The sequence below is a fragment of the Kitasatospora sp. NPDC001119 genome (assembly GCF_053598475.1).
Genome location: NZ_JBSFKI010000039.1, coordinates 1 through 93,293, shown reverse-complemented (window position 1 = coordinate 93,293; position 93,293 = coordinate 1). Strand labels below are relative to the sequence as shown.

Here is a 93,293-nt window from a genome sequence, read left to right as displayed (position 1 = left end):
AGGCCGCCGCGCAGGTCCGCCGCGACGGCGACCGCGGTCGGGCCGATCCCGGCCAGGCCGACCTGGGCGGCTGTCGTGCTAGCCGCGACGACGGGTGCGGCGTGTCGCGAGCGTCAGGCCGCCGCCCAGGAGCAGGAGGCTCCCGGCCAGCTCTGCGAGCCGGGTGTCGGTGCCGGTGCCGGTGTTCGGCAGGTGCCCGTGCGCCTCCTTCGTGGTCACCGTGATGGTGGACGGCGGGGAGGTGACCGGCGGGCCGGACGGCGGAGTGCCCGTCGCCGTCGCCGTGTTGGTGACCTTCCCTCGGTCGATGTCCGCCTGGGTGACCGTGTAGGCGGCCGTGCAGGTGACCGACGCACCCGGGGCGAGCGAGGCCGCACCCGCCGGGCAGGTCACCACCGGCGGCGACCCGGCGCCCGAGAACGCCGTCTCGTTCACGGTCACGTCCGTCAGCGTCACGTTCCCGGTGTTCCTCACCAGGTACGTGTAGTCGACCGTCTGTCCGACCGCCGAAACCGTCGTCGGGGACGCCGACTTCGCGATGGTGAGCGCCGGCTCAGGGGTATTCGGGACGGTGGTCGAGGACGGCGGGGAGGTGACCGGCGGGCCGGACGGCGGAGTACCGGTCGCCGTCGCGGTGTTGGTGATGCTGCCCGCGTTGAGGTCCGCCTGCGTCACGGTGTACTCGGCCGTGCAGGTGACCGACGCACCGGGGGCGAGCGAGGCCGCAGCGGGCGGGCAGGAGACCACCGGCGGCGACCCGGCACCCGAGAACGCCGTCTCGTTCACCGTCACGTCCGTCAGCGTCACGTTCCCGGTGTTCGTCACCAGGTACGCGTAGCGCAGCACCTGGCCCACCCCGGTCAGCGCCGTCGCGTCCACCGACTTGACGATGGTGAGCGCCGGTGCGGGCGTGACCGTGACGGTCACGGTGGACGGCGGGGAGGTGACCGGCGGGCCGGACGGCGGAGTACCCGTCGCCGTCGCCGTGTCGGTGATCTTGCCGCTCTGCAGGTCGCTCTGGGTGACCGTGTAGCTCGCCGTGCAGGTGACCGACGTGCCAGGAGCGAGCGAGGCCGCAGCAGGCGGGCAGGTCACCACCGGCGGCGTCCCGGAACCGGAGAACGCCGTCTCGTTCACGGTGACGTTCGTCAGCGTCACGTTCCCGGTGTTCGTCACCAGGAAGCTGTAGTCCACGACCTGCCCGACCGCCGAAACCGTCGTCGGCGACGCCGACTTCACGATCGTGAGGGCCGGCTCAGGGGTGTTCGGGACGCTGGTCGAGGACGGCGGGGAGGTGACCGGCGGGCCGGACGGCGGAGTACCCGTCGCCGTCGCGGTGTTGGTGATCTTCCCTCGGTCGATGTCCGCCTGGGTGACCGTGTAGCTCGCCGTGCAGGTGACCGACGCGCCGGGGGCGAGCGAGGCCGCAGCAGGCGGGCAGCTCACCACCGGCGGCGTCCCGGAACCGGAGAACGCCGTCTCGTTCACCGTGACATTCGTCAGCGTCACGTTCCCGGTGTTCGTCACCAGGTACATGTAGTGCAGCACCTGGCCCGCCGCCGTCAGATCCGTCGCGTCGACCGACTTGACGATGGTGAGGGCCGGGTTGGCGGTGGCCGTGACGGTCGCGTTGGACGGCGGGGAGGTGACCGGCGGGCCGGACGGCGGCGTACCCGTCGCCGTCGCCGTGTTGGTGATGCTGCCCGCGTTGAGGTCCGCCTGGGTGACCGTGTAGCTCGCCGTGCAGGTGACCGACGCGCCGGGGGCGAGCGAGGCCGCACCCGGCGGACAGGCCGCCACAAGCGGCCCCCCGGAACCGGAGAACGCCGTCTCGTTCACCGTCACGTCCGTCAGCGTCACGTTCCCGGTGTTCGTCACCAGGAAGCTGTAGTCCACGACCTGACCGACCGCCGAAACCGTCGTCGGCGACGCCGACTTCACGATGGTGAGCGCGGGCGTCACCGGGACCGGGGTGTTCGTGAAGGTGCAGAGCACCATCGGGCTGTTCTTGTCCTCCACCGTCGCCGGGAACGGCAGGTTGAAGGTGGTCACCCCGCTGCCCGAGGTGATCGGGGCGTTGCCGTTGGCCGTGTCGACGCAGTCGTAGGTGGTGGTGTAGTCGGAGAGGCTTCCGGAGGCCGCCGTCTCGGTGAGGGTGTAGGTGGTGCCGGACAGCGCGATGACCGGGCCGGCCGGGGGCGACTGTACGCCCGTGCTGGTGCCGGTCGTGGTGGCGGTGTTGCCCTGAGTGACGCCACCTCCGGTGATCTCCAGGGTGAACTGGTCGTTGGACGTGGTCGACTCGGCGAACCGGCCGACGATGTCCTTCTGCAGGGTCAGGGTCGGGTTGGTGGAGCAGGCGCCGAGGTCCACGGAGAGGAAGGCGTTGTTGGTGTACGGCGTGGGACCGGCCGTGACCGCGCCGGTGTTCGGGTTGAGCCGCTCCAGGTAGGTGGTGGTCCCCGAGGTGAACTCGATGTAGAGGTTGCCGACGTTGTCGAAGGCCGCCCCGTTGAAGGACCTGTCCGTCGGGTTGTCCAGGGTGCTCAGCGTCGTGCTGGTCAGCGGCACACCGGTGGCCGACCCCGTGGTGGGGATCGGTGCGGAGACCCGGCCGATGGCGGCGTCGGTCCCGACGGAGGAGAGGATGTAGAGGTTGCCGCCCGCGTCGAAGGTGATGTCGCCGTTGGGGCCGGAGGTGCCGGTGACCGGCAGGTCGAACGTGCCGATCACGCCGGGGATCGCGGTGTTGGTGGTGGTGTTGAACCCGTAGAGGGTGGCCACGCCGGGCGTGGTCGCGGTACCGGGCTCGAAGCTGGCGTAGTAGTAGATGCCGTTGACCGGGTTCACCGCGCCGGCGACGAAGGAGTCGCTGGTGGGACCGGCGGATCCGGTGTAGACGGTCCAGGCGCCGGTGGCCGCGTTGTAGCCGTACACGTTCACGGACCCGCTGACGGCCGGCGTCTGGTCGACCACGTAGGCGGCGGTGCCGCCGTCCGTGATGCCGAGGGCGTTCGTGAAGCCGGACCCGGCGGGGAGCGTGCTCACCGTCGTGGCGGTCACGTTGGCGCCGCCGACGGTGCCGGAGGCCAGGGCCAGCAGGGTGCCCGTACCGGCGCCCGAGGAGCCGCGCTGGACGGCGTAGATCGTGTTGCCGCTGCAGTCCAAGGGGGGGCCGGGTGCCCGGGGCGCGTGGCCGGCCGGGGCCGTGCCCGACGGGGGGACGCTCTCAGCGGACGATGCGGCCGGCGCGGCCAGCGGGGACGCTGGGGCGCTCACGGCGGACGGCGACGGGGACGGGGCCTGCGAGGCGTTGCCCTGGACGGGGGCGGCCTTCGCCGAGGCGGCGTCCGGGGCGTGCCACTCCAACACCACGAGGCCGTTGCCGCCGTCACGTCCGTCCCGGTCGCCGGGCTTCACCGAGGCGGCGGGGTGAGCGGTACCGCCGAAGCCGGCCCCGGCGACGTACTGGCGCTCGGTCAGGTGCGACGCCAGGCCCGCCGGAACGTCGCCGCCCCCGGAGCCGACGGCCGCGCCGCCCGCGCTCGGGGAGGTACCGCCGTCGGCCGCCAGCAGGGTGCGGGCCGAGGCGTGCGGCTCGTCGGCCAGGACGCTGGAGGCGCCGCCGCCGAGGGCCGTCCGGGCCGCCGGGGAGCTCGGGTCCTCGGAGTGCGCCCGCCCGCCCTGGCCGGGCACCACCGTCAGCCGCTGCCCCGGCGTCACGTCCAGCAGTGCGGTCGCGAAGGCGCCGGCGGCCCCCGGTCGGCTCCGGTGGTCGGCGCCGGCCGTTCCCGCGGGGCTGTCGGCTTCGGCGGCCGCGCCCGCGCCCCAGGCCTTCGCCCGGACGGAGGTGACACCGGGGGGAACGGTGAAGTCCTGGCCGCCACCGGTGTGGGTGAAGGCGAGGCAGTCGGTGTAGCCCGGGTCGGGCGGGCAGGCCTGGGCGGCGTGCGCGGCGGGGGCGGCCATCAGCGGGACGAGCGACAGCGGTGCCAGCGTCAGCACCGCTGCCAGCGCTCCGGACCAGCCGCGCCGCTTCGCCGCGGCACGGTTCGACGGACGAGCCGGGACGGTACTGCCCCGCACCCCGAAGGCCGGGACCAGGCCCCGGCGACGTCTGACTTTGGGCATCGAGGACTCTCCAGGGTGTGCACAGGACTCTGGATGACGGAGTGAACACGCCATTGGGCGACGGGACGACTATGCCGTCTCCACCATCCGGGTCGGTCCGGCACGCTGGGGAGGTCATCCCGGCGGCCCACACGAACGGTCCGACCACCGCGCTCGACACCCGTCGCGCGCCCCCTGCACCGGGTTCGACCGACCGTGACGACCTCGACCCGGGCCAGTGCCACGTCTGTTGACGCATCGTCATATGAACTAACCGCGTGGAGCGGAGTCGGCCCACTCCCGCGCCGGCGAGGGCGGTCCGGCCGGTGAGCGCCGCTGGACGCGGCGAGGCCGGTGCCGTCCGGGAGCGGCGGCTCCCGGACGGCACCGGCCTCACGGTGCGGGAAGGGCTACCAACGGCGGCGCGGCGCCGGTGGGTTGAGCTTGGCGGCGAGCGCCGAGAGGAAGGTCGGGAGCTTGTCGACCATGGCCTTGGGGACCGGGGTGGTCTCGACGCTGCCGGTTCGCACGTCCTCGACGAGCAGCGTGTACGTGCCGTTCTCCTCGACGAGTTCGGCGGCGAAGAGCAGTGTCCTGGTGGAGGTTTCCATCGGGGTTCCTAGGCTTGGGTGTCGTTGAGCCAGGCGGTCCACGCCGCGGTGGCCCGCTGCTCGTCGGCGTCCTCGGCGAACAGGTGGTGGCCGAGCCAGATCGGCACGTTCCAGGTGCTGCCGTTGAAGAACCGGTAGAGCGCGTCCGGGCCGCGCAGGCCGACGAAGTCGGGGCTGAGCCAGTCCACGACCACCTCCTCCGGGCCGCCGTCCGCACCGGGGACGTCGATCCGCAGGCGGTCGCCGACGGCCGCGTCGGCGGCGAGGCCGAGGCGCAGGCGCAGGGCGGCGAAGTCGGCCGGGTCGGCGGTGGGTTCGGGGCGCGGGGCCCTGACGTAGACGGCGGGGCGGCCGGCGAAGTGCCGCAGGTACTCGGCGAGGCCGTGCTGGTAGAAGTCGACGTGCTTCTCGGCCGCGTCCGACTTGGCGTCCCACATCCAGGCCTCGTCGACGACGCCCGTGTGCACCCAGTGGATGCCCATCCGCAGGTGGCTCGTTCCGCCGTCGGCGGGCTCGATGTGGTAGCTGAGCGTGTTGGAGAACCCGCCGTCCTGGGTCGCCCGGACGGCGAACCGCCGCGGCGGCTCCCACGCCACGACGGTGGAGTCGCCCCGGCTGGCCTTCCCGCCGACGCGCGGCTCGACCTCCATCGGATACAGCCAGCCGAGGTTGCCGGCGCCGGTGGCGACCGCGTCCCAGACCTGTTCGGGCGTGGCGGGCAGGTCCTGTTCCCGGCGGACCTCGAACTCTCGGGCCATGGTCGGTACTCCTTCGTCGTCGTTCATGGTCAGTGGTCGTCGTTCATGGTCAGTAGGTGACCGGGAGGGCGCTCAGCCGCCGTTGCAGCGGGTTGGGCCGCCAGTCCAGCGCCGCCTCGTCGGCCAGCCGCAGTTCGGGCAGCCGACGCACCAGCGTGCCGATCGCCACCTCGGCCTGGAGCTTGGCCAGCGGGCCGCCGAGGCAGAAGTGCGGGCCGTGGCCGAAGGTCAGGTGCCGGTTGCCGGGGCGGGTCAGGTCGAGCCGGTCGGGGTCCTCGAAGCGGTCCGGGTCACGGTTGGCCGCGGCGAGGAACAGGTACGCCAGGTCCCCCTCCCGCAGTGTCCGTCCGCCGATCTCCAGGTCCTCCGCGACGACCCGGACGATCGCCTGGGTCACCGTGTCGTAGCGGGCGAGCTCCTCGACGGCGCCGCGGATCAGCCCCGGATCCGCCCGCAGCCGGGCCAGTTGGTCCGGGTGGCGCAGCAGGGCGAGGACGCCGTTGTTGATCAGGTTGGCGGTGGTCTCGTCGCCGGCGGTGATCAGGACGAAGCAGGTGGACAGCAGTTCGGAGTCGGTGAGCCGCTCGTCCTGCGCCTGGGTGGCGACCAGGGCGCTGATCAGGTCGTCGCCCGGCGCGCGCCGGCGCTGCCGGATGAGCCCGGACAGGTACTCCTCGTACTGGTCGATCGCCGCCTCGGACTTGTCGATGTCCTCGGTGAGCCGGCCGAAGCGGCGGAACCAGCCCTTGACCCGCGGCCGGTCCTCCTCCGGGATGCCGAAGAGCTCGCAGACGACGGACATCGGCAGCGGGGCGGCGACGGCCTCGATCAGGTCCATGCTCCGCCCGGCCGCGACCGCCTCGTCGACGAGCCGGTCGACGATCCGCTGGACGCCGTCGCGCAGCGCTTCGACCCGGCGGGCGGTGAAGGCCCGGTTGGCCAGCTTGCGCAGCCGGCTGTGGTCCGGCGGATCGGTGTTGGTCATCACCCGGCCGAGCCGGTCGGTGAGCCGGCTCAGGGCCTTCAGGTCGCCGCCGAGCGCGCTGTAGGCCCGCGTCATCCGGTCGCGGTCGTTGGACAGCCGCAGGTCGCCCAGGGCCGCCTCGATGTCGGCGTACCGGGTGAGGTACCAGATGCCCTGGTCGCTGCGGTGGACGGGGCTCTCCCGCCGCATGCGGGCGTAGAGGGGGTACGGGTCCCGCCGGGCCTCGGGGGTGAGCAGGTCCGCGGCGAAGTCGTGGGCCGGGGCGAGGCCCGCCGCGGGGCGGGCCTCGTCCGTGGTGTCGGTCGGGTTCACTACGGGCCGCGCTACTTCCGGGTGTCCATGGCGTCGGCGAGGCTCCTGGGCCGCATGTCGGTCCAGGACTTCTCGACGTACTCCAGGCAGGCGGCGTTGGTGTCGGGGCCGTGGACGACGGTCCAGCCCTCGGGGACGTCCGCGAACTGGGGCCAGAGCGAGTGCTGGTTCTCCTCGTTGACGAGCACGAGGAAGGTGCCGTCCTGGTCGTCGAAGGGGTTGGTCATGGGTCAGTCCTCCTGGTGGGAAAGGGTGGTGGTGCCGTCGGTGTCACCGACGGCCTCGGTGATCCTCGCGGCCAGGACCGGTCCGATCTGGGCCAGCGAGCCGGCCTGGGTCATCCGGTCGTGCCGGGTGGTGATCTCGTGGGACTCGATCCGGCCGGTGACGTAGGGGCGCCAGGTCTCGGGCCCGGCGTTGTCCTCGGCGCGGTCGATCGTGGAGTTGAACAGCAGCAGGTCTCCGTCGAAGTCGCCGGGGACGAAGTCGACCGCCAGCTTCGAGTTGTTGATCATGATCTCGACGATCACCTCGACCTGCCGCTCGGTCAGGCCGGCCAGCGCGCTGCCCCGCCGGTTCAGCACCTCGGCGACCTCGGCGTAGGTGATCTCCCGGTCGCCCAGCTCGTCCGGGTCGACGTCGAGCACGCCGACGAGCACGTCCCGCACGGTGGGCACCGGAGCCACCTCGAACCGCACCTCCTTCACCGGGTAGGCGTCGAGGATCGCCAGCAGTGCGGTCCGTTCGCCGCGCGACTGCAGCTCGCAGGCGAGCGCGTGGGCGATCAGCCCGCCGGCGGACCAGCCGAGGAGCAGGTACGGGCCCTCCGGCTGGATCTTCTGGATCTGGTCGGCGTAGTCCGCCGCCATCTCCTCGTAGGAGGCCGGCAGGGGTTCGGGCCGGCCGAGGCCGCGCGCCTGGATGGCGTAGACCGGGTGCTGCGGGCCGAGGTGGTTCAGCAGGCCGCTGTACGACCAGCTGATGCCGCCGCCGGGGTGGACGCAGAACAGCGGCGTCCCGGTCCCGGTCGAGCGCAGCGGCAGCACCACGTCCAACGCGTCCTCGGGGTCGTCCATGAGCAGGCGCTCGGTGAGACCGGCCACGGTCGGCGCCTCGAACAGCATCCGCAGGCCCAACTCCAGGCCGAGGGTCTCGCGGACCCGGGAGGCCAGCCGGGCGGCCAGCAGCGAGTGCCCGCCCAGGTCGAAGAAGTTGTCGTCGATGCCCACCTGCTCCCGGCCGAGCACCTCGGCGACGAGGCCGCACAGCAGCTGCTCCTGCGGCGTCCGGGGGCCGCGCCCGGCGGTCGAGGACCCGTACTCGGGGGCGGGCAGGGCGGCCCGGTCGAGCTTGCCGTTGGCGGTCAGCGGCAGCGCGTCCACGGTGACGAACGCCGCCGGCACCATGTAGTCGGGCAGGTCGCGGCGCAGCCGGCCGGACAGCTCGCCCGCCTCGGGCGCCCCCTCCGGGGCGGGCACCAGGTAGGCGACCAGCCGCTTGTCGCCCGGCCGGTCCTCGCGGGCGACGACGGCCGCCTGGGCGACGCCCGGGCAGCCCGCCAGGACGGCCTCGATCTCGCCGGGCTCGATCCGCAGGCCGCGCAGCTTGACCTGGTGGTCGGCGCGTCCGGCGAAGTCCAGCGTGCCGTCGGTCCGCCAGGAGGCGAGGTCGCCGGTGCGGTACATCCGGCTGCCGGACGGCCCGTACGGGTCGGCGGTGAAGCGCTCCGCCGTCAGGCCGGCCCGTCCGAGGTAGCCGCGGGCCACGCCCGTCCCCGCGAGGTACAGCTCGCCGACCATGCCGGTCGGCACCGGGCGCAGCCGCTCGTCGAGCACGTAGGCGCGCATGTTCGCCATCGGCCGGCCGATCGGCACGGTCGCGGCGTGTTCGGGGAGGTCGTCCACCGGGTGCCGGGTGGCCAGGGTGGTGGCCTCGGTGGGCCCGTAGCCGTTGACCACCTCGATGCCGGGGCAGGCCTCCCGCACCCGGGCGACGGCGGCCGGGGAGACCACGTCGCCGCCGGTCCACACCTCGCGGACCCCGGCGAGCAGGCCCGGGCGCTCCTCGGCGACCAGGCGGAACAGTCCGGCCGTGAGCCACAGTCCGGTCACCCCGTGCGCGGTGATCGTGTGCTGGAGCAGGTCGAGGTCGAGCTGCTCCGGCGGCGCGACCACGACCCGGCCGCCGTTGAGCAGCGGCACCCACAGCTCGTAGGTGGAGAGGTCGAAGGCCGTCGGGGAGTGCATCAGCACCCGCGCGTGTCCGCCGCCCCGCCATTCGGGGGTGAGCGCGAGGCCCACCACGTCGCGGTGGGTGACGGCCACGCCCTTCGGCCGGCCGGTCGAGCCGGAGGTGTACATGATGTACGCCAACTGCTCCGGCGCACAGGGGACTTCGACGTCGGACGGATCGGCGGCCGCGGACCGCTCCAGTGCGGTGAGCACCTCCCGGGTGAGCACCAGGGCGGCCTCGCTCTCCCGCAGGATCAGGTCGACCCGGGAGGAGGGGAAGCGCGGGTCGAGCGGCACGTAGGCGCCGCCGGCCTTGATGATCGCCAGGATCGCCACGACCAGCTCCGCCGAGCGGTCCAGCATGACCGCGACCGGCGTCTCCGGCCGTACGCCCTGGCGGATCAGCGCCCGCGCCAGGCGGCCGGCCCGCTGGTCGAGCTGCGCGTAGGTCAGCTCGGTGCCGCCCGCGACGACCGCGACCGCCTCCGGGGTGGCCCGCACCTGGCGGGCGAACAGCTCCGGCACCGCGGCCTCCGGCAGCTCGGCCGCGACACCGGTGGACCCGGCGAGCAGTCGGCGGCGCTCCTCGGCGGGCATGATGTCGATCCGGCTGATCGGCCGGTCCGGATCGGCGACCGCCGCGCGCAGCAGCCGGGCCAGGCGCTCGAACAGCAGCTCCACGGTGGGCGCGTCGAACAGGTCGGTGGCGTACTCCACCGCGCCGACCAGGCCGTCGGGGGCGCCGTCCGGGCCGAACCGCTCGGCCAGGCTGAAGGTCAGGTCGACCCGGGAGGTGCCGGTCGGCGCCGCCAGGTGGCCGGTCTCCAGCCCCGGCAGCGCGAACTCGCCGACCGGCGCGTTCTGCAGGGCCAGCATGATCTGGAACAGCGGGTGGTGGGCCAGCGACCGCGCGGGGTTGACCACCTCGACCAGGTACTCGAACGGCACGTCCTGGTGGTCGTACGCGCCGAGCGCCTTCTGCCGGACCCGGCCGAGCAGTTCGGCGAAGGACGGGTCGCCGCCGGTGTCGGTGCGCAGCACCAGGGTGTTGACGAAGAACCCCACCAGCTCGTCCAGCGCCTGGTCGGTCCGGCCGGCGATCGGGCTGCCGACCGGGATGTCGGTGCCGGCGCCGAGCCGGGTGAGCAGGGCCGCGAGTCCGGCCTGGAGCACCATGAACATGCTGGCGCCGCGCGCGGCGGCCAGGTCCCGCAGGGCCTGGTGCAGTTCGGCGTCGAGCCGGACCGCGACCCCGTCGCCGCGTTGGGAGGCCACCGGCGGCCGCGGCCGGTCGGCGGGCAGCTGAAGTTGCTGCGGGACGCCGGCCAGCTCCTCCTTCCAGTAGGCCAGTTGCCGGGCGAACAGGCTGTCCGGGTCGGCGGCGTCGCCGAGCAGGTCGCGCTGCCAGGCGCTGTAGTCGGCGTACTGCACCGGCAGCGGGGACCACCGCGGGGCCTCACCGCGGCAGCGGGCCGCGTAGGCCGCGGCGAGGTCACCGGAGAGCGGGCCCATCGACCAGCCGTCGGCGGCGATGTGGTGCACCACGACCAGCAGGGCGTGCCGATCGGGGGCGAGCGCGTACAGCTCCGCCCGGACCGGCGGCTCCGCGGCCAGGTCGAAGCCGCACCCGGCCGTCTCCGCCAGGCGCCCGGCCAGGGCGCTCTCGTCGATCTCCACCACCGGCAGTGCGGGGCGCGCCTGCTCGGCGCTCAGCACGACCTGGTACGGCACGCCGTCCGTCTCGCGGAACACCGTCCGCAGGCTCTCGTGCCGGGCGACCACGTCCGCGAGCGCGGCGTGCAGCGCCGGGCGGTCCAGCTCGCCGGTCAGGCTGAGCGCGAGCGGCATGTTGTAGGTGGCGCTCGGCCCGTCCATCCGGTGCAGGAACCAGAGCCGGCGCTGGGCGAAGGAGAGCGGCACCCGGTCGGGGCGGGCCTGGGCGGTCAGCGCGGGCCGCGCCGCTCCGGAGCCGTCCAGGCGGGCGGCCAGCCCGGCCACGGTCGGGGTCTCGAACAGCGTCCGGACCTCCAGCTCCGCGCCGAGGGTCGCCCGGACCCGGGAGGCCAGTCGGGTCGCCAGCAGGGAGTGCCCGCCCAGGTCGAAGAAGCCGTCGTCGACGCCGACCGCGGGCAGGCCCAGCACCTCGGCGAACAGCTCGGCGAGGAGCTGCTCCTGCGGGGTGCGCGGCGCCCGTCCGACCGCGACCGGGCCGAGGTCGGGGGCGGGCAGAGCACGGCGGTCGAGCTTGCCGTTGGCCGTCAGGGGCAGCGCCTCCAGCGCCACGAACGCCGAGGGGACCAGGTAGTCGGGCAGCCGGTCCCGCAGCCAGTCGCGGAGTTCGCCCAGGAGGGCGCTGGTGCCCCGGTTTCCGGTCGGGCGGTTGGTCAGCGAGGACAGCGGCGCACCCGTGGCCCGGGCCGGCCGGTACGCCTCGACCGGGGAGCCGTGGAGCGCCCGGGGGTCGGTGAAGACGACGTCCACGGCGTCCGCCGCGGTGGCCGACCAGGTGACGGCCGTCGAGCGGCCGAACTCCGAGCCGAGGGCGTGGAAGTCCTCCGGGTCGGGCAGGTCGGCGTCCTCCGGGGCGTGCAGGCGTTCCAGCAGCTCGGCGAGCGAGCCGTCGCCGTCCTGCACCGCCCGGGCCAGTGCGGCCTCCCGCGCCACCCGGCTGTTCGGCACCCCGGTGATCCGCAGCGCTCCGAGGGGCGACTGGCCGAGCAGCTCGCGCAGTTCGGCCGGTCCGGCGACCTGCCGGCCCCAGGCCAGTTCGACGGACCGCTCCGGGGCCGCCGGGGTGACCGGCGGCTTGTGCAGCGTCACGTCGTAGCGGTAGCGGGTCAGCTCGTTGTGGTGGCGGCCGCGCTTGACCTCGACGACCGCCGTGCCGATGTCCGTACCGTGCTCCCGCAGGGCGGTGAAGAAGTCCGGGTCGACCAGGAGCTCCTTCTCCACCCGCAAGGCCTGCTCCACCGTGCGGCGCACCGACGTGAGGTCGGCGGCCTCGGCGGCCCGGTGGAGCTGGACGGCGGTGGCCAGCGGGCGCAGCAGCCGCAGGTTGCGGACGTCGCCGACGAAGAGCGCGCCGCCGGGGGCCAGCAGCCCCATCAGCTTCCCGATCACGTCGGCGAGGTAGTCGGCGGACGGGAAGTACTGCACCACCGAGTTGATCACGATGGTGTCGAACTCCCCGGCCGGGAGCCCGTCGGTGTCGTGCGCCGGGCGGGTCTGCAGGACGACCCGGCCGGCCAGCTCCTCCTGGCCGGCCACCTGGGCGGCCAGCGCGTCGATCGCGGTGGCGGAGAAGTCGGTCGCGAAGTACGTCTCGCAGTGCGGTGCGACCTGCGACAGGAGCAGGCCGGTGCCGACGCCGACCTCCAGCACCCGGCGGGGGCGCAGGGCCAGGATGCGGGCCACCGTGGCGTCCCGCCACTCCCGCATCTGCTCGACCGGAATCGGGCTGGCGTCGTAACTGCTGTTCCAGCCCACGAAGTTCTGGCCGAAGCCGGCGTCCTCGGGAACGATCGGCAGGGCGTCGTAGATATCCTGCCACTCGCCCACGTGGTCCGCTTCCAGGGCGCTGTCGCGGGCCTCCTCCTGGCGGGGGACGACGTAGCCGATGAGCCGGTCGTCCTGGGCGAGGACGGCGGCCCGGGCGACGGCGGGGTGCTCGGCCAGGGCCGTCTCGACCTCGCCGGGCTCGACCCGGAAGCCGCGCACCTTCACCTGCTCGTCGGCGCGGCCGACGTACTCCAACTGCTCGTCACCGAGCCAGCGGACCAGGTCGCCGGTGCGGTACATCCGCTCCCCCGGCTCGAACGGGCAGGCCACGAACCGGCCCGCCGTCAGGCCCGGCCGGTCCAGGTAACCCCGGGCCAGACCCGCACCGGTGACGTACAGTTCGCCGGGCACGCCGGGCGGCACCGGCCGCAGCCGGTCGTCCAGCACGTACACCCGGGCGTTGGCGATCGGCCGGCCGATCGGCGGCACGCCCGCTCCCGCCGTCAGCGGGTCGCTCATCGTCGCGCAGACCGTCGTCTCCGTCGGGCCGTACGCGTTGATCATCCGCCGGCCCGGCGCCCAGCGCGCGACCAGCTCCGGCGGGCAGGCCTCACCCGCCACCACCAGCGTCGACACCGCCACCGAGCCCTCCGGCACGGCGGCCAGGACGGACGGCGGCACGGTCACATGGGTGACCGCGAGGCCCGGGTCGGCCAGCGCGGCGACCGGGTCCCCCGCCGGGGGCAGCACCAGGGCCGCGCCGCGCAGCAGGGCGGTGTAGATCTCCGACACCGACGCGTCGAAGCTCGGCGAGGCGAACTGCAGCACCCGGCTGCCGGGTTCGATCGCGAACCGCTCGATCTGGGCGGCGACCAGGCTCGCCACACCGCCGTGGGGAACCACGACGCCCTTGGGGCGGCCGGTCGAACCCGAGGTGTAGATCACGTACGCCGGATTCCGGACGTCGAGAGCGACCTCCGGGTCGGTCTCCGGCCCGTCGCCCCCGGCCACCACGGCGGGGTCGTCGACCAGCAGCGCCGGGCGGGCGTCCGCCAACATGAAGTCGATCCGCGCCCGCGGGTACGCCGGATCCACCGGCAGGTACGCCGCCCCGGCCTTCAGCACGCCCAGGACGGCGACCACGGCTTCCACCGAGCGCGGCAGCGCCACCGCCACCAGTTGCTCCGGGCCCACCCCCTGGGAGATCAGCGAGTGCGCGAACCGATTGGCCCGGGCGTTCAATTGACGATACGTCAGTTCAATGTCGCCCCGGACGAGGGCGACCGCATCCGGTGTCGCCGCCACCTGCGCCGCGAAGGCCAGCGGCACCGGAACCGCGGCCACCTCACGGGCGGTCGCGTTGCCGCGCTCCAGCAGCCGGTGCCGCTCCTCGCCGTCGAGGAGGTCGACCGCGCCGATCGACCGGTCCGGGTCGGCGGTGACGGCCTCCAGCAGGAGCGTCCAGCGCCGTACCAGGGCCTCGACCGTCGAGCGGTCGAACAGGTCGGTGGCGTACTCCGCCGCGCCGACGATCCCGGCCGGGCTCCCGTCCGGACCGAACCGCTCGACGAGGCTCACCCCGAGGTCGAACTTGGCCGTTCCGGTGGCCACCGCGTAGGTGGCCACCTCCAGGCCCGGCAGCGAGAACCGGCCCATCGGGGCGTTCTGCACGGCCAGGATGGTCTGGAACAGCGGGTGGTGCGACAGCGACCGGGACGGGTTCAGCACCTCCACCAGGTGCTCGAACGGCACGTCCTGGTGGGCGTACGCCGACAGCGCCGCCTCCCGCACCCGCCCGAGCAGTTCGGTGAAGCTCGGATCACCACTGGTGTCCGTCCGCAGCACCAGCGTGTTCACGAAGAACCCGACCAGCTCGTCCAGCGCCTCGTCGGTACGACCCGCGATCGGCGAACCGATCGGGATGTCCGTACCCGCGCCGAGCCGCGTGTACAGCGCCGCCAGCGCCGCCTGCAGCACCATGAACAGGCTGGTGCCGGTGGTCCGCGCCAACTCGGTCAGCGCGGCGTGCAGTTCAGGGCTCAGCTCCAGGCCGACGTGGTCCCCGTGCCAGCCGGCGACGGCCGGCCGCGGCCGGTCGGCGGGCAGCTGGAGCAGCTCCGGCAGGTCGGACAGCTGGCGCTTCCAGTAGTCGAGCTGCTCGGCGAACCGGCTCTGCGGGTCGGCGGCGTCGCCGAGCAGGTCGCGCTGCCAGAGCGTGTAGTCGGCGTACTGCACCGGCAGCTCCGACCAACCGGGCGCGCGGCCCACGCTCCGGGCGGCGTACGCCTCGGCGAGGTCGCGGGCCAGCGGGCCGGTGGACCAGCCGTCACCGGCGATGTGGTGCATCACCAGCAGCAGCACGTGCTCGTCCGGCGCGACCGCGAACAGCTCCGCCCGCAGCGGCGGCTCCGCCGCCAGGTCGAAGGGCCGCCGGGCGAACTCGGCGAGCCGGCCGTGCAGTTCGTCCTGCGGGACCTCGGTCAGCCCGGCCCGGGGCCGGGCCTCGGCCGGGTCCAGGACCCGCTGGCACGGGACGCCGTCCACCTCCGGGAACACCGTCCGCAGGCTCTCGTGCCGGGCCGCCACGTCGGCCAGCGCCTCGTCCAGCGCCGCCCGGTCGAGCGTCCCGGTCAGCTGGAGGGCCAGCGGGATGTGGTACGTCGCGGCCGCGCCGTCCATCCGGTGCAGGAACCAGAGCCGGCGCTGGGCGAAGGACAGCGGTACGGCCTCCGGCCGCTCCCGTACGGCCAGCGTCGGGCGGGCACTGCCCGCCTCGGCCAGCGCCCCGGCCAGGCCCGCCACCGTGGACGTCTGGAACAGCGTGCGCAGCCCCAGCTCCACGCCGAGCACCGAGCGCACCCTGGCGGCCAGCCGGGTGGCGAGCAGGGAGTGCCCGCCGAGGTCGAAGAAGTCCTCGTCGACCCCGACCTGCGGCCGGCCCAGCACCTCGGCGAACAGCTCGCAGAGGATCTGCTCCTGCGGGGTGCGCGGCGCCCGGCCCGCCTCCGTGGGCACGGACTCGGGCGCGGGCAGCGCCGCCCGGTCCAGCTTCCCGTTCGGCGTCAGCGGCAGCACGTCCAGCAGCACGAAGGCGGACGGCACCAGGTAGTCCGGCAGCCGCTCGCGCAGGTGCGCCGCCAGCTCCGCCGGACGGGCGGAAGCGCCGGGCCTCGGGACGACGTAGCCGACGAGGCGCTCGTCCCGGGCCAGGACCGCCGACTGCGCGACGACGGGGTGCCCGGCCAGGGCCGCCTCGATCTCGCCGAGTTCGATCCGGAAGCCGCGCACCTTCACCTGGTCGTCGGCGCGGCCGACGTACTCCAACTCGCCGTCGGCGCGCCGAAGCACCAGGTCTCCGGTGCGGTACATCCGGGCGCCCGGCTCGAACGGGCAGGCCACGAACCGCCCGGCCGTCAGGCCCGACCGGTCCAGGTAACCCCGGGCCAGACCCGGACCGGCGACGTACAACTCCCCCTGCACACCCGGCGGCACCAGGCGCAGCCGGTCGTCCAGCACGTAGACCCGGAAGCCCGCGACCGCACGGCCGATCGGCGGTGCACCCGCTCCCGGCGCCAGCGGGTCGCTCATCGTCGCGCAGACCGTCGTCTCGGTCGGGCCGTACGCGTTGATCATCCGTCGGCCGGGCGCCCAGCGCGCCACCAGCTCCGGCGGGCAGGCCTCCCCCGCCACCACCAGCGTGCCGACCGTGACCTCGGCACCGTCCACGGCCGCCAGGGCCGAGGGCGGCAGGGTCACATGGGTGACGCCGAGCCGGCGGTCCGTCAGCGACTCCAGCGGCGCGTCAGCCGAGGCCAGGACGAGGGCGGCGCCGCTGAGCAGGGCGCTGCAGACGTCCCAGAACGACGCGTCGAAGCTGGGCGAGGCGAACTGCAGCACCCGGCTGCCCGGCCCGACGCCGAGGCGCTCGACCTGCGCCGCCGCGAGTCCCGACACACCGCCGTGGCTGACCACGACGCCCTTGGGGCGCCCGGTCGAACCCGAGGTGTAGATCACGTACGCCGGGTGCCGGACGTCGAGAACGACCTCCGGGTCGGTCTCCGGCCAGTCGCCCCCGACCACCATGGCGGCATCGTCGACCACCAGCACCGGCCGGGCGTCCGCCAGCATGAAGTCGATCCGCGCCCGCGGGTACGCCGGGTCCACCGGCAGATACGCCGCCCCCGCCTTCAGCACACCGAGGACCGCCACCACCGACTCCACCGAGCGCGGCAGCGCCACCGCCACCAGCCGCTCAGGGCCCACGCCCCGGGCGATCAGCGCGTGAGCGAACCGGTTCGCCCGGACGTTCAGCTCCCGGTACGTCAACTCGGCCTCGCCGCAGACCAGCGCGACCGCGTCCGGCGCCGCCGCCACCCGCGCCGCGAACAGCTCCGGCAGGCTCGCCCCGGCCGCCCCGCCGCCGACGGCGGGCAGCAGCTCGTGCCGCTCCTCGGCCGACAGCAGGTCGATCCCGCCGATCGGCTGCTCGGGTGCGGCGGCCACCGCGGTCAGCAGCCTGGTCCAGCGGGCGACCAGGGCCTCGACCGTTGAGCGGTCGAACAGGTCGGTGCTGTACTCGACCGCACCGCTGAGCCCGGCCGGCGCGCCGTCGGGCCCGTGCTCCTCCGCGAACCCGAAGGTCAGGTCGAGCCGCGCTGTCCCGGTGAGGACGTTCACCCCGGAGACCCGGACGCCCGGCAGCTCGAAGTCGCCGCCCGGCGCGTTCTGCACGACCAGCCCGGTCTGGTACAGCGGGTGGTGGGAGAGCGAGCGGGACGGGTTCAGCGCCTCCACCAGGTGCTCGAAGGGCACGTCCTGGTGCGCGTACGCCGACAGCGCCGTCTCCCGGACCCGGCCGAGCAGTTCGGTGAAGCTCGGGTCGCCGCTGGTGTCCGTCCGCAGCACCAGGGTGTTGATGAAGAACCCGACCAGCTCGTCCAGCGCCTCGTCGGTCCGGCCCGCGATCGGCGAGCCGATCGGGATGTCCGTGCCCGCGCCCAGCCGGGTGTACAGCGCCGCCAGCGCGGCCTGCAGCACCATGAACAGGGTCGCACCCGAGCGTCGCGCCAACTCCACCAGTGCCGCGTGCAGTTCGGCGTCGATCCGGACGTCCAGCAGGTCGCCGCCGTACGACATGGCGGCCGGGCGCGGCCGGTCCGCGGGCAGCGGGAGCTGCTCGGGCAGCCCGGCCAGCGTCTCCTTCCAGTAGGCGACCTGGCGGGCGAACAGGCTGTCGGCGTCGTGCTCGTCGCCGAGGATCTCGTGCTGCCACAGGGTGTAGTCGCCGTACGTGACCGGCAGCGGCGGCCAGGCCGGCGCCCCGCCGCCCTGGCGGGTGGTGTAGGCGGTCGCCAGGTCGCGGGCCAGCGGGCCCATCGACCAGCCGTCCCCGACGATGTGGTGCATGACCAGCAGCAGCACGTGCTCGTCCGGCGCGACCGCGAACAGCTCGGCCCGCAGCGGCACTTCCGAGGTCAGGTCGAAGCCGCGCACCGCGGCCTCGCGCAGCAGCGCGGGCACCTCCGCCTCGCCGGCCGCGCGGACGGTCAGCGGGACGGCGGCCTCGGTGCTGTCCAGCACGCGCTGGAACGGGATCCCGGCGGTCTGCGGGAAGACCGTGCGCAGCGTCTCGTGCCGGGCCACCACGTCGGCGAGCGCGGCGCTCAGCGCGGCCCGGTCGAGGCGGCCGGACAGCCGCAGGGCCAGCGGCATGTGGTACGTGGCGCTGGGCGCCCCGAACTGCTGGAGGAACCAGAGCCGGCGCTGGGCGAAGGACAGCGGCAGCGGTTCCTCCCGGCGCGGCCTGGGCACCAGCGCCTGCCGCGCGGTGCCGGCGTCGTGCAGCCCGGCGGCCAGCCCGGCGGCTGTCGGGGTCCGGAACAGGCTGCGCAGCTCCAGCTCGACCCCGAGGGTCGCCCGGACCCGGGATACCAGCCGGGTGGCGAGCAGGGAGTGCCCGCCCAGCGCGAAGAAGTCCTCGTCGACCCCGACCCGGGCCAGGCCCAGCACCTCGGCGAACAGCTCGCACAGGATCTGCTCCTGCGGCGTGCGCGGCGCCCGGCCCGTCTCCCTGGCCGTGGCCTCGGGCGCGGGCAGCGCCGCCCGGTCCAGCTTCCCGTTCGGCGTCAGCGGCAGCGCGTCGAGCAGCATGAACGCGGACGGCACCAGGTAGTCCGGCACCCGGCCGCGCAGGTACGCCGTCAGCGCCGCCGCGGTCGCCCCGCTCCCGGCCGACGGGACGACGTACGCGACGATCCGGTCCTCGCGGGCGAGCACCGCGACCTGGGCGACGCCCGGGTGGGCGGTCAGCTCGGCCTCGATCTCGCCGGGTTCGACCCGGAAGCCGCGCACCTTCACCTGGTGGTCGACCCGGCCGGCGAACTCCAGCTCCCCGTCGGCCCGCCAGCGCACCAGGTCACCGGTGCGGTACATCCGGCTGCCCGCCGGACCGTACGGGTCGGCGACGAAGCGTCCGGCGGTGAGCCCGGGCCGGTTCAGGTAGCCCCGGGCCAGGCCCGCCCCGGCCAGGTACAGCTCGCCCAGCACCCCGGGAGAGACCGGGCGAAGGGCCGAATCCAGCACGTAGACGCGGCAGTTGGCGATCGGACGGCCGATCGGCACCGGCAGCGGGCAGTCCGCCGGGTCGGCCGGCAGCGGGTAGGCGGTGATCACATGGGTCTCGGCGGGGCCGTAGTGGTTGTGCAGCACCCGGCCGGGCCGACGACCCTGGAAGCGGCGCACCGCACCGCTCAGGCGCATCGCCTCACCGGCCTGGGCGACCAGCCGCAGGTGCGGCAGCTCCAGTCCGGCCTCCTCGGCGGCCTCGGCGAGCGCCTCGACCACCAGATTGGGCGCGAACAGCTCCTCGACCTCGTGCCGGTCCAGCCAGTGGGCGAACAGCTCGGCGCTGCGGCGCTGCTCCTCCGTCGGCACCACCAGGGTCTTGCCGTACAGCAGCGCGGAGAGCATCTCCTGCACCGAGACGTCGAAGCTGATCGCGGTGAACTGCGCGGTGCGCGTGCCGGGTCCGCCGCCGACGGCCTCGTGGTGCCACTCCAGCAGGTTCAGCAGCCCGGCGGCGGGCATCACCACGGCCTTGGGCCGGCCGGTGGAGCCCGAGGTGTAGATGACGTACGCCGGGTACCGTGCGTCCGCGGTGACGACGGGGTCGGTCTCCGGGTGGTCCCCGTCCGGTGCGACGGCCGCGAGGTCGTCGAGCACGACGGTCGGCCGGGCGTCCTCCAGCATGTACGCGATGCGGGCGGCCGGGTAGTCCGGGTCGACCGGCAGGTACGCCGCGCCCGTCTTGAGGACCGCGAGGACGGCGACCACCAGCTCGGCCGAGCGCGGCAGCCGCAGGGCGACGGTCTGCTCCGGCCCGACGCCCCGCGCGATCAGCGCGTGCGCCAGCCGGTTGGCCCGGGCGTTCAGCTCGCCGTACGTGAGCACGGCCTCCTCGAACACCACGGCCGGAGCTTCCGGGGTCGCCCGGACCCGCGCCTCGAACAGCGCGGGCAGGCTCTCGACGGGCACCGGGCGGGCGGTGTCGTTGCGGGCGACCAGCAGCTCCCGGCGCTCCTCGGCGGTGAGGACGTCGATCCGGCTCAGCGGCCGGTCCGGCTCGGCGACCACCGCCGCCAGCAGCCGCAGCCACCGGGCGAGCAGCGTCTCCACCGTGGCGTGGTCGAACAGGTCGGTGCTGTACTCGACCCGCCCGACGATGCCCTCGGCCGGCCCGCCGGTGCCGCCGTGCTCCAGCAGGTGGAACCCTAGGTCGAACATCGCGGTGGGCGTGCGCACCAGGAGGATCTCGGAGTCCAGACCGTCCAGCGCGAACTCGGTGCGGGGCACGTTCTGCAGCGCGAGCAGCACCTGGAACAGCGGCTGGCGGGTGAGCGACCGGGCCGGGTTGAGGGCCTCGACGACGTGCTCGAAGGGCAGGTCCTGGTGGGCGTACGAGCCGAGCGCACCCTCCCGGACCCGGGCCAGCAGCTCGACGAAGGTCGGGTCGCCGCTGGTGTCGGTGCGCAGCACCAGGGTGTTGACGAAGAAGCCGACGAGGTCGTCCAGCGCCTGGTCGGTCCGGCCCGCGATCAGGCTGCCGACCGGGATGTCGTCGCCCGCGCCGAGCTTGTCCAGCAACGAGGCCAGGGCGGCCTGCAGCACCATGTAGACGCTGGCGCCGTGCTCCCGGCCCAACCGGACCAGTCCGGCGTGCAGTTCGGCGTCCAGTTCGATCGCGAGGTGGCCGCCGGCGTAGGAGGGGGTCGCGGGGCGGTGGCGGTCGGCGGGGAGCCGGAGCTGCTCCGGCAGGCCGGCCAGTGTCCGCGTCCAGTAGTCCGCCTGGCGGGCGAACAGGCTGTCCGGGTCCGCCGCGTCGCCGAGCAGGTCGCGCTGCCAGAGCGTGTAGTCGGCGTACTGCACGGGCAGCGGCGCCCACCGCGGCTCCTCGCCCCGGCGGCGGGCCGCGTACGCGGTGGCCAGGTCGGCCGCCAGCGGGCCCAGCGACCAGCCGTCACCGGCGATGTGGTGGATCACCAGGAGCAGCACGTGCTCCTCCGCCGAGAGCTCGAACACCTCGGCGCGCAGCGGCGGTTCGGCCGCGAGGTCGAATCCGCGCGCCGCTGCCGCCGCCAGCCGTTCCGGCAGGGCCGGTTCGTCGACCGGGGTGACCGACAGCGTCGGGCGTGCCGCTCCGGCGGGCAGCACCTGCTGGTGCGGAACCCCGTCCACGGCCGGGAAGACGGTGCGCAGGGTCTCGTGCCGGGCACTGACGTCGCCCAGCGCCGCCTCCAGGGCCGCCAGGTCCAGCGGTCCCGAGAGCCGCCATGCGAGCGGCATGTTGTAGACGGAGTCGGCGCCCTCCAGCTGGCGCAGGAACCACAGCCTCCGCTGGGCGGACGACAGCGGCACCAGCGCGGGCCGCTCCGCCCGCTCCAAGGCGAGCCGGGCCCGGCCGGCCCCGCCGAGGCCGGCGGCCAGCCCGGCCACCGTCGGCGTCTCGAAGAGGGCGCGCAGCTCCAGTTCCACCCCGAGGGCGGCCCGCGCCCGGGCGACCAGCCGGGTGGCGAGCAGGGAGTGCCCGCCGAGGTCGAAGAAGTCGTCGTCGGCCCCGACCTCGGCCACGCCCAGCATCTCGGCGAACAGCTCCGCGAGGACCTGCTCCTGCGGGGTGCGCGGGGCCCTTCCGGTCCCCGACGCGGTGTGGACGGGTGCGGGCAGCGCGCGCCGGTCCAGCTTGCCGGTGGCGGTCAGCGGCAGGCTCCCCAGGGGCACGAAGGCGGTCGGGACCATGTACTCCGGCAGTCGCTCGCGCAGGTGTGCCCGCAGCTCCTCCGACCGGAGTTCCGCCCCGGTGACGGCCACCGGGTAGGCGACCAGCCGCGCGTCCCCGGCCCGGTCCTCCCGGACCGTCACGGCGACCTGGGCGACCTGCGGGTGTTCCGCCAACGCCGCCTCGACCTCGCCGAGTTCGATCCGGAAGCCGCGCACCTTGACCTGGTCGTCGGTCCGGCCGAGGAACTCCAGGTTCCGGTCGGCGCCCCAGCGGACCAGGTCGCCGGTGCGGTACATGCGCGTGCCGCTCGGACCGAACGGGTCCGCCACGAAGCGGCCGGCGGTGAGGCCCGGCCGGTTCAGGTAGCCGCGGGCCAGGCCCGCCCCGGCGAGGTACAGCTCGCCCGCCACGCCCGCGGGCACCGGGCGCAGCGTGCTGTCGAGGACGTACAGCCGGAGGCCCCCGAGCGGCCGGCCGATCACCGGGCGCGGACTCGATCCCAGCGGTGCGACGACGGCGTCCACCGTGCATTCGGACGGCCCGTAGTAGTTCAGGCAGGACACGCCCTCGACGGCCCGCAGCCGCTCCCACAGTCGGTCCGGAACGGCCTCCCCGCCCATCGAGACCACCGAGGGACGGCGCTCCGGGTCGTCCAGGAGTCCCCGGGCGACGAGCTCGTGCAGGTAGGACGGGGTGGCGTTGACGTAGTCCAGCCCGGCGCGCCTGACGTAGTCGACGAAGGCGTCCGGGTCGGACCAGGTCGCCTCGTCCAGGACGTGCAGTTCGTGGCCCGCGTACAGGCTGGACAGCTGGTCGCAGGAGGCGTCGAACGACACCGAGGTGGTCAGCCCGATGCGCAGCCGCTCCTTCGTCCCCCGGGGGAACAGCAGCGGACGCTGGCTGACGAAGAGGTTGAGCAGGCCGCCGTGGGTCGACAGCACGCCCTTGGGCCTGCCGGTGGAACCGGAGGTGTAGATCACGTAGGCCGGGTGCCCCGGGTCGATGGCGACCAGCGGGTCCGTCGCCGGGCAGTCGGCCACCAGGGCGGCCGTGGCCGGGTCGTCGAGCACCAGCCACCCGGCCGGACCGGCTTCCGGCAGCCCGTCCCGGGTCCGGGCGTCGGTCACCACCAGGACCGGGCCTGCGTCGTCCAGCATGTGCCCTATCCGCGCGGCCGGGTACTCGGGATCGACCGGGACGTAGGCCGCCCCGGTCCGCAGCACGGCGAGGATCGCCACGACCAGTTCGGCCGACCTCGGCAGGGCGACCGCCACCAGCCGCTCCGGCCCCGCGCCCCGGGCGATCAGGGCGTGCGCCAGCCGGTTCGCCCGCGCGTCCAGCTCCTCGTACGTCAGCGAGACGTCCCCGCTCACCAGCGCCACCTGGTCCGGCGTCGCCCGCACCTGCGCCCGGAACAGCTCCGGCACGCTCGCGGCCGGGAGCTCCACCTCCGGTCCGGTGCCCAGGACCGCCAGGTCGCCGTGCTCCTCGGCGGAGAGCAGGCCGTACCGGCTGAGCCGCCGCCGCGGGTCGGCGACCACGGCGCGGAGCAGCCGCTCCAGGCGCCCGAACATGGTCTCGACGGTGGCCGGGTCGTAGAGGTCGCCGGCGTACTCGACGAGCCCGTCGATCCCCTCCGGGGAACCGTCCGGCGCCTGCCGCTCGGACAGGGTGAAGATCAGGTCGAGCTTGGCGGTGGTCGTCGTCAACGGCATGTCGTCGACGTTCAGCCCGGGCGGCACGAAGTCGGCCCGGGGCGCGTTCTGCAGCACCAGCATGACCTGGAACAGCGGGTGGTGCGCCAGCGAGCGCACCGGGTTGAGGGCCTCGACCAGGTGCTCGAACGGCAGGTCCTGGTGGGCGTACCCGGCCAGCGAGGTGTCCCGGACCCGGTCCAGCAGTTCGGCGAAGGTCGGATCGCCCGAGGTGTCGGTGCGGAAGACCAGGGTGTTGACGAAGTAGCCGACCAGCTCGTCCAGCGCCTGGTCGGTCCGGCCGGCGACCGGGCTGCCGACCGGGATGTCGTCGCCCGCGCCGAGCTTGCTCAGCAGCGCCGCCAGGCCGGCCTGGAGGACCATGAAGAGACTGGTGCCGTGCTCGCGGGCGAGCGCGCGCAGCGCACGGTGCAGTTCGGCGTCCAGTCCGGTGTGCACGAAACCGCCCCGGTGCGAGGCGGCCGCCGGGCGGGGCCGGTCGGCGGGCAGCTGGATCCGCTCCGGGAGGCCGGCCAACTGCCGTGTCCAGTAGGCCGCCTGGCGGGCGAACGGACTGTCCGGGTCGGTGGACTCGCCGAGCAGCTCGTGCTGCCACAGGGTGTAGTCGGCGTACTGGACCGGCAGGCCCTCCCACCGCGGTGCCTCGCCGCGGCAGCGCGCCGCGTAGGCGGCGGTCAGGTCCTGCGAGAGCGGGCCCAGCGACCAGCCGTCACCCGCGATGTGGTGGAGCACCAGCTGGAACACGTGCTCGTCCGGCGCCAGTTCGAACAGCTCGACCCGCAGCGGCGCGTCGGCCGCCAGGTCGAACGGCCGGTCCTTCGCCGCCGCCATCAGGGTGGGCAGCCCGGCCTCCGTGGCTCGGCTCACGAGCAGCCGCGGGCGGGCCGCCACGACGTCCAGCACCCGCTGGTGCGGGACGCCGTCGACGGCCGGGAAGACGGTCCGCAGGCTCTCGTGCCGTCCGACCACGTCCGCGAGGGCGGCCTCCAGGGCCCGCCGGTCCAGCTCCCCGGACAGCCGCCAGGCCAGCGCGATGTGGTAGTTCGCGCCGGCGCCCTCCAGCTGGTGCAGGAACCAGAGCCGCCGCTGCGCGAAGGACAGCGGGACCGCCTCGGGGCGCTCGCGCCGCACCAGGGCGGTCTGCGCCGGTCCGGCCGCCACCAGGGCGGCGGCCAGGGCGGCCGGGGTCGGCGCCTCGAACAGGGTGCGCAGCGGCATCTCCACGCCGAGCGTCGCGCGGATCCGGGCGGCCAGGCGGGTGGCGAGCAGGGAGTGCCCGCCGAGGTCGAAGAAGCCGTCCTCGACGCCGGCCGACGCCACGCCCAGGACCTCGGCGAACAGCTCGCAGAGCACCTGCTCCTGCGGGGTGCGCGGGGCGCGGCCGGCCGACGCCGGGGCGAGGTCGGGGGCGGGCAGAGCCCGGTGGTCCAGCTTGCCGTTGGCGGTCAGCGGCAGCGCGTCCAGCTCGACGAACGCCGAGGGCACCATGTGCTCCGGCAGCCGCTCGGAGAGGTGCTCGCGCAACTCGGCCGAGCGCGGGGCCGTCTCGGCGGCCGGCACCACGTAGGCGACCAGCCGGGTGTCGTCGGCGCGGTCCTGCCGGGCGAGGACGGCGACCTGGCCGACGCCGGGGTGTGCGGCCAGCGCCGCCTCGATCTCGCCGAGTTCGATCCGGAAGCCGCGCACCTTCACCTGCTGGTCGGCCCGGCCGACGTAGCTCAGGCCGCCGTCGGCCGCGCGGCGCACCACGTCGCCGCTGCGGTACATCCGCGACCCGGCCGGTCCGAACGGGTCCGCGACGAACCGTCCGGCGGTCAGGCCGGGCCGGTTCAGGTAGCCGCGCGCCAGGCCGGGGCCCGCGACGTACAGCTCGCCGGGCACGCCCGGGGCCACCGGCCGCAGGCCGTCGTCGAGCACGTACGTCCGCAGGTCCGGGAGGGCCGCGCCGATCCCGCCGGCGCCGGTGCCGGCGGGGTCGAGCGCGGCGTGGGTGACGTGCACGGTGGTCTCGGTGATGCCGTACATGTTGACCAGCCGCGGCGCGTCCTCCGGGTGCCGCTCGTACCAGCTCGCGAGCCGGGCGTGCTCCAGCGCCTCGCCGCCGAACACCACGGTGCGCAGGGCGAGTTCACGCGGCTGCTCGGCGTCCGCCTGCATCAGCTGGTAGAAGGCGGACGGCGTCTGGTTGAGGACGGTCACCCGCTCGCGGGCGAGGAGCTCCAGGAACCGGCCGGGCGAGCGGCTGGTCTCGTGGTCCACGACCACGAGTCGGCCGCCGTGCAGCAGCGGGCCCCACAGCTCCCAGACGGAGAAGTCGAAGGCGTAGGAGTGGAAGAGCGTCCAGACGTCCTCGGCGGTGAAGCCGAACAGCTCCTCCGTCGTCCGGAACAGGCGCACCACGTTGCGGTGCGGGACCACGACGCCCTTGGGGTTGCCGGTGGAGCCGGAGGTGTGGATGACGTAGGCGGCGTGGCCGGGGTCGACGGCGACCCCCGGGTCGGTGTCCGGCCGCCCGTCCAGGTCGGCGGAGTCCAGCAGCAGCCGGTCCAGGTGGTCCGCCCCCGGCAGCTCGCCGACAGCGCTCGTGGTGACGAGCAGCGCGGGCCGGGTGTCCTGGAGCAGGTAGGAGATCCGGGCCGCCGGGTACGTCGGGTCCACCGGCACGTAGGCGCCGCCGGCCTTGAGCACCGCGAGGACGGCCACGACCAGCTCCGCCGAGCGCGGCAGGGCCAGGGCCACCAGCTGCTCCGGGCCCACGCCCCGCTCGATGAGCGCGTGCGCGAGCCGGTTGGCTCGGGCGTTCAACTCGCCGTAGGAGAAGGTTGCTTCACCGTCCGTGAGGGCCACGGCGGCCGGGTCGGTCCGGACCTGCCGCTCGAAGAGCGCGGTCAGACTGCCTTCCGGCGCGGCCTCCTCGGTACGGGCCGGGAGCAGCGCGCGGAGCTCGTCGGCGGACAGCACGTCCACCCGGCCGATCCGTCGGCCCGGGTCGGCGACGACGGCGCGCAGCAGCCGCAGCCACCGGTCGACGATGCCCGCCGCGGTGGCCTCGTCGAACAGGTCGGTGCTGTACTCCAGGACGCCCGAGAGGCCCTCGGGCTGTTCGGCCAGGATGAAGGTCAGGTCGCACTTGGCCGTCCCGGTGTGCACCAGGTCGGTCGTCACCCGCAGCCCGGGCAGGTCGACGGTGTCGAGCGGCGCGTTCTGCAGGGCGAGCATGGTCTGGAACAGCGGGTGGTGCGCCAGGGTCCGGGTCGGGTTCAGCGCCTCCACCAGGTGCTCGAACGGCAGGTCCTGGTGGGCGTACGCGGCCAGCGCGTCGGAGCGCACCCGGCCCAGCAGTTCGGTGAAGGACGGGTCTCCGGACAGGTCGGTGCGCAGCACCAGGGTGTTGACGAAGAAGCCGACCAGGTCGTCCAGGGCCTCGTCGGTGCGGCCGGCGATCGGGGTGCCGATCGGGACGTCGCTTCCGGCGCCGAGCTTGCCGAGCAGGGCGGCCAGCCCGGCCTGGAGCACCATGAACAGGCTGGCGCCGCCGTCGCGGGCGAGGTCGCGCAGGCCCTGGTGCAGCTCGGCGTCGATCCGCACCGGCAGGTGGGCGCCCCGGTAGGACATCACCGCCGGACGGGGCCGGTCGAAGGGCAGCTCCACCTGCTCGGGCAGGTCCGCCAACCGCTCCCGCCAGTAGGCGAGCTGGCCGCTCAGCAGGCTGTCCGGGTCGGCGCCGTCGCCGAGCAGCTCCCGCTGCCAGAGGGCGTAGTCGGCGTACTGGACGGGCAGTGGCGACCACTGCGGCTTCGCACCCTCGGTGCGGGCCGCGTAGGCGGTCCGCAGGTCCCGCAGGAGCGGCCCCGCAGACCAGCCGTCACCGGCGATGTGGTGCACCACCAGCAGCAGCACGTGCTCCTCGCCGCCGAGCCGGAAGAGCTCGGCGCGCAGCGGCGGCTCCTCGGCGAGCTCGAAGCCGTACCGCGCCGCCTCTCCCAGCAGGTCCGGCAGCTCGCGCCCGCCGGCCTCGGTGACCCGCAGCCGCGGCCGGGCCTCGTCGGCCTCCAGCACCCGCTGGCACGGCACGCCGTCGACCACCGGGAAGACGGTGCGCAGGCTCTCGTGCCGCTCGACCAGGTCCGCCAGGGCGGCGTCCAGGGCACGCTGGTCGAGGGTTCCGCCGAGCCGCAGGGTGAGCGGGATGTTGTACGTGGCGCTCGGGCCCTCCATGCGGTGCAGGAACCACAGCCGGCGCTGCGCGAAGGACAGCGGGACGGCCGCGGGCCGCTCGCGCCGCCCCAGCGCCGGGCGGGCCCGGCCCGCGACGTCCACCGCCGCGGCCAGTCCCGCCACCGTCGGCGCGTCGAACAGGTCGCGCAGCCCCAGCTCCACGCCCAGCACCGACCGGGCCCGGGCGACCAGCCGGGTGGCCAGCAGGGAGTGCCCGCCGAGGTCGAAGAAGTCGTCGTCGGCGCCGGCCTCCGGCACGCCGAGCACCTCGGCGAACAGTCCGGCGAGCAGCTGCTCGGTCGCGGTGCGCGGTGCGCGGCCCCGGTCGGCGGACTGCCGGTCGGGCGCGGGGAGGGCCCGCCGGTCGAGCTTGCCGTTCGGCGTCAGGGGCAGGGCGTCCAGCAGCACGAAGGCCGAGGGCACCATGTGCTTGGGCAGCCGCTCCCGGAGGTGCTCGCGCAGCGCGGTGTCGGTGACCGTGGCGCCGGGCTCGGCGACGGCGTAGGCGACCAGCCGGGGCTCGTCCTCGGTGCGCACCACGGCGGCGGCCCCGGCGACCAGCGGGTGCTCGGCGAGGACGGCCTCGACCTCGCCGAGCTCCACCCGGAAGCCGCGGACCTTGACCTGGTCGTCGGTGCGCCCGAGGAACTCCAACTGCCCCCCGGCGTTCCAGCGCACCAGGTCGCCGGTGCGGTACATGCGCGAGCCGGCCGGACCGTGCGGATCGGCGACGAACCGTCCGGCGGTGAGGCCCGGCCGGTTCAGGTAGCCGCGGGCCAGACCGGGCCCGGCGATGTACAGCTCGCCGGGCGTGCCGGCCGGCAGCGGCCGCAGGGCGCCGTCGAGCACGTGGAGCCGGACGTTGGTGGCGGGCCGGCCGATGACCGGGAGCGGGCTCGACCCCACGGAGGCGACCACCGGGTTGACGGTGCACTCGGACGGTCCGTAGAGGTTGAGGCAGGACACCCCGTCCGCCGCCCGCAGTTCCGCCCACAGCCGCTCCGGGACGGCCTCGCCGCCGGCCGCGACCAGTGCCGGGCGCCGGTTCCCGTCGCCCAGGAGCCCGTGGGCGACCAGGACCTGGAGGTAGGACGGGGTGGCTTCGACGTAGTCCAGCCCGTGGCGCGCCGCGTAGCCGACGAAGGCGTCGGGATCGGTCCAGGTCTCGTGGTCCAGGACGTACAGCTCGTGGCCCGCGAACAGGGCGAGCAACTGGTTCCACGAGGCGTCGAAGGACACCGACGTCGTCAGGGCCACCCGCCGCCGCGGCCGGTCGCCCGTCACCGGCGGGAGGTGGACCTGCCGGAGGTCGGTGAGCAGGTTGAGCAGGCCGCCGTGGGTCGGCGCCACGCCCTTGGGCCGGCCGGTGGAGCCGGAGGTGTGGATGACGTACGCCGGGTGGCCCGGGTCGACGGCCGCCATCGGGTCGGCCGGCGACTGGCCGTTCACCAGGTCGGCCGTCGCCGGGTCGTCGAGGACCAGCCGGTCGACGGAGCCCTCCCCCGGCAGCCGCCCCGCGCTGAGGGTGTCGGTCACCACCAGGGCCGGGCGGGCGTCGTCGAGCAGGTGGGCGATCCGGGCGGCCGGGTACTCGGGATCGACCGGGACGTAGGCCGCCCCGGTCTTCAGCACCGCGAGAATCGCCACGACCAGCTCGGCCGACCTCGGCAGCGCCACCGCCACCAACCGCTCCGGCCCGGCGCCCCGGGCGATCAGGGCGTGCGCCAGCCGGTTCGCCCGCGCGTCCAGCTCCCCGTACGTCAGCGACGCTTCCGGCCCCACCACCGCGACGGCGTCCGGCGTGGCCCGCGCGTGCTTGCGGAACAGCTCCGGCAGGGTCTCGGCCGGGACTTCCGCCGTCGGCCCGGTACCGAGGGCGGCCACCTCGCGGTGCTCCTCGGCGGTGAGCAGGTCGATCCGGGCCAGCGGCTCGTCCGGGTCGCAGTCCGCGACGGCGTCGAGCAGGGCGATCAGCCGCTGCTGGTGGGCGGCGAGGTCGTCCGCGCCGTACGCCTCGGGCGAGCCGTGCAGCCTGAGCAGCGGCGGGTTGCCGTCCCGGTAGTCGAACAGCCAGACGGCCAGGTCGCTGGTCGACCCCGACACGAAGTGGTGCACGGAGGCGGGGTGCCCGGCGAAGGTCGGCCGGGAGTTGAACGCCATGATGTTGACGATCAGCGGGAACGCCGTCCCGATGCTGCCGGGGGCCCCGAGGTCCCGCAGCAGGTCCTCGCTCCGGTACCGCTCGTGCGCGACGGCCGCCTCGACCTCCCGCGCCGCCTGGGCGACGAGGTCGCCCCACGGCATGTCCGGTCGTACGGTCAGCCGCAGGGGCACCACGTTGGACATCGTGCCGGGCACCGCCGTCAGGTCGCGGTCGGCGGACCGGCGGGCCGTGACGGGGAGGGCGAGCACCACGTCCCGCGTTCCGGTCAGCCGGTGCGCGTAGAGCGCCGCCGCCGCGACCACCAGGCGGGACCAGCGGACGCCGGTCCTCGCCGCCGCGGCGCGCAGCGCGTCCGGGCGCCGCAGTTCCCGCTCCTCGGCCAGCCGCAGCGCGCGGTCCGGGTCGGTCGGGGCCGTGCGGGTCAGCCGGGTCGGTTCCGGCCGGTCGGCGAATCGTTCCGTCCAGTAGTCGCGGTCGGCGGTGAAGTCCGCCGACGCGCGGTAGGCGGCGTCGCTGTCGACCAGGTCCCGCAGCGGGCCGAACGGGGACGGCGGCACCGGGCCGCCGTCGGCCAGCGCCGAGTACACCTCGCCGACCCGCCCGCGGACCATCGAGCTGCTGATCGCGTCCAGCACCACGTGGTGGTAGTTCAGGTACCAGAGGTACTCGGTCGGCGACAGCCGGATCAGCGCGTGGCCGAACAGCGGGTCGCGCGCGAGGTCCAGCGGGCGCAGCAGGTCCCGCTCCATCCACTCCAGGGCCGCCGCACGGGGTTCTGGCTCCCCGCTGAGGTCCAGGTGGGCCGGTGCCCAGTCCCAGGTCTCGCGGAGGACCTGGCGCGGGCCCTCGCCGTCGTCGACGAAGGTCACGTGCAGGGCGTCGACCTCGTCGACCACCCGGCGCAGCGCCGTCTCGAACAGCCCGGCGTCGACCGGCCCGTGGATCTCCAGGCACTCGCCGACGCGGTAGCCGGGGATCGGTGTACGGGAGCGCTGTTCGGCGAGCCAGATCTCGCGCTGGGCCCCGGTCAGGGGAAGGACGTCGCCGTCGCGACGGGACATGGGAAGACCTCCGGAAGAGTGTGGGCGGGCAGGCGCGCAGGACGCGCCGACTGCGGTGGCGTCACGCTGTCGGCGGGCGGAGCGGCCTAGTGGGTGGCGTCACGCTGTCGGCAAGCGGAGCGGCCTGGTCGGTGGCGTCACGCTGTCGGCAAGCGGAGCGGCCTGGTGGGTGGCATCACGCTGTCGGCGAGCGGAGCGGCCTGGTGCGGTCAGGCGGCGAGTTCGCCGGCCTGGAGTTGCCAGAGGGATGCGTAGAGTCCGTGCCGGGCGATGAGTTCGTCGTGGGTGCCCTGTTCGGCCACGACGCCGCCCTTGTCCATGACGTAGATCCGGTCCGCGTGGCGGACGGTGGAGAGCCGGTGGGCGATCACGACCATCGTGCGGTCGGCCGCGAAGACCCGGAGCGTGCGCTGGATGGCGGCCTCGGTCTCGTTGTCGACGGCCGAGGTGGCCTCGTCGAGGACGACGACCGGCGCGTCCTTGAGGATCGCCCGGGCCAGGGCGATCCGCTGCCGCTGGCCGCCGGAGAGGGCGGCGCCGCGTTCACCGATCACCGTGTCGTAGCCGTCCGGCAGCGTCGCGATGAAGGTGTGGGCCTCGGCCATCGTGGCCGCCTCCACCAGGGCCTCGTCCGAGGCGCCGAAACTGCCGTAGCGGATGTTGTCGGCGATGGTGCCGTCGAAGAGGAAGGCGTCCTGGGCGACGAACCCGATCGCGTGGCGCAGGTCGCGCCGGCGCAGGTCGCGCACGTCCCGCCCGTCGAGCAGCACGCTGCCGGACTCCGCGTCCTGGAACCGCATCAGCAGCTTGGCGACGGTCGTCTTGCCGGAGCCGGTCGCGCCGACGAGGGCGGTGACCCGCCCGGCGGGGATGGTCAGCGAGAGGTCCTCCAGGACCGGCGGCCGTCCGGGGTAGGCGAAGGTCACGCCGTCGAGGACGATCTCGCCCTTCACCGTCGCGACGTCGAGCGCTCCCCCGGTGCCCTCGGTCTCGGCGGGCAGGGCCTCCAGCCGGTGGACCCGGTCGTAGGCGGCGAGCGTGCGCTGGTACTGGTCGACGATGCCGCCGAGCCGGTTCATCCGCAGCATCACCATCTGCGGCAGCCCGATCAGCGGGCTGAACACCTCGAACCGCAGGGTGCCGTCGAGCACCGAGCGGCCGCCGAGCAGCAGGGTGCCGGCCATCGAACTCGTCGTGCAGACCCGGACGACCTCGGCGTGTCGGATCGTGCCCCGGTCGGTCTGCCGGTTGCTCTCCTGGGCTTCCCCGCTGAGCCGGTCGATGCGCTCGGCCTCGTAGTCCTCGGTGCAGAAGCTCTTGACGGTGGCGCCGGCCTCCAGCGTGTTCACCAGCTGGCTGTGCAGCCTGGCCCGGCGCTCGCCGGAGACGGCGTAGTCGGTCGCGGCCCTGTCCTGGTAGCGGAGCGACAGCCAGGCGATGACCGGGATCGGCAGGAACGCGATCCAGGCGATCTGCGGGGCCAGCAGCAGGAACGCCGGCACCAACAGGGCCAGGCTGGTGCCCAGTTGCAGCACGTCGTTGGCCGAGGTGGCGAAGAAGCTGCCCAGCTGCCGGACGTCGTCGGTGAGCACGCCGGCGATCCGGCTGGTCCGCTCGCCTTCCAGCTGCCCCAGTTCGAGGTGCTGCACATGGGCGTAGGTGCGGCCGCGCCAGTCGTGCTCGATGTCCTGGCCGAGCCCGCGCCACTGGAGGTTCGAGGCGTACGAGAGGCCTGCCACGGCGGCACAGGCGACGGTCACCAGCCCTGCCAGGCCCCAGAGTTGGGCGGTGGCGGTGGTCAGGCCGAAGCGGACCAGCGGCGCGGCCTCGCCCTTGATGAGGACCAGGGCGGTCCAGCCGAGGAAGGTGCCGAGCGCCATCTCCGAGACCTGGCAGGCGACCGAGAGCGCGGAGGCCCGGTAGAGGCGCCGGCGGTGCGGCCCGACGACCTCCCGCAGCGGGTGCCGGCCGGTGCCGGACCCGGACAGCTCCCTGGTCCGCTCGACCGCTCGGCGCCATGCCGTCCGGACGACGGCGGCCGTCGCGACGGCGACCCCGCCGAGCGCCACCAGCTGCCTGCTCAGCGCCGACCCGCGGATCAGCGCGATACCGGCCGCCGCCCCGCCGCCCACGGCGAGGACGGGGCGCAGGACGGGAGCGCGGTCCGGCCGCGTCCCCGGTCCGGCGGCGGGCCGGGCCGCCGCCGGCGGGGCGGCCCTGACCGGCCCCTCCGCGACCCGGGCGACCACCCGGCGCAGGATCCGGCCGACGTCCGCGGCGGGCAGCAGCGGTTCGTGCCGGACGAGGACCCCACCGGTGATCGGGTTCGCCTGCGCCTCGGTGATCCCGGGGACGCGACGCAGCGCCGCCGCGAGGACTTCGGCCGTCCTCGGCCGTCCGAGGACCAGCTTGACGTCCCAGCGCTGGCGGCCCGGAATGACCGAGCGCGGGCTCACGTCCGGATCCACGGAGCGGAATCCGGCCGCGGCACCCAGCAGAGATGGCATGTGTACGATCACCTGTTTGCAGAGGTCGCGAACGATCCGCCATCGGGCATGACGGAACACTGCGACGGAGCGGAATTCTGAACGGGCGGCCGATGCGGCCGGAAGGCCCTCGGCCGACCGCCGCGTGGACACGGCGCGCGAGTTCGATCGCGGTGTGCGTCCAGGCGGCGGGTCAGGAGATGATGGTGCGTCAGTGTGCCTTTCCAGCACCGGCGTTCGCGCGAATCTTCGGCGCCCTCGCCTCGGCGTCGCCCGGGGCGGTCGCCCCGGCCTTCTCTTCGAACGGGGCAGTGGCCTCCGCGGCGCGGTGGCCCTCACCGGAGGCGACCTGGGCCGCCACCACGTCGGCGGCCACCTCGGCCGCGAGGTCGTGGATGTTCTCGCCGGCCTCGTGGGCGGCCTTCTTCACCTCCATGACGATGCCGACGGACGTCTTGACGACACCGCGCACCAGTGGCTTGAGGAGGCGCTTGGCCAGCGGCGCGACGACGAGACCGATCAGGAACGGCGGAACTACGGGCGGCATGGTGTTCCCATCTCTCTACGCAGACGGATGACAGGGGATCCGGGCGCTTCGGACTCCGGAGCGCACACAGCAGAACGGACGGACGTACCCGCCTCGCGGGATGACCGGCTCCCCTCGCGGATTTCCCGCGGAACCGAAACTCCTCGCCGATGGGGTCCACCGCCCGATCCTCCGTCACCGTAGTCGAGTCGAGCTCACCAAAACCAAATGCTCCCAAGGGGATTCACTCGTGCGAGTGCAATCTGAACATAACCCAGAACGATCGCTTGTATGTACGCCAAGCAATTTGTCAGATAGTAATATTTATTGATCGGCTACGACCTTCAGCTCCCGCGTGACCCGCCGGCGCAGGGCGGGGAACGGCAGCGCGCCACCTCCCAGCACCGCCTCGTGGAAGGCCCGCACGTCGAACCCGGCACCCCGGCCGGCCTCCGCCTCCGCCCGCAGCCGGACGAACTCCAGGTAGCCCGCGCGGTAGGAGAGCGCCTGCCCCGGCAGGTCCGTCGAGTACCGCAACAGGTCCGAGGCGATCTGGCCGTCCTCCTCGGTGGAGTTGGCGCGCATGAAGTCCCGCGCCCCCGCCAGGTCCATCGTCCCGAGGTTGAGCCCGGTGTCGACGACCAGCCGCTGCGCGGTGAACCGCTCCTGCGCGAGACGCCCGTACGCGTCCCACGGGTCCTCGTAGAGGCCCATCTCCCAGCCGAGCCCCGCCGCGTACTCGGCCCAGCCCTCGTTGAACGCGCCGAACTCCGCCGCCTCGCGGCGCAGTCGCGGCAGCGCGGCGTCCTCCGCCTGCCGGGCGAGGTGGAAGTGGTGCCCGGGCGCGAGCTCGTGGTAGATCAGGGAGGCCGAGCCGATCAGGGAGCGCCGGTCCAGGTCCGAGCCGTTGTAGCGGTAGCGCCCGACCGCACTGGCCGCGGTCGGGGCCTCGTAGTACCCGAAGGTCATCCCCGGCTCCAGCGCCGGATCCAGGCGGGCCAGCCCGTACGGGGCGGCCGGCAAGGTGGCGAACCACTGCGGCAGCCGCGGCTCCAGCCGGTCGAGGTGGCCGCGGAACCGGGCCTCGACCTCCTCGGGCGTCCGGGCGTACAAGCGGGGCTCGGTCCGCAGCCGCTCGTGGAACTCGGCCTCGGTGCCGTGGAAGCCGAGGGCCTCGCGCACCTCCCGCATCCGCTCGGCTAGTTCGCGGCACTGGTCGCGGCCGAGCTCGTGCAGCCGCTCGGGACCGGTGTCGCTCCCGGTGTGGGTCCGGACGAAGTCCCGGTAGGCCTCCTCGCCGCCCTCGTAGTGCGCCCACCCGACGTCCCGCGGCGCCCCTCCCGGGTACGCCGGGTCGTCGACGCACCCGAGCAGCCGGTCGAAGGCCGGCGCCAACTCGGCCTCCACCAGCCGCCGGACACCGTCCCGGAGGCGTCCGCGCCCGGCCGGCCCGAGCCCACCGAGCCGGTCGTCCGCCACCGTGACCCGGCGCCCGGCGGAGGACCGCAGACCCTCGACCGTGGCCCGCACCCCGGCCAGGGCCGGCGCCGGCACCCGGAAACCGCGCGCGGCCTGGCCGGCCACCTTGTCACCGATCGAGCCGACCACCCGCGCGAGGTCGTGCACCAGCGCCACGTACCGTTCACCGTCGGCTGGTTCGGCGAATCGGAAGGCGCCCAGGACGGCATCGACGTACAGCGACAGCGGGAAGAGCCGGTACGGCGTGGCGGCCGGCGTCAGCCAGTACCACCGGTGGGCGCGCAACTCCTGTTCCGCCAGCGCCACGAGGACGGCCGCGGTGTCGGCATCGGCGCCGGACAGCTCCGCGCCGTCCAGCGGCCGCATCCGCTCCAGCACGCCGGCCGCGAACCGCTCCCGCTCCTCGGACTCGGCGAGCGACGCCCCCGGCAGCGCCTCGACCGGGAGCCCCTGGCGGACCCGCAGCAACGGCTCCCGCTCCAGCAGGAACTCCCAGTAGCGGTCCGCCAGATGGCCCACCTCACGGCCCGGCTCGTTCGTCGTCATGTCGACACAGTGTGGCGACGACGGACCGCCAGGTCACCCGGCAGACGGCGGACAGGCCCCGACACCCCTCGAAAGAGTGAACCAGGGGCACTCCGCCGCCGCGCCCCGCGCCCCGGCGCCCACCGCTCCCCACAAGGCGGGAGCACTGCGCCCCTTGAATCGAACACGCCTTTCCCCCATGTAAGTTGACTCGCCATCGCCAAGGCCCGGTGGCACCATGACGCCATGCTCCGTCGCCCCCCGCCGGCCGCCCTCGCGGCCGCCCTGACCGCTGCGGCCCTCGCGCTCAGCGGCTGCGGCAGCACTGCCACGTCCTCGACGAGCACCCCCCTGGTGGACCGCGGGACCGTCCGGATCGCGGCGGCCGGCGAGACCCCGAGCTTCGACCCGTACTCCACCTTCGGTGCCTCCCAGGCCCGCTACGCCTACGACTCCCTGGTGAACGTCGCCCCCGACGGCACCCTGGTCACCGGCCTGGCCACGTCCTGGCAGGCCACCGCCACCACCGCCGACTTCACCCTCCGCCCGGGCGTCACCTGCTCCGACGGCACACCCCTCACCGCCTCCGCCGTCGCCCGGGCCCTCAGCTACGCGGGCGACCCGGCCAACCAGCTCGCCGGCGCCCAGACCGTCCTGCCGAACGTGCCGTTCACCGCCACCGCCGACGACACGACCGGCACGGTATCCGCGACCACCACCGTTCCCTTCCCGTTCCTCACCCGCAGCATCGGCCTGCTGCCGATCGTCTGCCCGGCCGGCCTCGACCACCCCCGGTCGCTGGACCGCACCACCCAGGGCACCGGCCCCTACGTGCTCACCCGCTACACCCCCGGCGGGCCCTACGAGTTCACCGTCCGCGACGGCTACACCTGGGGGCCCGCCGGGGCGACCACCGCGGCGCCCGGCCTCCCCGCGCGCATCGTCATCTCCGTCGTCCCCCAGGCCTCCACCGCGGCGAACCTGCTGCTCACCGGCGGCGTCGACATCGCGAACGTGAACGGTCCCGACCGCGCCCGGCTCACCGGCCACGGCCTGGCCGTCACCGACGTGGCCACCGTGGTCGGGCTGACCTTCTTCAACCAGCGCCCCGGCCGGGCCCTCGCCGACCCGGCACTGCGCCGCGCCCTGGTCTCCGCCCTCGACCGCCAGGGGCTCGCCAACGTCGCGGTCGGCGGCACCGGCCGCCCCGCCACCGACTTCGGCGCCGAGGGCGCCCTCTGCCACGCCGACCTCGCCGACGCCAACCTGCCCGCCCAGGACGGCGCCGAGGCCCTGCGCGCGGCCGGCTGGACCCGCTCCCCCGGCGGCCCGCTCACCAAGGACGGCCGGGCGCTGCGGCTCCGCCTGATCACCAGCCCCGACCTCGGCCCGACCCTCTCCTCCGTCGCCGAGCTGATGGCCCGGCAGTGGACGGCGCTCGGCGCGCGGGTCGACCTGGTCAGCGAGAGCCTGCCCGCCCTCGTCAACGCCATGTACCAGAGCGCCGACTTCGACGTGGTGGTCGGCACCTCGCCGGGCTTCGCCCTGCCGGTCGGCTTCATCCCCTTCTTCTCCGGCCCCACCCCCGCCCAGGGCCTCAACTTCGCGGGCGTGCGCAACCCCGAGTACGACGCCCTGGTCGCCCAGGCCCTCCGGGAGACCGACACGACGGGCTGCGGCACCTGGAACCGGGCCGCCGCCGCGCTCTTCCGCGCGGCCGACGCCCTGCCGATCGCCGACGGCCGGAGCGGCGTGTACGGCCACCGCACCACCTTCACCACCACCTTCGGCGGCCAGCTCGTCCCCACCAGCATCCGCCTCCACCAGTGACCGGGGCCACCATGTCCGTACCCCGCCTGCTGCGGCACCCCTGGACCGTGTTCCTCGGCCGCCGCACCGTCCGGCTGCTCCTCTCCCTCGCGGTCGTCCTCACCGCCTCGTTCGCGATGATCCGCCTCGTCCCCGGCGACCCGGTCCGCGCCGCGCTCGGCGTCGACGCCGCCCCCGCCCTGGTCGCCGCCCGCAGACACAGCCTCGGGCTCGACGCGCCGTTCCTGTCCCAGTACCGGCACTACCTCGGCGGCCTCCTGCACGGCGACCTCGGCACCTCGCTGACCACCGGGACACCGGTCGCGGAGCTGGTCCGCACCCGGCTGCCGGCCACCCTGGAGATCGCCGGGCTGGCCTTCCTGGCCACCCTCGCCGTCGCCCTGCCCGGCGGCCTGCTGGCCGCCGTCCGCACCCGCGACGGCCGCCGCCCGCGCACCGAGCTGGCGTTCACCGCCGTCACCGCCGGCCTGACCGGGGTCCCGGACTTCGTCCTGGCCGCCGGACTCACCGCGCTGCTGGCCGTCGGCCTCCAACTCCTCCCGGTGGCCGGCGCGGCGGGCGTCGAGTCCTTCGTCCTGCCCGTCCTCGCCCTCTCCCTCGCGCCCACCGCCGTCCTGCTGCGCATCGTCCGGGTGGAGGCGCTGAAGGTGCTGGACGAGGACTACCTGCGCACCGCCCGGAGCAAACGGCTGTCCCCCGCGCGGTACTACCTGCGGCACGCGGCACCGAACACGGCCACCGCCGCGCTCACCGTCGCCGGGAGCCTGCTGCCCGGCCTGATCGCCGGCACCGTGCTGGTCGAGAAGGTCTTCGCCTGGCCCGGCATCGGCTCCGCCCTGGCGCAGTCCGTGGTCGCCCAGGACTACCCGGTGGTCCAGGCGATGGTGCTGGTGCTGGGCACCACCGTGCTGCTCGCCGGTCTCCTGGTCGACGTGCTGCTCGCCGTGCTCGACCCCCGCTCGGCGATCAGGGAGATGTGACCATGAGCCTTCCGTCCGGCCTCCGGCGCTCGCCCATGGCCTGGGTCACCGCCGTCATGCTGGCCTCGCTCGTCCTGCTCGCGCTGGTCGGACCGCTGGTCTGGGGCGCGGCGGCCGACCGCCCGGACCCCTCGGCGGTGCTCCAGGGGCCGTCCGCGGGGCACCCGTTCGGCACCGACAACCTCGGCCGGGACCTGCTCGCCCGGGTCCTGGCGGCCACCCGGCCCTCCCTGCTGCTCGCGCTGGCGGCCGTCCTGCTCGGCGCGAGCGCGGGGGTCCTGCTCGGGGCCGCCACCGCCGTGCTCGGCCGGCGCGCCCGCCGGCTGACCGCCGGACTGGTCAACCTCCTGCTCGCCTTCCCGGCGCTCCTGGTCGCGATGTTCCTCGCGGTCGTGTTCGGCGCGGGCGCCGCCGGGGCGATGCTGGCCCTCGCGGCCGCGGGCGTCCCCGGCTTCGCCCGGCTCGCCCAGACCCTCGCCGCCGGGGTGGCGGGCACCGACCACCTGGCCGCGGCCCGGGTCCTCGGCCTGCGCCGCCTGCGGCTGCTGTGGCGGCACGTCCTGCCCAACATCGCCGAGCCGCTGCTCCTGGCCACCACCACGGCGGCGGGGACCTCCCTGGTCGCCCTCTCCGGGCTGAGCTTCCTCGGCCTGGGCGTCCAACCGCCCGGCTACGACTGGGGGCAGCTGCTCAACCAGGGGCTCGACCGCGTCTACGCCGAGCCGCTGCCCGCCCTCGCACCCGGTCTGGCCATCCTCTACGCGGCCCTGACCTTCCAACTGCTCGGCGAGGTCCTGGCCGGGAGCGTCGCCCGGCGCGGCCCGGCGCCGCGCACACCCGTACCGACGCCCGCCGCGAGCGGCCCCGCCGAGGACGGCCTGGTGCTCCAGGTCGAGGACCTCCACGTCGAACTCCCCACCCCTGACGGCGTGATCCGGCCGGTGCGCGGCGTCAGCCTCGCCCTGCGGCCGGGCGAGACCGTCGGGCTCGTCGGCGAGTCGGGGTCGGGCAAGTCGCTCACCGCGCTCGCCGTCGCCGACCTGCTGCCGTACGGCGCCCGGGCGCCCCGGCGCACCCTGCGGCTGCTCGGGGCCGACCTCGCCGCCCTGCCCCCGAAGGAACGGGACCGGCACCTCGCGACGGGCCTGGCGGTGATCTTCCAGAACCCGGCCTCGGCGCTCAACCCGTCCCTGCGGATCGCCACCCAGCTCACCGAGACCGTCCGGGCCCACCGGGGCGCGAGCCGTGCCCGGGCCGCCGCGGAGGCCGCCGACGCGCTGCGCCGGGTCGCCCTCCCCCCGGCGCTGCTGCGCTCCCGCCCCCACCAGCTCTCCGGCGGCCAGCGCCAGCGCGTGATGATCGCCTCCGGGCTGATGGTGCGTCCGGGCCTGATCATCGCCGACGAGCCGACCACCGCGCTCGACGTCACCGTGCAGCGGCAGATCACCGGGCTGCTGTCCGAGATCCGGCGGGACACCGGCGCCGCGATCCTGTTCATCAGCCACGACGTCGCGCTCGTCGGGGAGTTCTGCGAACGCGTCCTGGTGATGTACGCGGGCACCATCGTCGAGGCCCTGCCCGCCGACCGCCTCGCCGACGGCGCCCGGCACCCCTACACCCGGGCCCTGGTCGCCTCGGTCCCGGAGCTCACCGCCGACCGCGACCGGCCGCTGCGGACCGTCGACGGCGCACCGCCCGACCCGCTGCTGCCCGCCCCGGGGTGCGCGTTCGAGCCCCGCTGCCCGCGCCGCCGGGACCACTGCGCCGAGCAGGCCCCGCCGCTGGAGGACCTCGACGCCGGCCACCTGGTCGCGTGCTGGTCCCCGGTACCGGTGGCGGCGGACCCGGAGACGGTGACCGCTTCATGACCGAACTCCAGGTGACCGGCCTCACCGTCCGCCACCCCGGCCCGCGCGGCCCGGTCACCGCCGTGGACGGCGTCTCGCTGGAGGTCCCGTCCGGTACGACGCTCGGGCTCGTGGGCGAGTCCGGCTCCGGCAAGTCGAGCCTGGCCCGCGCGATCGTCGGCCTCACCCCCGTGCACGCCGGCCGGGTCCTGCTCGACGGCCGGGAGGCCCGCACCCGCACCGTCCGCGACCGCCGCCGGCTCGGCCGCCTGGTCCAGGTCGTCCTCCAGGACCCGGACACCGCGCTCGACCCGCGGATGACGGTCCGCCAGACGCTCGTCGAAGCGGCCACCGTCTTCCGCCGGCTCGACCGGCCCGCACGCGCCGAACGCGTCACCGAACTGCTCGGCCTCGTCGGCCTGGACCCGCGGCTCGCCGACCGGCTGCCGCGCCGGCTCTCCGGCGGGCAACGCCAACGGGTCGCCATCGCCCGCGCCCTGGCCGTCGAACCCGGCCTGCTGATCGCCGACGAGATCACCTCGTCGCTCGACGTCTCGGTGCAGGCCTCCGTGCTCAACACGATCCGGGAACTCCAGCGGCGGCTCGGCCTGTCCATGCTGTTCATCGGCCACAACCTGCCGGCGGTCTGCCACGTCTCCGACGCGGTGGCGGTCATGCGGCACGGCCGGATCGTGGAAACCGCCCCCACCGGAACCCTCCTGCGCGCCCCGCGGCACCCGTACACTCGGACGCTACTCGCCGCCGTGCCGAGCCTGCGCACGCCGCCGCCCGGGGAGGGGCCGCCATGACCGACGTTCGACCGGACGCCGTGGTCGTCGGAGCCGGGGTGATCGGCGCCGCCGTCGCCCTCGAACTCGCGCGCGCCGGGCGGCAGGTGGTCGTCGTGGACAAGGCGGGCGCCGTCGGCCACGGGTCCACCAGCGCCTCCAGCGCGATCATCCGCTTCAACTACTCCACCTTCGCGAGCGTCGCCACCGCCTGGGAGGCGCAGCACCTCTGGACATCCTGGCCCGACCACCTGCGGCTCACCGGCCCCCGCCCGCTCGCCGCCTTCCACCGCACCGGCGCCGTGCTGCTCGACTCCCCCGAGGTCGAACCCTCCGAGACCGCCGCCCTGTTCGAGCGCGCCGGCGTCCCGTACGAGCGGTGGGACGCCCCGACGCTGCGCAAGCGCCTTCCCGGGATCGACCCCGGACGGTACTGGCCGCCGAAGCCGGTGGACGACGACGCCTTCTTCGCCGACCCGTCCGGCGAACTCGGCGCCCTGTTCACCCCGGACGCCGGGTACGTCGACGACCCCCGGCTCGCCGCCCTGAACCTCGCCGACGCCGCGATCGGGCTGGGCGCCCAACTCCTCCTCCACCACACCGTGGTGGCCGTCGACCGGCACGCGGACCGGGTCACGGGCGTCCGCCTGGCCGACGGCTCCCGGATCGCCGCACCCGTCGTGGTCAACGCCGCCGGCCCGTGGTCGGGCGGCCTCAACCGGCTGGCGGGCGTCGGCGCCGACTTCACGATCGGTGTGCGTCCGCTGCGCGAGGAGGTCCACCAGGTCCCCGCACCGGACGTCCGGACCGCCGACCCCTTCCCCCTGGTCGCCGACCTCGACGTCGGCACCTACGTCCGCACGGCCCCCGGCGGGCAGCTCCTGGTCGGCGGGACCGAGCCGGACTGCGACCCGCACGAGTGGATCGACGACCCGGACGAGGCCGATCCCCGCCCCACCGCCCGGCGCTTCCGCACCCAGGTGACCCGGGCGGCACGCCGGTTCCCCGCGCTCCGGGTCCCCAACCGGCCCCTCGGCGCGGCGGGCGTGTACGACGTCGCCGACGACTGGACCCCGATCTACGACCGCACCGCCCTCGACGGCTACTACGTCGCGATGGGCACCAGCGGCAACCAGTTCAAGAACGCCCCGCTGGTGGGCCGCTACCTCGCCACCCTGATCGACCGGGTCGAGGCCGGGCACGACCACGACGGCGCCCCGGTGCACTTCCGCTGCGACCACACCGGCACCGTGGTCGACCTGGGCGCCTTCTCCCGCCGGCGCCCGGTCCGGACGGACTCCGCGCGGACGGTCATGGGCTGATCGGGGGCAGCTCGCGCACCAGGTCCCCGACCACGCCGACCACGAACTCGGGCGCCTCGTGCGGGAAGTCGTGGCCCGTCCCCGCCGGTGTGTACACCAGCCTCGACGCCGTCGACGCCGCCAGGTAGCGGACCCTGCTGCGGAGGTAGAAGCGGCTGATCCGCTCGGCCTCGACCGCGTCCCGGGCACCGGCCAGCACCGCCTCGCCGCCGATCAGGTCCCGCGGTACCACCAGCACCAGCGGCAGGTCCCCGAGGTCCCCGTCGTACACCACGGTCTCCCAGCCCACCTGTGCCAGCCCGGACGGCGACAGCTCGGCGAAGATCGACGCGGCGGCGCAGCCCGGCCCGGTCCGGCCGCCGGAGCCCCGGTGCGCGCCGAACAGCTGCCGCACCGCCATCAGCAGGACGCCCCGGCGCAGCGCCGCGAGCTGCCCGTTGGGCGGCGCGAAGGCGATGACCTCCAGGGGGGTCGGGTCCAGCAGGACGAGCCCCGCCACCAGGTCCGGCCGGCGCCTGGCCACGTTCGCGACCAGCAGCCCGCCGAAGGAGTGGCCGACGAACACGAAGGGTGCCCGCTCCCCCGCCGCCTCCAGCGCCGCCGGCAGCTCCGCCGCCTCGGCCGCCGTCGTCCGGGGGAACGGCCCGACGTCGCTCCAGCCCGTCCCCGGGCGGTCGACCAGCACCGACCGGGCCTGGGCCGACAGCATCGTGTGCAGTTCCCGGAGGTCCTCGCCGGGGGCGTGCCCGCCGGGCATCCAGACCACCGTCGGCCCCGCCCCGGCCCGGCCCTCGGCGAGGACGTGCATCCGGTGACCGCCCACGTCCACCAACCGCCCCGGCGGCGGATGCGCCCGCGCCTCCCGGGCCACCAGCACCAGGTGCCGAACGGCCCCGGCCGCCAGCAGCACCCCGGCGGCCAGCGCCAGGCCAGCGAGCGCCACCGACCAGGCCGCCCCCACCGCGAGGAGGCCACCGCCCGCTGCCGCCACCGCCAGCGCGACCGGCGCCCCGATCCAGTCCCGGCTCACCACTGCGAGCAGGGAGTTCGCCATTCGTCCGTCCCGTCGCATCGGCCCTCCGCGACAGCAGCGCGTCCGACAACTGCCCCCTGGCCTTCTCTTTCCCGCCCGCTCGTGCCCTCACCCTGATCGACTCCCCCACAGTCCGGCATTTCCGGGTACCCGGGCGCACCCGGGGCCGGGCCGGTCGGCTGCCGGCCGGGCACCGCCGGACCGACCCGATCCGTCCGGCCCTCTGGTCCCGGCTCCGTGACCGGTCGAAGATGGCGGCATGGGTGTCGACGGAGCGGGTGCCGGGCTGCTGGTGACGAACGTGCGCGTCTTCGACGGGACGGGAGCGGAGGCGGCGCCGGGGTACGTCCGGGTGGAGCGGGACAGGATCGCGGAGGTGGTGCTGGACCGTCCCTTCCCGTCCGGTCCCCCGGGTGGCGCGACGGTGCTCGACGGCGGAGGCCGCACCCTCATCCCCGGGCTCACCGACGCCCACGTCCACCTGTTCGCGGCCGGCGGCACCATGGCGGAGCTCCAGCTCGCCCCGACCGGCACCGTCTACTACCAGGCCCTGGCCGCGGCCCGCTCCATGCTGATGCGCGGCTTCACCACGGTGCGGGACATGGCCGGCGACACCGAGCCGCTGCGGCGGGTGCTGGACCGCGGGCTGTTTCCCGGCCCGCGGATCTACCCGAGCCAGGCGGCCGTCTCCCAGACCTCCGGCCACGGGGACTTCGGGACGGTCCACGACGCCCCGACCGCCCTGGGCGGGCCGCCGGCCCGGAGCGAGCAGCTCGGGTTCACCCGGGTGGCCGACGGGCCGGAACGGGTGCTCGCCGCGGTGCGCGAACAGCTCAGGAAGGGCGCCACCCAGATCAAGCTGATGGCCGGCGGCGGCGTCAGCTCCGAGTTCGACCCGCTGGACGTCCTGCAGTTCACCCCGGCCGAACTGGAGGCCGCCGTCGCCGCGGCCTCCGACTGGGGCACCTACGTGACCGTGCACGTCTACACCTCCGAAGGCGTCCGCCGCGCGGTACGAGCCGGGGTGCGCTGCGTCGAGCACGGGCACCTCCTCGACGAGGACACCGTCCGCCACCTCGCGGAGCAGGGCGTCTGGCTGAGCACCCAGCCGTTCGAGGTCGACGACCACCACTACGCCTCCCCGGACAGCGCCCGCAAGAACCGCGAGGTCTGCGAAGGCGTCGCCCGCACCATCGGCTGGGCGGTGCGGCACGGCGTGCGGCTGGCCTTCGGCACCGACCTGGTCTTCGACCCCGGGAAGGCCCACCGGCAGAACGAGATGCTCGTCCGGCTCGGCGGCCACCTCGGCCCGGTCGAGGCCCTGCGGACGGCCACCTCCGGCAACGCCGAGCTGTTCCGCCTGTCCGGCCGCCGGGACCCCTACCGTGCCGCACCGCTCGGCGTCATCGCGCCGGGCGCCTGGGCCGACCTCCTGGTCGTCGACGGCGACCCGACCACCGACCTGTCCGTGCTCGCCGACCCCGAACGGAACCTGCGACTGATCGTCAAGGACGGCGTCGTCCACAGGAACGAACTCGGTTGACCCCGGGTCAGCTTGTCAGGCGTGCCGGAGGCAGAGGGTTCCCCACTGGAATCCCGCACCGATCCCCGACAGCACATAGGTGTCCCCCGGGAGCAGGGCGCCTCCGGCCATCGTGGCGTGGAGCGCGGTGAACAGCCCGGCCGACCCGGTGTTGCCCAGCCGCTCGACCGTGACGGGGACGCGCTCGCGGGGAACGCCCAGGGCGGTCATGGTCTCGGTGAGGATGTTCAGGTTGGCCTGGTGCAGGAAGAAGTGCCGGATCCGGTCGACCGGCACCCCGGCCCGGTGCGCGGCGCTCGCGATGCTCTCGGGCAGGCGGGTGGTGGCGGTGTTCCAGACGGCACGGCCGTCCATCCGCAGGTAGTGCTCCCCGGCGGCGACGGTGGCCGCGGTGGTGGGCAGCCGGGAGCCCCCGGCGGGGATCTGGACGCCGTAGGAGAGCTGGGAGCCCAGGTCGTAGGAGAGCAGGCCCGCTCCGGCCTCGTCGGTGCGGGTGAGCACCACGGCCGCCGCGGCGTCTCCGAAGAACACCCCGGCGGTGCGGTCGGTCGGATCGGTGACCCTGGAGGCGCAGTCGGCCGCGAGCAGCAGGACGGTGCTGATGGAGGGGTTCTGCAGGAGGTGGGCGGCGATCAGCACGGCCTGGACGCCGGAGGCACAGGCCGCCTGGGTGACGTCCAGGGACAGGGCGCGGTGGGCGCCAAGGGCGTCCTTGACGATCAACGCGGTCGACAGGAGCGGCTGGTCCCCGGTGTAGGAGGCGACGATGACCGCGTCCAGCTGGGCAGGCCCGACCCCGGCGGCCTCCAGGGCCGGGTGGGCCGCGGCGACGCACATGTCGGAGGTCGCCAGGTCCGGGGCCAGCCGCCGGCGCTCACGGATACCGGTGCGGCTGGTGATCCACTCGTCACTGGTGTCCAGGGTGCGGGTGAGCTGCTCGTTGGTCACGACGGTCGGCGGAAGGTACACCCCCGTCCCGGCGACGGCGAACGGCACGGGCAGGCCGGCGCCGGTCTGGTGGTGCAGCGTCTGCTCCACGGTGACGGTCACAGCAGGGTGCTCCGCCCGGATTCGATCGGTCCGCCGCGAGAGGCTCCCATGGTTCTTTTCCTTCCCCTGCCGGTCCGTCATTTTTCAGTACCGTCGCATCGTTCCATGAAACATCGGGGCCAGATGTCTCGTGGTAATCCGTAAGCGTGACGAAGCCGCCGACGAATTGACATCCAGCCGCCGTGATGTGCTATCGACCGGATTCCTGAAATGGATCCGCGCAGGAAAGATGAATACGCCGCTCTCACAATTGACCGTCCACTCCGAAAAGTCGTACGAAAAGAGCGCGGATGACCGATCCAACGGTGTACCAGGGGTCGCCGATGGCGAGGGCGTCGAACTGCGGGGCTCGACGGCGGCCCGGGCATCATCGCCGCCGGTGGCTGCGGCGAGTCGCGAATCTCGATGGCGTTGCGGCGCTGGTGCTGCCAGGGTGTCCCCGTGCTGAAGAAGTTACTCTTCATGACTCTAGCCGGACATGGACACATCAATCCAATGGTGCCGTTGGTCGAGGAACTCGTACGGCGCGGGCACCAGGTGGACTACGCCACCGGAGCAGGCCACGCCGCCGCGGTCACCAGTGCCGGCGCACGCTGGTTGGAACTGCCGCCGCTGGAGCCGTTCACACCACCATCGAAGATCGGCCCAGAGGCCGTGGCCGGCTGGTTACGCCACTACTTCGCGGCAATGCGCGCGACCTACCCGGTGTTGCAGAAGTACTGCGCCTCGGAGCCGGTGGACGCAATCTGTTACGACACGACGAACTGGCCTGCCCGGACCATCGCCAAGAGGCTGGGGATCCCCGCCGTGCAGTGCTTCCCTCACCTCGCCTCGAACGAGGCGTACTCACTGGACCGGCAGTTGACCGCAGGGCTCGACACCGGCGATCCGGCGATGGCCTTGCTCGCCGCTGACTGTGAGGCCTTCTCCACCGAGTACGGCGTCCCGCTCGGTGTCGCCGACACCATGACGATGGCGGACGGGCTCAACCTCGTGTTCGTCCCGCGAGAGTTCCAGCCGGCCGCTGACAGCTTCGACGAACGTTTTCACTTCGTCGGCCCCTCGATGGGCAGTCGCGAGCAGACCGAGCACTGGTCGCCGCCCGACCCCGACGCGCCACTGCTGTATGTCTCACTGGGCACCGTCTTCAACGGTCACCCGGAGTTCTACCGCGCCTGCATCGACGCCATCGCCGACGGGCCCTGGCAGCTGGCGATGACCGTGGGCGATACGGATGCCGCCGTACTCGGCGCCATCCCGAGCCGGGTGGACGTCCGGTCGCGGTTCCCGCAACTGGCGGTACTCCGCCATGCCACCGCCTTCGTATCGCACGCCGGAATGAACTCCGTTATGGAGGCGCTGCATTACGAGGTCGGCCTCGTCGCCGTCCCGCGGACACCCGAGCAGGCTGCCAACGCCGGGCGCCTGGGGGAACTCGGGCTCGGCGAACGCCTGGACGCCGACATGGTGAGCGCCGAGGCACTGCGGGCGGCGATCGACAGGGTCGCCTCAGACCCGGCAGTACGCGTCAGCCTTGCGGGAATGCGCCAAGCCATCCTGCGAAGCGGTGGAGTCACACGCGGCGCCGACGTGATCGAGCAGTACCTCCGTCAGCACTCCGTGTGACTCTGCGCTCCTGCGTCGCCCTCACCGGAAGCGGGTGCGGCCACCGCGTGATCGTCAAGAGCTGTGTGGACCGGTCGTCGCCGTCTCCGTCGACGGCGACCGCCTGGCCTCCGGGACACCGGCGTTCACGAGGACGGCTGTCCCGGAGCATCGGTGCCGTCCGGCTCGTCACCAGGTGGCGGGCAGGTGCAGGGGGCTGCGGGTGGAGGTGCCGAGCCGCCATTCGATCCCGGTGGTCGGCAGGGTGAGGCGCAGGCCGGGCAGGCGGGCGGCGAGACGGTGGAGGGCGATCCGCATCTGAAGGCGGGCCAGCCACGCGCCGGGGCAGAAATGGGGACCGGCGCCGAAGGCCAGGGTGCCGGCTTCCAGCGGGTCGAACAGCCGGCTGAGGGAATCGGGTGGGAAAACGCCCGGGTCCCGGCTGGCGGTGGTGCGGTCGGCCGCGACGATGTCGCCGGCGCCGATGGTCACGCCGCCCAGCTCGACCTCCTCGGCGGTACGAAGGAGGCTTCCGGGGCGTTCCCTGTTGGCCCCCAGGGGGATGGTGTGCAGCAGCCGCTCCGCCGCCAGGGCGGCCGCCGCCTCGTCCGAGCCGATGCGGCTCCAGGCGTCGGGGCGTTCGGCGAGCAGGTAGAGCACCGCGTTGGCCAGCGTGGTCATGCTGGTCTCGTGTCCGGCCACCATCAACCCGCACACGAGGTTGACCAGTTGGCGCTCGGACACCTCACCCTCGCGGTCCGCGGCCCGGACGATGGCGCTGACCAGGTCGTCGCCGGGTGCGCGTCGGCGGTCGGCGAGCAGCCCGGCCACGTACGCGGTGAACTCTCGCATCGCGCGGACGACTTCGGCGGGGTCGCGGTCGGCGGTGGCGAAGGCGAGTTCGGTCCAGTCCCGGACGCGTCCGAGGTCCTCGCCGGGGAGGTCCATCATCCTGGCGATCACCTCGCTCGGCAGCGGCCTGGTGTACCCGGTGACCAGATCGGCCGGGGCGCCGAGCCGCACGAGGTCGTCCAGCAGCCGGTCGACCACGGAGGTCACCCACGGACGCGACCGCTCGATCGCGCCGGGGGTGAACGCCCGTTGGAAGACGCGGCGCATCCGGTGGTGCTCGATCCCGTCCTTGTGGAACATCGAGTCCCGGTCGCTGCCCAGATTGGGCGTGTCACTCAGCGGCGGCGCGTCCGGGGCGAACAGCAGCGACCGCTTGAACCGGGCGTCCACGAGGGCCCGGCGGACGTCGTCGTAGCGCGTGACCAGCCAGATCGGAGTGCCGTTCGGCAGCTGCTCACGGCGCGGCGGCCCCACGGGCGGCAGCTCCATGCGGTGCATCGGGACCAGCCGTGCTCCGGGGACAGTGGTTGTGAGGTTCTCGGTCTGGGGCAACGGGTTCCCCCTGGGATCGTCGGATGGCTGCGGTGCGGCCAGCGGGCAGGCACCGGCGGCTCTCGGGCGGGTCACCGCCCGCCGTCGGCGTCGGACGGACGGGAACGGTGGTTCGCGGACGTCATGGTGGCGAAGCGGCAGCCGGGGCGCCAACCGGCCCGCGCAGGGTTCACCCGTCCGGCGGCAGACGGCCGGGCGTCCCGCCTCCGGTCCGACAGTTCCCCTGGCCCTGTCCGCCTACCGCCGGCCGCTCGCCGCGAGCGGGCGGGAGCGCAGCAGGGCGCGGGTCGGCAGGGCCGTCGCGGCGAGGCAGAGGGCCACGGCCGCGGCGGCCAGCGGCAGGGCGGTGCCGGGCGGGACGTACGGCGGGGCGTCGGCGAGGCCCCGGGCGATCGGGACCAGGGTGATCCAGGCGATGAGGCCGCCGAGCAGCAGCCCGGTCGCGGCCACCAGCAGGGCCTCCCAGCGCATCATGCCGCGTATCTGGCGGCGGGTGGCGCCGGTGAGGCGGAGCAGGGCCACCTCGCGGCCGCGGTCCAGGACGGTCATCACCAGGGTGTTGGCGGCGGTGATCGCGGCGAAGCCGCCGAGGACGGCCGCCATCACGGAGTTCGCCCAGTCGCCGGCCTCGCGCCTGCGGTCGGTCTGCGCGACGTACCCGGCGCGGTCGGCCACCGTGAGCCCGACGACCGTGGCAGCCCCGGTGGTGGAGGCCTCGGCGGGGAGCTTCGCCAGCCGGGCGGCGACGTCCGCGCGGTCGGCTCCGGGTGCGTCCGCGACGAGCACCTGGCTGTCGTAGGCGACGGCGGCGTGTGCGGCGACGGCGGCCCGGGGCAGGATCAACTGCCCGAAGCCGAGGCCGCGTTCGTAGGTGGCGACGACCGTCAGCTGTGTCTGGGTGCCGTCGCCGAGCCAGAAGGAGGCGCGGTCGCCGACGCTGTGGCCGAGCCTGTCGGCGAGGGCCGCGTCGAGGGCGACGGTGTCCGTGCCCCGGGCGAGGTCGGCGAGCGAGCCGCTGCGCACGCCCAGGTCGAGGACCCGGGGCAGCCTCGTCGGATCGCCGGACACGCCGAGGGCGTTGGCGGAGCGGAGCTTCCCGTCGGAGCGGTAGACGGCTCCGGTGCGCAGCACGCCCACGGCGGCTTCGACGCCGGGCACTTCGGCGGCCCGTTCGGCGGTGGCGGCGGGCAGGCCGCGACCGGTGGAGCCGAGCACGTGGTCGGCGACGACCCCGGCACGCAGCTGTTCGCCGGTGGCGTGCCCGACGCTGCTCTGGATGAACAGCATGGTGCCGCAGAAGGCACTGACCATCACGATGGGTGTGATCGCGGAGGTCAGCCGGCGGGCGTCGGCCCGGGCGTTGTCGGCGGCCAGCGATCCGGCGGTGCCGCCCGCGCCCGCCCGCAGCGGCAGGCCGAGCACCCCGGCGGCGACCCGGGCCACCCAGGGGCCGAGCAGGGCGGTGGCCACCAGGAAGCACATGACCACGCCGAGCGCGGTGTTGGCGGCGTTCTCACCGCTCAGGCCGGCGGCGACGGCGGCCAGCACGACGCCGCCCACGACGGCCGCCAGGCCGAGGAGGGCCCGCACCACGCCCGCCCGTCCGGCCGGCACCGAGGCCTCTCCGAGTGCCTGGCCGGGGCGCAGGCGGGAGGGACGGTGCGCGGCGAGGTAGCCGGCGGCCAGCGCGGCCAGCGAGCAGGTGGCGACGGCGACGAGCGCGGGGACCGCTCCGACGTCCAGTTCGACGCCCTCGGGGACGGCGCCGCGGGAGACCAGTCCGTCGAACCACCAGCGGGCCAGCGCCACGCCCGGGACGAGGCCGAGCAGGCCGGCGAGGGGAGCCACCAGCATCGCCTCGGTGGCGACCGTGCGGCGGATCTGACGGGGGGTCGCGCCGACGGCGCGCAGCAGGGCGAACTCGCGGGCCCGCTGACCGACGGCCAGGGCGACGGTGGACACCACCACGAAGACGGCCGTCATGGTGGCGGTGCCGCCGAAGGATCCGCCGATCGCGATCAGCAGCGTCCGGCTCTGCCCGAGCCCAGGCTGCTCGACGGAGCCGCGGTCCTCGCCGGTGACCACCCTGATCCCGGTGGGCGACGCCCCGGAGGCCTGCCGGCCGGCGGTGTCGCGCAGGGCCTCGCGGAGCCGGCGGGCGAGGTCCTTGGCGCCGACGCCCTCGCTCGGCTGGACGGCGATGGCGTCCGCCTGGCCGGGGTGACCGGAGAGCTGCCCGGCCACCGCGTCGGCGAACCAGGCCGTCGGGCCGGCGTTCTGCGGCGCGGCCAGGCCGGAGATCCGGTAGGTGCCGCTGCCGCCGGGTGCGACCAGGGTGAGGCTCGCGCCGGATGCCAGCCGGGCGTCCCGTGCGGTGGCGGCGTCCAGGACCACCTCGTCCGGGCCGGGGGCGCGGCCCTCGACCAGGGTGTCCGCGCCGCCGGCGATGCCGAGCGCCGCGTACCCGCGCCCGGTCAGGCCGGGTGTGGCCGGACCCGGCTGGATCGGGAAGGCGGTGTCGGGACGGGCCGCCGCGACACCGGGCAGGGCGGCGATGCGCTGGGCCAGGGCCGCATCCACCCGGGGCCGGTCGGGCACCGGCCGATCGACGGCCTTCTCCTTCTTGTTGACCTTGCGGACGATCCCGATGTCCGGACCGGCCGCGACGACGACCGGCGCCTGCGCGTAGCGCACCGGGGGCACGCTCGCGGTGACGCCGGTCTGCAACAGGGTGCCGCAGCCCATGATGACCGCCGCGCCGAACAGCAGGGCGACGAAGGTCCCCGCGAAGGAAGGCGGCCGGAAGCGCACGGAGGCGCGCGCGAGTCCGTTGCTCATGCCGCCGCCCCCGATGGGGCGGTGGAGCTACCGCGGCCCGGCGCGAGGTCGACCCCGCGCACCGCGTGCACCGTCCCGACGCCGCGCCCGTGACCGCGCCGCACCGCACGCGGTCCGATCGCGGGGCGGGCGGGGGCGTGAGGCTCGGGCGGTTCGTACTCCGGGCGGTGGTGGCGGGCTGCCATGGTGCTGCCATCCCTCGTGGATCGTGTCCGTCAGCGACGGGGTCCAGGCTAGGAACGGCGGGTGGGCACGAACCATGGTGGCGACCGGCGTGCGCGGGGTGGGGATAACCCCACCCCACGCGCGCGGGCCTCGGGCGGGCCGGACCGGCTCCAGCGGGCCTTGCCGCCCGGCCACGGCTCAGCCGCAGTGCTCGAAGCTGTAGCCGGTGTCACCGGTGCCGGAGAACTCGTTGTACTTCAGCCCCCCGATGAAGTCGATGCAGGCCCCCTTGGCGTACGCGTAGACCGGGCCCGCGTACTGGGTGTAGTTGCTGCCGACACCGTCCTTGATCCAGGTGCTGTCGCGGGAGCGCCGTATCTCGACGAAGATCTCGTGCTGGCCGCTGACGACCGCGTCGTTCCCGCGGGCGATCGCGCAGTTGTACCCGTTCCCGCTGTTGTAGTAGATGTCGATGAAGCCGACCACCGCGGCCACGTTGTGGATGTCGTTGATGTCCCAGCTCCGCTTGAAGTCGTACGCGCTCCCGCACTTGTTGACCCGGGCGGAGGCGTGGGCCACGCCGGCGGAGAGGCCGACGAAGCCTCCGGCGAGGACGGTGGCCGCGAGGACCGTCGCGAGACGCTTCCTGATCATCGAGAACTCCTTCGAGTGCCGGGGTTCGCGGACCGCTGCCGCGATCCGCACGGAACTGCCGGCGGCGGGTGGCGCGTTGCTGGATCGCGTCGCCGCCGGGTGGTACGTCGGGCGGCCGACCGCCCCCGTTGTCGTCGGTCGGCCGCCCGGTCGCGGCGCTCGGGGTCCGTGGTACCGACTCCCCGGCGCCCCGTCAGGGGGCGGCGGCCGGCCCGTCGAACGGACCCTGCCGCCCGGCGATGGTTCAGCCGCAGTGCTTCGAGCTGTAGCCGGAGGCCCCTTGCCCGGTGAACTCGTTGTACTTCAGCCCACCGACGAAGTCGATGCAGGACCCCTTGGCGTACACGTAGACCGGGCCCGCGTACTGGGTGTAGTTGCTGCCGGCGCCGTCGTCGATCCAGCCGTCCGTTCCGGAGCGCCGTATCGCGACGTAGATCTCGTGCTGGCCGGTGACGGCCGCGTCGCGCCCGCGGGCGATCGCACAGTTGTACCCGTTCCCGCTGTTGTAGTAGATGTCGATGAAGCCGACCACCGGAGCCGCGCTGGAGTTGTCGGTGATGTCCCAGCTCTGCTTGAAGTCGTACGCACTCCCGCACTTGTTGACCCGGGGGGAGGCGTGGGCCGCGCCGGCGGAGAGGCCGACGAAACCTCCGGCGAGGACGGTGGCCGCGAGGACCGTCGCGAGGTGCTTCCTGATCATCGAGAACTCCTTCGAGGGCGGTGGTTGCCAAGGTCCGGGGCCGTCGGGTGACCGCCGCCGCGGGACGGCGCAGCCCCGGCTCCGGCACCGGAGGTCCCGGCCTGCGTGTCCCGTCGCAGGCAGGCTGCGACAAGTTGTCCGAAGACCCGGTGGAGTTCCCACAGTGCGGGCGTATTTGATTGTCCATCTACAAGACTCGGCCGCGGCCCAGGTGAACAGCGGACAACCCGGATTGACCACGGACACGGCAGGGGGCAGGGAATGGGGAGCGCCGGACGCCCACAGGGGCGGTTCAAGGGCGAGACCGAGCAGGCGAACGACCTGGCCGGGCTGGTGCGGGAGGTGACCTCCGGGCTCACCGTCCGCGAACTCGCGCGCCGGTACCCGGCCGGCAGGACCAGCTGGAGCGAGTACCGCTCCGCGGAGAAGGACATCCCGTGGCACCTGCTCCGGCAGCTGATCCACGACCGCATGACGGACCCCCGGGCCCAGGCGGTGCTCCTGGCCCGGGCCGGTCAGCTGCACGAACGGGCCGGCCTGGCGGCCAGGGGGCTCCCGTCGCCCGCGGCAGGGCGGTCGGACGCGCGGCAGGCACTGGATCTGGCCAGGCAGGCGCAACGGCAGGCCGAGGCCGGCGTGGCGGAGGCGGAGGAACTGATCCGCGTGCTGATCGCCATCGTGGCCGAGCTACGGGGTGAACTGGGCTCCGCCGGAGCGGACGGGCCGGCCCCCCTCGCGCCGCTGCCGCCCGGCGGGGGCGATGCGGGGCAGCGGCGGGCCCGGTTGCTGGAGGCGACGCGCTGCCTGGACGAGGTGCGCCGCATCCGGGAGAGCGCGTACGACGCTCGGCGGACCGCGGAGCAGGAGCAACGCGCCATGGGGCTCCTGGTCGACCAGGAGCAGTCGCCGGCCGGGGCCGACGGTGGCCGACAGCCGGGTACGGAGCCCGCGGTGGCCGACGGGGTGCCGGCGCACCTGCCCGTGCTCCGGCGCCTGCACACGGACCTCCTCGCGGTACGCACGGCCCTGGCCGGCCGGTACCTGGAGGTGGCCCGGATGGCCCCGGCCACGACCGGCCCCGCGGTTGTCCGCGGTGAGCTGGTCCCGGTCACGGACAATCGCCCGACCGGCCTCTTCCCGCCGGGCCCGGCGTTCGACGACCCGCCGCCCGTCGACCCGCTCTACCCCACCGAGCCCGCCAGGGCACCAGGGCGTCGGGCCGTCAGGACGGGCGCGGCCTTCGGCGCGGCGGCGGTCCTGGCCGGGGCCCTGGTGCTGGCGGGCGTGCTGGTGGGCGTACAGCTGAGCCCCGTACCCGCCTCCTCCGGCGCGCTCCCCCTGGCGGTCGGTTCCGACGCCGCGCCGACGCCCGGCACGAGCGCCGAACCGTCCGCGCCACCGGCGGGCAGCCCGTCGGCGCGGCCCCCCGGCGACGGTCCGGCCACGGCGTCGACCGCACCCCCACCGGACGGCGGGCCGGCTCCGGCGGCGGGGGTTCGGAGCGCAGTGGCACAGCCCGGTCCGACGCTTCCCGGCGAGCCGCCCCGTGCGCTGCCGGAAGCCACCGGCCCTCCGGCCTCGACCGGGGGCGACCGACCCGCGCCGCCCCCGGTGCCCACCGCCGCCGCGTCCGCCGCCGCGTCCGCGTTCCCGGCACCGGGGCGCCTCGGCGGCACCCCGCTCGTCCCGCCGACGGGATCGGTGGCGATCAGGAACAACAACAGCCTGCAGTGCATCGCCACGCCCGGCGGGAGCCGGGAGGAGGGCGCGCAGGTCCAGCAGTATCCCTGCGGGGACTTCCCCGACCACTTCTGGCAGACCCAGCAGGCCTACACGGACGCCGACGGCGACACCTACTACCGGATCGTCAGCTACAACAGCGCCCTCTGTCTCTCCGTCCAGGACTCCAGCACCGAGGCCACCGCCCAGGTCGTCCAGTCGGCGTGCCGGAACAACCCCGGGCAGGCCTGGAAGATCGAGAAGTGGCCGCACGGCATCCGCTTCGTCAACGGCAACAGCCGCCAGTGCCTCGCCGTCTCCCACGGCAGCAACGCCCCGCAGGCCCCGCTGATGCAGTACCCGTGCGGCGACTACCCGGACCACCACTGGGGCTACGGCTCACGCCGCTGAAGCTCGTTCCAGAGGCCGGGAACGGGGACTTCCCGGCACGAGCAGGGTGTCGCGGGCTGAGCCGGATGCCGTGGCGCGACGGGCGCACGCCATGGGCCGGCGTGGAGGCAGGCCGCCCACGGGGAGGGGGTCGCCGGAGAGCGGTCGCGTACCGCCCGGACGCCGGGGTCCGCGGAACTGCGGGCGGAGAGGTACGCCAATCCCGGCCGCGGGCGGGCCGGTTGGGCAGTGCTGCTCGCGGCTGTCGGCCGGCCGCCGGCGAGGCAGGCGGGCGCCGGTGCCTCACCGCGGCCGGCCGGCATGACCGCGGCGGTCAGGGCCACTTCACCTCGGAGAGGTGCTCCTCCACGCGGAGGATGTCGGCGTCGGTCAGGGCGAAGCACGCGCGGACGTAGGGATAAGGGGCCGGCCCGAGATGGAACGCGTCGGCCGGGATGGTGGCGATGCCGGCGGCACTCAGGATCGTCTCCGCGACCTCGCCGCTGTCGCCGCCCAGCGGAGTCCCGTCCACCAGGAGGTAGTAGGCGCCTTCCGGGTCGTTGGTCGCGAGGCCCGCGTCGCGGAACGCCGCGGCGATCCGGTCGCGCTTGCGGCGGTAGTCCTGGCGCGTCCGCGCGTAGAAGGAGTCCGGCAGGGTGAACGCCCGTGCCGCGATCTGCTGCAGCGGGGTGGGCGCGCACACCGAGAGCGCGTCGGCGGCGATGCGCAACGGCGCGATCAGCTCCGGGGGTCCGGCGGCGTAGCCGAGCCGCCATCCGGGGATGCTGTAGGTCTTGGAAAGACCGGAGACCGTGATCGTGCGGTCGCGCAGCAGGTCGAACGACGCCGGCGAGCGGTGCGGTTCGTCCCCGTAGTAGAGGTGCTCGTAGATCTCGTCGGTGATCACCAGCAGGTCCCGGTCCGCTGCGAAGCGCGCCACCTCCTCGATCTCGTCCGGTGGCATCCGGTGGCCCGACGGATTGCCGGGTGTGCACAGCACGATCGCCCTGGTGCGGTCCGTCGTGGCCGCCTCCAGGGCCGCCCTGTCGATCCGGAACCCGGGGGCGTCCGTCCTGACCGGCTGGGGAACGACCCCGTGGATCTCCGCCACGGTGCGGTGGTAGCCGTAGAAGGGTTCGGGCAGGAGCAGGCCGTCTCCCGGGTCGAGGTGGGCCAGTACCGCCGCGTTGTACGCGCCGGTGGCGCCGATGGTGGCCACCACCCCGTGCTCCGGGTCGACGTGGACTCCGTTGTACTCCGCCAGCTTCCGCGCGACGGCCTGCCGGAGGACGGCGTCTCCGTGGGCGGGGCTGTAGGAGTGGTCGGCGGACGCGAAGTGTGCGGTCGCGTGGTCGAGCAGGTCGTCCGGGGGCGGCGTGCGGGACAGGCCCTGGCCGAGGTTGATGCCGCCGACGGCGACGCACCGCTCGGTCATGGCCCTGATGGTCGACTGCCGGAACCCGTCGAGCCTCCGCGCGTGCGGCTTCATCGGTGCCTCCTCCCGTGTTCGGGCCGGTCGTGGGGTCGGTGGGTGTTCACCCGGTGGGTGTTCACCCGGTGGGTGTTCATGCGGTGGCTGTTCATGCGGCGGTCCATCCACCGTCCGCCTCGATGACGGCTCCGTGGACGTAGCTGGACGCCTCCGAGGCCAGGTACAGCACGGTCCCGACGAGCTCCTCGGGCCTGCCCCAACGGCCGGCGGGTACCCGGGTGAGCAGGCCCGCACTGCGCTGCGCGTCCGTGCGCAGACCGGCGGTCAGGTCCGTCTCGAAGTAGCCGGCGGCGATCGCGTTCACGTGGACGCCCCGGCCGGCCCACTCCGCCGCACAGGAGCGGGTGAGCTGTACCAGCGCGCCCTTGCTCGCCGCGTAGGCGACGACGTTGCGGCCACCGCTGTGGGCCAGGACCGATGCGATGTTGACGATCTTTCCGCTGCCCTGCCGGAGCATGGCCCTCCCGGCGGCGCGTGACACGAGGAACGCGCCGGTCAGGTTGGTGTCGATGACGCGCTGCCAGGTCTCGGCCGGGTAGTCCTCGGCCGGGAACCTGTCGATGATGCCGGCGTTGTTGACGACGATGTCGAGTCCGCCGTGCTCGCGCACCGCACGGGAGAGGACGTCCTCGACCTCTGCCTCCCGCGTCACGTCCAGCCCGACACCGACGGCGGATCCTCCGTCGACGGCCAGTTTGCCGGCGACCGCGTCTGCTGCTTCGCTGCTGCGCCCGGCGACGATCACTCTGGCACCGGCGCGGGCCAGGCCGGCCGCGATGGCCTGGCCCAGCCCGCGGGTGGCCCCAGTGATCAGGGCCACCTTGCCTGTGACGTCGAACAGGTGCAGCGGACTGGTGTCATCCATGTCCGCCACCACAGTCCTCTCCGTTCTCTCCGTCCGGGTGTTACGCCGTCAGCTCGGACTCGATGGTGGTGCTGTGGTACCAGGGGTTTCCGGCGGATTCGGAGATGAGGTCGCGCGACCGCGTCTCGTGGTGCCGGCCGAGGCGGAGTGCCGCGTGCTGCACCACGTTGAGGGCGGTGAAGTACTTCCGGAGGAAGTCTCCCTCCGAAAGGTGCACCCGGGAGAACCGGATGTTCCGGTTCTCCGGTCGGTCGTCGGTCAGCAGACGCTGCAGGTTCTCACCCTTGGCGAGGGTGTACTCGTCGTCGTCCGCGTCGGAGAACCAGACCGTGCTGTGCTTCCGCACCGGGTCGGAAAGCGTGGCCACCTCGCTGTGGCAGAATTCGTGGAAGTAGTTCCGGGCGGTCGGAACCATGGCCATCTCGTTGAAGTGCATCTTGGCCAGCTTGAGCAGGCTCTCGTGCCATTTCGGGGACGCGATCATGATGATGTTCGCGTCCTCGCTCGCGTCGGCGATCCGACGGGCGGCCTCGCGGCCGTTCTCCTCGAAATCCGCCTCGAGCAGGCCCGCCAATTCGCCCAGCCGGGCGTGGTGGTCGTCGCTCAGCACCCCGAATTCGTGGAACATGTCCATCAGGATGGCGAAGTACTGCGAGACGTGGAAGAGCGGGTACTCGCGGTCCGGTTCGCGCAGCCGCCAGTAGGCGATGGAGGCGCCGTCCGCCCGCCCGAGCTCGGCCAGTTTGCCGCCGGAGGTGAGCAGGAGCACCTGGTCCCGGACGGCGCGAAGCCGCTGGTAGGCGAGGACCGGCTCCTGCGAGTGCCCGCTGTACGAGCTGATGATGTACAGGGTCGCCTCGTCCTCGAGGACCGAGGGAGCGGCCAGGAAGCGGAAGTCGTAGTCGTTCACGACGTGCACTTCGAGGGGCAGGCCGATCTCCGTGAAGTAGCCGCGGACGATATCCGAGACGATGGCCGAGCAGCCCATTCCGGTGAAGACGATGCGCTTGAACCTCCCTTCGGAGAGACGCTGTCGAAGGTCCGGGGTGACGTCGTCGAGCGAGTACTCGTCGGGCTTCGTCAGGCCGGCCCGGTACTCCTTCTCGATGAATTCCTCGTAGCGGTCGAGTCGGGACTTCATGCGATCTCACTCCATCACGGTCACGTGCGGGTCGAAGAAGTCGTGCGACTCCGGATACCGAACTCCGGAGACCCGGGTTGCTTCGGGTGATTCGACTCTAACAAGCGCGGAAGGCCTCGTGGCATTCACATCGGTAAGTCTGCGAATCGACCAGGGACCGCATGGTCCGATTTCGCCGGTCTCACATGCTGAGAGGATTTCTGACGGAATATGAGAACGGCGGCGGCAGTCGAACGGACAAGTCCCCTGAATGCAGACGACCGCCACGCTTCGGGACACGGAGGAACCGGCCGTTCTCACCAACTTGCCCAAAACCCTTCTCAACCGCGCCATGATTGGTGTATGACTGCGCAGCTACTGACGTTCGTACTCGCTTCTCTTCTGATCATCGTTGTTCCGGGCCCCGACCTGGTGCTCCTGCTGCGGAACGCGGCACGGGGCGGCCGCCGGGGCGCGGCCGCGACCGCGATGGGCATCATGCTCGGCAACGCGGTCCTCGCCGGCGCGGCCGTCGCGGGCCTGACCGCGCTGCTCACGGGCTCCGAAGTGCTCTACACCGCCGTGCGGATCGCCGGCGCCCTGTACCTCGCCTACCTGGGCATCCGGTCCCTGATCGACTTCATCCGCCTCGGCCGACGCGAGGACGGAGCTGACGACGCGACGGCCGCGCAGCCCGCCGGCCACGGCCGTGGCGGCGGTGGCGGGGCGCCGGACAGCGGGGCGGACTTCCGCCAGGGCCTGCTGAGCAATCTGCTCAACCCGAAGGTCGCCGCCTTCTACCTCTCCCTCTTCCCGCAGTTCCAGCTGCCCGGCATGTCCGAGCTCTCCCAGCACGTGCTCCTGGCCGGGCTGTTCTGGCTGCTGGCCCTGGCCTGGTACGTCGTGGTGGTCGCGGTCCTGGGCGCGATCCAGCGCGTCCTGCTGCGGCGCAAGGTGCAACGGGGGCTGTCGGGGGTGGCCGGGGTGGCGCTGCTCGGGCTCGGGGCTGCGGTGGGGGCCCGTCAGTAGCGCGTTCCCGACTCCGGCGAGGCGACGGGGGCGGCCCCGGCGGGGGGCGCTCCGGTCGCCTCGGGGGCGCGGTCGGTGAGTCCGGTGACGCGCAGGGTGATGTTGAGGCGGCCCCGGGCGGGGCCGACGGCGGGGTCGCCGGTGCCGGGGAGGATCTTCGGCACGGCGTGGTACGCGAGGCGGGAGGGGCCGCCGAAGACGAGCAGGTCGCCGGAGGCGAGGGTCAGGTCGGTCCAGGGCCGGTTGCGGGTACGGGTGTTGCCGAAGCGGAAGAGGCAGGTGTCGCCGATGCTGAGGGAGACCACCGGGGCGAGGGAGCGCTCGTCCTTGTCCTGGTGCATGCCGAGCCGGGCGTCGGCGTCGTAGAAGTTGACCAGCGCGGCGTCGGGTTCGTAGCCGGCGCCCTGGCCGGGGTCCTGGTAGGCGTCGGCCACCGCCCGGCGGCCGAGGTCGGCGAGCCAGTCGGGGAGGCGGGCGACGCGGCGGCCGTTCACGTCGTCGGCGGTGCGGGTGTAGGCGTAGGGCTGCCAGTGCCAGCCCAGGCACACGGTCTGTACGGACATGACGCCGCCGCGCGGCAGCCGGGTGTGCCGGATCGGGACGGGCCCGGTGGCCCAGGCGCGGCAGGCGGCGACGAGGTCGCGCTGCCGGTCGGGGGTGAGCCAGCCGGGCAGGTGGACGGCGCCCGGCGCGATCTCGCGGCGCTCGTAGCCGGCGGGCGGCGGGCCGAACAGGGCGGGGGTGGTCGTCACGCGGCGGCGCCCGGGGTGGCAGGCGGGAAGGAGTCGGTCCAGCCGGAGGCGACGCGCCAGGTGCCGCCGTCCGCGCCCGCGCCGCGTACGCCGTCCAGGACGCCGGGCCCGGCGAGCGCGGCGGCGACCGGCTCGGCGAGGGACGCGAAGCCGAAGGTGCGGTCCGGGCGCCAGGGGGTGCTGTGGCGCAGGCGTCGGGCGAGTTGGGCCCAGCCGAGCGGGGCGGCGGCGATGACGAGGGCGTCGGGCTCGGGGGCGGTGAGGCGGTGGGCGGGCCGCAGCCAGGAGGCGGCCTGTTCGGGCCAGTCGACGACGGCCAGGACGGCGTGGCCGGCGGCCTGCCAGGCGTCGGCGAAGGCGGCGGCCGCCGCGCGGGAGGCGTCGTCGCGGCTGTGGCCGATCGCGACGCCGTGCGGGGCCGGGCGGCGGTGGTCGGCGAGCAGGCGCAGCAGGGCCGCGAGTTCGGGGGCGGTGTGGGGGGCGGGTGCGGGGAGGTCGCCGTAGGCGGTCGGCCCGGGTTCGGGGAGGAGCGGGGAGCGGTCGGGTGCGGGGCGGGGGTTCACGGGGTGCGGTCCTTCCGGCGGGTCTTCCACTGCCGGTACTTCTCGGGCAGGCACACCGAACAGGGCCGGTAGGCGGCAGCGATCGCGGTGGCCTCGTCGGCGAAGAAGACGCGGTGGCGCACGTAGCCGCCGGCGGCGATGGTGCGCAGGGCGGAGGGACAGTCGAGGCGGCCGTAGAGGCGGCCCCGGCGGTGGCCGCCGAGGGTGCCGGGCGTGGTGCTGGAGTAGGGGCGGTTGTCGGGTCCGGTCAGGGTGTAGCGGCGGGACGGGACCGGGGCGGTGCCGACAGTGGGCGCAGCGGTGTCGGCGGCGGGCCCGGGTGTGCCGGTGGCGGCCATGGCGGCGGGGCCTCAGGCGTCGTGGAAGACGAGGCCGAGGGTGTGGCGGCGGCCGCTGCGCACGGTGCTGACGCCGTGCCGGACGGGGCCGGCACGGTGGCCGCGGGCCGAGGGGACGGGGCGGTCGCGGGTGGTGAAGACCAGGCCGTGGCCCTGGGGGACGACGGTGGCGGTACCGCGGGACTGGGCGCGGGGGCGCTGTTCGACGAGGAGGAACTCGCCGCCGGTGTAGTCGGTGCCGTGGGCGTCGAGGCCGATGACCACCTGGAGGGGGAAGACGAGGTCGCCGAAGACGTCGCGGTGCAGGGCGTTCCAGTCGCCGGGGCCGTAGCGCAGCAGGATCTGGGAGCTCTTGTCCTGGCCGGCGGCGTGGCACATGGCGGTCCACTCGGCGAGGGTGTCGGGCCAGGGGGCGGGGCGGCGGAGCTTGTCTGCCCAGGTGCGGGCGACGGTGAGCAGGTGGGGGTAGAGGGCCTCGCGCAGGACGGCGACGGGTTCGGGCAGGTCGTGGGTGAAGTAGCGGTACTGGCCGGAGCCGAAGCGGTGGCGGGCCATGTCGACGGTGGTGCGGAACAGTTCGGGCCGGTCGTAGAGCGCGGCGAGCTCCCGGCACTGGGCGGGGTCGAACAGGCGGGGCGTCGGGGCGCAGCCGTGGGTGTCGAGTTCGGCGGTCAGGGCGGTCCAGTCGGCGGTGTCGAGGGCGCGGACGGCGGCCTGGACGCTGCCGGCGGCGGTGTCGGGGACGGTCTCGGGGGCGAGGGTGTTCACGGGGTGTCCTGGTGGTGAGCGGGCGGGCGCGCGGTCAGCGGGCGTTGTGGAAGATCACGCCGAGCGTGGTGCGGCGCCCGGACTCGACGGCGTTGGTGCCGTGGCGCATCGGGTGGCGCCGGTAGCCGCGGCTGCCCTGGACGGGGCGGTGCTGGACGGGGAAGACCAGGGCCTGGCCGAGGCGCGGCCGCACCACGATCGCGCGGGACTGCGAGCGGGGCCGCTGTTCGACGAAGACGTTCTCCCCTCCGGTGAAGTCCTCGCCGGGCCGTTCCAGCATGATCGTGGCCTGCAGCGGGAAGACGAGGTCGCCGTAGACGTCCTGGTGCAGGCAGGCGTGGTCGCCCGGACCGTAGCGCAGGACCAGCGGGGTGGGACGGTGCTGGCCCGCGGCGGCGCACTCGGCGTGCAGCTCGGCGAGGGTGAGGGGGAAGGTCCGCTCGCCCAGCCGCGCCGCCCACTGGTTGGCGATCCGCGCCAGCGGCGGGTACAGCCGCTCCCGCAGCGCGTCCAGGACCGGTACGGCGGCCGGGTCGGCGTAGTACCGGTAGGTGCCGCGGCCGAAGCCGTAGCGCTGCATCACCACGGTGGAGCGGAACAGGCCGTCGTCGTCGAAGGTGTCGGCGAGCTCCCGGCACTGGGCGGGCGACAGCAGGGGCCCGGTGAGTGCCACCCCGTCCCGGTCCAGCTGCTCCCGCACGTCCTGCCAGTCGACCGGGGCGAGCGCGGGCAGGGCGGCCGGGCCCGGGGAGGCCGGGCCCGGCGCGGGTGCCGCGGTGGCCTGCGCGACGGTGTCGGGTTCGGCGGTGGCAGCTTCGGCAACGGCGAAGAGGGCGTCGTTCACGGGGAGGTCCTTCGACGGGCGGGGACGAGCAGGCGCACGGGCCGCGGGAAGGCGGGCCGTGGCCGGCGTACGGTCGGGCTGTCCCGATCGTCACCCGTGGAAGGGTCCGTGTGCTGGCGGCATTCGGACGTCGCGTCGGGCGCCGCGTCCGAGGTCGGACGGGTCCGCCGTCAGGACGTGCGGGAGCTGGTGGGCGCCAGGTCCGCGACCAGCAGCGCCAGCAGGTCCGCCGGCGCCTCGATGAAGCGGTAGTGGCCTCCTTCCAGGAGTTCGAAGGTGGTGTCGCCGCAGGCCGGCCAGCCGGTCATCAGAGACGGCTCGATGCCCGTGTCCTCGGTCCAGCCGATGGCGGTGACCGGGCACGGCAGCCGGACCGGCTCGGCCACGTGGTAGCGCTTGTTCATGTCGACGTCGTTGCGCAGCACGCCGAGGTAGAGCGCGAGCAGGCTCGGTTCCAGCGTGCCGCCCAACTCCGCGACGAGCCCGCGCAGTTCGTCGGCCAGCTCGTCGTCGTTCATGCCGAGGAAGCGGCCGTAGGGGCCGTCCTGCGGCGCGACCTCGGAGGAGACGAACAGCCGGGTCGGGGCGGGGCAGCCCCGCTGGACCAGCCGTACGGCGGTCTCGTAGGCCGCCAGCGCGGAGCCGCAGTGGCCGAACAGGGCGTAGGGCCGGTCCAGGTAGGGGCGCAGCGCCTCGCAGAGGTCGTCGGCCAGCGCCTGGTAGGTGGTGTGGGCGGGCTCGCGCATCCGGTTCTCCCGGCCGGGCAGTTGCACGGGGCAGACCTCGACGCCGTCGACCGAGGACGGCCACTGGCGGTACATGCTGGCACCGCAGCCGGAGTAGGGCAGGCAGAACAGCCGCGCCGGCGCCACCGGCGACGGCTCGCGCAGGAACCACTTGTTGCGGGTACGGGCCGGAGGAGCGTCCACTGATGACCTTCCGTGTGGGGTTTCTTGTCGGGTTCGGCTGCGGTGAGAGTGTCGGGCCCTACCGGGTCCGCGCGGTGACCGGCAGGTGGGTGAAGCCCGCGATGACGTTCGAGCGCATCCGCCGCGGCGCCCCGGCGAGCTCGAAGTCGGTGAACCGGCCGAGCAGTTCGGCGAACAGGATCCGCAGCGCGACCCGTGCGACGGTGTGGCCGATGCAGTAGTGCGCGCCGACGCCGAAGGCGATGTGCTTGTTGGGCCGCCGTCGGATGTCGAAGGTGTACGGGTCGGCGAACACGGTCTCGTCGCGGTTGGCCGAGGCCAGCCAGACGACGACCGCGTCCCCCGCGGGGATCGGCACGCCCCGGACCTCGACGTCGCGGGTGGTGTGGCGCATGAAGTGCTGGGTGGGCGAGGCCCAGCGCAGGGCCTCCTCCACGCCGCTGCCGAGCAGCTCCGGGTGGGCCGCCCAGTCGTCCAGGACCGGGGTGCCGGCCAGTTCGGCCATCGCCGCGATCGGCGGCTGGGCGGTGGTGACGGTCGCACCGAGCAGCAGGCTGTAGCAGTTGGACACGATCTCGCCCGGCGACAGCCGGCGTCCGTCCAGTTCCATCGTGAGCAGCACGCTGACCAGGTCGTCGCCCGGTGCGCGCCGGCGCTCGGTGACGAGGTCCTGGAAGTAGGCGAACAGTTCGCGGTGGGCGGTCACCAGGGTGGCCTGGGGCCCGTCGGCGAGCTGGAACTCGGGGTCGTCCGCGGCGATGCAGGCGTGGGCGAGCCGGACCAGCCGCGGCCAGTCCTGTTGCGGCAGCGCCATCATGGTGCCGATGACCGCCATCGGCAGGGTGGCCATGGCGGCGGCGAAGTCGTACGGGCCGCCGTCGGCCAGCGGCCGGAGCAGATCGACGACGACCCGGCGGATGGCCTCCCGGTCGTTCTCCACCGTCTTGATCGACAGGGCCTGCTGGAGCGGGCCGCGCAGGTGGGCGTGCCGGGGCGGGTCGGTCGCGGCCATCTGGCGGCCGCCGGCGGGGTCGCCCTTGCCGAGGAGGTTGAGCAGGGTGCCCTGTTCGGAGGTGAACGTGGCGTGGTCGCGCAGGACCCGGTTGGCCTCGGCGTGGCCGACGATCGACCAGTAGCCGATGTCGCCGACCGGTTGCCAGCTCACCGGTGCCTCGCGGCGCAGCCGTCGCCACGCCTCGTGCGCCCCGCCCGCGTGGTAGAGGTCGGGGTCGATCAGGTCGACCGGCCGCGGGGCGAGGACCGGGCAGCGCGCGGTCGGGGGGACCGTCGTCATCGGGGCCGCTCCTCCCCCGCCGCGTCGGCCGGGCCGCCTGGCGCATCGGCCCGGCCGTCCGGGCCCGCCGTCCCCAGCCGCTCGATGAGGGCCGTCGCCAGCTCGGCGACGGTCGGCGACATGTAGAGGGTCTGCGCGGGGAGGTCCACGTCGAACTCGCGCTGGGTGGCGACCAGGAGGTCCGTGGCCAGCAGGGAGTGCCCGCCGAGGTCGAAGAAGTCGTCGTCGACGCCGACCGGTTCGATGCCGAGGACGTCGCCCCACAGGTCGGCCAGTCGGGTCTGCACCTCGGTGACGGGCGGGACGAACTCGTTGGGCACGTTGCGCGGGACCCGGGTGGCGGTGGGCAGGGCCCGGCGGTCGATCTTGCCGTTGCGGTTCACCGGCAGCTCGGGACGGACCAGGATCGCCCAGGGGATCAGGTAGTCCGGCAGGCTCTCCCGCAGGTCGTGGCGCAGCCGCCGCCCGAGGTCGGCGTTGCCCTCCGGGCCGGGTTCCGCGGGCACGACGTAGGCCAGCAGCCGGGTGCCGCCCGCCGGGTCGGGCTGCGGCAGCACGACCGCGTGCCGCACCCCGGGGAGCCGTTCCAACTCGACCTCGACGGCGCGCGGTTCGGCGCGGTAGCCCTGGACCTTGACCTGGTCGTCCGCGCGTCCGACGAACTCCAGCGTGCCGTCCGGCAGCCAGCGCACGAGGTCGCCGGTCCGGTACATCCGGGCGCCGGGCTCGGTGCCGAACGGGTCGGGCAGGAACCGTTCGGCGGTCGCGGCCGGGCGGCCCAGGTAGCCGCGGGCCAGGCCCGCCCCGGCGACGTACAGCTCCCCGCACTCGCCGACGGGCACCGGCCTGAGGTCCTCGTCGAGCACGGCGACCCTGGTGCCGCTGATCGGGCGGCCGATCGGCACGCTCCGCAGCTCGGGGAGGGTGCTGCTGGTCCAGCAGGTCGTGTACGTGGTGTTCTCGGTCGGCCCGTAGCCGTTGGTGAAGAGCAGCTCCGGGTGGCGGGCCAGGAGGTGCTGGACGTGGCCGGGCGAGGCCACGTCGCCCCCGGTGAGGACGTGCCGGACGTCGGCGAACGCCTCCGGGTGGGAGCTCACCATCTGGTGGAGGAGCCCGGTGGTCAGCAGCAGGACCGTCACGCGCTCGGCGCGGACGACGCGCGCCACGTGCTCCAGGGTGATGGCGACCGGGGGGAAGAGGACCAGCCGGCAGCCGTTGACGAGCGGGGTCCAGATCTCGAAGGTGGAGGCGTCGAACGCGACCGGCGCGAGGTGGAAGAACACGTCCTCGGCGCGGACGTCCACCCAGTCCGCGCCCCGGACGAGCCGGTCGACCGCCCGGTGGGGCACGCCGACGCCCTTGGGCTCGCCGGTGGAGCCGGAGGTGTAGCTGACGTAGGCGAGCCGGTCCGGGTCGCCGGGGCGGGCCGGGGCCGCCGGGGCGGTGGCCGGCTCCTGCGCCGGGTCGCCCTCCGTCACCGTGACGACGGCGTGGGGCAGCCGCTCCCGCAGCTCGGGCCCCGCGGCCTCCTCGGTGATCACCATGGCCGCGCCGGCGTCTTCGAGCAGCAGCGTGTGCCGGGCGGCCGGGTCGTCCGGTTCGAGTCCGAGGTACGCCCCGCCCGCGATGAGGACGGCGAGCAGCGCCACGATCAGCTCCGGCGACCGCGGCACCAGCACGCCGACGACGCCCTCCGGCGCCAGTCCGGCCTCCCGCAGCCGCCCGGCGAGCCGGTTGGCGCGGTCGTCGAGCTGCCGGTAGGTCAGGGTCCGTCCGTCGCAGGTGACGGCGGGCGCGTGCGGGGCCCGCACGGCCTGTTCGGCGACCAGCTCGTGGATCGCCCGGGCGTCGAACGGTGGCCGTCCGCTGCCGACGAACGCCGGGATGTCGGAGGTGAGGACCGTCTGGGTCAACTGCTTCCCGCTTTCCTGTGCTGAAGTGTCCCCGTCGGGGGTGAACGCGCGACGCGTATGTGGTCGCCGCCGGTGCCGCTGTGGCTGTGGTTGTGGCTGTGCCTCAGACCGCCGGCACGTGGAAGAAGGTGTCGCGCGCGGCGATGCGGCCCTGCGGCGTCATCCGGAAGAAGTCCGCGAACCGCAGCTCGACCTCGCCGCCGTCGTGCAGCACGCCGCGGAACAGGCCGTGCACCGCCACCTCGTCGCCGGTGGTGACCACGGTGGCCAGGGTGTGGGTGCCGGCGCGGATCACCCGCTGGTCGCGGTAGAAGCGTTCCAGTTCGGCGTGCCCGACCATGGGCGGGTACCCGGGGCGGTGGTAGCGGGCGTCGGGGGTGAACAGGGCGACCAGCGCGGGAACGTCGCCGGCGTCGACCAGCTCGTAGTACCGGCGGACCTGGGACTCCCCCGGCGCTACGGCGGTCGGTGCTTCCGGTGTCGCGGGCGGTGCCGGGGTGTCGTCGGGCTGGGAGAGGGTGTGGACCATGCCGAAGGTGCTTCCTGTGATCGCCCTCAGGGGCTCAGGGTCGGGTACGGGGTGAGAGGACGGGTACGGCCGCGGCGTCCGGGGCCTCCTCCAGGGCTTCGACCAGGCGCGCCGGGGTGGGCGTCTGGAACAGGGCGCCGAGGGTGAGGTCCCGGCCGAACCGCACCCGCACCCGGTTGACCAGCCGGGTCGCGAGCAGGGAGTTGCCGCCGAGCGCGAAGAAGCCGTCGTCGACGCCGACCTCGGGGCGGCCGAGCACCTCGGCGAACAGCGCGCACATCGTCCGCTCCGCCGGGGTGCGCGGCCCGGGCCCGGACGGTGCCGGCTCGGGGTCGGGGACGGGCAGCGCGGCCCGGTCGATCTTCCCCCTGGGCGTCAGGGGGAAGGCGTCGAGCACGACGATCGCCGAGGGCACCATGTAGTCCGGCAGCGCCGCGGCGGCGTGCTCCCGCACCGAGGCCGGGTCGAGCGCCGGGTCGGGCCCCGGGGCCCCGGCCGGGACGACGTAGCCGATCAGACGCCGGCCGGAGGAGGCGCCCGGGCCGGCGGCCACGGTCGCCTGGGCGACGGCGGGGTGCCCGGCCAGGACCGCCTCGATCTCGCCGAGTTCGATGCGGAAGCCGTGGAGCTTGACCTGTTCGTCCGCGCGGCCGAGGAACTCCAGCTCCCCCTCGGCGTTCCAGCGGACCACGTCGCCCGTGCGGTACATCCGCTCGCCCGGTTCGCCGAACGGGCACGGCACGAACTGGGCGGCCGTCCGGCGGGGGTCGTTCAGGTACCCGCGCGCCACGCCCGCGCCGGCGACGTACAGCACGCCGGCCACCCCCGGCGGCACCGGGGACAGCGCCTCGTCCAGGACGTACACCCGCCGGTTGTCCACCGGCCGACCGAGGGGGACGACGTCGGGCACGGCCTGGCCGGGGCGGAGCACCCGGCGGGTGGTGAACGTGGTGGCCTCGGTCGGGCCGTACCCGGCGACCACCACGGAGTCCGGGCAGCGGTCCAGGACGCGCCGCACCGCGTCGGCCGGCACGATGTCGCCGCCGGTCCACACCTGGCCGACCCCGGCCAGCGTGCCCGGGGACTCCTCGGCGAACACCCGGAACAGCCCGGCCGTCAGCCAGAGCGCGCCGACCCGGTGGTCGACGATCTGCCGGTGGAGGTCCGCGAGCGCCAGCTCCCCGGGCGGGGCCACGACCACCCGGCCGCCGTTGAGCAGCGGCACCCACCACTCGTAGGTCGAGGCGTCGAAGGCGTGCGGGGAGTGCGCGAGCACGCGCGGGCCGTCCTCCTCGCGCCAACAGCCTTGCGCGGTCAGGCTGATGACGTTGCGGTGGCTCAGGGCCACGCCCTTCGGCGTGCCCGTGGAGCCCGAGGTGTACAGGACGCAGGCCAGGTGGTCCGGGCGCAGCGGCACGACGGGGTCGGTGGCCGGCTGGTCGGCGAGGCCGGGGTCGGCGTCGACGACGACACCGGGGGTGCCGAGGGACGGCGCGTGGTCCCGGGTGGCCCGGTGGGTGAGCAGCACCGCCGCCCCGGTGTCGTCCAGGACGCGGCGCAGGCGGGCCGCCGGGGCCCGGGTGTCCAGGGGTACGTAGGCGCCGCCGGCCTTGGTGACCGCCAGGACCGCCACCACCACGTCGACGGAGCGTTCCATGAGCACGGCCACGGTGCTGTCGCAGCGGACGCCGAGGGCGATGAGCCGGTGGGCCAGCCGGTTGGCCCGGGCGTTCAACTCCGCGTAGGACAGAGTGGTTTCGCCACACACCACGGCGGGCGCGTCGGGGGTGCGCGCAACCTCGGCCGCGAAGGCCGACGGCACCGTCGGGTGCGGCAGCGGCCGCGTGGTGCGGTTGACGGCGACGACGGTCCGGTGCCGTTCCCCGGGGGTGAGGAGGTCGGGCCGGCCGATCGGCCGGTCCGGGTCGGCGGCGGCCACCGTGTCCAGGAAGCGGAGGAACCGCTGCTGGTGGGCGGTGAGTTCGGCCTCGGTGTAGAGCGCGGGGTTGGCGTCGAGGTCGAGCCGGGGCTCGGTGCCGTCGGAGCGGTCGTAGACGGAGAAGGAGAGGTCCTCGACCGGCCCGTTGGACAGGTTGTGCACGGTGGCCCGGACGCCCGCGAAGTCCAGGTGGTAGTAGAAGGACATGATGTTGACGACGGGCCCGAACAGGACCCGCTCCGACCGGGCCGGGTCCAGTTCCCTGCGCAGGTCCTCGCCGCGGTGGCGCTGGTGCCCGCGCTGGGCGGCGACCTCCTCGGCCACCTGTCGCGCGAGCGCGGACAGGCCCTGTTCGGGGTGGACGCGCAGCCGCAGCGGCACCACGTTCGCCACCATGCCGGGCACGGCCGGCGCGGCGGAGCCGGTGCGCCCGGTCACCGGCATGCTGAGCACGATGTCCCGTTCGCCGCTGAGGCGGTGGAGGTACGCGGCGACCGCGGCGGTGAAGGCGGTGGGCCAGCTCGCCCCGGCGGGTCGCGCGGCCCGCCGCAGCGCGGCCAGGGTGGGCGCGTCGAGGCTGCCGGTACGGCGCAGGAAGCCGTCCGAGGCGGGCGCCGAGCGGCTGGCGAGGCTGACCGGGTCCGGTCGTCCGGCCAGCCGGGCCGCCCAGAACTCCCGGTCCCGCTCGGGCTGTCCGGAGGCGTGGTAGGCGGCGTCGTGCGCCAGCAGGGCGCTCAGCGGCCCGAAGGCCGGCCCCGCCCCGGCCCGGCCCCCGACCAGTCCGGTGTAGGTCTTGGCGACGCGGCGCGCGATGAGCGACATGCTGAAGCCGTCGACCACGATGTGGTGGACGCGCTGGTACCAGAGGAAGCGGTCCGGCGCGACGGCGAACAGGGCCTGGCAGAACAGCGGGTCCCGGGTGAGCCCGAGCGGGGTGGACAGGTCGGCGCTCATCCAGCGCTCGGCCTCCCCCAGCGGGTCCGGTGTCGAGGTGAGGTCGACGTGGTGCATCGTCCAGTCGGGCGACGCGGTGACGACCTGCCGGGGGCCGTCGGCGCCGTCGGTGAGGCGGACGCGCAGGGACTCGGTCTCGTCCACCACGCGCCGTACGGCCGTCTCGAACAGCTCCGGGTCGATCGGCCCGGGGATGTCCACGTACTCGCCGGTGTTGTAGGCCGGGCTGCCGGGCCGCAGGTGGTGGGCGAACCAGATGCCGGACTGCGCCGACGACAGCGGCAACTCGTGTCGGTCGCTCATCCGAGCTCCTCCAGGACGGCCGACAGCGCGTCGGCGAAGCGGGCGACGTGCGGCGGCGACAGCATGTCGTGGTGGTTGCCGGGGACCTCGACCATGCTCAACGCCCCCCGGGTGCGGTCCCGCCACCGGGCGGGGACCACGACCGGGCCGCCGAGTTCGGGGTGGGTCTCGGCGCTGGTGAACAGGTGGATCGGTGTCCGCAGCCGTGCCGTCGACCGGTAGCGCCGGGCGGCGGCGCCGTTGGCGGTGAACACCCGCGCCATGCGCCGCAGTTGTTCGGTGCGCACCCCCTCGGGAAGGTGCTCGCGGCCGTCCGCGTCGTGGAGCAGCAGGGCGAGGGCGGCCTCCTCGTCGAGCTCGTGGAGGTCCCCGCCTTCCCTGTCGGCGGCTTCACCGGTGGACGCGGGCGCTCCGACGTCGATGATCCCGAGGAACCCCGGGGGGTTCCCCTGCTCCTCCAGCAGGCGGGCCAGCTCGAAGGCGACCAGCCCGCCGAAGGACCAGCCGGCCAGCAGGTACGGGCCGTCGGGCAGGACGGACCGCAGCTCCCGCAGGTAGCGCCGCGCCTGCTCCTCGACGGTGGCCAGGGGCGGCTCGTCGGTGTTGTAGCCGACGGCCTCCAGACCGTAGACGGGCCGGCCGCCCAGAGGGGATTCGGCGAGCCGCTCGGTGAGCTGTCCGGCCAGGTGGAGGAAGGAGCACACGTCGCCGCTCTGCGGGTGCACCAGGATCAGCGGCGCCCGGCGGCGGTCCCCCTCGGCCAGCGGAACGACCAGTCGGCGCAGGGCCCGCGCCGCGTTGGGCAGTTCCGCGCACAGCCCCTCGACGGTGGGGTGGCGGAACACCGTGTTCAGCGGCACGGTCACCCCCCACTCCCGCCGGACGGCCTCCACCAGCTCGACCGCCCTCAGGGAGTGCCCGCCCAGCGCGAAGAAGTCGTCCCGGACGCCGACCCGCGGGGTGCCCAGCACGCGCTCCCAGATCCTGGCCATCAGGAGTTCCGGCAGGTCCCGTGGCGGGAGCGCACCGGCCCCGTGGTCGTGGCGGGCGGGCTCGGGCAGGGCCGCGCGGTCCACCTTGCCGTTGGTGGTCAGGGGGATCCGGTCGAGCGCGGTCAGCGTCGTGGGCACCATGAACTCGGGCAGGGTCTCGCGCAGGGAGCGCCGCACGGCCGCCAGGTCACCCGGTCGGTCCTGCCACACCAGGTAGCCGGCCAGTTCGGCGTCCGTCCCGCCGCCGCGCACCGTCACCGCGGCCCTGGCGACGCCGGGCTGCGCGCACAGCGCGGCCTCGATCTCGCCCAGCTCGATGCGGTACCCGCGGATCTTCACCTGCTCGTCGGTGCGGCCGAGGAAGACCAGGCTGCCGTCCGGCAGGTACCGCGCCAGGTCGCCGGTCCGGTACAGCCGACCGCCGTCCGCGCCGAACGGGTCGGGCACGAAGCGCTCGGCGGTCAGCCCCGGCCGGTTGGCGTACCCGCGGGTGACGCCGACCCCGCCGATGTGGATCTCCCCCGGGACGCCGACGGGCACCGGGGCGCCGGCCGGGTCCAGCAGGTAGATCCGGAGGTTGCCGAGCGGCCGGCCGATCGGCACGGACCCGCCCGGCCGGGCCAGGTCCCGGTCGGCGTCCACCCGCCGGGTGACGCAGCCGACGGACGCCTCGGTGGGACCGTAGCCGTTCCACAGCGTGGAGACCCGGTCGAGGAGCCGCCGGGCCAGGGCGGGCTGGAGCGGTTCGCCCACGCAGATCGCCTGGAACCGGCCGCCCTGCCAGCCGCCGTCCAGCAGCAGGAGCCAGGTGGCCGGGGTGGCCATGAGCGTGGTCACGCCGAACTCGCGCATCATCTCCGTCAGGCGCGGGCCGTCGACCGCGACCTCCGACGGGGCGATCACCACGCTCGCGCCCCAGGCCAGCGGCATGAGCACCTGGGGGACGATGACGTCGAAGGAGATCGAGGCCACCGAGGCGACGACGTCGGACCCGTCGAGGTCCAGCTGGCGGCCGCGGACCACCAGGTAGTTGACCACGCCCTCGTGCGGGACCAGCACGGCCTTGGGGCGGCCGGTCGAACCGGAGGTGTAGATCGAGTACGCCAGGTCGGCGGGCGTCGCGAGCGGCGGCAGCCGGTCCTCGGGCAGGGCCGCGACGAGCGGGGCCTCGGCGTCGAGCCACACCGTCTCGGCGCCGTGCTCCGGCAGCCGGTCGGCCAGGGAGCGCCGGGTGAGCAGCAGCGGCACGTCGGCGTCGGCGAGCATGAACGACATGCGCTGGGCCGGGAGGTCCGGGTCCAGCGGCAGGTAGGCGGCGCCCGACTTGAGGACGGCCAGCAGGGCCACGACCAGCTCCGCCGAGCGCGGCAGGCAGACGCCGACCAGGCGTTCCGGCCGGGCTCCCCGGGCTCGCAGGTGTCGGGCCAACTGATTGGCCCGGCCGTCGAGTTCCCGGTAGGTCAGTCGCTCGCTTCCGCAGCGGACCGCCACCGCGTCGGGGGTCAGCCGGGCCCGCTCCTCCACCAGCTCGTGCACGCAGAGGTCGGCGGGGAAGGGTTCGTCGGTGGCGTTGGCGGCCACCAGCAGTGCTTCGCGCTCGGCCTCGGTGAGCAGGTCCAGGCGGGAGACGGGACGGTCGGGGTCGTCGGCCGCGGCGTCCAGCAGCCGGAGGTAGTGGCCGACCAGGCGCTCCACGCTCGCGCGGTCGAACAGGGCGGTGTCGAAGGCCACGGTGCCGGTCGTGCCTGCCGCACTGCTCCTGCCTGCCGTACCGTCCGGACCGCTCGGCCGGTCGGCGATCACCAGGCTGAGGTCGACCTTGGCCGTGCCGTTGTCGACCTCCAGCTGTTCGACCTCCGCCCCGGCCAGCCGGAGGGAGGCGGTCGGGTCGGACAGGCCGGCGACCATCACCTGGAACAGCGGGTTGCGGTCGAGGCCGCGGGCCGGCCGCAGCTCCTGCACCAGCCGCTCGAACGGCACGTCCTGGTGCGCGTAGGCGTCCAGGGCGGTCCGGCGGACCCGGTCGAGCAGCTCGGCGAAGCCCGGGTCGTCCGCGAGGTCGGTGCGCAGGACCACGGTGTTGATGAACGAGCCCACCAGCGGGTCGAGTTCCGGCCGGGTGCGGCCCGCGACCGGCGTGCCGACCGCCACGTCGGACTGCCCGCTGTAGCGGGCGAGCAGGGCCTGGAACCCCGCCAGCAGGGTCATGAACATCGTCGCGCCGTGCCGCCGGCCCAGCACCCGCAGCCGCTCGGCCAGTTCCTCGGGCACCGTGAAGGTGATCCGCTCGCCCCGGCCCGCGCGGACCGGTCCGCGCGGACGGTCGGTGGGCAGGTCCAGCGGCGACAGCCCGGACAACTGTGCGCTCCAGTAGTCCAGTTGGCTCTGCAGGCGGTCACCGGAGAGCCGGGCCCGCTGCCAGTGGGCGAAGTCCGCGTACTGGATCCGCAAGGGCGGCAACTCGTGCTCGCGGCCTTCCAGCCGGCTCCGGTACATCGCCGACAGGTCGTCCCACAGCAGCGGCATCGACCAGCCGTCGACCGCGATGTGGTGGACGACCACCACCAGGAGGTGCTCGTCCTCGTCGACCCGCAGCAGCGACGCGCGCAGCAGCGGGGCGGCGGCCAGGTCGAAGGGGCGCAGGATCTCGGAGTGGACGAGGTCGAGGGCGAGTTCCGTCCGGCGTTCCGCGGGCTCGGTCCGCAGGTCCGTGACGGGCAGGTCGACCGGCCGGGCCGGCTCCACCGAGGGGACGGGGCGGCCGTCCTCCTCGGGGAAGGCGGTGCGCAGGACTTCGTGGCGCCGCACCAGCTCGGTGAGGCCATGACCGAGGGCGGCCACGTCCAGCGGGCCGCGCAGCCGGAAGACCTCGTGGACGTTGTACAGCGCGGGGCCGTCGGACAGCCGCTCGATCAGCCACATGCGTTCCTGGGTGAACGACGGCACCCGCGCACCCTCCGGGCGGGGCGGGACCGCGGCCTCCGGCTCGCCCTCGGCGGCCCTGGTCCGGGCCGCGCGGACGCGTTGGTCGAGCAGGGCGCGTAGGCCGGCCCGCGTGGAAGCGGTCGGCTGGCCGGGCTTCTCGGGGCGACTGTGCTGTGCCTTCACGGGTGACGGGCCTTTCCGGCGGGGAGCGGTTCCGCCTCGGCTTCGCCGAGGTCCGCCAGCAGCGCCGCGTCGATGCCGTCGGCGAGTTCGGCGACGGTGGGGTGGTAGAAGAGCAGGACGACCGGCAGTTCGAGGTCGAGCGCCCGGCCGAGTCGGGACATGACCTTCGAGGCGAGCAGCGAGTGGCCGCCCAGCTCGAAGAAGTCGCTGTGCACGCCGTCCGGGGTGACTCCGAGCACCTCGGCCCAGGTCTCCAGCACGAGGAGTTCGGTCTCGGTCTCGGCGGCGCCGGCCTGGGAGGCATCGGGCCGCGGGGCCGCGGGGTGCACGGTGGGAGCAGAGGCGCCCACGCGGAGGCCGGGCGGGGTCTGCCAGGCCGAGATCGGCCGCTCGGGAGCGCCGACGAGGTGGTCGAGCAGCGCCGTGAAGCCCTCGGCGAGCCGCAGCACCGTGTCGCGCTCGAAGAGGTCGGCGGCGTAGCGGATGACGCCGGTGAGACGGTCGCCGAGGTCCGTCAGGGAGACCTCGATGTCGAACTTGGCGACTTCGTTCGGTATCTGATGGCTGCTCACCTCCAGTCCCGGAAGGCCGGACGGGAGCGCGGGCGGATCCTCCAGCTGGAACATGACGGTGACCAGCGGGTGCTGGCCGAGGTCGCGCTCGGGCCGCAGCTCCTGCACCAGCCGCTCGAACGGCACGTCCTGGTGGGCGTAGGCCTCCACCGCGCACCGCCGCACCCGGGCGAGCACGTCGGTGAATCCGGGGTCGCCGGACAGATCGGTGCGCAGGACGAGGGTGTTGACGAAGAAGCCGACCAGCGGCTCCACCTCGATCCGGGTCCGCCCGGAGATCGGCGTCCCCACCGTCACGTCGGCCTGTCCCGTGCAGCGCGCGAGCAGGACCTGGAAGGCGGCCAGCAGCGTCATGAACGGCGTCACCTCGTGGGTGCGCCCCAGTGCGCGGATCCGGTCGGCGAGGTCCGCCGGGATCTCGATCTCGACCTGGTCGCCCCGACCGGACCACGCCGCGGGGCGCTCCCGGTCCGTCGGGAGCACCGACGGGACCAGGTCGGCCAAGTGCTCTCGCCAGTAGTCGAGTTGGCCTTGCAGCGCGGTTCCGGCCAGGTGGGTCCGCTGCCAGTGCGCGAAGTCGGCGTACTGGACGGGCAGGTCCGGCAGGGCGATCGGCCGGCCGTCGACGGCGGCGCCGTACCCGGCGGAGAACTCCTGCCACAGCACCGGCAGCGACCAGCCGTCGCAGGCGATGTGATGAATCACCAGGACCAGCAGGTGGTCGTCGGGGGCGACGCGGATCAGTCGGGCCCGCAGCATCGGGGCGGCGCCGAGGTCGAAGGGGGCCGCCAGGTCGGCGGCCACCAGCTCCCGGGCCCGCTGCCAGGCCTGTTCCGCCGGGGTGTGCGCCAGGTCGGTGATCGTCGGCACGAAGGTCCCGACCGGCTCCGTGACGTGGCACGGGCCGTCCTCGGAGTCGACGATCCTGCCGCGCAACACCTCGTGGCGCCGCACGACGTCGGTCAGCGCCCGGACGAGCGCCTCCTGGTCCAGCCGGCCGCGCAGGCGGACCGCGGTCGGGACGTTGTGGTCCGACAGGCCCGGCCGCAGCCGGTCGAGGAACCACAGCCGTTGCTGGGCGAAGGACAACTGGGTCGGAGCGTGCGCGCTCCGATCGGAGCCAGGCATGACGGATCCACCTTTCACGGCGATCGGGAGCGCTAAAGCACCCCCGGAAATCCCCTCGCCGATTCGCTTCTTCGCGAACAGTACGGCGGATACTAGGCAGCTCCCGTCTCACTCCGCAAGACAGAGAAGGGGGTCGAAGGCATCAGGACAATCTTTACGCCAGACCCCGCTAATCCTTATGTAGATTGAACACGCTCGACGGCTAGCATCCGCGCGCCCGACCGCCACGCCATCCCTGACGTGCCGTCATGGTGGAGATCGAGCACACCACTTCCGTGGACGAGCGCCACGTGATAATTCTTCTTTCGCCGGGAAGGCGGCCGGACTGGCCCCTTTCATGTCGGCCCTTCATTGTTCCGAAAAAGATCGGTGAACCCGTTGCATGAACTCATCCGTTGTCCATAGAGCCCACCCCGTTGCATGAACTCGGAGAAGTCATGATGCAGCAGCCAAGCCTGGTGGGTTCATTCGTCTCGCACGCCACCGACCACCCCGGTGATCCGGCCCTGGTGTGGCACGGGGAGGAGACGACCTACCGCGAACTCCACCGGGCGGCGGAGCGGGAGCGCCTGCGGATCGCCCGGCTCGCCCCGGACGGCGACGAGCCGATCGGCATCCCGGCCGCCAAGTCGCCCTCGACGATCGCCCTGGTGCTCGCCTGCCTGCTGGAGGGGCGGCGCTTCCTGCTGCTGCCGGCGCCCGTACCGGAAGGAGGGACCGCCCACGCGCCGGCCGAACGGGCCGGCATCCGGCACGTCCTCTCGCCGGAGGACCCCGGTCCGGACGCCCGGGAGCGGCCGGCCGAACCGAAGCCGCCACGCGCCACGGAACCCGCCGACGTCTCCTTCATGTTCACCACCTCCGGTTCCACCGGGCAGCCGAAGATCGTGCCGCTGAGCACGGGCGCGGTGGACCGCTTCACCACCTGGGCCGGCGAGCGGTTCGGCATCCGTCGGGGAACGACGGTCCTCAACTACGCGCCGCTCACCTTCGACCTGTGCCTGCTGGACATCTGGGCCACGCTCAAGCACGGCGGCCGCGTCGTCCTGGTCGATCCGGCCCGGGCCACCCAGCCGGGCCACCTGCTGGACCTGCTCTCCCGCCACGAGGTCCAACTCGTGCAGGCGGTACCGATGTTCTACCAACTGCTGGTCGACGCGACCGCGCAGAGCGGCCGCCGGCTCGACACCGTCGAGCACGTCGTCTTCACCGGCGACAGCCTGCCCGCCCGCTGCCTGGCCGAACTTCCGCGCCTGTTCCCCGGCGCGCGGCTCCACAACGTCTACGGCTGCACCGAGACCAACGACAGCTTCCTGCACGAGGTCGACGGCACCGAGCCGCCGGACGGCCCGGTGCCGATCGGGCGCCCGCTGCCCGGGGTCCACGCGGTGATCGTCGGTGATGACGGCAGGATCGTGACCGGGCCGGGCACCGGCGAACTCCACGTCGCGACGCCCTTCCAGACCGACGGCTACCTGGACCGGGCCCAGGACGCCGGCAGGTTCGCGACCCACCACCACGACGGGGAGACCCGGCGCTACTTCCGCAGCGGCGACCTCGTCCGGCGCGACGAGGAGGGCCGCGTCACCCTGGAAGGCCGCAACGACCACCAGGTCAAGGTCCGCGGCACCCGGGTCAACACCCACGAGGTCGAACAGGTGCTGCTCGACCACCCCGAGGTCGTCGAGGCGGCCGTGGTGGCCGTACCCGACCCGGTGGCCGGCCGCCTGCTGCGCGCCGTGGTCCGCCGCGCCCCGGACAGCCGGCTGAACTCGCTGGCGCTGCGCCGGCACTGCGCCCAGTGCCTCCCGCTCACCGCCGTCCCCTCGACCCTGCGGATCGTGGACGACCCGCTGCCCAGGACGTCCACCGGAAAGATCGACCGCGCGCCCGTCGAGCGCGCCTGCTCCCCCTCCCAGCCCACCGAAGGAACGGCCACGTGAACCACGCCGCGGTAGTCACCCAGTTCATCATCGAGGAGTTCCTGCCCGACGTCGGCCCGAACGAGCTGGACGCCGACTACGACCTCGTGGACGGCGGGGTCATCGACAGCCTCGGCCTGCTCAAGACGATCGCCTGGCTGGAGGACCGCTTCGACGTGCGCGTCGAGGAGTTCGACCTCGACCCGGACAGCTTCCGCTCCGTCGGCTCGATCAGCAGGTTCATCGACCAGGCCCAGCCGCAGCGGACGGACGCCCTCTAGTCATGCACGAGGTGCTGCGAGCGCTGATCCGCCGGGACCGCGCCGTCGACCAGGAGCTGTGGGGGTCCTTCTGGGACCAGCTGCGGGACGGCGCCCTGCGGCCCGGCGAGACGGTGGCGCTGCTGTCCTCGCTGTCCACCCGGATGCCCGACCGGGACACGCTGGTCGCCATGCTCCGCTCGCTGGACGAGCGGCGGCCGGCCGTCACCGCGCGGCTGGACGGCACGGCCAACATCGTCGGCACCGGAGGCGGGCCGGCCACGTTCAACATCTCCACCGCCGCGGCCTTCCTCGCCTCGGCCCTGGGCGTCCGCGTCGTCAAGACGGGCTCCCGCGCCTACACGAGCGCCTGCGGCTCCCACGACCTGCTCGACCGCCTCGGTATCGCACGGACCACCTCGTACGAGCGGACCGAGGAGCGGCTGGAACGCTTCGGCATCGCCTTCCCGGGGAACTTCGTCTACCCGCGGGAGGTGGCGCTGCTGGCCCGGAGCATCGTGCCGATGGACCTGCGGATGATCGGCGGGTTCATCAACTCCGTCGGGCCCTTCCTGGCCGCGGTGCCGGTCTCCGCCCAGCTCGTCGGCGTCTCGGACCGTTCACTGCTGCCGGCGCTGGGCCAAGTCGCCGCCACCGTCACCGACCGGAGGATCTGGCTCTGCTCCAACGAGCTGGGCGTCGACGAGCTCGTCGGCTCCGTCGACAACCTCCTCCTCCCCAATGACGGCACCGACCCGATCCACCTGCCGGCCGAGGCTCCCGCGAGCGCGACCGACGCGATCGCCGAACTGCGGCCCGCCACAGGAGGCGAGGACGTGGTCGAGCACTTCCTCGGCGTGCTCTCCGGAGCGGGGACGGCGCTCGCCACCCGGACCGTCTGCCTGAACGCCGCCGCACTGGCCGTCGCGAGCGGGCTGATCGACGGGTGGCCGGAGGCGATCCGGGCGGCCGAGGACGCCCTGCGCGGCGGCGCCGCCCGCGACCTCGTCGACCGCCTCCGCACCCGACCGGCGCGTGCGCGGTGAGCGGGTTCTTCGCCCGCCGGCCACCGGACCGGCCCGGCCTGGCCGTGTTCCTCAACGCCGGGGACCCCCCGCTGCCCGTCCTGGCCGACGTGATGCGGATGCTCGACGACTGCCGGGTGGACTGCCTGGAGCTGGCGGTGCCCTTTCCGAACTCGGTCACCGACGGGCCCGTCATCCGCCGCTCGGCACAGCGGGCCCTGGCCGACGGCGTCGGACTCGACGAGGTGCTCGACTTCCTCGCCGGGGTCCTGCCCGGGCTGCGCCACCTGCGGGTGGCCCTGCTGGCCGACTGGAGCCACACGGTCAGGGCCCCGACCGTGCCCGGCTTCGTCCGGCGGGTCGCCGACGCGGGCGTCCACGGGCTGCTGGTCCACGGACTGCCGCCGCGGCTGCGGGCCGGGTGCCTCGACGCGGTGCGGGCGGCCGGGCTGCCCCTGGTCGCCACCTGCTACGCCGCGTCGGCGCCCGAGGTGCGGGCCGCGGCAGCCGACTGCGCCACCGCGTACCTGTACCTGGTGGCCCACTACGGCCGCAGCGGCGGCGGGCTCACCGCCGACCACCGGGAACTGGCCGCCGCGCTGGCCGCGCTGCGGACGAGGACCACCGCACCGATCGCCGTCGGGTTCGGCGTCCGCTCCCGGGCGGACATCGACCTGCTGCACGGCCTCGGCGCCGACGCCGCGGTCGTGGGCAGCGCCGGGGTCGCCCGGATCGAGCACGCCCTCGCCGAAGGGGCCGACGTGGTCGAGGAGTTCCACACCTTCATCCAGACCGTTTCGCCGTACTCACCAAGCCGCCAGGAGGCACACCGATGATCGTCCGACACCTTGCCGACGTGAAGACCGTGGACTGGGGCAACGGGCTCAGCCGCAGGTTCCTGCTCGAGTCCGACGGCCTGGGCTACACGATGACGGACACCACCGTCCGGGCCGGCACCAAGTCGCGGCTGGAGTACCGCCGCCACCTGGAGGCCTGCTACTGCATCGAGGGGAAGGGCGAGGTCGTGGACACCGACGGCACCTCCCACCCGCTGGAGCCGGGCACGCTGTACGCGCTCGACCGCAACGACGCCCACTTCCTGATCGCGAGCCCGGAGGAGGACCTCCGCCTGGTGTGCGTGTTCTCGCCCGCGCTGCGCGGCGACGAGCGCCACAACCTGGACTCGGCCGACTTCTCCGAGTACTGACAGGGACGGACAGATGATCAGGTGGAACGCCGACCAGCTCGCCCTGGGCGAGGGGATCGCCCAGTGGTGCGAGGAGCTCAGCTCCGGCCATCTCGAAGGGGACGCCGAAGGCGCCTTCCCGTGGGACAAGTGGAAGCTGATCCAGAGGTCCGGGATCCTCGGCCTGCCGTTCGACGAGCAGTGGGGCGGGCTGGGCCAGGACCTGCTCACCACCATGCACGTGCTCGAACGGCTCGGCACCGGGTGCCGTGACGGCGGACTGAACTTCTCGGTCGCCACCCACCTGGTCGGCGTCGGGGTCCCGCTGCAACGGTTCGGCTCGCCGGAGCTCAAGGCGCGCCACCTGCCGGGGATCTGCTCGGGAGAGACGATCGGCGCGCACGCGATCAGCGAGACCGAGAGCGGCTCCGACGCGCTGGCGATGAGGACCACGGCCACCCGCGAGGGCGACGACTTCGTCCTGCGGGGCGGCAAGTCCTTCATCACCAACGGCCCGGTGGCCGACGTGTTCGTGGTGTACGCGCGCACCCATCCGAGCAGCGGCCCGCTCAGCATCACCGCCTTCGTCGTGGAGCGGGACACCCCGGGCCTCGTCATCGGGCCGCCCGTCGCCACCATGGGGCTGCGGACCGCGCCGCTGAGCGAACTGCACTTCGACGACTGCCGGATCCCCGCGTCCGCCGTGATCGGCCGGGTCGGCTCCGGGTTCCTGGTCCTGGACCACGTGATGAAGTGGGAGATCCTCTGCTCCTTCGTCATCAGCACCGGGCAGATGCGCCACCGGCTCGACCGCTGCGTCGAATACGCCAAGGAACGCGTCCAGTTCGGCAGTCCGATCGGCTCGTACCAGTCGATCTCCCACAAGCTCGTGGAGATGAGCATCGGCCTGGACACCGCGCGGAAGTGGCTCTACGACACGGCCGTCCGGCTGACGCAGGGCGAGAACGTCACGAGGGACATCGCCGTCAGCAAGCTCCTCGCCAGCGAGAGCAACCTCTCCTCCGCCCTGGCCGCCGTGCAGATCTTCGGCGGCAGCGGCTACCTGGCCGAGTACGGGCTGGAGAAGGACCTGCGCGACGCCGTCGCCGGCCCGATCTACTCGGGCACGTCGGAGATCCAACGCAACCGCGTCGCCGCCATGTTGGGGCTGTGACGCCCGATGCTGCTCAAGATCTGCGGAGCCGCCTCGGCCGAGGACGTGGCCTCGCTCGACCGGGCCGGAGCCGACCTCGTCGGCCTGTGGCACGGCGTCCCGAGGGGTCACGCCGACCTGACGCTCCATCAACTCACTGTGGTGGCCGACGCTGTCCATCGAACCGCGCGACTGCGACCGGTCCTCGTGACCTTCCTCAACGACGCCGAGGCGCTGCGCGCGGCGACGGCCGCGGCCCGGGTGCCGTGGGTCCAACTGCACGGCTACCAGCCGCCGGGACTGGTCCGCACCCTGAAGGGCAGCACGGACCTCATCGTGGTCAAGGTGCTGCACCTCGGTGCGGACACCCGCGCGGAGCGGTCCCTGATCCCGGCGTACGAGCGGGCGGGAACGGACCTCTTCCTGCTGGACGCGGTGGCCGGGGACGGCCGGATCGGCAGCACCGGGCAACCGGCCGACTGCGCGGCTGTCCTCGGGATCGCGGACCGCCTCTCGCGTCCCTTCCTGCTGGCCGGCGGCCTCTCGGCCGACAACCGGGAGGCCTACCGGGCGGTGCTGGACCACCCCCTCTTCCTGGGCATCGACGTGGACACCGCGGCCAGGGACCCCGACGGACGGCTGAGCACCGAGCGGGTCACGGCCGTACGGCGCGGCTGGCGGGTGCCGGACGGCGCCGGGGCGGCCGGGAGGCCCGGATGACGGCCGCGTTCATCGAGGCGCTGCTGGACGCCCGCCGACCGGTGATCATGGAGCTCAAGCGCCAGGACGCCGCCGGGCAGGACCTGTTCGGCGACAGGTCGGCCGCCCGGCTGGTCGCCGACTACCAGGAGGTCGGCGCCCCCTGCCTGTCCGTGGTGACCGGGCGGTGGTTCGGCGGCACCCCGGAACTGCTGCGCGAGGTCGTGGCGGCGACGGACCTGCCCGTGCTGCAGAAGGACTTCATCACCCGCCGGAGCCAACTGCACCAGGCCCGCGAGAGCGGCGCGTCCGCGGTGCTGCTCACCGCCGCGCTGCTGCCGCGCGCCACCCTGGGCCACCTGGTCGAACTCGGCCTGAGCCTGGGCCTGACGCCGTTCGTCGAGGTCGTCACCGAGGAGGAGATCAACCGCGTGCCACGCGCCGAGGAGTGCGTGATCGCGGTGAACAACAAGGACATCGGCGACCGCGAACGCGGCGCCGGCGACCTCGGGCGGAGCTCGGCGCTCCTGCCCGCGGTGCTGGGCAGCGGCACCCGGTGCCCGGTGAGCGCCGGGGCCGTCCGCTCCCCCGAGGACGCGGCCCGCCTGCTCCAGGAGGGCTTCGCCGGTGTGCTCGTCGGGACGGGCCTCCTGCGCGCCCCCAGCCTGCCGGCCTGGCTGGACGGCCTCGACGCCCACCGTGGCACCCGCGTCGACCCTCGCCACGAACCGACTCCACCCCCAACCATCGACATCCGGAGGTAACGGCATGACCAGCGAAGCACCCGAGCAGTGGAAGGTCGTCGTCAACGACGAGGAGCAGTACTCGATCTGGTCCGCCGACCGCGAGACCCCGGCGGGCTGGCACGAGGACGGCGTACGGGGCGCGAAGGACGACTGCCTCGCGCACATCGAACGCGTCTGGACCGACATGCGCCCCCGCAGCCTGCGCCTGCGCTCCGTCCCGGAGGAGGGTGGTGCGCAGTGAGCCGGACGCTCGCGCCGCACGGTGCGCGCCCCGCGACCGGGCCCGTGCTCTCCACCACCCTGAACCTCCCGGAGTGCCGGGCCCGGGGCTGGGTCGTCGTCGACTCCATGGTCGACGGCCTGGCCATGGGCGGCACCAGGATGACCCCGACGGTGACCGAGCGGGAGCTGGCCGGGCTCGCCCGGGCGATGACCCACAAGCTGGCGCTGGTCGGCCTGCCCATCGGCGGCGCCAAGGCCGGCATCGCCCCCGATCCGGGCGCCGTCGTCGAACGGCGGGCGGTGATGCGGGAGTTCGGCCGCGCCGCGGCCCCGCTGCTGCACGGCGGGGTGTACCTGGGCTGCGACCAGGGCACCACCTACGCCGACCGGCGGCAGGCCTTCGAGGCCGCCGGGTACGACGTCACCCGCCGCCCCGGCACCACCCGCCTCACCGTCGGCTGGGCCGAACTGTGGGACCACATGGCCGACATCACCGGGTTCGGCGTGGCCGTCGCGGTGCTCGGCGCCCTGCGCGCCTCCGGTGCGCGGACCCCGCAGCGCGTCGCGATCCAGGGCTTCGGCACCGTCGGGCGCGCGGTGGCCGACCACCTGGCCGCCCACGGCCACCTGGTGGTGGCGGTGGCCGACGTCCTGGGCACCGTCGAGGACCAGCGCGGACTGCCCGTCGCCGAACTCACCGCGCTCACCAGCAGCGACGGCACGATCGACCGGAGCCGGCTGCCCGCCCGGGTCACCGTCCACGGGCCCGGGCAGGCGTGGCTGCACGTCGACGCCGACGTGCTGGTGCTGGCGGCCTCCCCCGCCGCGGTCGACGAGGACGCGGTGCCGGCGGTCCGGGCCCGCCTGGTGGTCGAGGGCGGAAACCTGAGCTGCACCGAACCGGCCCGCCGGCTGCTGCGCGAGGCCGGCCACACCGTCCTGCCGGACGTGGTGGTCAACGTCGGCGGGGCGGCGGCGACCGGGTGCGTGCTCACCGGGCTGGCCCCGTCCGACCTGCCGCTCCCCAAGCTGTCCGGGTGGCTGCGCGACTGGGTCGCCGGCCGGGTCGCCAGGAACTGCGAGCTGGTGCAGGAGCTGAGCGCCTCGGGCAGCGCCGACCCGGTCGCCCAGCTCCTCGGCTCGCGCGCGACCCCGCCCGGCGCCGCCGGATCGGAGGTCCCGGCCGACCGGTGACCGGGCCGGCGGACGCGCCCCCGCGCCGGGCGGCGTGTCCGCCGGCCCGGCGGCGGGGCGGCGCGGTGACCCGGCTACTTGACCGAGCCTGCGGTGAGCCCGGAGACGACGTGGCGCTCGATCACCGCGAACAGGACGACGACCGGCACGATGGCCACCAGCGAGGCGGCGAACACGTAGTTCCACTGCACGCTGTAGGCGCCGATCATGTTGTTGATGCCGACCGTGAGCGGCTGCCGGTCGGGCGAGTTGGTGAGGGTCAGGCCCATGATGAACTCGTTCCAGGCCGAGATGAACGTGAAGATCACGGCGGTGACCACGCCGGGCAGCGCCAGCGGCAGGGTGACGCGGAACAGCGCGCCCATGCGACCGTTGCCGTCGATCATCGCGGCCTCCTCCAACTCCCTGGGGATGGAGCCGATGTAGGCGCTCAGGATCCAGATCGCGAAGGCCAGGTTGAAGGCGGCGTTGGCGAGCACCAGGACGATCGGGGTGTCCAGCAGGTCCAGTGCGAAGAACTCCCGGTAGAGGCCGACCTGAAGGGCGGTGGGCTGGAACATCTGGGTGACCAGCACCAGCAGCAGGAAGGCCTTGCGGCCGCGGAAGCGCACCCGGGCGGTGTAGTACGCGGCGGGCAGGGCGACCAGCAGCACCAGCAGCGTCGAGCCTCCGGCCACCAGCAGGGTGGTCCGCAGGTTCTGGCCGAGCGTGGTGTCCGTCCAGACCCTGGTGAACGCGGAGAAGTCGAAGTGCGTCGGCAGGTAGGAGTTGTCCCGTAGCTGGCCGGCCGGGCGTCCGCCGGTGATCAGCATCTCGACGTACGGGAGCACGAAGAGCGCGGCGAGCGCCCAGGCCAGCGCGGTGAGCAGGACGGTCCGTGCGCGCGGGCGGTGCTTCGCCGGCGACTGCGGGGTGGTCATCGGCCCTCCTCCTCGTTCCAGCGGCTGACCTTGAGGAAGACAGCCACCATGAGGACCACGACGACGAAGTTGACCACGGACATCGCGGCGGACTCGGCGACGTCGTAGCCGCGCAACATGTACATGAACACGGTGGTGGTGGCGGTGTCGACGTTCGGGCCGCCCTGGGTCATGCCCCAGATGACCGGGAAGGAGTTGAAGACGTTGATCAGGTTGATCACCAGACCGACCAGGAAGGCCGGGCGCAGCAGCGGCAGGGTGACCTTGCGGTAGGTCTGCCAGGGCGTGGCGCCGTCGACCCTGGCGGCCTCGTGGACCTCCTCGGGGATGGTCTGCAGGCCGGCCAGCAGGGTGTAGGTGGTGAACGGCAGTGAGACGAAGACGGCGACGAGCACCAGCCAGGGCTTCGCGTGGGCGGCGTCGCCGAGCCAGGCCTGGGAGCGGTCGATCAGGCCGAGGTCGAGCAGCAGCCGGTTGAACACGCCGGCGACCTGGTCGAGCATCCAGCGGAAGCCGATCGCGGTCATCAGTACGGAGGCGGCCCAGGGCGCGACGAGCGCCCAGCGGGTGACGCGACGGCCGGGGAAGTTCCGGTTGAACAACTGCGCCAGCGCGAGCGAGATCAGCATGGTCAGGCCGACGACGACGACCGTCCAGACGACGGTCCAGGTCAGCACTCCGGCCAGGCGGGGGTCTCCGAAGAGCTTGCGGTACTTGACCAGGCCGGCCGGGCCGTGGTCGGTGCCGGTGGTGTCGATCTTCCGCAGTGAGGTGGCGACCATCTCGACGACCGGCCACACGACCACGCCGAGGATGAGCACGATGGCCGGGGCCAGCCACGGCAGTGGCCCGAGCCGTTCGAACAGGGCACGGCGCCCGGGTGCGGGGCCCGGGCCCGGGGCCGACGGACGCTTCGGCGGCGCGGCCGGCCGGGCGGGTTCGCCGGGCCGGGCGTCTGTGCTGCTGGGGGATGACACGGTGTCGGGATTCCTTGTTCGCTCGTCCGGGTCACTCACCGGCCTGCTGCGCGGCCTTCTGGAGCGCGTCGAGGGTCTTCTTCGGGTCGCTGACCGCGCTGCCGATCTGCGTCTTGATCTGCGCGGAGACCGCAGGCCAGGTCGGGTCGCTGAGGGGGTAGAACGTGGCGGTGGGCAGGATCTGCAGGAACGGTGCCAGGGCCTGCTCGTCCGGGTCGGCCTGGAGCGCGGTGAGCGCGGACCGGGTGACCGGCAGCAGGCTGTACTCCTTGTCGAACCTCACCGCGTTGTCCCGGCCGTAGGCGAAGTCGAGGAAGGCCTTGATCTGTTCCTTGTGGCCGCCCTTCCTGAAGGCCATCATCCAGTCGGCGACGCCGAGGGTGGCCTTTCCGGTGCCGTCCTTGCTGGGCATCGCGGTCCAGGTGACGTCCATGCCCTTGAGGTCGTTCAGCTGGGTGGGGATGCCGTTGAGCATGCCGACCTTGCCGGAGGCGAAGTCCTTGGCCAGGTCGGTGCGGTTGACGGAGGCCGGGCTCTGCTCGGTCAGGCCGGCGTCCACCCAGCTCTTGAGCTGCCCGAAGGTGTCGACGTTGGCCTGCGAGTTGATGCTGTACCGGCCCTTGGCGTCCTGGTAGCCGCCGTGGTTCTCCAGCATCCAGATGAACGACTCGCCCTGCGCCTCCTCCTTGCCCAGCGGCACGCCGAGCGGGATCTCCACGCCGGCGTTCTTCAGCGCGGTGGCGGCGGTGGTGAGGTCGGCCCAGGTCCTGGGCGGGGCGGCCGGATCGAGGCCGGCCTTCCTGAAGAGCTCGTTGTTGAACAGGAACATCCGGGCGCTGGAGATGAACGGGATGCCGTACCGGGTGCCGTCCTGCTCGCCGGCCTGCGCCATCGCGGGGAGTAGGTCCGCCGCGGTGCTGCCGGAGAGGACCTCCTGGGCCGGGTAGAGCTGGCCGTTCTTGGCGAAGTCCGCGTAGCCGCCGGTCTGCAGGACGTCCGGCTGGTTGCCGTTCTGCACCATCGTCTTGACCTGGGTGTCGATGTCGTTCCAGTTGATGACCTGGAGGTCGACCTTGATCTCGGGGTTCTGCTGCTCGAAGGCCGAGATCACGCCCTGCCAGTACGCCTGACTCGGGTTCTGGCCGTTGGAACCGTAGTCGGCGGCGACGAACCTGATCGTCGTCACCCCGTCGGCGGAGGTCGAACCGGAGGCCGAGCCCTTGCCGCATCCGGACAGTGCGAGCGTTCCGGCCAGGGTGGCCGCGGACAGGGCGAAAAGGCGCCGCTTCATCTCTGGTACCGCCTTTGCGAGTGGGGGCCGACCCCGCGGTGGCCCGGGTGGGGGATGGTGCGACCTGCACGAAGCTGCGCTGCATAACCACTGTTTGCTCAACATCGAGCAGATACGCCGAACTGAGTTTGCCTCGCCGGCCGGGTGCCGCAAGGCACTCGGTGGATCAGTATTGCTCACAGATGACGCGTTGGGCTATGAATAGAGCAGTTTCAAGCAGATGCTTGCAGCAGAAAGCGGTGCTCGGTGCGGACCTGTCCCCGAGCGCGCCGCCCGTGCCCCCACCGAGGAGAGCCAGATGAGTCACGTCGAACGGGAGATCGCCAGCCAGCCGGAGTGCTGGCGCAGGGCACTGGAACTGGAGCCCGCAGGACTGCCCGAGCACGGCGAACGGGTGGCCGTGATCGGCTGCGGCACCTCGCTCTACATCGCGCAGGCGTACGCGGGCCTCCGCGAGGGTGCCGGCCTCGGTGAGACCGACGCCTTCGCGGCCTCCGAGTTCCCGGCGGCCCGGGCCTACGACCGTGTCGTCGCCATCACCCGCTCGGGAACCACGACCGAGGTGCTCGCCGCGCTGCAACGCTGCGGCGGGACGCCGACCGTCGCGCTCACCGGCGACCTCGCCACCCCGATCGGCACGGCCGCCGGCACCGTGGTCGACCTGGAGTTCGCCGACGAGAAGTCGGTGGTGCAGACCCGCTTCGCCACCACCGCGCTGGCGCTGCTGCGCGGCCGCCTCGGGCTCGCCCCCGCCGACCTGGCCGCCCACGCCGAGCGGGCGCTGACCGCCCCGTTGCCCGAACGGTCCACCGGGGCCGGCCAGTTCACCTTCCTCGGGACCGGCTGGACGGTCGGCCTGGCCCACGAGGCGGCCCTCAAGCTGCGCGAGGCCTCCGGGTCGTGGACCGAGTCCTACCCGGCCATGGAGTACCGGCACGGCCCGATCAGCGTCACCGGCCGCGGCAGCGTGGTGTGGTTCTTCGGCGAGCCGCCGACCGGGCTGGTCGACCAGGTCGAGCCGACCGGCGCCGTGCTGTCGGTGAGCGCGCTGGACCCGATGGCCGACCTGATCCGCGCCCAGCGGCTCGCGGTCGAACTGGCCAAGGGCCGCGGCCTGGACCCCGACCAGCCGCGCAACCTCACCCGCTCCATCGTGCTCACCCGGCCGTGACCGCGACGGCGATCGCCCTCGACGTCGGCGGAACCCACATCAAGGGCGCGGCGGTGGCCGCGGACGGCCGCCTCCGCCACACCGAGCGCTGGTTCACCCGCGCCGAACGCGGGCCGGAGGCCGTCCTCCAGACCGTCCTCGACCGCGCCGCCGAACTCGCCGGGCGCTTCCGCCCGGCCGCCGCGGGGATCGCCGTGCCCGGCATCGTCGACGAGGCGGCCGGCACCGCGGTGCTGGCCGCCAACCTCGGCTGGCGGGACCTGCCCGTCCGGCAGCTGCTGTCCGAACACCTGGGCATCCCGGTCGCGTTCGGGCACGACGTGCGGGCCGGGGGCATCGCCGAGGCCAGGGCCGGCGCCGGCCGCGGCAGCCGCGACTTCCTCTTCGTACCCGTCGGCACCGGGATCGCCGCCGCGCTGATGGTCGACGGGCGGCCGCTCACCGGCAGCCACACCCGGGCCGGCGAGCTGGGCCACCTGGTGGTGCGTCCCGGCGGCGAGCCGTGCGCCTGCGGCCGTCGCGGTTGCGTGGAGACCCTCGCCTCGGCGGCCGCCGTCGCCCGCCGCTACACCGCCGCCACCGGGGAGGCGGGCCTCACCGCCGAGCAGGTCGGCAGACGCGCCGCGACCGGGGACCGCACGGCCGCCACCGTCTGGCGGGAGGCCGTCGACGCGCTCGCCGACGGCCTGGCGAGCGCGATCACGCTGCTCGACCCCGAGCGGATCGTGATCGGCGGCGGCCTCGCCCGGGCGGGCGAGCCGTACTTCGCGCCACTGCGGGCGGCTCTGAAGGCGCGGCTCTCCTTCCAGACGATGCCGGAGCTCCTGCCCGCCGAACTCGGCCACGAGGCGGGCTGTTTCGGTGCCGGACTGCTCGCGCGGGACCTTCTGGGCGAGGGAGCGGCGGCGTGATCCTCACCGTCACCCTGAACGCCGCCCTGGACATCACCCACCACCTGGACCGGATGCGCCCGCACGGCAGCAACCGGGTCCGGGCGGTGGCCCAGCGCGCGGGCGGCAAGGGCGTCAACGTCGCCAGGATCCTGCACACCCTCGGCCACCCGACCGTGGTCACCGGCCTGACCGGCGGCCTCACCGGCCGGGCGATCCGCGCCGAACTGGCGTCCGCCGGCCTGGCCGACCGCATGCTGGCGATCGCGGGCGAGTCACGGCGGACGGTGGCCGTGGTCGAGGAGGGCGCCGGGGACACCACGATCCTGCTCGAACCCGGCCCGGTGGTGGGCGTCGGGGAATGGGCGCGGTTCCTCGACCACCTCGACACCCTGCTGCCGCACGCCGCGGCGGCGGTCCTCTCCGGCAGCCTGCCGCGCGGCGTGCCCGAGGACGCCTACGCCCACCTGCTCCGGCTCGCGCACGCGCACGGCGTCCCGGCGGTGCTCGACGCCGACGGGACGGCGCTGAGCACCGCGTTGGCGGCCGGACCGACCCTGGTCAAGCCGAACGCGGAGGAACTCGCCGCCGCCACCGGCCTGGCCGATCCGGTGGCCGCCGCCCGCAGGCTGCGGGCCGCGGGCGCCGGTGCGGTGGTCGCCTCGCTCGGCGCCGACGGCCTCGTCGCCGTCACCCCGCACGGCGGTTGGCGGGCCCGCTCGCCCGAGCGGCTGGCCGGCAACCCCACCGGCGCGGGCGACGCCGCGGTCGCCGCGCTCACCCTCGGCCTGGTCGGCGGTGAGCCCTGGCCCGACCGGCTGGCCGAGGCCGTGGCACTGTCCGCGGCCGCCGTCGCCGCACCGCTGGCCGGCGACTTCGACCCCACCCTCCACCACGCCCTGCGGTCCCGCGTGGACGTCCACCCCTTCGCCACCGAGGAGTCCGACCCATGCCCCTGAGCGGAACCGGCCCGATCGCCGCCGCCGCGACCGAAGCCGCGTGCGGTGTCGGCGCCTTCAACGTCATCCAGCTGGAGCACGCCCAGGCGATCGTCGCCGGGGCCGAGGCCGCCGGTGCGCCGGTGATCCTGCAGATCAGCGAGAACGCCGTGCGCTACCACGGCGCCCTCGGGCCGATCGGCGCCGCCACGCTGGCCGTCGCCCGGGCCGCGCGGGTGCCGGTCGCGGTCCACCTGGACCACGCCACCTCCGTGGAACTCGTCGACCGGGCCGTGGAGTTGGGCTTCACCTCGGTGATGTTCGACGCTTCGGCGCTGTCGTACGCGGAGAACGTGCGGGCCACCGCCGAGGTGGTGCGCCGGTGCCACGCCGCGGGCGTCTGGGTGGAGGCCGAACTGGGCGAGGTCGGCGGCAAGGACGGCGTCCACGCCCCGGGCGTGCGCACCGATCCGGCCGAGGCCGCGGCGTTCGTCGCCGCCGCCGGCGTGGACGCGCTCGCGGTGGCCGTCGGCACCTCGCACGCGATGCCCACCCGCGACGCGGCGCTCGACTTCGAGCTCATCGGACGGTTGCGCCGGGCGGTGCCGGTCCCGCTCGTCCTGCACGGCTCCTCGGGTGTGGCGGACGGGGACCTCACCGCGGCCGTGGAAGCCGGCATGACGAAGGTCAACATCGCCACCCACCTCAACCGGGTGTTCAGCACCGCCGTCCGCCGGGCCCTGGCCGACGACGCGCGGCTGGTCGACACCCGCCGCTACCTCGGGCCGGCCCGCGCGGCCGTCGCCGCCGAGGTCACCCGGCTGCTCGGCGTCCTCAAGGCGACGGCACCGGCGGCCTGAGCCACCACCACCGCCCGCGGCCCGACCGGGACCACCACGACACACCACGGCCGCCCGTCCCCGCGTGGGGGAGGGCGGCCGTCGGCGTCGCTCAGGCGGGCTCGACGGTGGAGAACCTCTCGCCGCCGACGATCCACCGGCCGCGGCGCATCACCGCGACCAGGTCGTAGCCCTCCGAGTCGACCACGACCAGGTCGGCGAGCTTGCCGGTCTCCAGCGAGCCGATCGAGTCGCCCAGGCCGAGCAGCCGGGCCGGGGTGGCGGACAGCGACTCGACGGCCTGGCCGAGCGTCAGCCTCCCGACGGTGAGGGCTCTTCGGAACACCCGGTCGAGGGTCGCCGTGGACCCGGCGATGGAGCTGCCGTCCGGGAGCATGGCCACGCCGTCCTTGACCTGGACCTGGAGCGGGCCGAGCGGGTAGAGGCCGTCGCCCATGCCGGCCGCGCCCATCGCGTCGGTGATCAGGGCGACCCGGTTCGCGCCGGCGGTGCCGTAGGCGAGGTCCAGGACGGAGGGGTGCAGGTGCACGCCGTCGTTGATCAGCTCGACGGTGACCCGCTCGTCCTCCAGCAGCGCCACGAT

The 93,293-nt window shown here is 74.1% G+C and carries 57 protein-coding genes; 23 read left to right on the top strand and 34 right to left on the bottom strand.

Features of this window, described 5'->3' with window-relative positions:
- Positions 1-78 precede the first annotated feature (78 nt).
- The 9 genes from ACWDD9_RS35115 to ACWDD9_RS35075 form a co-directional block, all read right to left on the bottom strand.
- Positions 79-4,131 (bottom strand): DUF7507 domain-containing protein, encoded by a 4,053-nt coding sequence (locus ACWDD9_RS35115; RefSeq protein WP_449813886.1) that lies wholly within the window; start codon positions 4,129-4,131, stop codon positions 79-81.
- A gap of 389 nt (positions 4,132-4,520) precedes the next feature.
- A complete protein-coding gene (locus ACWDD9_RS35110; RefSeq protein WP_049649157.1) occupies positions 4,521-4,721 on the bottom strand; it encodes a hypothetical protein in 201 nt (66 codons plus the stop codon).
- 8 nt (positions 4,722-4,729) lie between these two features.
- Positions 4,730-5,479, bottom strand: coding sequence for an SRPBCC family protein (locus tag ACWDD9_RS35105; protein WP_449813885.1), 750 nt, complete (start codon positions 5,477-5,479; stop codon positions 4,730-4,732).
- Between the two features lie 49 nt (positions 5,480-5,528).
- Positions 5,529-6,776: a cytochrome P450 gene (locus ACWDD9_RS35100; RefSeq protein ID WP_449813884.1), complete on the bottom strand. Its 1,248-nt coding sequence runs from the start codon at positions 6,774-6,776 to the stop codon at positions 5,529-5,531.
- An 11-nt stretch (positions 6,777-6,787) separates the two neighbouring features.
- A complete protein-coding gene (locus tag ACWDD9_RS35095; protein ID WP_049649155.1) occupies positions 6,788-7,003 on the bottom strand; it encodes an MbtH family protein in 216 nt (71 codons plus the stop codon).
- Between the two features lie 3 nt (positions 7,004-7,006).
- On the bottom strand, positions 7,007-30,940 hold the full coding sequence (locus ACWDD9_RS35090) for a non-ribosomal peptide synthase/polyketide synthase (RefSeq protein ID WP_449813883.1): 23,934 nt from the start codon (positions 30,938-30,940) through the stop codon (positions 7,007-7,009).
- Positions 30,941-31,149: 209 nt separating this feature from the next.
- Complete coding sequence (locus tag ACWDD9_RS35085; protein WP_449813882.1) at positions 31,150-33,447, bottom strand: ATP-binding cassette domain-containing protein; 2,298 nt, start codon at positions 33,445-33,447, stop codon at positions 31,150-31,152.
- Between the two features lie 190 nt (positions 33,448-33,637).
- Entirely contained in the window at positions 33,638-33,973 is a 336-nt protein-coding gene (locus ACWDD9_RS35080) for a DUF5132 domain-containing protein (protein ID WP_074005859.1), read from the bottom strand.
- A gap of 303 nt (positions 33,974-34,276) precedes the next feature.
- Complete coding sequence (locus ACWDD9_RS35075) at positions 34,277-35,977, bottom strand: DUF885 domain-containing protein (protein ID WP_449813881.1); 1,701 nt, start codon at positions 35,975-35,977, stop codon at positions 34,277-34,279.
- A gap of 225 nt (positions 35,978-36,202) precedes the next feature.
- Between ACWDD9_RS35075 and ACWDD9_RS35070 the strand changes: the two genes are divergently transcribed.
- From ACWDD9_RS35070 to ACWDD9_RS35050, 5 genes are read left to right on the top strand one after another with little or no spacing between them, the layout of a single operon-like run.
- Entirely contained in the window at positions 36,203-37,786 is a 1,584-nt protein-coding gene (locus ACWDD9_RS35070; RefSeq protein WP_449813880.1) for an ABC transporter substrate-binding protein, read from the top strand.
- Positions 37,787-37,797: 11 nt separating this feature from the next.
- The gene (locus ACWDD9_RS35065; RefSeq protein WP_380740195.1) at positions 37,798-38,766 is read left to right on the top strand and encodes an ABC transporter permease; all 969 of its coding nucleotides are present in this window, start codon (positions 37,798-37,800) and stop codon (positions 38,764-38,766) included.
- Positions 38,767-38,768: 2 nt separating this feature from the next.
- Positions 38,769-40,634, top strand: coding sequence for a dipeptide/oligopeptide/nickel ABC transporter permease/ATP-binding protein (locus ACWDD9_RS35060; protein ID WP_449813879.1), 1,866 nt, complete (start codon positions 38,769-38,771; stop codon positions 40,632-40,634).
- On the top strand, positions 40,631-41,422 hold the full coding sequence (locus ACWDD9_RS35055) for an ABC transporter ATP-binding protein (protein ID WP_416875590.1): 792 nt from the start codon (positions 40,631-40,633) through the stop codon (positions 41,420-41,422). Before ACWDD9_RS35060 ends, ACWDD9_RS35055 begins: the two co-directional genes overlap by 4 nt.
- Positions 41,419-42,723: an NAD(P)/FAD-dependent oxidoreductase gene (locus ACWDD9_RS35050; RefSeq protein ID WP_449813878.1), complete on the top strand. Its 1,305-nt coding sequence runs from the start codon at positions 41,419-41,421 to the stop codon at positions 42,721-42,723. Before ACWDD9_RS35055 ends, ACWDD9_RS35050 begins: the two co-directional genes overlap by 4 nt.
- On the opposite strand, the gene ACWDD9_RS35045 is transcribed toward ACWDD9_RS35050, so the two are convergent.
- A complete protein-coding gene (locus ACWDD9_RS35045; RefSeq protein ID WP_449813877.1) occupies positions 42,713-43,777 on the bottom strand; it encodes an alpha/beta fold hydrolase in 1,065 nt (354 codons plus the stop codon). The two genes, ACWDD9_RS35050 and ACWDD9_RS35045, sit on opposite strands and share 11 nt — an antisense overlap.
- A 238-nt stretch (positions 43,778-44,015) precedes the next feature.
- On the opposite strand from ACWDD9_RS35045, the gene ACWDD9_RS35040 reads away from it, so the two are divergent.
- A complete protein-coding gene (locus ACWDD9_RS35040) occupies positions 44,016-45,299 on the top strand; it encodes an amidohydrolase family protein (RefSeq protein ID WP_449813876.1) in 1,284 nt (427 codons plus the stop codon).
- A 15-nt stretch (positions 45,300-45,314) separates the two neighbouring features.
- On the opposite strand, the gene ACWDD9_RS35035 is transcribed toward ACWDD9_RS35040, so the two are convergent.
- Positions 45,315-46,349 (bottom strand): 3-oxoacyl-ACP synthase III family protein, encoded by a 1,035-nt coding sequence (locus ACWDD9_RS35035; RefSeq protein WP_449813875.1) that lies wholly within the window; start codon positions 46,347-46,349, stop codon positions 45,315-45,317.
- 441 nt (positions 46,350-46,790) lie between these two features.
- Here ACWDD9_RS35035 and ACWDD9_RS35030 point away from each other — a divergent pair, with 441 nt between their 5' ends.
- Positions 46,791-47,975, top strand: coding sequence for a macrolide family glycosyltransferase (locus ACWDD9_RS35030; RefSeq protein ID WP_449813874.1), 1,185 nt, complete (start codon positions 46,791-46,793; stop codon positions 47,973-47,975).
- Positions 47,976-48,143: 168 nt separating this feature from the next.
- Here ACWDD9_RS35030 and ACWDD9_RS35025 read toward each other — a convergent pair whose 3' ends face one another.
- The 4 genes from ACWDD9_RS35025 to ACWDD9_RS35010 all read right to left on the bottom strand — a co-directional run bounded on the left by ACWDD9_RS35025 (position 48,144) and on the right by ACWDD9_RS35010 (position 53,715).
- Entirely contained in the window at positions 48,144-49,295 is a 1,152-nt protein-coding gene (locus ACWDD9_RS35025) for a cytochrome P450 (protein WP_449813873.1), read from the bottom strand.
- A 300-nt stretch (positions 49,296-49,595) separates the two neighbouring features.
- On the bottom strand, positions 49,596-52,196 hold the full coding sequence (locus tag ACWDD9_RS35020; protein ID WP_449813872.1) for an ABC transporter permease: 2,601 nt from the start codon (positions 52,194-52,196) through the stop codon (positions 49,596-49,598).
- Between the two features lie 363 nt (positions 52,197-52,559).
- The gene (locus ACWDD9_RS35015) at positions 52,560-53,015 is read right to left on the bottom strand and encodes a hypothetical protein (RefSeq protein WP_449813871.1); all 456 of its coding nucleotides are present in this window, start codon (positions 53,013-53,015) and stop codon (positions 52,560-52,562) included.
- 244 nt (positions 53,016-53,259) lie between these two features.
- Positions 53,260-53,715, bottom strand: a complete 456-nt coding sequence (locus ACWDD9_RS35010) for a hypothetical protein (RefSeq protein WP_449813870.1) — start codon at positions 53,713-53,715, stop codon at positions 53,260-53,262.
- A gap of 261 nt (positions 53,716-53,976) precedes the next feature.
- Here ACWDD9_RS35010 and ACWDD9_RS35005 point away from each other — a divergent pair, with 261 nt between their 5' ends.
- Positions 53,977-55,845 carry an RICIN domain-containing protein gene (locus ACWDD9_RS35005; protein WP_449813869.1) on the top strand — a complete coding sequence of 623 codons (1,869 nt, stop codon included), beginning with the start codon at positions 53,977-53,979 and terminating at the stop codon, positions 55,843-55,845.
- A gap of 313 nt (positions 55,846-56,158) precedes the next feature.
- On the opposite strand, the gene ACWDD9_RS35000 is transcribed toward ACWDD9_RS35005, so the two are convergent.
- From ACWDD9_RS35000 to ACWDD9_RS34990, 3 genes are all read right to left on the bottom strand, one after another.
- Complete coding sequence (locus ACWDD9_RS35000; RefSeq protein WP_380741068.1) at positions 56,159-57,313, bottom strand: pyridoxal phosphate-dependent aminotransferase; 1,155 nt, start codon at positions 57,311-57,313, stop codon at positions 56,159-56,161.
- 91 nt (positions 57,314-57,404) lie between these two features.
- Entirely contained in the window at positions 57,405-58,181 is a 777-nt protein-coding gene (locus ACWDD9_RS34995; protein ID WP_049659034.1) for an SDR family NAD(P)-dependent oxidoreductase, read from the bottom strand.
- Between the two features lie 40 nt (positions 58,182-58,221).
- A complete protein-coding gene (locus tag ACWDD9_RS34990; protein WP_074005839.1) occupies positions 58,222-59,322 on the bottom strand; it encodes an SIS domain-containing protein in 1,101 nt (366 codons plus the stop codon).
- Between the two features lie 342 nt (positions 59,323-59,664).
- On the opposite strand from ACWDD9_RS34990, the gene ACWDD9_RS34985 reads away from it, so the two are divergent.
- Positions 59,665-60,330: a LysE family translocator gene (locus ACWDD9_RS34985; protein WP_063780371.1), complete on the top strand. Its 666-nt coding sequence runs from the start codon at positions 59,665-59,667 to the stop codon at positions 60,328-60,330.
- Here the strand turns inward: ACWDD9_RS34985 and ACWDD9_RS34980 are convergent.
- The 12 genes from ACWDD9_RS34980 to ACWDD9_RS34925 form a co-directional block, all read right to left on the bottom strand.
- Positions 60,324-61,082 (bottom strand): alpha-ketoglutarate-dependent dioxygenase AlkB family protein, encoded by a 759-nt coding sequence (locus tag ACWDD9_RS34980; protein WP_375874671.1) that lies wholly within the window; start codon positions 61,080-61,082, stop codon positions 60,324-60,326. The two genes, ACWDD9_RS34985 and ACWDD9_RS34980, sit on opposite strands and share 7 nt — an antisense overlap.
- Positions 61,079-61,645 (bottom strand): hypothetical protein, encoded by a 567-nt coding sequence (locus ACWDD9_RS34975; RefSeq protein WP_375874672.1) that lies wholly within the window; start codon positions 61,643-61,645, stop codon positions 61,079-61,081. Before ACWDD9_RS34975 ends, ACWDD9_RS34980 begins: the two co-directional genes overlap by 4 nt.
- A complete protein-coding gene (locus ACWDD9_RS34970) occupies positions 61,642-61,983 on the bottom strand; it encodes a metal-binding protein (RefSeq protein WP_375874673.1) in 342 nt (113 codons plus the stop codon). Before ACWDD9_RS34970 ends, ACWDD9_RS34975 begins: the two co-directional genes overlap by 4 nt.
- 12 nt (positions 61,984-61,995) lie before the next feature.
- Positions 61,996-62,658 carry a 2OG-Fe(II) oxygenase gene (locus tag ACWDD9_RS34965; RefSeq protein ID WP_375874701.1) on the bottom strand — a complete coding sequence of 221 codons (663 nt, stop codon included), beginning with the start codon at positions 62,656-62,658 and terminating at the stop codon, positions 61,996-61,998.
- A gap of 127 nt (positions 62,659-62,785) precedes the next feature.
- Positions 62,786-63,595, bottom strand: a complete 810-nt coding sequence (locus tag ACWDD9_RS34960) for a 2OG-Fe(II) oxygenase (protein ID WP_234348262.1) — start codon at positions 63,593-63,595, stop codon at positions 62,786-62,788.
- A 170-nt stretch (positions 63,596-63,765) separates the two neighbouring features.
- Entirely contained in the window at positions 63,766-64,524 is a 759-nt protein-coding gene (locus ACWDD9_RS34955) for a thioesterase II family protein (protein WP_049650334.1), read from the bottom strand.
- 58 nt (positions 64,525-64,582) lie between these two features.
- Positions 64,583-65,818 (bottom strand): cytochrome P450, encoded by a 1,236-nt coding sequence (locus tag ACWDD9_RS34950; protein WP_049650333.1) that lies wholly within the window; start codon positions 65,816-65,818, stop codon positions 64,583-64,585.
- A complete protein-coding gene (locus ACWDD9_RS34945) occupies positions 65,815-67,731 on the bottom strand; it encodes an amino acid adenylation domain-containing protein (RefSeq protein WP_449813868.1) in 1,917 nt (638 codons plus the stop codon). Before ACWDD9_RS34945 ends, ACWDD9_RS34950 begins: the two co-directional genes overlap by 4 nt.
- A gap of 103 nt (positions 67,732-67,834) precedes the next feature.
- Complete coding sequence (locus tag ACWDD9_RS34940; protein WP_049650332.1) at positions 67,835-68,260, bottom strand: nuclear transport factor 2 family protein; 426 nt, start codon at positions 68,258-68,260, stop codon at positions 67,835-67,837.
- Positions 68,261-68,294: 34 nt separating this feature from the next.
- Complete coding sequence (locus tag ACWDD9_RS34935) at positions 68,295-71,456, bottom strand: amino acid adenylation domain-containing protein (protein ID WP_449813867.1); 3,162 nt, start codon at positions 71,454-71,456, stop codon at positions 68,295-68,297.
- Positions 71,453-75,556 carry a non-ribosomal peptide synthetase gene (locus ACWDD9_RS34930; protein ID WP_449813866.1) on the bottom strand — a complete coding sequence of 1,368 codons (4,104 nt, stop codon included), beginning with the start codon at positions 75,554-75,556 and terminating at the stop codon, positions 71,453-71,455. The genes ACWDD9_RS34935 and ACWDD9_RS34930 overlap by 4 nt, the downstream gene beginning before the upstream one ends.
- Positions 75,553-77,256 carry a condensation domain-containing protein gene (locus ACWDD9_RS34925; RefSeq protein ID WP_449813865.1) on the bottom strand — a complete coding sequence of 568 codons (1,704 nt, stop codon included), beginning with the start codon at positions 77,254-77,256 and terminating at the stop codon, positions 75,553-75,555. The genes ACWDD9_RS34930 and ACWDD9_RS34925 overlap by 4 nt, the downstream gene beginning before the upstream one ends.
- A 437-nt stretch (positions 77,257-77,693) precedes the next feature.
- Between ACWDD9_RS34925 and ACWDD9_RS34920 the strand changes: the two genes are divergently transcribed.
- The 10 genes from ACWDD9_RS34920 to ACWDD9_RS34875 are packed head-to-tail and all read left to right on the top strand — an operon-like array spanning position 77,694 to position 85,663.
- Positions 77,694-79,199, top strand: a complete 1,506-nt coding sequence (locus ACWDD9_RS34920) for an AMP-binding protein (RefSeq protein WP_449813864.1) — start codon at positions 77,694-77,696, stop codon at positions 79,197-79,199.
- Positions 79,196-79,459 (top strand): phosphopantetheine-binding protein, encoded by a 264-nt coding sequence (locus ACWDD9_RS34915; protein WP_074005830.1) that lies wholly within the window; start codon positions 79,196-79,198, stop codon positions 79,457-79,459. Before ACWDD9_RS34920 ends, ACWDD9_RS34915 begins: the two co-directional genes overlap by 4 nt.
- 2 nt (positions 79,460-79,461) lie before the next feature.
- The gene (locus ACWDD9_RS34910; protein WP_449813863.1) at positions 79,462-80,484 is read left to right on the top strand and encodes an anthranilate phosphoribosyltransferase; all 1,023 of its coding nucleotides are present in this window, start codon (positions 79,462-79,464) and stop codon (positions 80,482-80,484) included.
- Positions 80,481-81,299, top strand: a complete 819-nt coding sequence (trpA, locus tag ACWDD9_RS34905) for a tryptophan synthase subunit alpha (protein WP_074005828.1) — start codon at positions 80,481-80,483, stop codon at positions 81,297-81,299. Before ACWDD9_RS34910 ends, trpA begins: the two co-directional genes overlap by 4 nt.
- Positions 81,296-81,670, top strand: coding sequence for an ectoine synthase (locus ACWDD9_RS34900; RefSeq protein WP_049650325.1), 375 nt, complete (start codon positions 81,296-81,298; stop codon positions 81,668-81,670). Before trpA ends, ACWDD9_RS34900 begins: the two co-directional genes overlap by 4 nt.
- A 13-nt stretch (positions 81,671-81,683) precedes the next feature.
- Positions 81,684-82,823 carry an acyl-CoA dehydrogenase family protein gene (locus tag ACWDD9_RS34895; RefSeq protein ID WP_049650324.1) on the top strand — a complete coding sequence of 380 codons (1,140 nt, stop codon included), beginning with the start codon at positions 81,684-81,686 and terminating at the stop codon, positions 82,821-82,823.
- A gap of 6 nt (positions 82,824-82,829) precedes the next feature.
- The gene (locus tag ACWDD9_RS34890; RefSeq protein WP_449813862.1) at positions 82,830-83,522 is read left to right on the top strand and encodes a phosphoribosylanthranilate isomerase; all 693 of its coding nucleotides are present in this window, start codon (positions 82,830-82,832) and stop codon (positions 83,520-83,522) included.
- The gene (locus ACWDD9_RS34885) at positions 83,519-84,265 is read left to right on the top strand and encodes an indole-3-glycerol-phosphate synthase (protein WP_449813861.1); all 747 of its coding nucleotides are present in this window, start codon (positions 83,519-83,521) and stop codon (positions 84,263-84,265) included. Before ACWDD9_RS34890 ends, ACWDD9_RS34885 begins: the two co-directional genes overlap by 4 nt.
- Positions 84,266-84,269: 4 nt before the next feature.
- Positions 84,270-84,488: an MbtH family protein gene (locus tag ACWDD9_RS34880; RefSeq protein ID WP_049650321.1), complete on the top strand. Its 219-nt coding sequence runs from the start codon at positions 84,270-84,272 to the stop codon at positions 84,486-84,488.
- Complete coding sequence (locus ACWDD9_RS34875; RefSeq protein WP_449813860.1) at positions 84,485-85,663, top strand: Glu/Leu/Phe/Val dehydrogenase dimerization domain-containing protein; 1,179 nt, start codon at positions 84,485-84,487, stop codon at positions 85,661-85,663. Before ACWDD9_RS34880 ends, ACWDD9_RS34875 begins: the two co-directional genes overlap by 4 nt.
- A gap of 74 nt (positions 85,664-85,737) precedes the next feature.
- On the opposite strand, the gene ACWDD9_RS34870 is transcribed toward ACWDD9_RS34875, so the two are convergent.
- The 3 genes from ACWDD9_RS34870 to ACWDD9_RS34860 are packed head-to-tail and all read right to left on the bottom strand — an operon-like array spanning position 85,738 to position 88,851.
- Positions 85,738-86,583, bottom strand: coding sequence for a carbohydrate ABC transporter permease (locus ACWDD9_RS34870; RefSeq protein ID WP_449813859.1), 846 nt, complete (start codon positions 86,581-86,583; stop codon positions 85,738-85,740).
- The gene (locus ACWDD9_RS34865) at positions 86,580-87,560 is read right to left on the bottom strand and encodes a carbohydrate ABC transporter permease (protein ID WP_449813858.1); all 981 of its coding nucleotides are present in this window, start codon (positions 87,558-87,560) and stop codon (positions 86,580-86,582) included. The genes ACWDD9_RS34870 and ACWDD9_RS34865 overlap by 4 nt, the downstream gene beginning before the upstream one ends.
- Before the next feature lie 31 nt (positions 87,561-87,591).
- Positions 87,592-88,851 (bottom strand): extracellular solute-binding protein, encoded by a 1,260-nt coding sequence (locus ACWDD9_RS34860; protein ID WP_074005821.1) that lies wholly within the window; start codon positions 88,849-88,851, stop codon positions 87,592-87,594.
- Positions 88,852-89,149: 298 nt separating this feature from the next.
- Between ACWDD9_RS34860 and ACWDD9_RS34855 the strand changes: the two genes are divergently transcribed.
- Genes ACWDD9_RS34855 through ACWDD9_RS34840 form a run of 4 tightly spaced genes read left to right on the top strand, consistent with a single transcriptional unit; the run spans position 89,150 to position 92,710 of the window.
- Positions 89,150-90,022 carry an SIS domain-containing protein gene (locus tag ACWDD9_RS34855; RefSeq protein ID WP_117486239.1) on the top strand — a complete coding sequence of 291 codons (873 nt, stop codon included), beginning with the start codon at positions 89,150-89,152 and terminating at the stop codon, positions 90,020-90,022.
- Positions 90,019-90,933: an ROK family protein gene (locus tag ACWDD9_RS34850; protein ID WP_449813857.1), complete on the top strand. Its 915-nt coding sequence runs from the start codon at positions 90,019-90,021 to the stop codon at positions 90,931-90,933. The genes ACWDD9_RS34855 and ACWDD9_RS34850 overlap by 4 nt, the downstream gene beginning before the upstream one ends.
- Entirely contained in the window at positions 90,930-91,871 is a 942-nt protein-coding gene (locus ACWDD9_RS34845) for a 1-phosphofructokinase family hexose kinase (RefSeq protein WP_449813856.1), read from the top strand. The genes ACWDD9_RS34850 and ACWDD9_RS34845 overlap by 4 nt, the downstream gene beginning before the upstream one ends.
- Complete coding sequence (locus ACWDD9_RS34840) at positions 91,862-92,710, top strand: class II fructose-bisphosphate aldolase (protein ID WP_449813855.1); 849 nt, start codon at positions 91,862-91,864, stop codon at positions 92,708-92,710. The genes ACWDD9_RS34845 and ACWDD9_RS34840 overlap by 10 nt, the downstream gene beginning before the upstream one ends.
- Positions 92,711-92,801: 91 nt before the next feature.
- On the opposite strand, the gene ACWDD9_RS34835 is transcribed toward ACWDD9_RS34840, so the two are convergent.
- Positions 92,802-93,293, bottom strand: a 492-nt coding sequence (locus ACWDD9_RS34835) for an amidohydrolase family protein (protein WP_449813854.1), incomplete at its 5' end; no start/stop codon positions are given.

Bases quoted from the DNA above. Each gene is read 5' to 3' on its own strand.
- ACWDD9_RS34985 (WP_063780371.1), top strand. From the start codon at position 59,665: ATGACTGCGCAGCTACTGACGTTCGTACTCGCTTCTCTTCTGATCATC.
- ACWDD9_RS35005 (WP_449813869.1), top strand. From the start codon at position 53,977: ATGGGGAGCGCCGGACGCCCACAGGGGCGGTTCAAGGGCGAGACCGAG.
- ACWDD9_RS34920 (WP_449813864.1), top strand. From the start codon at position 77,694: ATGATGCAGCAGCCAAGCCTGGTGGGTTCATTCGTCTCGCACGCCACC.
- ACWDD9_RS35075 (WP_449813881.1), bottom strand. From the start codon at position 35,977: ATGACGACGAACGAGCCGGGCCGTGAGGTGGGCCATCTGGCGGACCGC.
- ACWDD9_RS35020 (WP_449813872.1), bottom strand. From the start codon at position 52,196: ATGAGCAACGGACTCGCGCGCGCCTCCGTGCGCTTCCGGCCGCCTTCC.
- ACWDD9_RS34935 (WP_449813867.1), bottom strand. From the start codon at position 71,456: ATGAGCGACCGACACGAGTTGCCGCTGTCGTCGGCGCAGTCCGGCATC.
- ACWDD9_RS34990 (WP_074005839.1), bottom strand. From the start codon at position 59,322: ATGAAGTCCCGACTCGACCGCTACGAGGAATTCATCGAGAAGGAGTAC.
- ACWDD9_RS35065 (WP_380740195.1), top strand. From the start codon at position 37,798: ATGTCCGTACCCCGCCTGCTGCGGCACCCCTGGACCGTGTTCCTCGGC.
- ACWDD9_RS35080 (WP_074005859.1), bottom strand. From the start codon at position 33,973: ATGCCGCCCGTAGTTCCGCCGTTCCTGATCGGTCTCGTCGTCGCGCCG.
- ACWDD9_RS34925 (WP_449813865.1), bottom strand. From the start codon at position 77,256: ATGCCTGGCTCCGATCGGAGCGCGCACGCTCCGACCCAGTTGTCCTTC.
- ACWDD9_RS34940 (WP_049650332.1), bottom strand. From the start codon at position 68,260: ATGGTCCACACCCTCTCCCAGCCCGACGACACCCCGGCACCGCCCGCG.
- ACWDD9_RS35040 (WP_449813876.1), top strand. From the start codon at position 44,016: ATGGGTGTCGACGGAGCGGGTGCCGGGCTGCTGGTGACGAACGTGCGC.
- ACWDD9_RS34855 (WP_117486239.1), top strand. From the start codon at position 89,150: ATGAGTCACGTCGAACGGGAGATCGCCAGCCAGCCGGAGTGCTGGCGC.
- ACWDD9_RS35060 (WP_449813879.1), top strand. From the start codon at position 38,769: ATGAGCCTTCCGTCCGGCCTCCGGCGCTCGCCCATGGCCTGGGTCACC.
- ACWDD9_RS34870 (WP_449813859.1), bottom strand. From the start codon at position 86,583: ATGACCACCCCGCAGTCGCCGGCGAAGCACCGCCCGCGCGCACGGACC.
- ACWDD9_RS35090 (WP_449813883.1), bottom strand. From the start codon at position 30,940: ATGTCCCGTCGCGACGGCGACGTCCTTCCCCTGACCGGGGCCCAGCGC.
- ACWDD9_RS35070 (WP_449813880.1), top strand. From the start codon at position 36,203: ATGCTCCGTCGCCCCCCGCCGGCCGCCCTCGCGGCCGCCCTGACCGCT.
- ACWDD9_RS34840 (WP_449813855.1), top strand. From the start codon at position 91,862: ATGCCCCTGAGCGGAACCGGCCCGATCGCCGCCGCCGCGACCGAAGCC.
- ACWDD9_RS35110 (WP_049649157.1), bottom strand. From the start codon at position 4,721: ATGGAAACCTCCACCAGGACACTGCTCTTCGCCGCCGAACTCGTCGAG.
- ACWDD9_RS34895 (WP_049650324.1), top strand. From the start codon at position 81,684: ATGATCAGGTGGAACGCCGACCAGCTCGCCCTGGGCGAGGGGATCGCC.
- ACWDD9_RS34970 (WP_375874673.1), bottom strand. From the start codon at position 61,983: ATGGCCGCCACCGGCACACCCGGGCCCGCCGCCGACACCGCTGCGCCC.
- ACWDD9_RS34910 (WP_449813863.1), top strand. From the start codon at position 79,462: ATGCACGAGGTGCTGCGAGCGCTGATCCGCCGGGACCGCGCCGTCGAC.
- ACWDD9_RS34885 (WP_449813861.1), top strand. From the start codon at position 83,519: ATGACGGCCGCGTTCATCGAGGCGCTGCTGGACGCCCGCCGACCGGTG.
- ACWDD9_RS35045 (WP_449813877.1), bottom strand. From the start codon at position 43,777: ATGGCGAACTCCCTGCTCGCAGTGGTGAGCCGGGACTGGATCGGGGCG.
- ACWDD9_RS35085 (WP_449813882.1), bottom strand. From the start codon at position 33,447: ATGCCATCTCTGCTGGGTGCCGCGGCCGGATTCCGCTCCGTGGATCCG.
- ACWDD9_RS35055 (WP_416875590.1), top strand. From the start codon at position 40,631: ATGACCGAACTCCAGGTGACCGGCCTCACCGTCCGCCACCCCGGCCCG.
- ACWDD9_RS35010 (WP_449813870.1), bottom strand. From the start codon at position 53,715: ATGATCAGGAAGCACCTCGCGACGGTCCTCGCGGCCACCGTCCTCGCC.
- ACWDD9_RS34860 (WP_074005821.1), bottom strand. From the start codon at position 88,851: ATGAAGCGGCGCCTTTTCGCCCTGTCCGCGGCCACCCTGGCCGGAACG.
- ACWDD9_RS34880 (WP_049650321.1), top strand. From the start codon at position 84,270: ATGACCAGCGAAGCACCCGAGCAGTGGAAGGTCGTCGTCAACGACGAG.
- ACWDD9_RS35015 (WP_449813871.1), bottom strand. From the start codon at position 53,015: ATGATCAGGAAGCGTCTCGCGACGGTCCTCGCGGCCACCGTCCTCGCC.
- ACWDD9_RS35105 (WP_449813885.1), bottom strand. From the start codon at position 5,479: ATGGCCCGAGAGTTCGAGGTCCGCCGGGAACAGGACCTGCCCGCCACG.
- ACWDD9_RS34950 (WP_049650333.1), bottom strand. From the start codon at position 65,818: ATGACGACGGTCCCCCCGACCGCGCGCTGCCCGGTCCTCGCCCCGCGG.
- ACWDD9_RS34900 (WP_049650325.1), top strand. From the start codon at position 81,296: ATGATCGTCCGACACCTTGCCGACGTGAAGACCGTGGACTGGGGCAAC.
- ACWDD9_RS35095 (WP_049649155.1), bottom strand. From the start codon at position 7,003: ATGACCAACCCCTTCGACGACCAGGACGGCACCTTCCTCGTGCTCGTC.
- ACWDD9_RS35050 (WP_449813878.1), top strand. From the start codon at position 41,419: ATGACCGACGTTCGACCGGACGCCGTGGTCGTCGGAGCCGGGGTGATC.
- ACWDD9_RS35000 (WP_380741068.1), bottom strand. From the start codon at position 57,313: ATGAAGCCGCACGCGCGGAGGCTCGACGGGTTCCGGCAGTCGACCATC.
- ACWDD9_RS35115 (WP_449813886.1), bottom strand. From the start codon at position 4,131: ATGCCCAAAGTCAGACGTCGCCGGGGCCTGGTCCCGGCCTTCGGGGTG.
- ACWDD9_RS35025 (WP_449813873.1), bottom strand. From the start codon at position 49,295: ATGGAGCTGCCGCCCGTGGGGCCGCCGCGCCGTGAGCAGCTGCCGAAC.
- ACWDD9_RS34995 (WP_049659034.1), bottom strand. From the start codon at position 58,181: ATGGATGACACCAGTCCGCTGCACCTGTTCGACGTCACAGGCAAGGTG.
- ACWDD9_RS34890 (WP_449813862.1), top strand. From the start codon at position 82,830: ATGCTGCTCAAGATCTGCGGAGCCGCCTCGGCCGAGGACGTGGCCTCG.